This window comes from Schaedlerella arabinosiphila (genome assembly GCF_003885045.1).
GTDB classification, from domain to species: Bacteria; Bacillota; Clostridia; order Lachnospirales; family Lachnospiraceae; genus Schaedlerella; species Schaedlerella arabinosiphila.
In genome coordinates, this window is the sequence record NZ_RHJS01000002.1 from 6,054,741 (window position 1) to 6,170,083 (window position 115,343).

Annotated in this window: 105 protein-coding genes, 3 tRNA genes, 1 other RNA gene and 1 riboswitch (2 of these 110 cut by a window edge); of the genes, 85 read left to right on the forward strand and 24 right to left on the reverse strand. The window is 47.4% G+C overall.

The genetic code is table 11. The annotated features are described in order from the left end of the window. From EBB54_RS28390 to EBB54_RS28420, 7 genes are all read left to right on the forward strand, one after another. Positions 1-483: the 3' portion of a ParA family protein gene (locus EBB54_RS28390; protein WP_125130118.1), read on the forward strand. The gene continues 333 nt to the left of window position 1, outside the view; 483 of the gene's 816 nt are visible here — the last part of the coding sequence; its start codon lies beyond the left edge, outside the window; it ends in the stop codon at positions 481-483. Further along, on the forward strand, positions 468-1,427 hold the full coding sequence (locus EBB54_RS28395) for an AraC family transcriptional regulator (protein WP_004080459.1): 960 nt from the start codon (positions 468-470) through the stop codon (positions 1,425-1,427). Before EBB54_RS28390 ends, EBB54_RS28395 begins: the two co-directional genes overlap by 16 nt. A 141-nt stretch (positions 1,428-1,568) precedes the next feature. Then, a complete protein-coding gene (locus tag EBB54_RS28400; protein WP_125130120.1) occupies positions 1,569-1,931 on the forward strand; it encodes a response regulator in 363 nt (120 codons plus the stop codon). 58 nt (positions 1,932-1,989) lie between these two features. After that, complete coding sequence (locus tag EBB54_RS28405; RefSeq protein WP_125130122.1) at positions 1,990-2,529, forward strand: V4R domain-containing protein; 540 nt, start codon at positions 1,990-1,992, stop codon at positions 2,527-2,529. A gap of 7 nt (positions 2,530-2,536) precedes the next feature. Then, positions 2,537-3,811, forward strand: a complete 1,275-nt coding sequence (locus EBB54_RS28410; protein ID WP_243127851.1) for a sensor domain-containing diguanylate cyclase — start codon at positions 2,537-2,539, stop codon at positions 3,809-3,811. A 104-nt stretch (positions 3,812-3,915) separates the two neighbouring features. Next, positions 3,916-5,313 carry a rhamnulokinase gene (rhaB, locus tag EBB54_RS28415; protein ID WP_125130126.1) on the forward strand — a complete coding sequence of 466 codons (1,398 nt, stop codon included), beginning with the start codon at positions 3,916-3,918 and terminating at the stop codon, positions 5,311-5,313. A gap of 14 nt (positions 5,314-5,327) precedes the next feature. Then, the gene (locus EBB54_RS28420) at positions 5,328-6,746 is read left to right on the forward strand and encodes an arabinose isomerase (RefSeq protein WP_125130129.1); all 1,419 of its coding nucleotides are present in this window, start codon (positions 5,328-5,330) and stop codon (positions 6,744-6,746) included. A gap of 157 nt (positions 6,747-6,903) precedes the next feature. Here the strand turns inward: EBB54_RS28420 and EBB54_RS28425 are convergent, their stop codons facing one another. Next, entirely contained in the window at positions 6,904-7,917 is a 1,014-nt protein-coding gene (locus EBB54_RS28425; protein ID WP_125130131.1) for a hypothetical protein, read from the reverse strand. 410 nt (positions 7,918-8,327) lie between these two features. Between EBB54_RS28425 and EBB54_RS28430 the strand changes: the two genes are divergently transcribed. From EBB54_RS28430 to EBB54_RS28465, 8 genes are all read left to right on the forward strand, one after another. Beyond that, complete coding sequence (locus EBB54_RS28430) at positions 8,328-9,947, forward strand: EAL domain-containing protein (protein ID WP_044990768.1); 1,620 nt, start codon at positions 8,328-8,330, stop codon at positions 9,945-9,947. Positions 9,948-10,014: 67 nt separating this feature from the next. Next, complete coding sequence (locus tag EBB54_RS28435; protein ID WP_125130133.1) at positions 10,015-10,752, forward strand: 4'-phosphopantetheinyl transferase family protein; 738 nt, start codon at positions 10,015-10,017, stop codon at positions 10,750-10,752. 49 nt (positions 10,753-10,801) lie between these two features. Beyond that, on the forward strand, positions 10,802-11,629 hold the full coding sequence (locus tag EBB54_RS28440) for a M15 family metallopeptidase (protein WP_125130135.1): 828 nt from the start codon (positions 10,802-10,804) through the stop codon (positions 11,627-11,629). Positions 11,630-11,982: 353 nt separating this feature from the next. Then, a complete protein-coding gene (locus EBB54_RS28445) occupies positions 11,983-13,734 on the forward strand; it encodes an ammonium transporter (protein ID WP_125130137.1) in 1,752 nt (583 codons plus the stop codon). Positions 13,735-13,865: 131 nt separating this feature from the next. After that, on the forward strand, positions 13,866-15,242 hold the full coding sequence (locus EBB54_RS28450) for a TrkH family potassium uptake protein (protein WP_125130139.1): 1,377 nt from the start codon (positions 13,866-13,868) through the stop codon (positions 15,240-15,242). A 75-nt stretch (positions 15,243-15,317) separates the two neighbouring features. After that, positions 15,318-15,959 carry a potassium channel family protein gene (locus EBB54_RS28455; RefSeq protein ID WP_004080481.1) on the forward strand — a complete coding sequence of 214 codons (642 nt, stop codon included), beginning with the start codon at positions 15,318-15,320 and terminating at the stop codon, positions 15,957-15,959. A 241-nt stretch (positions 15,960-16,200) separates the two neighbouring features. After that, the gene (locus tag EBB54_RS28460; RefSeq protein ID WP_125130141.1) at positions 16,201-17,826 is read left to right on the forward strand and encodes a helix-turn-helix domain-containing protein; all 1,626 of its coding nucleotides are present in this window, start codon (positions 16,201-16,203) and stop codon (positions 17,824-17,826) included. A gap of 47 nt (positions 17,827-17,873) precedes the next feature. Beyond that, the gene (locus EBB54_RS28465; protein WP_125130143.1) at positions 17,874-19,283 is read left to right on the forward strand and encodes a deoxyguanosinetriphosphate triphosphohydrolase; all 1,410 of its coding nucleotides are present in this window, start codon (positions 17,874-17,876) and stop codon (positions 19,281-19,283) included. Between the two features lie 95 nt (positions 19,284-19,378). Here EBB54_RS28465 and EBB54_RS28470 read toward each other — a convergent pair whose 3' ends face one another. After that, the gene (locus tag EBB54_RS28470; protein ID WP_125130145.1) at positions 19,379-20,680 is read right to left on the reverse strand and encodes a DUF6128 domain-containing protein; all 1,302 of its coding nucleotides are present in this window, start codon (positions 20,678-20,680) and stop codon (positions 19,379-19,381) included. Between the two features lie 179 nt (positions 20,681-20,859). Between EBB54_RS28470 and tadA the strand changes: the two genes are divergently transcribed. After that, positions 20,860-21,336 (forward strand): tRNA adenosine(34) deaminase TadA, encoded by a 477-nt coding sequence (gene tadA, locus EBB54_RS28475; protein WP_125131102.1) that lies wholly within the window; start codon positions 20,860-20,862, stop codon positions 21,334-21,336. A 104-nt stretch (positions 21,337-21,440) separates the two neighbouring features. On the opposite strand, the gene ffs is transcribed toward tadA, so the two are convergent. After that, positions 21,441-21,704, reverse strand: an RNA gene (ffs, locus tag EBB54_RS28480) — signal recognition particle sRNA large type. A 441-nt stretch (positions 21,705-22,145) separates the two neighbouring features. Here ffs and EBB54_RS28485 point away from each other — a divergent pair. From EBB54_RS28485 to EBB54_RS28610, 26 genes are all read left to right on the forward strand, one after another. Then, positions 22,146-23,699, forward strand: coding sequence for a VanW family protein (locus EBB54_RS28485; RefSeq protein ID WP_125130147.1), 1,554 nt, complete (start codon positions 22,146-22,148; stop codon positions 23,697-23,699). A 24-nt stretch (positions 23,700-23,723) separates the two neighbouring features. Next, the gene (locus EBB54_RS28490) at positions 23,724-24,731 is read left to right on the forward strand and encodes an AIR synthase related protein (protein ID WP_125130149.1); all 1,008 of its coding nucleotides are present in this window, start codon (positions 23,724-23,726) and stop codon (positions 24,729-24,731) included. Between the two features lie 91 nt (positions 24,732-24,822). Continuing rightward, the gene (locus tag EBB54_RS28495) at positions 24,823-25,323 is read left to right on the forward strand and encodes an Lrp/AsnC family transcriptional regulator (RefSeq protein ID WP_004080507.1); all 501 of its coding nucleotides are present in this window, start codon (positions 24,823-24,825) and stop codon (positions 25,321-25,323) included. Continuing rightward, positions 25,323-26,501, forward strand: coding sequence for an aminotransferase class I/II-fold pyridoxal phosphate-dependent enzyme (locus EBB54_RS28500; RefSeq protein ID WP_125130151.1), 1,179 nt, complete (start codon positions 25,323-25,325; stop codon positions 26,499-26,501). Before EBB54_RS28495 ends, EBB54_RS28500 begins: the two co-directional genes overlap by 1 nt. Position 26,502: 1 nt before the next feature. Next, positions 26,503-27,000: a tRNA (cytidine(34)-2'-O)-methyltransferase gene (locus EBB54_RS28505; RefSeq protein WP_125130153.1), complete on the forward strand. Its 498-nt coding sequence runs from the start codon at positions 26,503-26,505 to the stop codon at positions 26,998-27,000. 92 nt (positions 27,001-27,092) lie between these two features. Next, a complete protein-coding gene (locus EBB54_RS28510; protein ID WP_004080513.1) occupies positions 27,093-27,401 on the forward strand; it encodes a hypothetical protein in 309 nt (102 codons plus the stop codon). A 268-nt stretch (positions 27,402-27,669) separates the two neighbouring features. Beyond that, on the forward strand, positions 27,670-29,682 hold the full coding sequence (locus EBB54_RS28515) for a V-type ATP synthase subunit I (protein WP_125130155.1): 2,013 nt from the start codon (positions 27,670-27,672) through the stop codon (positions 29,680-29,682). A 3-nt stretch (positions 29,683-29,685) separates the two neighbouring features. Further along, positions 29,686-30,168, forward strand: coding sequence for a V-type ATP synthase subunit K (locus tag EBB54_RS28520; RefSeq protein ID WP_125130157.1), 483 nt, complete (start codon positions 29,686-29,688; stop codon positions 30,166-30,168). A 94-nt stretch (positions 30,169-30,262) separates the two neighbouring features. Further along, positions 30,263-30,856 (forward strand): V-type ATP synthase subunit E, encoded by a 594-nt coding sequence (locus EBB54_RS28525; RefSeq protein ID WP_125130159.1) that lies wholly within the window; start codon positions 30,263-30,265, stop codon positions 30,854-30,856. Positions 30,857-30,952: 96 nt separating this feature from the next. Then, positions 30,953-31,924 (forward strand): V0D/AC39 family V-type ATPase subunit, encoded by a 972-nt coding sequence (locus EBB54_RS28530; protein ID WP_004080522.1) that lies wholly within the window; start codon positions 30,953-30,955, stop codon positions 31,922-31,924. Beyond that, positions 31,917-32,237, forward strand: coding sequence for a V-type ATP synthase subunit F (locus tag EBB54_RS28535; protein WP_125130161.1), 321 nt, complete (start codon positions 31,917-31,919; stop codon positions 32,235-32,237). Before EBB54_RS28530 ends, EBB54_RS28535 begins: the two co-directional genes overlap by 8 nt. 23 nt (positions 32,238-32,260) lie before the next feature. Further along, a complete protein-coding gene (locus tag EBB54_RS28540; RefSeq protein ID WP_004080526.1) occupies positions 32,261-34,027 on the forward strand; it encodes a V-type ATP synthase subunit A in 1,767 nt (588 codons plus the stop codon). Continuing rightward, complete coding sequence (locus tag EBB54_RS28545; protein ID WP_004080528.1) at positions 34,028-35,398, forward strand: V-type ATP synthase subunit B; 1,371 nt, start codon at positions 34,028-34,030, stop codon at positions 35,396-35,398. Between the two features lie 156 nt (positions 35,399-35,554). After that, positions 35,555-36,214 carry a V-type ATP synthase subunit D gene (locus tag EBB54_RS28550; RefSeq protein WP_004080529.1) on the forward strand — a complete coding sequence of 220 codons (660 nt, stop codon included), beginning with the start codon at positions 35,555-35,557 and terminating at the stop codon, positions 36,212-36,214. Positions 36,215-36,367: 153 nt separating this feature from the next. Further along, a complete protein-coding gene (locus tag EBB54_RS28555) occupies positions 36,368-36,577 on the forward strand; it encodes a hypothetical protein (protein WP_125130163.1) in 210 nt (69 codons plus the stop codon). A 10-nt stretch (positions 36,578-36,587) separates the two neighbouring features. After that, on the forward strand, positions 36,588-37,742 hold the full coding sequence (locus EBB54_RS28560) for a hypothetical protein (protein ID WP_125130165.1): 1,155 nt from the start codon (positions 36,588-36,590) through the stop codon (positions 37,740-37,742). A 288-nt stretch (positions 37,743-38,030) separates the two neighbouring features. Beyond that, positions 38,031-38,216 (forward strand): hypothetical protein, encoded by a 186-nt coding sequence (locus EBB54_RS28565; protein ID WP_125130167.1) that lies wholly within the window; start codon positions 38,031-38,033, stop codon positions 38,214-38,216. 32 nt (positions 38,217-38,248) lie between these two features. Next, positions 38,249-41,116 (forward strand): WD40 repeat domain-containing serine/threonine protein kinase, encoded by a 2,868-nt coding sequence (locus tag EBB54_RS28570; RefSeq protein WP_125130169.1) that lies wholly within the window; start codon positions 38,249-38,251, stop codon positions 41,114-41,116. 39 nt (positions 41,117-41,155) lie between these two features. Then, positions 41,156-41,863 carry a X2-like carbohydrate binding domain-containing protein gene (locus EBB54_RS28575; protein ID WP_125130171.1) on the forward strand — a complete coding sequence of 236 codons (708 nt, stop codon included), beginning with the start codon at positions 41,156-41,158 and terminating at the stop codon, positions 41,861-41,863. After that, on the forward strand, positions 41,860-42,291 hold the full coding sequence (locus tag EBB54_RS28580; RefSeq protein ID WP_125130174.1) for an FHA domain-containing protein: 432 nt from the start codon (positions 41,860-41,862) through the stop codon (positions 42,289-42,291). Before EBB54_RS28575 ends, EBB54_RS28580 begins: the two co-directional genes overlap by 4 nt. After that, entirely contained in the window at positions 42,281-42,814 is a 534-nt protein-coding gene (locus EBB54_RS28585; protein ID WP_162307230.1) for an RNA polymerase sigma factor, read from the forward strand. Before EBB54_RS28580 ends, EBB54_RS28585 begins: the two co-directional genes overlap by 11 nt. Positions 42,815-42,833: 19 nt before the next feature. After that, positions 42,834-43,670 carry a biotin/lipoyl-containing protein gene (locus tag EBB54_RS28590; protein ID WP_125130178.1) on the forward strand — a complete coding sequence of 279 codons (837 nt, stop codon included), beginning with the start codon at positions 42,834-42,836 and terminating at the stop codon, positions 43,668-43,670. A gap of 2 nt (positions 43,671-43,672) precedes the next feature. After that, a complete protein-coding gene (locus EBB54_RS28595) occupies positions 43,673-45,817 on the forward strand; it encodes an NHLP family bacteriocin export ABC transporter peptidase/permease/ATPase subunit (protein ID WP_125130180.1) in 2,145 nt (714 codons plus the stop codon). 24 nt (positions 45,818-45,841) lie between these two features. Next, positions 45,842-48,397 (forward strand): NHLP bacteriocin export ABC transporter permease/ATPase subunit, encoded by a 2,556-nt coding sequence (locus EBB54_RS28600; RefSeq protein WP_125130182.1) that lies wholly within the window; start codon positions 45,842-45,844, stop codon positions 48,395-48,397. Positions 48,398-48,413: 16 nt separating this feature from the next. Next, a complete protein-coding gene (locus EBB54_RS28605) occupies positions 48,414-48,779 on the forward strand; it encodes an STAS domain-containing protein (RefSeq protein ID WP_125130184.1) in 366 nt (121 codons plus the stop codon). Positions 48,780-48,838: 59 nt separating this feature from the next. Then, positions 48,839-50,038, forward strand: a complete 1,200-nt coding sequence (locus EBB54_RS28610; protein ID WP_162307231.1) for an FHA domain-containing protein — start codon at positions 48,839-48,841, stop codon at positions 50,036-50,038. Positions 50,039-50,718: 680 nt separating this feature from the next. On the opposite strand, the gene EBB54_RS28615 is transcribed toward EBB54_RS28610, so the two are convergent. The 5 genes from EBB54_RS28615 to EBB54_RS28635 all read right to left on the reverse strand — a co-directional run bounded on the left by EBB54_RS28615 (position 50,719) and on the right by EBB54_RS28635 (position 55,614). Further along, a complete protein-coding gene (locus EBB54_RS28615) occupies positions 50,719-52,053 on the reverse strand; it encodes an ATP-binding protein (protein WP_330554709.1) in 1,335 nt (444 codons plus the stop codon). A gap of 96 nt (positions 52,054-52,149) precedes the next feature. Further along, entirely contained in the window at positions 52,150-53,847 is a 1,698-nt protein-coding gene (locus EBB54_RS28620; RefSeq protein ID WP_125131104.1) for an AAA family ATPase, read from the reverse strand. 321 nt (positions 53,848-54,168) lie between these two features. Next, positions 54,169-54,315 carry a hypothetical protein gene (locus tag EBB54_RS32590; protein WP_330554657.1) on the reverse strand — a complete coding sequence of 49 codons (147 nt, stop codon included), beginning with the start codon at positions 54,313-54,315 and terminating at the stop codon, positions 54,169-54,171. Between the two features lie 438 nt (positions 54,316-54,753). Continuing rightward, positions 54,754-55,194 (reverse strand): ASCH domain-containing protein, encoded by a 441-nt coding sequence (locus EBB54_RS28630; RefSeq protein ID WP_125130191.1) that lies wholly within the window; start codon positions 55,192-55,194, stop codon positions 54,754-54,756. A 48-nt stretch (positions 55,195-55,242) separates the two neighbouring features. After that, positions 55,243-55,614, reverse strand: coding sequence for a hypothetical protein (locus EBB54_RS28635; protein ID WP_125130192.1), 372 nt, complete (start codon positions 55,612-55,614; stop codon positions 55,243-55,245). A 712-nt stretch (positions 55,615-56,326) separates the two neighbouring features. On the opposite strand from EBB54_RS28635, the gene EBB54_RS28640 reads away from it, so the two are divergent. The 3 genes from EBB54_RS28640 to EBB54_RS28650 are packed head-to-tail and all read left to right on the forward strand — an operon-like array spanning position 56,327 to position 58,960. Further along, the gene (locus EBB54_RS28640; RefSeq protein ID WP_125130194.1) at positions 56,327-57,061 is read left to right on the forward strand and encodes a hypothetical protein; all 735 of its coding nucleotides are present in this window, start codon (positions 56,327-56,329) and stop codon (positions 57,059-57,061) included. Positions 57,062-57,081: 20 nt separating this feature from the next. Beyond that, positions 57,082-57,687 (forward strand): ClpP family protease, encoded by a 606-nt coding sequence (locus tag EBB54_RS28645; RefSeq protein WP_125130196.1) that lies wholly within the window; start codon positions 57,082-57,084, stop codon positions 57,685-57,687. Between the two features lies 1 nt (position 57,688). Further along, complete coding sequence (locus EBB54_RS28650; RefSeq protein ID WP_125130198.1) at positions 57,689-58,960, forward strand: VirD4-like conjugal transfer protein, CD1115 family; 1,272 nt, start codon at positions 57,689-57,691, stop codon at positions 58,958-58,960. Between the two features lie 313 nt (positions 58,961-59,273). On the opposite strand, the gene EBB54_RS28655 is transcribed toward EBB54_RS28650, so the two are convergent. Then, positions 59,274-60,842 (reverse strand): CAP domain-containing protein, encoded by a 1,569-nt coding sequence (locus EBB54_RS28655; protein ID WP_125130200.1) that lies wholly within the window; start codon positions 60,840-60,842, stop codon positions 59,274-59,276. Positions 60,843-61,144: 302 nt separating this feature from the next. Here EBB54_RS28655 and EBB54_RS29965 point away from each other — a divergent pair, with 302 nt between their 5' ends. After that, positions 61,145-61,435 carry a hypothetical protein gene (locus tag EBB54_RS29965; RefSeq protein ID WP_148099408.1) on the forward strand — a complete coding sequence of 97 codons (291 nt, stop codon included), beginning with the start codon at positions 61,145-61,147 and terminating at the stop codon, positions 61,433-61,435. A gap of 479 nt (positions 61,436-61,914) precedes the next feature. Next, complete coding sequence (locus EBB54_RS28660) at positions 61,915-63,189, forward strand: ATP-binding protein (RefSeq protein ID WP_125130202.1); 1,275 nt, start codon at positions 61,915-61,917, stop codon at positions 63,187-63,189. A 206-nt stretch (positions 63,190-63,395) separates the two neighbouring features. On the opposite strand, the gene EBB54_RS28665 is transcribed toward EBB54_RS28660, so the two are convergent. Both EBB54_RS28665 and EBB54_RS28670 read right to left on the reverse strand, forming a co-directional pair. Then, on the reverse strand, positions 63,396-64,967 hold the full coding sequence (locus EBB54_RS28665) for a CAP domain-containing protein (protein ID WP_125130204.1): 1,572 nt from the start codon (positions 64,965-64,967) through the stop codon (positions 63,396-63,398). 606 nt (positions 64,968-65,573) lie between these two features. Next, entirely contained in the window at positions 65,574-65,882 is a 309-nt protein-coding gene (locus EBB54_RS28670) for a hypothetical protein (RefSeq protein WP_125130206.1), read from the reverse strand. 177 nt (positions 65,883-66,059) lie between these two features. On the opposite strand from EBB54_RS28670, the gene EBB54_RS28675 reads away from it, so the two are divergent. Next, entirely contained in the window at positions 66,060-67,067 is a 1,008-nt protein-coding gene (locus EBB54_RS28675; RefSeq protein ID WP_125130208.1) for a PDDEXK nuclease domain-containing protein, read from the forward strand. Between the two features lie 90 nt (positions 67,068-67,157). On the opposite strand, the gene EBB54_RS28680 is transcribed toward EBB54_RS28675, so the two are convergent. The 5 genes from EBB54_RS28680 to EBB54_RS28695 all read right to left on the reverse strand — a co-directional run bounded on the left by EBB54_RS28680 (position 67,158) and on the right by EBB54_RS28695 (position 72,599). Then, positions 67,158-67,424, reverse strand: a complete 267-nt coding sequence (locus EBB54_RS28680) for a toll/interleukin-1 receptor domain-containing protein (protein ID WP_162307232.1) — start codon at positions 67,422-67,424, stop codon at positions 67,158-67,160. Positions 67,425-67,483: 59 nt separating this feature from the next. Further along, a complete protein-coding gene (locus tag EBB54_RS28685; RefSeq protein WP_125130184.1) occupies positions 67,484-67,849 on the reverse strand; it encodes an STAS domain-containing protein in 366 nt (121 codons plus the stop codon). 58 nt (positions 67,850-67,907) lie between these two features. Continuing rightward, the gene (locus EBB54_RS30475) at positions 67,908-68,276 is read right to left on the reverse strand and encodes a hypothetical protein (RefSeq protein WP_162307233.1); all 369 of its coding nucleotides are present in this window, start codon (positions 68,274-68,276) and stop codon (positions 67,908-67,910) included. A 101-nt stretch (positions 68,277-68,377) separates the two neighbouring features. Beyond that, positions 68,378-70,465 (reverse strand): DEAD/DEAH box helicase, encoded by a 2,088-nt coding sequence (locus tag EBB54_RS28690; protein WP_125130214.1) that lies wholly within the window; start codon positions 70,463-70,465, stop codon positions 68,378-68,380. A 430-nt stretch (positions 70,466-70,895) separates the two neighbouring features. After that, positions 70,896-72,599: an AAA family ATPase gene (locus tag EBB54_RS28695; RefSeq protein ID WP_125130216.1), complete on the reverse strand. Its 1,704-nt coding sequence runs from the start codon at positions 72,597-72,599 to the stop codon at positions 70,896-70,898. A gap of 257 nt (positions 72,600-72,856) precedes the next feature. Between EBB54_RS28695 and EBB54_RS28700 the strand changes: the two genes are divergently transcribed. The 13 genes from EBB54_RS28700 to EBB54_RS28760 all read left to right on the forward strand — a co-directional run bounded on the left by EBB54_RS28700 (position 72,857) and on the right by EBB54_RS28760 (position 85,889). After that, a complete protein-coding gene (locus tag EBB54_RS28700) occupies positions 72,857-73,555 on the forward strand; it encodes a LytR/AlgR family response regulator transcription factor (protein WP_125130218.1) in 699 nt (232 codons plus the stop codon). 69 nt (positions 73,556-73,624) lie between these two features. Then, the gene (locus EBB54_RS28705; RefSeq protein ID WP_243127852.1) at positions 73,625-74,878 is read left to right on the forward strand and encodes a sensor histidine kinase; all 1,254 of its coding nucleotides are present in this window, start codon (positions 73,625-73,627) and stop codon (positions 74,876-74,878) included. Between the two features lie 114 nt (positions 74,879-74,992). Next, positions 74,993-75,415: a hypothetical protein gene (locus EBB54_RS28710; RefSeq protein ID WP_125130220.1), complete on the forward strand. Its 423-nt coding sequence runs from the start codon at positions 74,993-74,995 to the stop codon at positions 75,413-75,415. Between the two features lie 163 nt (positions 75,416-75,578). Further along, the gene (locus EBB54_RS28715; RefSeq protein WP_125130222.1) at positions 75,579-77,156 is read left to right on the forward strand and encodes an AAA-like domain-containing protein; all 1,578 of its coding nucleotides are present in this window, start codon (positions 75,579-75,581) and stop codon (positions 77,154-77,156) included. A 16-nt stretch (positions 77,157-77,172) separates the two neighbouring features. Then, positions 77,173-79,095, forward strand: coding sequence for a DNA helicase RecQ (gene recQ, locus EBB54_RS28720; protein ID WP_125130224.1), 1,923 nt, complete (start codon positions 77,173-77,175; stop codon positions 79,093-79,095). 196 nt (positions 79,096-79,291) lie between these two features. Further along, complete coding sequence (locus tag EBB54_RS31515) at positions 79,292-79,645, forward strand: AAA family ATPase (protein ID WP_125130226.1); 354 nt, start codon at positions 79,292-79,294, stop codon at positions 79,643-79,645. Next, positions 79,591-80,415 carry an ATP-binding protein gene (locus EBB54_RS28730; RefSeq protein WP_125130228.1) on the forward strand — a complete coding sequence of 275 codons (825 nt, stop codon included), beginning with the start codon at positions 79,591-79,593 and terminating at the stop codon, positions 80,413-80,415. The genes EBB54_RS31515 and EBB54_RS28730 overlap by 55 nt, the downstream gene beginning before the upstream one ends. 222 nt (positions 80,416-80,637) lie before the next feature. Then, on the forward strand, positions 80,638-81,612 hold the full coding sequence (locus EBB54_RS28735) for an ABC transporter ATP-binding protein (protein ID WP_125130230.1): 975 nt from the start codon (positions 80,638-80,640) through the stop codon (positions 81,610-81,612). Then, complete coding sequence (locus tag EBB54_RS28740; protein WP_016297622.1) at positions 81,596-82,462, forward strand: ABC transporter permease subunit; 867 nt, start codon at positions 81,596-81,598, stop codon at positions 82,460-82,462. Before EBB54_RS28735 ends, EBB54_RS28740 begins: the two co-directional genes overlap by 17 nt. A 12-nt stretch (positions 82,463-82,474) precedes the next feature. After that, positions 82,475-84,118 (forward strand): Gldg family protein, encoded by a 1,644-nt coding sequence (locus EBB54_RS28745; protein WP_125130232.1) that lies wholly within the window; start codon positions 82,475-82,477, stop codon positions 84,116-84,118. Positions 84,119-84,154: 36 nt separating this feature from the next. Beyond that, positions 84,155-85,078, forward strand: a complete 924-nt coding sequence (locus EBB54_RS28750) for a DUF4340 domain-containing protein (protein ID WP_125130234.1) — start codon at positions 84,155-84,157, stop codon at positions 85,076-85,078. A gap of 216 nt (positions 85,079-85,294) precedes the next feature. Continuing rightward, complete coding sequence (locus tag EBB54_RS28755; RefSeq protein ID WP_125130236.1) at positions 85,295-85,711, forward strand: hypothetical protein; 417 nt, start codon at positions 85,295-85,297, stop codon at positions 85,709-85,711. 105 nt (positions 85,712-85,816) lie between these two features. Further along, a tRNA-Ala gene (locus tag EBB54_RS28760) sits at positions 85,817-85,889 on the forward strand. Between the two features lie 192 nt (positions 85,890-86,081). Here the strand turns inward: EBB54_RS28760 and EBB54_RS28765 are convergent. The 7 genes from EBB54_RS28765 to EBB54_RS28790 all read right to left on the reverse strand — a co-directional run bounded on the left by EBB54_RS28765 (position 86,082) and on the right by EBB54_RS28790 (position 90,489). Then, positions 86,082-87,725: a DNA/RNA helicase domain-containing protein gene (locus tag EBB54_RS28765; RefSeq protein WP_125130238.1), complete on the reverse strand. Its 1,644-nt coding sequence runs from the start codon at positions 87,723-87,725 to the stop codon at positions 86,082-86,084. A gap of 120 nt (positions 87,726-87,845) precedes the next feature. Then, a tRNA-Gly gene (locus tag EBB54_RS28770) sits at positions 87,846-87,916 on the reverse strand. Positions 87,917-87,986: 70 nt separating this feature from the next. Further along, positions 87,987-88,070 (reverse strand) — tRNA-Leu (locus EBB54_RS28775). 70 nt (positions 88,071-88,140) lie between these two features. Then, complete coding sequence (locus EBB54_RS28780; RefSeq protein ID WP_125130240.1) at positions 88,141-89,121, reverse strand: M56 family metallopeptidase; 981 nt, start codon at positions 89,119-89,121, stop codon at positions 88,141-88,143. A gap of 11 nt (positions 89,122-89,132) precedes the next feature. After that, a complete protein-coding gene (locus EBB54_RS28785) occupies positions 89,133-89,486 on the reverse strand; it encodes a BlaI/MecI/CopY family transcriptional regulator (RefSeq protein WP_125130241.1) in 354 nt (117 codons plus the stop codon). 111 nt (positions 89,487-89,597) lie between these two features. After that, positions 89,598-89,765 carry a hypothetical protein gene (locus EBB54_RS30640; RefSeq protein WP_170178110.1) on the reverse strand — a complete coding sequence of 56 codons (168 nt, stop codon included), beginning with the start codon at positions 89,763-89,765 and terminating at the stop codon, positions 89,598-89,600. Between the two features lie 139 nt (positions 89,766-89,904). Then, positions 89,905-90,489, reverse strand: a complete 585-nt coding sequence (locus tag EBB54_RS28790) for a xanthine phosphoribosyltransferase (RefSeq protein ID WP_125130243.1) — start codon at positions 90,487-90,489, stop codon at positions 89,905-89,907. 480 nt (positions 90,490-90,969) lie between these two features. On the opposite strand from EBB54_RS28790, the gene EBB54_RS28795 reads away from it, so the two are divergent. The 8 genes from EBB54_RS28795 to EBB54_RS28830 all read left to right on the forward strand — a co-directional run bounded on the left by EBB54_RS28795 (position 90,970) and on the right by EBB54_RS28830 (position 98,576). Continuing rightward, the gene (locus tag EBB54_RS28795) at positions 90,970-91,836 is read left to right on the forward strand and encodes an acyltransferase family protein (RefSeq protein WP_162307234.1); all 867 of its coding nucleotides are present in this window, start codon (positions 90,970-90,972) and stop codon (positions 91,834-91,836) included. Positions 91,837-92,070: 234 nt separating this feature from the next. Next, complete coding sequence (gene rpsL / locus EBB54_RS28800; protein ID WP_004083280.1) at positions 92,071-92,493, forward strand: 30S ribosomal protein S12; 423 nt, start codon at positions 92,071-92,073, stop codon at positions 92,491-92,493. 355 nt (positions 92,494-92,848) lie between these two features. Next, a complete protein-coding gene (rpsG, locus tag EBB54_RS28805) occupies positions 92,849-93,319 on the forward strand; it encodes a 30S ribosomal protein S7 (RefSeq protein ID WP_004083279.1) in 471 nt (156 codons plus the stop codon). A gap of 28 nt (positions 93,320-93,347) precedes the next feature. After that, the gene (gene fusA / locus EBB54_RS28810) at positions 93,348-95,465 is read left to right on the forward strand and encodes an elongation factor G (protein ID WP_004083277.1); all 2,118 of its coding nucleotides are present in this window, start codon (positions 93,348-93,350) and stop codon (positions 95,463-95,465) included. A 126-nt stretch (positions 95,466-95,591) separates the two neighbouring features. Continuing rightward, on the forward strand, positions 95,592-96,785 hold the full coding sequence (gene tuf / locus EBB54_RS28815; RefSeq protein WP_016296033.1) for an elongation factor Tu: 1,194 nt from the start codon (positions 95,592-95,594) through the stop codon (positions 96,783-96,785). A gap of 202 nt (positions 96,786-96,987) precedes the next feature. Next, on the forward strand, positions 96,988-97,620 hold the full coding sequence (locus tag EBB54_RS28820; RefSeq protein WP_125130247.1) for a hypothetical protein: 633 nt from the start codon (positions 96,988-96,990) through the stop codon (positions 97,618-97,620). Further along, on the forward strand, positions 97,610-98,170 hold the full coding sequence (locus EBB54_RS28825; protein WP_125130249.1) for a hypothetical protein: 561 nt from the start codon (positions 97,610-97,612) through the stop codon (positions 98,168-98,170). Before EBB54_RS28820 ends, EBB54_RS28825 begins: the two co-directional genes overlap by 11 nt. Next, positions 98,163-98,576, forward strand: coding sequence for a hypothetical protein (locus EBB54_RS28830; RefSeq protein ID WP_125130251.1), 414 nt, complete (start codon positions 98,163-98,165; stop codon positions 98,574-98,576). The genes EBB54_RS28825 and EBB54_RS28830 overlap by 8 nt, the downstream gene beginning before the upstream one ends. 159 nt (positions 98,577-98,735) lie before the next feature. Here EBB54_RS28830 and EBB54_RS28835 read toward each other — a convergent pair whose 3' ends face one another. Continuing rightward, positions 98,736-100,034: a M18 family aminopeptidase gene (locus tag EBB54_RS28835; protein WP_125130253.1), complete on the reverse strand. Its 1,299-nt coding sequence runs from the start codon at positions 100,032-100,034 to the stop codon at positions 98,736-98,738. 315 nt (positions 100,035-100,349) lie between these two features. Between EBB54_RS28835 and rpiB the strand changes: the two genes are divergently transcribed. The 16 genes from rpiB to lysS form a co-directional block, all read left to right on the forward strand. Continuing rightward, positions 100,350-100,799 (forward strand): ribose 5-phosphate isomerase B, encoded by a 450-nt coding sequence (rpiB, locus tag EBB54_RS28840; RefSeq protein ID WP_125130255.1) that lies wholly within the window; start codon positions 100,350-100,352, stop codon positions 100,797-100,799. An 85-nt stretch (positions 100,800-100,884) separates the two neighbouring features. Further along, entirely contained in the window at positions 100,885-101,964 is a 1,080-nt protein-coding gene (gene mtnA / locus EBB54_RS28845) for an S-methyl-5-thioribose-1-phosphate isomerase (protein WP_193554395.1), read from the forward strand. 117 nt (positions 101,965-102,081) lie between these two features. Next, complete coding sequence (locus EBB54_RS28850; protein ID WP_125130257.1) at positions 102,082-102,504, forward strand: hypothetical protein; 423 nt, start codon at positions 102,082-102,084, stop codon at positions 102,502-102,504. 13 nt (positions 102,505-102,517) lie between these two features. Further along, complete coding sequence (locus tag EBB54_RS28855; protein WP_125130259.1) at positions 102,518-103,021, forward strand: shikimate kinase; 504 nt, start codon at positions 102,518-102,520, stop codon at positions 103,019-103,021. A 123-nt stretch (positions 103,022-103,144) separates the two neighbouring features. Further along, positions 103,145-104,437: a UDP-N-acetylglucosamine 1-carboxyvinyltransferase gene (locus tag EBB54_RS28860; protein WP_125130261.1), complete on the forward strand. Its 1,293-nt coding sequence runs from the start codon at positions 103,145-103,147 to the stop codon at positions 104,435-104,437. Positions 104,438-104,658: 221 nt separating this feature from the next. Then, positions 104,659-104,758: riboswitch (SAM riboswitch) on the forward strand. Between the two features lie 107 nt (positions 104,759-104,865). Next, positions 104,866-106,053, forward strand: coding sequence for a methionine adenosyltransferase (metK, locus tag EBB54_RS28865; protein ID WP_125130263.1), 1,188 nt, complete (start codon positions 104,866-104,868; stop codon positions 106,051-106,053). A gap of 133 nt (positions 106,054-106,186) precedes the next feature. Then, positions 106,187-107,242, forward strand: coding sequence for a sensor histidine kinase (locus EBB54_RS28870; protein WP_125130265.1), 1,056 nt, complete (start codon positions 106,187-106,189; stop codon positions 107,240-107,242). Then, positions 107,235-107,927, forward strand: coding sequence for a response regulator transcription factor (locus EBB54_RS28875; protein ID WP_004083252.1), 693 nt, complete (start codon positions 107,235-107,237; stop codon positions 107,925-107,927). Before EBB54_RS28870 ends, EBB54_RS28875 begins: the two co-directional genes overlap by 8 nt. A 77-nt stretch (positions 107,928-108,004) precedes the next feature. Beyond that, positions 108,005-108,811, forward strand: a complete 807-nt coding sequence (locus tag EBB54_RS28880; protein ID WP_125131110.1) for a TrmH family RNA methyltransferase — start codon at positions 108,005-108,007, stop codon at positions 108,809-108,811. Between the two features lie 121 nt (positions 108,812-108,932). Beyond that, complete coding sequence (gene argF, locus EBB54_RS28885; protein ID WP_125130267.1) at positions 108,933-109,922, forward strand: ornithine carbamoyltransferase; 990 nt, start codon at positions 108,933-108,935, stop codon at positions 109,920-109,922. 10 nt (positions 109,923-109,932) lie between these two features. Continuing rightward, positions 109,933-110,919 (forward strand): biotin--[acetyl-CoA-carboxylase] ligase, encoded by a 987-nt coding sequence (locus EBB54_RS28890; RefSeq protein ID WP_125130269.1) that lies wholly within the window; start codon positions 109,933-109,935, stop codon positions 110,917-110,919. 34 nt (positions 110,920-110,953) lie between these two features. Continuing rightward, positions 110,954-111,289, forward strand: coding sequence for a DUF6145 family protein (locus EBB54_RS28895; RefSeq protein ID WP_125131112.1), 336 nt, complete (start codon positions 110,954-110,956; stop codon positions 111,287-111,289). 92 nt (positions 111,290-111,381) lie between these two features. After that, positions 111,382-112,161 carry a type III pantothenate kinase gene (locus EBB54_RS28900; protein WP_125130271.1) on the forward strand — a complete coding sequence of 260 codons (780 nt, stop codon included), beginning with the start codon at positions 111,382-111,384 and terminating at the stop codon, positions 112,159-112,161. Between the two features lie 52 nt (positions 112,162-112,213). Next, positions 112,214-113,176: a tRNA dihydrouridine synthase DusB gene (gene dusB, locus EBB54_RS28905; protein WP_125130273.1), complete on the forward strand. Its 963-nt coding sequence runs from the start codon at positions 112,214-112,216 to the stop codon at positions 113,174-113,176. 124 nt (positions 113,177-113,300) lie between these two features. Beyond that, positions 113,301-113,786 (forward strand): transcription elongation factor GreA, encoded by a 486-nt coding sequence (gene greA, locus EBB54_RS28910; RefSeq protein WP_016295698.1) that lies wholly within the window; start codon positions 113,301-113,303, stop codon positions 113,784-113,786. 53 nt (positions 113,787-113,839) lie between these two features. Further along, positions 113,840-115,343, forward strand: partial view of a lysine--tRNA ligase gene (gene lysS, locus EBB54_RS28915; RefSeq protein ID WP_125130275.1) — the 5' portion only. 428 nt of this gene lie beyond the right edge of the window; only the first 1,504 of its 1,932 coding nucleotides appear in the window; the start codon lies at positions 113,840-113,842; the stop codon falls past the right edge of the window.

A 115,343-nucleotide genomic window follows, 5' to 3' on the forward strand; every position in this document is an offset into this window, starting at 1 on the left:
GAATACATTTTAAAAAAGTGCATGGCAAATATCGTGTCCTCCGGGGCATATGACTATATCCTGATCGACGCGCCGCCGACTTTGGGCGGATGGGTGATGAACATCCTGTGCGCCTCGGACGCGGTGATCATCCCGGTGGAATCCAGCCCATGGGGGATGTTCGGGCTGGCCAACATGTTCGAATTTCTGGGGGAGGTGCGGCAGATCGCCCCGAATCTGGAGACAGGCGGCGTGGTGATCACAAAGGTGGACACCCGGAAAAGCTATTTCCGGCAGACGCTGGATACGCTGAAAGAACTGGACGGGGTGAAGGTATTTGACACCTATATCCGGGTGGACAGCGGGGTGGAATGGTCCCAGGACAATCATGTGCCCATCATGGCATATAGAAAAAACAGCCGCAGCGCCGGGGAATATATGGAACTGACCAGGGAGGTCGTGCAGCGGTTCGAGCGGGGCAGTACGGTATGCATCAGGAATTAATCAGGGAATTATCGGTAATTACGGAAGAAGAGAAGAGTATACTGGACGGGCGGCAGGGCATCGACCAGCAGCTTTACACGGAGAAAAAGGAGCTGATCGTAGACAGCGAAAAGCTTCTAAAACGGGGGAAGCTGATCGAGGTGCGCCCCCACACCCGTTTTGTAAAATTCCCCAGGCACAGGCACAACTATGTGGAAGTGATCTACATGTGCCAGGGGACTACGACGCACTATATTGACGGGAATGAGGTCGTTCTGGAGCCAGGCGACCTTTTGTTTCTCAACCAAAATTCAGAGCAGGAGATCCTCCCCGCCGGGGAAACGGATATTGCGGTGAACTTCATCATACTGCCGGAGTTTTTCAACATGGCCTTTTCCATGATGGGCACGGAGGAAAACGCGCTGAAGGAATTTCTGGTAGGGACGCTCTGCGGAAAAAATGAACAGACCTCGTATCTGTATTTCCACGTGGCGGACGTCCTGCCGATCCAGAACCTGGTGGAGAATATGGTCTGGACCATCTTCTACGGTATGGGAAATAAGCGGAGCTGCAACCAGATCACCATGGGGCTCCTTCTGCTTCAGCTTTTGAACTATATGGACAAGATGGAGACCGGGAGCTCACGCTTTGACACGGAGCTGACCGGAAATGTTCTCAATTACATCGAAGAACACTATAAGGACGGCAGCCTTTCCGAGCTGGCGGAGATGATGAACTATGACGTATACTGGCTGAGCCGGGAGATCCGGAAACGCACCGGGAAGACCTATAAGGAGCTTCTCCAGGCAAAACGGATGAACCAGGCGGTCTACCTGCTCACCAGCAGCCGGCTGTCCATTGCGGATATTATCGGGTCCGTGGGGTATGACAATACAAGCTACTTCTACCGGAAGTTCAGGGAGCGGTACGGGGTCAGCCCGAAGGAATACAGAAAAGGGCTGTGAAGGCTGCGGTTTACACAGACTCACATTGGGAGTACCGGATCAAAAAGGTTGTTGGAATATACTTGATTTTATTACTATACTGCTTTACAATAGATTTTATGGAATATGGGGAAATCCAAAATGAAACCGGGAGGCGGCTATATGCAGAGACGTATTTTAGTGGTAGATGACGATTCGATGAATCTGGTAAGGACGAAAATGATCCTTGGGAAGTATTACAATGTGCTTCTTGCTGAATCAGGAAAAGAAGCACTTCAAAAACTGGAAAGCGAGAAGATCGATATGGTTCTTCTTGACATTGAGATGCCGGAAATGAACGGCATGGAGGTCTTTGAACGTATGAAACAGCGCGGCATAGATATCCCTGTGATTTTTCTGACAGCCTCAGGAGATGAGGATGACGTGAAGAGCGCGATCAAGCTGGGGGCGGTCAACTATCTGAAGAAGCCGTTCCTTCCGCCGGAACTGATGAAGCGGGTCGCTCAGGAACTGGGCAAGGAATAAGAACGGCTGACAGATTGATCATAAGGCAGCAGACTTTAGATTTTTCAGAAAGGGAAACATGATGGAAGAAAATATTTTTTTAAAAAACAGGAAAACAATGAATCTGGCGGACTACATGAAAGCACAGGAAAACGGCAGGGAGAACCTTGGGGCGGAACTGCCCGTCGCTGTTTACAGGCTTTTGGAGTATTCGATCCGGGAAGAACTGGCTTCCAGGTTCGGCAAAGAAAAACAGATTGAGATTTTCCGGAGCGCAGGTTTTCGTGCGGGGACATATTTTGCAGAAAAATATCTGGATTCCTCTTTAGAATTATCCGAGTTTACCGCACAGCTTCAGAAGCGTCTGGAAGAATTTAAGATTGGTGTCCTGAGGATTGAGAAGTTTGATGAGGAGACGGGGAAGATGGTACTTACGGTTTCTGAGGATGCCGACTGTTCCGGACTGCCGCTCCTTGGTGAGACAGTATGCAACTATGATGAGGGATTTTTAGCCGGAATACTTACCTCATATACGGGGAAGCCGTACAATGCGACGGAAGTGAACTGCTGGGCGACCGGTGACAGGGTATGCCGGTTCCGGGCAGATATAGATGAATAAGGAGGATATGAACTTGGGAGCAGAGACAAATAAGGACTGCGAGGTTTTATTCGAATATATGAGGGGGATTCTCTATGATTCATGGATTGAGAATTTTGAAGTCGGTCAGCTGAGCGAACCCTTCAAGGATCTGGGGCGGGGACTCCAGATCATGCAGAATGCGGTGAACGAGCTGGTTGCATATTCGGCGGAGCTTTCGAAGGGAAACCTGTCGGTGGAATTTCCGAAGGATTACAATTTCCTGTGTGAGAATCTGAAGAACCTGCACGCGAATCTGAATCACCTTACCTGGCAGGCGCAGCAGGTTACAAAGGGAGATTATTCTCAGCATGTAGCCTTTCTGGGAGATTTTTCCGATGCCTTTAACGAGATGACGCGGCAGCTAAAAGAGAGGGAAGAACAGCTTAAGGAAGTCGCGGCGAAGGCAGAGCGCCGGGCAGAGATGATCGAAGGCTACAATGAGTTCCTGATCGAGATGCTGAGCAGGCGGAAGGAATGGCTTCTGGTTGTGGACAGGGACAGCAAGGAGGTCATATACTGCAATAAGCGGAAGCAGGTTGGAGGCATTGACAGTTCTTTCTGCCAGACCTGCAAGCGCCGTCTTTCTTTCCATACCGATCTTTTAAACTGGGACGGCAAAGAGCAGTATAAGGTGTGGGAGATGGAGGGAGAAGCAGGCACTTCCTACCGTGTCACTTCCTTCCAGATGGAATGGAGGGAACGCTCTTCCTATGTTCATGTTGTAATCGACATTACGGATGAGAAGCGCAACGCCCGCCACCTGGACAGCGAGGCATACCATGATCCGCTGACGGGAGCGAAAAACCGCAGGTTCTTTGAGGAATATATGGGAATCGTCCTTCGAGACGAGCTTGATGCAACGATCTGCTATCTGCAGCTTGACGGGCTGGAATATGTAAACGAGACCTTCGGGCATCACGAGGGAGACGCATATATCCAGGGCTTCGTGGAGATCGTCAAGAAGAACTTCCGCGGCGGCGATACCTTTGCTCGGATTGGCGGCGACGAGTTCTGCGTTGTCCTTTCCGGCAATATGGCAGATCTGATCAATCGGAAGCTGGCCGAGATTATGAAGGAATTTCAGGAGGAAGTCTACAAAAAGTACCAGTGCAGTTTCAGCTATGGTGTCCTGGAGATTGAGGGAAAAGAGAACAAGCTTACTTTAGAGGAAATCATGGAACAAGCGGATGATGTAGTGTATGAGTGCAGACTGAAGAACATTGCGAAATATCCTCTGATCTTTTCGACCCTGGTCGAATAGAAATGCAAATAGGGTCCTATTTTTAAGTAAATAGAGACCTTTTTTTGTGCTCTTTTACTAATTATAATAAACGTAGAGTTAAAAAATTATAAAGGAGGCACAAAATGGAGAAGTATTATTTGGCCGTAGATATCGGGGCGTCCAGCGGGCGTCACATGCTGGCGTCGATGGTGGATGGCCGGATGGAGCTGGAAGAGATCTACCGCTTCCCAAACGGGATGGACAATGTGGACGGAACCCTGTGCTGGGATGTAAAACGGCTGTTTGCCGAGATCAAAAACGGTCTCAAAAAGTGTAAAGAGCTTGGCAAGATCCCTTCCTTCATGGGGATTGATACGTGGGCGGTGGATTATGTCCTGCTGGATCAAAAGGACAGGGTTCTGGGCAATACCGTAGGCTATCGTGACAGCCGCACCGGCGGAATGGATGATAAAGTCTATGAGACGATCTCACTTTCCGCATTGTATGCGAGAACCGGAATCCAGAAACAGATCTTCAACACCATTTACCAGCTTATGGCAGTAAAACAATCCCATCCAGAATACCTGGAACAGGCGAGGTCCATACTGATGATTCCGGATTACTTCGACTTCCTGCTGACCGGTGTGAAGAAGATGGAATACACCAACGCCACAAGCACGCAGCTGGTAGATCCCAAGACCAACGACTGGGATTATGAGCTGATTGACATGCTGGGATACAATTCCAAAATGTTCCTGCCCGTGTCCATGCCCGGAACGGTGGTAGGGAATTTTACAAAAGAGATCCAGGAAGAAGTGGGATTTGACTGTACGGTTGTGCTTCCTGCAACACATGATACAGGCTCTGCGGTGCTGGCGGTTCCCACCAACGATGACAACGCGATCTACATCAGTTCAGGCACCTGGTCTCTGATGGGGATCGAGAGAAAAGAAGCGGACTGCTCCATGGCGAGCATGCAGGCCAACTTTACAAATGAGGGCGGCTACGACCATCGGTTCCGTTTCCTGAAAAATATCATGGGACTGTGGATGATTCAGTCCGTGAAGAAGGAATTTGAAGAGGATCTGTCCTTTGCGGAGATCTGTGAGCGTGCTTCTAAAGAGAAGATTGCCTCCATTGTGGACTGCAACGATGACTGTTTCTTTGCGCCGAAGAGCATGATCAAGGCGGTGCAGGATTATTGCAGCAACACGAATCAGCAGGTGCCTGAGACGGTAGGGGAGATTTCCGCTGTGGTATACAACAGCCTGGCCTACTGCTACGGCGAGACGGTGAAGGAGATCGAGGCCATTACAGGCAATACATATGACACCATCTATGTGGTGGGCGGCGGCGCCAATGCAGGCTATCTGAACGAGCTGACCGCAAAGTATACCGGCAAGAAGGTATCCGCCGGCCCCACCGAGGCTACCGCCATCGGAAATATCGCGGTGCAGATGCTGCAGGACGGCGTATTCGCGGATCTGCCTGCTGCACGGACATGCATCGGAACGTCATTTGATATCAAATATTATGAGTAAGAGGAGGATATAACATGTTAGTTGAGACAAAAGCAAAAGTAGGTGTATTTTCCATCGCTTTAGGCGCGTATCTGCCCCAGTTCCCGTCACTGGTACCGGAGTTCGAAGCACAGTACGATGCGTTTAAGAAGACGCTGCCGGACACCGTGGAGATCATCGACGGAGGAATGGTGACCACAAAGGAGCAGTCACAGGCAGCAGGGGACGCGTTCCGCGCGGCGGACGTGGATCTGGTATTCATGCAGCTTCTGACCTACGCTACATCCTACAATATGCTCCCGGCAGTGCGGGATCTGGATGTTCCGGTTGTGCTGGTGAACGTGCAGAAGCTGAAAGCGCTGGACTACGATCATACAGATATCGCGTCATGGCTGGGCGAAGGCTATGCCTGCGGCGCGGTCGGTGAGATGGTGGCTGACCTGGAGAGATACGGCAAACGCCACGCGGTGATCACAGGCGTTGTAGAAGGCGGAGATCCGGGCGTCCAGGCGGAGATCGAGGAGTGGTGCCGCGCAGCCCAGGTGAGAAGAAGATTCCGGGATACCAATATCGCGCAGATCGGAAGGCCCTATCCGGGTATGATGGATCTCTACATTGACGAGTCCAACCTGTACAGGAGGATGCACCTCTATACCAAGCAGTTTGACTGGGAGAAGATGTGGGCCATTGCCGATGACATCACAGACGAGGACGCGATCCGCGCGAAAGCTCAGGATATACTGGATACCTTCGACATTGAGGGCGGCGGAAGCATCGAAGAAGTATGGGAAATGGCAAAATATGTGGTTGCGTTCGAGCAGTGGGTGAAGGATGAGAAGCTGGGACTGGTAGCCTCCCACTATGACGGATTTGCACAGGGCAAGGCAGGCGTCCTTGACAGTATGCTGATCCCGGCATTCTCCATGCTGATCAAGCAGGGAACGGCCTGTGCGGTAGAAGGGGATATGAAGGTTGCCATGGCGATGAGTATTTTAAAAACCATCTCCGGTACAGGGCAGCTTGCGGAAATGTACTCCATCGACTTCAACGACGACATTGCCATCATCGGACACAGCGGCTCCGGGGATGCGGATATCTCCGACAAGAAGCCGACCATGAAGATCGTAAAGGTATTCCACGGAAAGACCGGCGGCGGCTACCTGACCCAGTTCTATCCGTACACAGGCCCGGTCACTTACCTTGCCATCACACAGGACGGAGAAGGGCACTTCAAATTTATCGTGGCTGAGGGCGTCAATGAGGAAGGCAAGATCCTTTCCTTCGGCGATACCAACATGCGGACACGCTTTACCTGCGGGGCAAGGGAGTTCGTGAACCAGTGGAGCGAATGCGGACCGACCCACCACTTTGCGGCGGCGACTGGAAGGCATATCGATACGATCCTGAAGGTGGCGAAGATCTTCAATGTACCGGTGGATATTGTGACCAGATAAACCGAAATCCGATATTGGAAGTGCATTCGGAAAGCAGAAGCGGTATAGAATGAACATAAAAAATCCGGATATCAAACACAGTGATGTGCAGGATATCCGGATTCTTTTTGATCAATAACAGAAGCCGGTAAAAATCCGATCTCTTCAGTATTCCCTGTCAGACAGCCGCATCCACCGAAATATCCGCTGCCGCCGCGCCGGCCGAACCAATGTCTGCCGCTATGCTGCCGCCTGGTGCTGCACTCCCGGCCACTGCCCCTGCCGCGGATCCCGGGGCGCTGCCGGTGCCAGGTACGGAAACCAGCCCCTCGGCTGCTGCAGAAGCGGAGGAATTGCCCAGGCCCGCTATGGAATCCAGGGTCTCCTGAAGGGCTTCCTTCCGGTCCTGCGCCAGTTCCTTTGCCGCATAGTGATTTTCCTCTCTGCGGCGTTTTTTCCTGCGCTTGGAAATCTCCTTGCGGATCTCCAGTTCCTTTTGCTGCTCCTGACGTTCCTCCGCGCGCTTTCTCTGCAGCTCCAACTGTTCCTCCTTGTTCAGGTTCTTCATCTTTTTCTGAATCTGCCGGGTCAGCTTCTGCATACGCCGGATCATCCGGCCTATTTTTTCCTTATCTTCCCCTTCGCTGAGCGCATATGCGATTTTTAAAGTGCCCAGCGCGCGCATGGCTTTGGAGGAAACCTGCAGTACGTTCATCTTCGTCTCCGAACGGGCGAGCTCGCTTGCAAGCTGTCCGGTAGAATCGTCCGGCATGGATACGTTCATCTTGAAACCGGAGCTTTCCTTTGCCTGCCCCAGCAGGGAATCCAGGAGACTTTTCTCCTCTTTTTCTTTTCCAAGCATGGCGCTTAAAAGGCTCTTCTCATCCTCTCCCAGGAGGGAGCTTAAGAAATCCTCCTGATCTTCTCCGAGCATCGAATTTAAAAAACTTGACTGATCCTGTATCTGTCCGCGGATCGAATGATAAAAATCATCCTTTGCCGCATTGCCCGCATTGAAATAACGATCCGCCGCAGTCACCGACTGTACCGGAGCACCCGGCGTCTTTTCCGCTTCACTGCCGTCTTTTACAGCCAGAGCCTGCTCCGTATAGGGGCTTCCGGCTGCAGACTGGTTCCGATCCGCATACTGGCTGCCGGCCGCCGGCCGCCAGTTCCTCATAGTCACTTTCATGAAAAGACCCTCCTTTCCTTCCTGTCCTGTAATCAATTTGCACAGCAAATCGAGTACCTTCTTACCCGGGATATGCATAAAAATATATTCTGCCGGGCAGACAACCAATCCTGTTTTTTCCATATATACTATATATCGGCCTGAGTTCAGGAAATAAAATAAATTTTTGCAAAATTATATTTTTTTCTGATTCTGGTTGCAATTTCAGAACCATTATACTACAATATCCTATGTATAGGCAGCTTGGGAATCGTAACGAATGTACCTGTGCAGTATTAAAACGGTTGCTGTTATACCACGTACCAAGTACCGCGTACACGGCGCAAGGTGCGGGAGCAGTAAAAATAAAGGCGCAAAATGTACAGATTATTTTGAAGCAGTTCTCTACAGGGGTAAGGGAGAGTAGTTTTATGGGTGACAACAATAAGATGCGTTCCATTCTTGAAATTATGAATGATGTTCTGAGTACGGTAAGAGATTATTATGATTCGGAATATGCTTATTATATTGAAAAGGATGAATACGAGATACTGACAATCTATGAATGGTGTGCGGAGAATATTCCGTGGCAGCGGGACCGGATCAAGATGCTCGAACCGGAACATCTGCCGCGCTGGGTGCAGCATGAGATCACGGATACCAGAGACGAGTGCTACAGCGTATTCCAGGAGCTGGATGAAGGCATTACGGCGGTACTTGCCGTAGTCAATGTACGACGCGGGGGCTGCGACCTGTCGCTGATGCGGGCGGTACTGCCGTATATTTCCCAGGCAATCATTCTGCACAAGACCCAGAAGCAGCAGGAATATCTGAGCTATCATGATGATCTGACAGGACTTTTGAACCGGAACAGCTTCGTGGCATACCTGGCCGAAGCGAAGAAGAGGCAGTTAAAGTCCGTAGGTGCATTGTCCGCGGATATCAACGGCCTGAAGAATTTTAACAAAGAATTTGGCAGGGAGTACGGCGATGAAGTCGTGATCCGCGTAGGTGAGATCCTGGAAGAATTTTTCCGAAGCGCCAACGTATACCGACTGACCGGGGATGAATACCTGGCTATTGTTGAGAATACTTCTTATGAAAAGTTTATGAAGGGCGTACAGGCGGCCTATACCAAGCTGGAGAATATCAGTCTCGGGCTGGTAACAATGGGTTATGCCTGGGAGAAGTCCAATATTGATGTAGATGTCCTTGTATCCGATGCGGAAGACATGATGCGGGAAGAGAAGAAGAAGTACTATAAGAACCTGCGCAAGGGACATCATGAGCCGATCATCAAGCAGGATCTGCTTGACGACTTAAAGTCCGGCAATTTTATCGTATGTCTTCTTCCGATTATGGATGCCCATTCCAATGAAGTTGTGGGGGCGGAGGCGCTGGTGCGCTATCATCATAAGGATCTGGGCATTATGAATCCGGAGCGTTATATCGCGCTGTTGGAAGAGACGAAGCTGTCCTATCATCTGGATCTGCACGTATTTGAGGAAGTGTGCAGGACGCTGCAGCGCTGGGAGCAGGACGATCTGCCGATGATCCCCGTCTCCGTGAATTTTGCGGTTTCCACTCTGCGCAGGCATGACATTACGGAGAAGATGCAGGCAATCGTGGAGAAGTATCATGTTTCCTGCGAGTATCTCCAGATCGAAGTATCGGAGTCTCGGGGAGATATGAACCAGGAGATGCTGGCTGAGACGGGCAACAAGATCCGCAAGGCCAATGTGAGAGTGGTTCTGGATCATTTCGGCGCAAAAAATTCCAGCTTTACCATCCTTTCACTGATGGAATTTGACGGATTGAAGCTGGACAGCAGCCTGGTAGACAATATCGTGGGCAACAGACGCAGCCAGATCGTGTCTCAGGCCGTGATTGATGTCTGCAGAAGGCTGGGCGTAACCGTGTCCGCTTCGGGCGTGGATACCCAGGATCAATTGAATATCCTCAAGGAGATGGGCTGTGACTGTGTTCAGGGGACGCTCTTCAATAAACCGATCACCATTGAGACCTTTGAGGTTCGGTATCTGAAAGGGTAGGCTTGTTCATATGTATTCCCGGCCGGGGCATTGGCCGGAACGAGAATTTGGGGAACAGGTATAAAATATGATCAGAACATGGACTGCCAGTATCGTTCCGCTATACGAGGAAGATTTTTACCGGCTGTGTTATGGACAGGTTCCTTCCTTCCGCAGAGAGAAGGCGGACCGTATGAAGGGGAAGCAGGTTCGTGCGCAGAGTGTCGGCGTATGGCTTCTGTATGAGCGGATGAAAAAGGAATATGGGATAGAGGCGGATACAGCATATAATCTTTCACATTCGGGGGACTATGTGCTGTGTTCTGTTAGTACGGAACGGCATGTAAAAGTCGGCTGCGATATCGAAGAGGTGAAAGAACCGAATCTGAAGATTGCCGGGCGGTTTTTCTGTCCTGCCGAGTATGAACAGATTGCCGGGGAAAAAGATAAAGTGCTGCAGCAGGAGTATTTTTTCCGCTATTGGGTGCTCAAGGAGAGTTTTGCAAAAGCCACCAGGGAAGGGCTGGCGCTGGGGATGGATACTTTTGAGATCATGCTGGGGAATCCGTCAGTCCTGGTGAAGCAGCCGGAGAATTATCCGGAGCGGTATCATTACAGGGAGGCTGTCCTGAGAGGCGGAGAGCTTGTGCCTTCGGAGAGCGGGACAGGCTGCACAGAGTCCGGAGAGTACGAACCGGAAGGAAAGGAATACAGAGAAGACGCCGGAGGGGGCGCGTACCGTATTGCGGTATGTTCTACGGATTCCGGGATTGAGGAGGTTAGACAGGCAGATTTTTTAAAATTACTCAGGGTTCACACAGGATAAAGCGGGGGGAGGCATCACCGAGGGATACAGTTCATATCAGGAGGTCGATATGCGTATAGATAATAGTAGGGCGAGGTTCTTGAAGAAATATGAGCAGCGGCTGAAAAAAGTACTGGTTGTAGGTTTTGCGGCGGGGCTGCTTGTCTGTTTTATGCTGAATCTGGTTTTCAACAGGATCAGGATCGGCGGAATAGACAAAAAGTACAAAAAGCAGATCACGGAACTGACAGAAAAAAATGAAAAGCTTTCCAGCCAGATCAAATCAGGCGTTTCGAAAAAAAATACGGATGCAAGCGCCGACGAGCTTTCTTCAAAAGAGGATTCCTGGAGCCTGGTACTGATCAATGAAGAGAATCCTCTGGATACCGCGTATATTCCGGAGCTGGAAGCGGTCAGGGAAGGGTCTTTTGTAGATGTACGGATCGTGGAAGACGCAAAAAAGATGCTGGAGGACGCGGAAAAAGAAGGCTTAAATATGTACATTGTTTCTGCCCATCGGGATTATGAGACCCAGAGGGAGGTCTTCAATACCACGATGACAGAATGGATCTCAAAGGGCTCGACCCCTCTGGAGGCTTATGAGGAGACCAAGAAGTCTGTAGCGGTTCCGGGAACCAGCGAGCACGCCAGCGGCCTGGCAATGGACATCACGTCCGGGCAGTACGGCGAATTGGATGATAAGCAGGCGGAGACGGATGAAGCCAAATGGCTGGCGGCAAACTGCTGGAAGTACGGGTTTATCCTTCGCTATCCCCTGGACAAATCCGACGTGACAGGGATTGTTTTTGAGCCGTGGCATTACCGCTATGTAGGAAAAGACGCGGCAAAAGAGATCATGGAGAAGGATATCACCCTGGAAGAATACCTGTCCAATTAGCATGATTTTTGTTGTGGAATCTGGAAAAAAGAGAAGAAAAATCAGACGCTGTTTTAGATGATTTCTACAAATATAAAATTTATGTAAAGTTTTGGTGCGTGAAAGCATTGACAATCATGAAATGCGGTGGTATGATGCCACATGTAAAGCAAAGAGGCTGTGAAACAATTCATAGTCTCTTTTTTTGGTTTTACGGTTTTTACCGTGGGCCGGTATCATATGGCATATGGCGGAGCAAAGACGCTTCTTTTATTGAAAAAGAAGATTTTGCTCCGCCATTTGTATTTGCGGACGGACAGGAGATTCTAATGGATGAAGATGTCTGTTTAGCTGAAAATAGGAGGGAAATCATTATGACTGAAGAAATTATGATGGCAGTGGACAGTAAATTGTTCGGCGTCTGGTTCCTGATCGGCGCGGCGCTGGTATTCTGGATGCAGGCAGGCTTTGCCATGGTGGAAGCCGGATTTACCAGAGCGAAGAATACGGGCAATATCCTGATGAAGAATCTGATGGACTTCTGTATCGGTACGGTTATGTTTATTCTGATTGGTTTTGGACTGCTTCTGGGGGAGGATCTGCTAGGGCTGATTGGAAAGCCGGGGTTTGACATTTTTACATGCTATGGGGACTTTGGCTGGTCTGATTTTGTATTTAACCTGGTGTTCTGCGCGACCACCGCAACCATCGTGTCGGGGGCTATGGCGGAACGGACAAAATTTTTGTCCTACTGCATCTATTCGGGGGTGATCTCTGCATTGATCTACCCCATCGAAGCACACTGGATCTGGGGCGGCGGCTGGCTGGCACAGATGGGCTTCCATGATTTTGCGGGTTCCTGTGCAATCCACATGACCGGAGGACTCTCTGCGCTGATCGGAGCTAAGATCCTGGGACCCCGTATCGGAAAATTTTCCAGGGACAAATCGGGGGCTGTCACAAAGGTCAACGCATTTCCAGGGCATAACCTTCCGCTGGGATGTCTGGGTGTGTTTATCCTCTGGCTCGGCTGGTACGGCTTCAACGGTGCGGCGGCGGTCAGCGTAGAACAGCTTGGTTCCATTTTCGTGACTACCACCATCGCTCCGGCAATAGCAACCGTGGTATGCATGGTCTTTACGTGGGTCAGGTTTGGCAAGCCGGATATCTCCATGTGTCTGAATGCTTCCCTGGCCGGGCTGGTGGCGATCACCGCACCCTGCGACGTGGCGGATGCACTCGGCTCTGTCGTGATCGGTGCGGTGGCAGGACTTCTGGTGGTATTCGGTGTCTGGTTCCTGGACTATGTGCTGGCGGTGGATGACCCGGTAGGCGCGGTTGCCGTACATTTTATGAACGGTGTGTGGGGAACTCTGGCAGTGGGCCTGTTTGCGACAACCTCTGCCCCCGGAAATGATACCTTAACCGGGCTGTTCTATGGCGGCGGATTGGGACTGCTGGGAAAACAGGCCGTGGGGGTCTTGGGCGTCTGTGCATGGACGGCGGTGACGATTACGATTACATTTTTCATTATAAAGGCAACGGTCGGCCTGCGCGTGACCGCAGAGGAGGAGATCGTGGGGCTGGATTCCTGCGAGCACGGGCTGCCGTCCGCTTATGCAGGCTTCAGCATCATGGACATTTCCAATACTATGACCATGGAGGTCAACGAGAATACGGATCTTGGAAACGAAGAGTATGAGTCTGCGTCTGAACTGCAGAGAAATGCGGCCGTACGAGTGGTGGAGATGCCGGCAGCAGCGGCGGGCTCGGGTATTTTCAAGGTAGTTATTATCTCCAAACTCTCCAGATATGAGAAAGTGAAAAAGGTGATGAACGATCTGGGCGTTACCGGCATGACCGTGACCCAGGTGATGGGCTGCGGGATTCAGAAGGGTGCCGGAGAGATGTACCGCGGGGTGGAAATGGACGCCACGCTGCTTCCGAAGGTAAAGATCGAAGTGGTAGTCAGCAAGATCCCGGTGGCTTCTGTTATAGAAGCAGCGAAGAAGGCACTCTATACCGGCCGAATCGGAGACGGAAAGATCTTCGTCTACAATGTGGATAAGGTTGTAAAGATACGGACAGGAGAGGAGAATTTTGCTGCTCTGCAGGATGTGGAATAGAATCAGGACAACATTGCGGTGCGCACCCGAACAGGGTGCGTATTTTTCATTTCTTGACGGTTTGGCGTTCTTCTAGTAAAATGGAAAATAGCTATGGTATCTGGAGGATTGGATTTGCGGGAGAAGGGTGAATGAGGAACAAGAAAAATATCAGATGGAATACGCTGCGTATAACGGCGGCCGGATTCCTGGGCGTGATTCTGCTGGGGGCCATGCTCCTATATCTGCCTGTCAGCAACACCCAGCCCATCGCGTTTATAGACGCATTATTCACGGCAGTCACATCGGTGTGTGTGACGGGGCTGGTAACGGTGGTTCCGGCGTCGCAGTTTACGCTGTTTGGAAAGATTATACTGCTTGTGCTGATCCAGATCGGCGGGCTGGGGGTGATCGCCTGCGCGACGCTGTTTTTATTTCTGCTCAACCGGAGGATCACCATTCAGGAACGGGTGGTGCTCAAGGAGGCTTATGGGGCGGACCGGCTGGGCGGGATCGTGAAGATGGTGAAAAAAGTGATTCTGGGAACCTTTGCGGTGGAAGGGGCCGGAGCGGTCATGTACGCCTTCCAGTTCATTCCTGAATACGGAGTGATCCGCGGAATAGGATACTCCGTTTTTCACGCGGTTTCTGCCTTCTGTAATGCGGGGATCGACATTCTGGGAAACAACAGCCTTGCGGACTATGTGACCAATCCGATCATCAATGTGACGACCATCCTGCTGATCATTTTAAGCGGTCTTGGCTTTACGGTTTGGTTTGATGTGATCGGCACCAGCCGCAGGGTGATCCGGGGAGAGGTGCCCACGCGCTGGTGGTTTACCAGGCTGCGGCTTCAATCAAAGCTTGCCCTCCTGATGACGGGGACCCTGCTTCTTGCCGGGACATTGTTTGTCCTTTTCGTGGAAAATGGAAACCCGGAGACCATCGGAGGGCTGAATCCGGGGCAGAAGCTGATGGCGTCCCTGTTCCAGTCCGTGACCACAAGGACAGCCGGATTTTTCACGGTACCCCAGGGGGCGCTGCATGCGGAGTCCAAGCTGTTCTGTGCGATTCTGATGTTTATCGGAGGCTCTCCGGGCGGAACGGCAGGCGGGGTGAAAACCACCACATTTGTTATGCTGTTTCTTGCCTGCCTGACGTTTGTGCGGGGAGGAAACGATACGGAGTGTATGGGAAAGAAAATTACGGTGGCAAATTTCCGAACCGGATTCTGTGTCATTATGGTTGCGTTTGCCGTATTTATCACCGGGACGATTGCGATCCTCATCATTGAGCCGGACAGTATCCTGCTGGAAAATGTAATCTATGAGACTGCGTCCGCGGTGGGCACCGTCGGGCTGACGGCGGATTTGACGCCGCAGCTGAGCCGCATCAGCCAGTCGGTTCTGATGGTTATGATGTATATCGGAAGACTGGGGCCGCTGACGCTGGCGCTGATGTTTGCGGGAAAGACGCATCCAAGGGATCGGATACGAAGTCTGCCGGAAGAGCAGATCATGGTAGGATAGGCGGGTTTCGCAGGCGAAACTCCTTTGCTTTGGATGCAGGTTCGGGATTATATTTGGAAAGGAATCGGGCAGATTATGAAAAAACAATTCATTGTATTGGGGCTTGGAAGTTTTGGGGCCAGTGTAGCGGTCACGCTGCAGCAGTTGGGGTGCGATGTCGTAGCGGTGGATCAGGATATGGAACGTGTAAATGACGTGGCGGAGATGGTGACTTACGCCATGCAGGCGGATATCGGGAATCCGGATCTGCTTTTATCCCTGGGATCGAATAATTATGACGGACTGGTGGTGGCTGCTGCGGAGGACATGGAAGCCAGTATAATGGCAACCCTGGTGGCGAAGGAAATCGGAATCCCACATGTGCTGTGCAAGGCGCGGGATAACCGGCATGCGGCGGTGCTTCGGAAGATCGGTGCGGACGCGGTGGTATTTCCGGAGGAAGAGATGGGAAAACGGATTGCAAAAAATCTCATGTCCGCGAATTTTGCGGATTGGATTGCGCTGTCGCCGGATTACAGCGTGGTGGAGGTCAGGACGCCGTCCTACTGGGTCGGCAAGACCTTAAAGGAGCTGGATCTGAGAAGGGCACATGAGTTGAATGTGGTCGGGATCAAGGATGGGGACCGCGTGGAGATCACCCCCGACCCGGATATACCTTTGAAAGAAGAAAGTATTTTGATGCTTATAGGCGCCAACAAAACGCTGGAAAAGCTGTAACAAAATTTGATCTGGAAAAAAGCATGGCTGTCTGCGGTGAGATGCCAAAGACGGCCATGCTTTTTTGCGCTGCAGTAAACGATTTTCTTTTTGCCGCAGGATTTGTCGGATTTTCGCAAGAATAGTTGACGGGTAAAATGTGATTTGATAAAATGAAAAAAGTGCAGTGTGAAACGGAAATATTTCTAAGAGACTGATCCTCATAGTAAAAATAGACGGAAAATGCAGAAGGAGGAAGACCATGGAAGATTTGTCATTTGGCGAACAGGTCAAGATTATTTTAAGCCGGAAGGGCATGACGATAAAAGAACTGGCGGAACAGATTGAGGCCACCACGAAAAAGAAAATGTCCAGACAGAATCTGACACAGCGTCTTGGAAGGGATAACTTTCAGGAAAAGGATATGCGGATGATCGCGGCGATTCTGGGCTGTCCTTTTCAGTTGAGTATCTTTCCGCTGGAAAACGGAGCGGGAGAAAAGGCGGAGCCGATGGAAGAACTCCTTTTGAAATATGTCAAGCACCCGAAGGCGCAGCCGAAAAAGAAAAAGGATGACATGGAGGACGGCTACTACCAGCAGGTGCTTGTGTTTGATCAGGATTCGCCGGGGATAGCGGCATCCGACGCGGATGCAGATGGGGTAGCGGCGTTAGATGCAGGTGTCCCGGGAATGATGTCGGATGCAGACAGAGAATCGGTATCCGATGCAGGTGCAGCAGGAGCCATGGCGGACACAGACAGAGAATCGTCATCCGATGCAGACGCCCAGGACAAGGCGGCAGATCCGGGCAGAGAAGCTGTGGCGCCAGCCGGCGCCTTCGATCCTTTTGCGGAAGACTCGGATTTTGACGAGGACGACGACCTGCTGGAGATCGATATTCTCGATCCGGAGGATTCCGAAGACCTGGATGAGGCAGATCTTTTATATGGAGGATTCAAGACAAAGCGGATTGACCGGGCGGCGATCCTTGCTGCGGCAAGGAAGGCTGAGGAAGAAAAGTGGGATGCCATAACAGGAACCAGGGACAGAACCGAAGAGGCACGGGGGCAGGAGCTCCGAAGCCAGGGAACTGCAGCGGAAGCGGCAGACGGCGCAGAAGAGAATCACACTTCGGATGCCCTCCGGCAGAGCGGCCCGGCGGAGAGAATAAACGCAGCGGGAGAGGAGCGCAGACCGGAGGCTCAGGGTGCCGGTACTGACTACAGTACGGAGCCACGGGGTTCTGGCGCAGACCGCAGTACGGAGGCACGGGACGCTGGTGCAGACCCGGCTTTGGAAATTCCGGGGGCCGCAGTTGACGCAGAGAGCAGTGTGGAGTCCCAATACCAGAATGATGTACCGAAGGCTGCAAGCGGGGACAGGGAAGCTTCCGGCACAAAGGAGCAGGATTTTGGCAGAAAAGCGGCAGAGGAGAAGGAACCCACTGCTGCGGAGGAACGGGATCTGACGATTGGGGAACTGTATATGATCCACAAGGAACTGGACGAGCTGGAGGAAACCCTGCATCCAAGGGCGGATGTAAGCATGGAGGTTCCGGCGCAGGCAGCGCCCACAGATCCGGAACCGATTTATGCGGCCGGGCAGGAAGAACCGGAAGAAGATCCGGAACCAGAGGATTTTGAACCGGTTATCCGGTATGAGGACGCGGAGGAAAACCTGGAGCTTGGGGAAATGAACCCATATACCGGCCGCGAATATCAGACCAACAGTGTGCGGATGCATCCGTCCAGGATCGGCTATGTACAGGTATACGACCGTTTCCAGCACGGCTGGACGGATATGACGGAATGGGCCTTCCTTGGATACCAGGAGCGGAAGAAAACACTCCTCGGCAGGGATTATGAGCCGCCCATTTATCTGGACTGACCGGCAGGCGCAGACCGCACAGGCAAAACGAAGGGAGAAGATCAATCATGGAGTGGAATACGCTGCTTTCTGCAAAACGTATGCGGGGCGGTTTTTATACGGCAAAAAAGTCCGCGGACCTGAGAAGTGAATTTGAAAAGGATTATCACCGTATCATCGGCAGCGCTTCCTTTCGGAGGCTGCAGGACAAGACCCAGGTTTTTCCGCTGGACAAAAGCGATTTTATACGAACCCGCCTGACCCATTCCCTGGAGGTGTCCTCTTTTGCCAAATCATTGGGGCAGAACATCGGGCAGAAGCTTTTGACCGGAAATATGGATCCCGGGTTTACCCAGCAGATGAAAGAGGATATCTGCCATATCCTGCAGTGCGCCGGACTGATCCATGATATCGGAAACCCGCCGTTCGGGCATTTTGGAGAACTGGCGATCCGGGAATGGTTCGAGGGCAACCTAAAGCGGCTCAGATTTTACGGGGAACCGGTGGAAGACATTCTGGAACCTCAGATGAAGGCGGACTTCTATCATTTTGAAGGAAATGCGCAGGCTCTGCGGCTTGTCACAAAGCTGCATTATCTGGTGGATGAAAATGGTATGAACCTGACCTGCGCCCTTTTGGACACAATCGTAAAATATCCGGTTCCGTCTACAGGGATCGACAAGTCCACGGGCAACATCAAAGACAAGAAGATGGGATACTATTATGCGGAGCGGGAGATATACGAAGAGATTTCCAGAGAAACAGGCACAGGCTTTTGCAGGCACCCGCTGACGTACATACTGGAAGCGGCCGACGATCTGGCATACAGCACGGCGGATATTGAGGACGCATTTGTGAAAGGCTATATCACATACAATATGCTGGTGGAGGAGCTGGAAAAGCTGGGTGAGAGCTGCCGCTGCCCCGGTTTTGACGCGCTGGAAAAGATTCAGGTCTATTACCGGAGAGGGCAGGAAAAGGGAATCTGGAATCCGGAAAGCTATGCGGTGAAAAACTGGGTGGTCCGTCTACAGGCTGTGCTGATTAACTGCGCGACAGACGGGTTTATTTCCAACTATGACAGGATCATGAAGGGCGAATATGACCGCAATCTCTTCCAGGGCACTTACGGCGAGCCGCTCATGAAGCTGCTGGGAGAAATGGCATACAAGAAGGTATTCTGCTCCAATGATATCTACAAAATGGAGATCGCGGAGGGTGTGATCCTGGATTTCCTGATGGAAAAGCTGGTGTCCGCGATCCTCTATTATGATACGGATAAAAAGCCGACTTCTATGGATACCAGGGTGGTTTCCTTCATATCAGACAATTATGTAAATGCTTACCGCCACCAGGCAAAGGGAAAAAGCGAAGCGGAGAAGCTCTATCTCCGCCTGCTTCTTGTCACAGATTACGTCTGCGGCATGACGGACAGCTATGCAAAACGGCTGTATCAGGAATTGAGAGGGATCGTGTGAGCGTTTTGCATTTTATTCCTGCGAAGCAGCGAGCCGGGCGGCCGTGCCTGCATGGATTGGGCGGCTGCCGCGGGGGTCAAATATCCCGCAGCTTGCTACGGGGTATTTGACTTGAGGTAACAGCACCAGTATCCAAAGTTCGCATTCGGATTGCATTCGTCATCCGTGAGCTGCAGGGAGTCGTTGTAGGAATCGGTGAACTGAGGAAAACCGAACAGCCTGGCGGCTCTGGCTTCGTGGGGGTCATAAATGCCCGGGACGCCGAGCCAGTAGTGTCCGTCCTTTTCAATCAGGAGCAGATGATTGTAATTGTGATACCCGTGCAGAAGAAAACTGTTGTTGGCAAGGTGCCAATATCTTCGGGGCAGGATCGACATTTCGGAACGCTGGATCTTTTTTACGTTATGGGATGGCTGGTCCGCAGATGCGTTTTGGCTGCTGCGGGAAGCCTGTTCGGCCTGCGTGTCCTGCTCTGTCTGGCATTCCTGCCCGGCGGGAGAATCTTGTGCAGTACCGCATTTCTGCTCCGGAGGAGAATCCTGCCTGTCATCGCATCCCTGTTCTGTGGAAGGGCTCTGCGCGTGATCACATTCCTGCTCTGGGGGAGGGTTTTGCATGTGATTGCACTCCTGTTCTGCGGGAGGGCTCTGCGTGTGACCGCACTCCTGCTCTGCGGGAGAGCTCTGCGTGTGACCGCACTCCTGCTCTGCGGGAGGGCTTTGCATGTGATTGCACTCCTGCTCTGGGGGAGGATTTTGCGTGTGGCTGCACTCTTGCTCCGTGGAAGAATGTTGTCTGTCACCGCGCTCTGCAAAGCGGTTCTCTTTGCTTTGCCCAGAGTTTTCTGTGGGGCTGCTTTCCGAAAGAACCGCATCGCTTTCCCGTTCCGGCTCCCTTCGGTCCGGGGCAGGTTCAGGCGGTTCCTCGGCATTGCATTCGTGAATGGATTCTGCTTCCAGCTCCGGGGGAGCTTTGGGCTCTCTCGCCGGGGAAGGAGAATCCGGACGGTTTTTCGGTTCGCCGGACAGCAGCTTAGCGGCATCCACAGCTATACCGGGCGCGGCCGCGGCGAGAATGTGCCCGTTTGAAAGGGGCAGAAAAAATCCGTTAATGGTGTCCAGCGTCTGGCCGGTGGGAAAACGGGATTCCGCGGAACTCATCCTTGCAGAAACAGAATGATTGGCGCAGGTGATTTCCGTCAGGACTGCAGATGTCGTTTGCTCGTTTTCCGGATAAAAGGCGCAGAGCTTTATTGTGTCCGCGTAGGATACCGGAATCCCCCGTGCATTGAGCTGCAGGGTACAGGAGTGATAGTACCGGGTGATTTTCAGAAAACCGGCATTGCGCAGCTTTTTCGTACCGTTATATTCATAAAGATAGAAAATACCAGGTTTCATATTTGCCTCCAGTCTTGTCTTTTCTACCATTAGTGTATTCAATGGGGTTGGGAAAAAGAACTGTCCGGATGCCTGGGCCGGAAGAAATGCAGCAGAAAGGAAGTCCTATGGATCAGAACAAAACGATGGATTCGAACAGGAATCCGAACCAAAATTCACAGACCGGCCGGGAGGCGGACATAAAACGGGATGAAAAATATATGCGGGAAGCGATCCGTCAGGCCCGGAAAGCCTACGCACTGGAGGAGGTACCCATCGGCTGCGTGATCGTCTGTCAGGACAAGATCATCGGCAGAGGATATAACCGGCGCACCGTGGATAAAAATACACTGGCTCATGCGGAACTGACAGCCATCCGAAAAGCATGCAGAAAAATGGATGACTGGCGGCTGGAGGAGTGCACCATGTACGTGACCCTGGAGCCATGCCAGATGTGTTCGGGGGCCATCGTGCAGGCGCGGATTCCCCGGGTGGTGGTGGGCTGTATGAACCCAAAGGCGGGATGTGCCGGTTCCATCTTGAATCTGCTGGACAGGAAGGAATTTAACCATCAGGCGGAGCTGACAGTGGGAGTACTTGCCGAGGAATGCAGCGAAATGATGAAGCAGTTTTTCCGGGAGCTGCGGGAGCGGCAAAAAGCAAAAAAGAAAAGCTGACCGGGCTTTGCTTTACAAAAAGAATCGTTTATATGAAAGAAATATGTTTACAAAAAAACTGCCGACGGCAGTTTTTTATATACAAAAGCAATCTGAATTTTTTTTCGTGCATTACGCTTCGAATGCATCTCCACAAACGTTACCTTGGCAGTTAACTCGACCCAGGCACCCTCATAACACCCGGAAGGTTCTGCTTAGTGCTGCTTCGTTCCCGACCTGACACGGTTCACAGATTCCCGTCGCATGAGACCCGGATCTTCATCGCCACTTTCCAAGGGCAGCTTTGCAAATCAGCACCCTCAGCGTAATATCACCCCTGCTATAGCGGATTGCAGGTACAAGGTACCGCTAACACCCCGGCTGCACGAGTTTTAATTTTACATGGTTTTTCCGAAAATGTCAATGCATTCGGCGGCAGAAAAAAAATTTCCGGCCAATACAGTGATGGGGCGTGCAGGCGCGGCCCGAACATTATCTTTTATGAAATGGTTGAAAAAGAGTATGTAAAATGCTAAAATTTATGAAAAGTAAAAAAGCGGCGGCTTTTTCCGCTAAAAAACGGTACGCCCCCATGCTTTCAGAAAAAAGGAGTTGAACGAAATGAACTTTTACAGTAAAAAATTCCGTAAGTTTGCGGCAGGATTGATCTTACTTGTGATTTTTGCAATGGTAGCCACGATGGTGATACCGTATCTGATATAACCATCAAAAAAGAGCGGGCAGGAGGGAAAGAGACTGCCTGCTTTATATAAAGAGAATCCGGGAAATTCACCGGCTTGTCCGAGGAAGAATCAGAGGATTGAGAAGAGATGACAACAAAAAGGAGAAAGCGCAGAAGACGGAGAAGCAGCCGGCAGGAGACACTGCGCGACCTGTGTTTGCTGGGATTTGTCCTGGTCTGTGCGGTTGTGCTGTATGCCGGAAGCCAGTCGGTTCTGCGCAGCTATGTAAAAAAGCACGACGACGGCAAGATTCTTTCCGGTGTTTTCGTAGGCAATACGGATGTGTCCGGGATGAACCGCAAGGAGGCACTGGAAGCGGTACAAAAAGATGTGACCGACTGCGGCGCGGTGATGGTCACATTGGAGATCTCGGAAGAAAAGGAATTTGAAGCTTCCCTGAATGAACTGGGGCTTTCATCACCCGGGCTGAAGGACGCTGTGGAAGAGGCCGTGGAGTACGGCAAGACAGGAACCATGTCCCAGTCCTACAAAATAATAAAAAAGGCCCAGAAGAAAAAATTGGAGCACCGCATTCCCCTCGAGTACAAAGTGGAGGAGCGGGCTGCCGCCAGGGTTCTTTCATCGCGCTCCCAGGCCATGCTTGATACACCGGTGAATGCCGCGATCGTGCAGGGGCCGGAAGGCATCCAGGTGACGGAACCCAAAGAGGGCGAAGTCCTGAACACAGAACAGACTATCCAGAACCTGAACCGGTTTCTGAATGAAGGCTGGAACGGGAAGCCCGGAAACGTAAAGGCTGTCATAGAGAAAAAAGACGCACCTGTCACAGCCGAAGATCTGGCCGAACTGACGGATATTCTGGGAAGCTGCACGACCTATTACGGAGACAGCGGGGAAGGCAGGCTCAAAAACGTAGAATCCGGGGCAAACCACCTGAACGGGATTTTTCTGCGGCCCGGGGAGGAACAGTCGGCCAATGAGGCGATGGAGCCATACACCATCGAAAACGGCTATGCTGAGGCGGATTCCTACGAGAGCAACACGGTCGTGCAGACCATGGGAGGGGGGATCTGCCAGGTGTCCTCGACCCTTTACAATGCGCTCTTGTTCGCGGAACTGGAGATCGTGGAACGCTACCCCCATTCCATGCTGGTGTCCTATGTGGAGGCATCCAAGGATGCGGCCATTGCGGACGACCTGCTGGATCTGGTGTTTAAAAACAATCTGGATTATCCGATTTATATCCAGGCTGTACTGGCGGACGGCAATCTGACCTTCAATATATATGGAAAAGAAACCCGCAGCCCGGATCGTACGCTGACATTTATCAGTGAGAGCAGGGAAAGCGAGGACACGGAAGGAAAGCGCTTTGTTGCGACGGAAAACTATATCGGGTATCTGGCGATCCAGAGTTATGCGCATCCGGAGATCACGGCGCAGCTCTGGAAGGTGGTAACGGAAAACGGCCAGGAGGTCAGCCGGGACGTGATCAACTACAGCCAGTACATGGCGGTGCCGGAAACCTACGGAGTGGGCGTCCTTTCAGACGATCTGGCCGATACGGATAAGATGAACAGCGCCATTATGACCCAGGATGAAGAGACAATTCAGAATACCATGAACGAGATTTTATACGGCCCGGCAGACTACACGGATGATACGGGAAATACACAGCAATGACAGACCATGCAGCAGGAGGAGATCATGAAACCAGGAAAGCTTTCGCAGACCGTATGGAACAGATCCGTACAAAAACAACTGAACAGGGATCAGGAACATGCATTTCTGCTGCATCCGTCCAAGGCGGAGATGTGTACGGCAATGCGCCCGGGGCCGGGCAGACTTTCTCTGACGGCTTCTGCCTCGGTCTTCGGGCAGGCCCCTTCCCTGGGCGTTTATGCCGTTGCATCGGCAGTCAATGATCTGGCCGCCAGAGGTGCACAGCCCATGGGAATCACGGCACAGATCACGCTTCCGGCGGAAGCGGAGGAGCCGTTTCTAAAGGAACTGCTCCGGCAGATGGAAGGATTGTGCCGCAGGCTGGACATTTCCATTGCAGGCATACAGGCGGAGGTCAGTCCGGCCGTCACCCAGGCTATGCTGCAGGTGACAGCCCTGGGTCAGGCAAAGGAGGACGGGCTTTTGCGTCTTGCGGACGCGGCGCCTGGACAGGACATTGTACTTTGCGGGTATATCGGGCTGGAAGGGATGCTGCGGATTCTGGACGAGTGCCGGGGAGAACTGGGCAGGCGGTTTGCGCCCGGGTTTCTGCGCCAGGCGAAGGCACTGGAGGACCGGCTGATCCAACTGGAAGCCATCCGTATAGCATCCGGCTTTGCCACTGCCATGCAGCAGGTCGGAAGCGGCGGCATCCTGGGAACCCTCTGGGAGGTGGCCGAAGCGGCTCATGTGGGACTGGCGGCAGACCTGAAAAAAATGAGTATCCGCCAGGAGACGGTGGAAATCTGTGAATATTATCATCTGAACCCTTATCAGATGACTTCTGCGGGATGCATCCTGATGATCACGGAGCACGGGGAGCGTCTTGTGCAGGCCCTGAACAGGGGAGGCGCGCGAGCCGGTGTGCTTGGGGTCACTACTGCAGGGAATGCACGGGTGGTCACAAGCGGAGAAGAAAGAAGATTCTTAGACCGTCCCGCACCGGACGAGCTGATGCGGTGGTGGACGAAACGTTTATCGGAGACAGGGTAACAAAGCGGCAGAGAGAACCTAATGCCGCGGCATTTGCCATACTCCTGTTTCATACAGTAATAAATAAAATTTTAATATAGAAAGGAACACTATGGAAAATCGTTTGACACTGAGAAATGAAATTTTAAAAAATATGGAAAGGAACAGCCGGATCGACTTAAAAGAGCTGTCCGTGCTGCTGGGGCTGGAGGAAGCCACAGTTGCAAATGAAGTCGCGGAGATGGAGAAGGAAAAAGTGATCTGCGGATACCATACGCTGATCGACTGGGACAAGACCGGCACGGAGAAGGTGACCGCGCTGATCGAAGTGCGTGTGACTCCCCAGAGGAACCAGGGCTTCGACCGGATCGCGGAGCGCGTCTACAACTACCCGGAGGTACATGCGGTATACCTGATCTCCGGCGGCTACGATCTGCTGGTGACTCTGGAAGGCAAGACGCTCAAAGAGGTGTCCCGCTTCGTATCCGAAAAGCTGGCTCCCATTGATTCCGTGATCAGCACCGCAACCTATTTCATCCTGAAAAAATACAAAGACTTCGGGACGATCATGGTGCCTAAGACGGAATCCGAAAGGATGGTGGTGACTCCATAATGAGAAACCCTATCGCAAAAAAAATTACGCGGGTCAGGCCGTCCGGAATCCGGAAGTTTTTCGACATCGCAAGCGAGATGGACGACGTTATTTCACTGGGAGTCGGGGAACCGGATTTTGATACGCCCTGGAGGATTCGGGAGGAAGGCATCTTTTCCCTGGAAAGAGGAAGGACTTTTTACACCTCCAATGCCGGGCTTCAGGAGCTGCGGGACGAGATCTGCCGCTACCTGGACCGGAAGATCCACGTATCCTATGACCCCAAAAAAGAGACTATGGTGACTGTAGGCGGAAGCGAGGCCATCGACGTGGCGCTGCGCTGTATGCTGGATCCGGGCGACGAGGTGATGATTCCCCAGCCCTGCTATGTATCTTATGTGCCCTGCACCATCATGGCGGACGGGGTGCCTGTCATCGTGGAACTGAAAAATGAAAATGAATTTAAACTGACGGTGGAGGACATGGAGAAGAAGGTCACCGACCGGACGAAGATCCTGGTGATGCCGTTTCCCAACAACCCCACCGGCTCTATTATGACCAGGGAAGACCTGGAACCTGTAGCGGAATTTGTAAAAAAACACGACCTCTATGTGATTTCCGACGAGATTTATTCGGAACTGAGCTACAAGGGCGAACATGTTTCCATCGCAAGCCTGCCGGGAATGCGGGAGAGAACGATCGTGATCAACGGGTTTTCCAAAGGCTTCGCAATGACCGGGTGGCGTCTCGGATACTGCTGCGGGCCGGAAGAGATCCTCAGCCAGATGATCAAGCTCCATCAGTTTGCCATCATGTGCGCGCCCACCAACAGCCAGTACGCGGCGGTGGAAGGGCTGCGCAGCTGTGAAGACGATGTGGAAGAGATGCGCAGGGCATACAACCAGAGGAGACGGTATTTGATGCATGAGTTTGAGCGGATGGGGCTGAAATGCTTTGAACCGTATGGGGCGTTTTACGTGTTCCCGAGTATCAGGGAGTTTGGAATGTCTTCCGACGAATTTGCCACAAGGCTTTTGAAGGAGGAGCGGGTAGCCGTGGTGCCGGGAAGCGCGTTCGGGGAATGCGGGGAAGGCTTCTTAAGAATTTCCTATGCCTATTCCCTGGAAGACTTAAAGGCGGCCCTGGGCAGGCTGGAACACTTCATTCAGAGGCTTCGGAAGGAGCAGGAGAGGGACTGACATGCTGAATATCGTATTGCTGGAACCGGAGATCCCGGCCAACACCGGGAATATTGGTAGAACATGCGTGGCAACAGGGAGCCGGCTCCACCTGATCGAACCCCTGGGTTTCCGCCTGGATGAAAAGTCGCTCCGCCGCGCGGGGATGGATTACTGGAAAGATCTGGATGTTACGACTTATATCAATTACGAGGATTTTCTGGAAAAAAATCCCGGGGCGAAGCTCTATATGGCAACCACAAAGGCAGAAAAAATGTATACCCAGATCCGGTATGAACCGGACTGCTATATCATGTTCGGAAAAGAAAGCGCCGGGATTCCGGAGGAAATCCTGGTGCGTCACCGTGAGGACTGTGTGCGGATTCCCATGATCGGGGGAATCCGTTCCCTGAACCTGGGCAATTCCGCCGCGGTCATCCTGTACGAAGCGCTGCGGCAGAACCGGTTCTCCGGAATGGAGACGGCGGGAAGCCTGCACCGCCTGGAGTGGGAGCCATAGATTTGTTGGAAATTTATGAAAAAATTGTAGACTATATCCCAAGAATTGTGGTATTATATAAAATGTGTACTTAGAAAGAAGGTGAGTCAGGTATGGTCGAGAACACAATTCAGGCAATTAAAGAGACCGAAGCGAAGGCAGATGCAGTGGTCAGAGAAGCTGAGTCCAAGTACAGAGAGATTCTGGATGAGGCAGCAAAAAAAGCAGAGGCATTAAAGTCAGAACAGATTCAGAGTACTAAGCAGAAGGCTCAGTCCGATATGGAAAAGGCAAAAGAAAAAGGTACACAGGATTTGGATTCAGCGATGTCCGAGATTCGAAAAGAGGTGGCGGCGCTCAAAGAGCTGGCCCAGCAGAAGCACGATGCGGCGGTGAATCTTGTGGTATCGGAACTGATTTGAGACAGAGGGCGTCAATCAGGTACGGAGCAGGGATATTTTGACAAGTACACGAATGCGCATGGTGTCATCAATTCCGGGGGGATTGGTGGCTTTCGCTTTGTTTAAACAAATTGTACTTGGAGAGACGGTCTTATGCGAAGTGCCGGACATTTCTGTCGGATATGATCCGTGACCGCGGATGATATCAAACATGATTTTTCAAAGCAGGATCAAAGATCACCGCTTGGAAAAGTCAAAAAAATAGGAAAGAAAAAGGAGGGATTAGATTATGGCGGTATTGCAGATGCAGCGAATCAGTATCTGCGCATTGAAGAAGAACCGGAAAGCGATTCTGGAAAAGCTGCAGAGCATGGGCGTCATGGAGGTCAGCCAATTCCTGGAGGAAGACGAAGATTTCAGGCGGATGGATACGGCGAATGCCAGAAGCAGCTTTGAAAAAGCAGCAGCCTCCGTTGACCGTGCGCTGGATATTCTTCAGATTTACGCGCCGGAGAAAAAGTCGATGCTGTCTTCCCTTGCCGGAAAGGATCTGGTCGATCAGGAGAGTTATCGGCAGATCATCGGCGACAAGGAAAGTCTGCTCCGGACAGCGAACCAGATCCAGTCGCTGGACCGGGAGCGGGCAGAGCAGAAATCCGAGATCCTGAAGCTGGAGAACAGTATCGAGAGCCTCGCACCATGGCTTCCTCTGGAAGTCCCAATGGATTATGAGGGGACAACGCATACAGAGATGCTCCTCGGAACCATGTCGGGAGAGTGTTCTCTGGAACAGATCTATTCCGCAGTTGCCGAGAAGGCGCCGGAAGCCCAGGGCTTTGAAGCGCATATCATCTCCGCGGGACAGGAGGGAACCTATCTGACGGTGTTCTGTCTCAGGGAGGAGGCGCGTCAGATTGAAGAAGCGCTTCGAGGCAGGGGATTTGCAAGGCCATCCCAGGTTCTGCAGCAGGTACCTGCCGCGGCAAAGTCAGAGATGGAGGCTGAGATCAGAAGGCGGGAGTCAAAGATCGACGAGATTGAGCAGCAGCTTACCGGCCTGGGAGTCAGCCGGGACAGCTTGAAGCTCCTTGCAGACTATTACCGCGTCCGCGCAGACAAGTATGAGGTGCTGGGAACACTGCCCCAGTCAGAACGTACATTTTTTATCAGCGGCTATGTTCCGGTAAAATATGCGGATAAGCTGAAAAATGCGCTGGAGAGCAGGTATGATTGTGTAGTTGACGTAGAAGAGCTGAAAGAGGATGAGGAGGCGCCGGTGCTTCTTCATAACAATTCGTTCTCTGAGAGTGCGGAAGGGATTCTGGAATCCTATGGTCTCCCGGCAAAGGGAGAGATCGACCCGACGGCGATCATGTCCGTATTCTATGTATTTTTGTTTGGTTTGATGCTGTCCGATGCGGCTTACGGCGCGATCGTATCCATCGCATGCGGCGCAGCACTTAAAAAGTTCCCAAGGATGGGAGCGGGTATGAAAAAGTCCCTGAAGCTGTTTTTCTGGTGCGGGCTTTCCACACTGTTCTGGGGCATCATGTTCGGCGGTTACTTTGGAGATGTGGTCAATGTCGTATCCAGGACATTCCTGGGGAACGAGGTGGAGATACCGGCCCTTTGGTTCATTCCGCTGAATGACCCGATGAAGCTTTTGATCTATTCCATGCTGTTTGGTCTGATTCACCTGTTTACAGGTCTGGGAATCAAAGGATATATGTGTATCAAGGACAACAGATACCTGGATTTCTTCTGTGATGTGGTACTCTGGTTCCTGTTCCTGATCGGACTGATCATCATGTTCCTGCCGACAGACATTTTTGCTTCTGTTGCAGGTGCGAAGATCGTATTCCCGGAATTTGTCAATCTTCTGGGCAAAGGCTTCGCGATTGCCGGAGTGGTAGGCATCCTGCTGATGTCGGGCAGGGAGAATAAAAACTTCGGACTCAGGATCGCGCTGGGAGCATATGATTTATATAATGTCACAGGATGGCTCAGCGACGTGCTGTCCTATTCCAGACTTCTGGCTCTGGGGCTTGCAACAGGTGTTATCGCGCAGGTTGTCAACCAGATGGGAAGTATGGGCGGCAACGGCATCTTCGGCGTGATATTATTCATCGTTGTGTTTATCGTGGGACATACGCTGAACCTGGCGATTAATCTGCTGGGCGCTTATGTTCACACAAACCGTCTGCAGTATGTAGAATTTTTCGGAAAGTTCTATGAGGGCGGCGGAAGAATGTTCAATCCATTTAAAGAAAATACAAAATATGCAGATATTAAGGAGGACTAGGAAATGATTTTAGAAAGTTTAGGAATTGTTTATGCGCTTTTAGGTGCGGCATGTGCGGTATTTCTTGCAGGTGCGGGGTCAGCTTTGGGAGTTGGTGTAGCAGGTCAGGCAGCGTCAGGCGTTGTATCGGAAGATCCGAGCAAGTTCGCTAAGGTACTGATCATGCAGCTTCTGCCAGGTACACAGGGTATCTACGGTCTGCTGGTTGGGTTCATCACTCTGTCCAAGATCGGTATCATCGGCGGCGGCGCAGTTGAGATTTCTCCGTCTACAGGACTTCTGATCCTGGCAGCATGCCTTCCGATCGGAATCGTAGGACTGATTTCCGGAAAATCCCAAGGCAAGACAGCAGCGGCTGCAATCGGAATCGTTGCAAAGAAACCGGATCAGTTCGGTAAGGCAATGCTGTTCCCGGCCATGGTTGAGACCTATGCGATTCTGGCGCTTCTGATCTCCATTTTGGCAGTCAGCGGAATCCAGGTATAATTCAGCTTGATCTTCCGCAGCAGCCTGCCGGGAATGGAATTTCCCGGAAGCTGCCGAAGCGGAAAGAAAAAATGATAAGTATGAGGTGTGATAGATGAGTGGATTAGACAAGATAAAAAGTCAGATCCTGGATGAAGCGAACCACTCGGCAGAAATGAAGCTGGCGGAGGCCAATGAGAAAGCGGAGCAGATGATCAGCGAAGCGAAGGCAGAGGCGGAAGCAGAGGCTTCAAAGCTGTATGCAAAATCCAAGGAGGCGGTTGCGGTTTACGCGGATCGGGTGAAGTCATCCGGCGAGATGCAGCGTAAGCAGGCAATCCTCCAGGCAAAGCAGGAAGTGATCGCGGAGGTGCTCCAGAACGCATATGAGAAGGTGTGCGCACAGGACGATGCGGCATATTTCGGGATGATCACAAGGATGCTCGAAAAATATGCCCAGCCTGGGGACGGCATCATCTCTTTCAATGCGAAGGATCTGAAGCGTATGCCGAAGGGATTTGAAGCCGAGATGGAAAAGGCCGCTCAGAAAAAGGGCGGAAGCCTGAAGCTGTCTTCGGAAGCAAAAGAGATGGATGGCGGCTTTATCCTGGTATACGGCGGTGTGGAAGAGAATTGTACGATCCGGGCAATGTTTGACGCAAAGAGAGATTATTTGTCCGATAAAGTTCATGAGGTGTTATTTATATAGAATATAGCTATGCGGGGATTACGCATAGCTGTATACCATAGTATACGAAAAAGTCTGCCGAAGGCAGGTTTTTCGTATGACACAGGAGGGAATATTTTGAATGATTTAGAATATACTTACGCGGTTGCGCGTATACGTTCGTTGGAAGCATCCCTGCTGACGGATTCTGTAATTGACCAGCTTGTGAACTGTCAGAGTGAAAAGCAGTGCCTGGAGCTGTTGAGCGAAAAGGGCTGGGGAGACCATGAGACGGGCCTTGATGCCTCCGCCATGTTAAAGCGGGAGGAGGAGAAGACCTGGGAGGTGATCCGGGAAGTGGCTCCGGATCTGTCCGTGTTTGATGTGCTTTCCTATTCTAAGGTATACCATAATCTGAAAGCGGCGATCAAGGAAGTGTGCACCGAGGTTCAGACGGAGAATATTTTCTACGACGACTGCGCGATCCCAGGAAGGGAGATGCTGGAGATCGTGGAAAATAAAGAGTTCGGCCGGCTTCCGGACAACATGGCTGCCGTGGCGCAGGAGGCATATGATACGCTTCTTCATACACGGGACGGCCAGCTCTGCGACGTGATCGTAGACCGTGCGGCGCTCGAAGCCATCTATGAGGCAGGCATGAGCGCGAAGGACGAGATCATCCGCAATTACGCGGAGTCTACGGTTGCCATCGCGGATATCAAGATTGCGGTGCGATGCCAGAAGACCGGAAAGTCTCTGGACTTCATGAAGCGTGCCCTGGCGGAATGCGAAAGCGTCAGTGCGGATCAGCTTGCCAAGGCGGCTCTGTCCGGGCCGGAGGCAATCGGAGAATACCTGTCCGGAACGGCCTATGCGGAAGGCGCGCAGGCTCTGGAGGAGTCTCCGTCCGCATTTGAACGCTGGTGCGACAACCGGATGATGGAAACCATCCGTCCCCAGAAGTACAATGCGTTTTCAGTAGGGCCTCTGGTGGCGTATCAGCTTGCCAGGGAGAATGAGATCAAGACAGTTCGGATCATCCTGACCGGAAAGCAGAATGAATTTCCGGATGAGGCGATTCGGGAAAGGGTAAGGGAGATGTATGTATAAGATTGCAGTTATCGGCGATTACGACAGTATCTATGGTTTCGCGACGCTGGGTCTTAGCATCTGTCCGGTAAAGACCACCGAAGAAGCCAAGGATAAGCTGCGCCAGCTTGCAGGCGGAAAATATGGAATCATCTATATTACAGAAGCCGTGGCGGCAGAAATTAAAGATGAAATAGCGGAATATCAGGAGCAGACCACGCCGGCGATCATTCAGATTCCGGGCGTGTCCGGGAATACCGGGGCAGGTGTGGAAGGCGTCAAGAAGACGGTGGAGCAGGCTGTCGGATCAGATATTCTGTTTTCTGAAGAATAAAGAAATTGGAGGTAATTCGTCAAATGAGCAGAGGCGTAATCAAAAAAGTCGCAGGCCCGCTTGTTATTGCATCGGGTATGCGCGACGCGAATATGTTTGACGTGGTTCGTGTCAGCAACCAGAGACTGATTGGCGAAATCATTGAAATGCATGGAGATGAGGCTTCCATTCAGGTATATGAGGAGACGTCCGGACTGGGACCGGGAGAGCCGGTAGAGTCTATGGAAGTTCCTATGGCCGTAGAATTGGGGCCTGGCCTGATCACCAGCATTTATGACGGAATCCAGAGGCCGCTGGATGATATTATGAAAGTTTCGGGGAACAATCTGAAGCGTGGTGTGGAAGTGCCCTCCCTGAAGCGTGACCTGAAATGGAACTTTGTTCCCACCGTAAAGGTTGGGGATGAAGTGGAGCCGGGCGATGTGATCGGTACCGTACAGGAGACCATCGTTGTAGAGCAGAAGATCATGGTTCCGGTTGGAACTACCGGAAAGATCAAAGAGATCAAAGCAGGAGAATTTACGGTAGAAGACGTGGTAGCGGTTGTAGAGACTGCACAGGGCGACAAAGAACTGACCATGATGCAGAAGTGGCCGGTCCGCCGCGGAAGACCTTACCAGAAAAAGCTTCCGCCGGAGATGCCGCTGGTAACAGGACAGCGTGTTGTAGATACCTTCTTCCCCATCGCAAAGGGCGGTGTGGCTGCGGTACCGGGACCTTTCGGAAGCGGTAAGACAGTCATCCAGCATCAGCTCGCGAAGTGGGCGGAAGCCGACATCGTAGTTTACATCGGATGCGGAGAACGTGGAAATGAGATGACCGACGTTCTGAACGAGTTCCCGGAACTGAAGGATCCGAAGACGGGCCAGTCCCTGATGGAAAGAACCGTTCTGATCGCGAATACGTCCGATATGCCTGTGGCTGCCCGTGAGGCATCCATTTACACAGGTATCACCATTGCCGAGTATTTCCGTGACATGGGATATTCCGTAGCATTGATGGCAGACTCCACATCCCGTTGGGCGGAGGCGCTCCGTGAGATGTCCGGACGTCTGGAAGAGATGCCTGGTGAGGAAGGTTACCCGGCATACCTGGGAAGCCGTCTGGCACAGTTCTATGAGCGTGCGGGACACGTGGTCTCCCTTGGAAAAGAAGGACGCGAAGGCGCCCTGTCCGTAATCGGCGCCGTATCCCCTCCGGGCGGTGATATTTCCGAGCCTGTATCCCAGGCAACACTGCGTATCGTCAAGGTGTTCTGGGGACTGGATTCCGCGCTGGCATATAAGAGACATTTCCCGGCGATCAACTGGCTGACCAGCTATTCGCTGTATGTGGATAATATGAGAGACTGGTTCAATACGCAGGTTGCGGAAGACTGGGTAGAAAACCGCCAGAAGATGATGTCCCTGCTCCAGGAAGAAGCAGAGCTGGAAGAGATCGTAAAGATGGTAGGTATGGACGCGCTGTCTGCAGGCGACCGCCTGAAGATGGAAGCAGCCCGCTCCATCCGTGAGGACTTCCTGCATCAGAACTCCTTCCACGAGGTAGATACTTATACATCTCTGAAGAAGCAGCATATGATGATGAATCTGGTTCTCGCATACTATGACCTGTCTGTCGAGGCACTGGGCCAGGGCGCGCCGCTGCAGAAGCTGGTAGACCTTCCGGTGCGCGAGCAGATCGGACGTTTCAAATATGTGACAGAAGACAATCTGGACGTAGAATATGACAAAGTAAACAAAGAACTTCATGTTGAGGTTTCCAATTCATTGGGAAAGGAGGAATTCTAAATGCCGAAAGAGTATAGAACTATACAGGAAGTTGCAGGCCCGCTGATGCTGGTACGCGGCGTAGAGAATGTCACCTACGATGAACTGGGAGAGATCGAGCTTGCAAGCGGGGAGACCCGCCGGTGCAAGGTTCTGGAGATCAACGGAAGTGATGCACTGGTACAGTTGTTTGAGAGCTCCACAGGTATCAACCTGTCCAACAGCAAGGTTCGTTTCCTGGGACGGAGCATGGAGCTGGGCGTATCTGAGGATATGCTGGGACGTGTCTTTGACGGCCTTGGCAATCCCATTGACGACGGCCCGGCGATTCTGCCGGATGCCCGCATGGACATCAACGGTCTGCCCATGAATCCGGCGGCAAGAAGCTATCCGGAGGAGTTTATCCAGACCGGTGTTTCCGCCATCGACGGACTGAACACACTGGTCCGCGGACAGAAGCTGCCGATCTTCTCGGCTTCCGGTCTGCCCCATGCGAACCTGGCGGCGCAGATCGCAAGACAGGCGAAGGTTTTGGGAACAGATGAAAACTTTGCCGTTGTATTTGCTGCGTTGGGTATTACCTTCGAGGAGTCCAACTTCTTTATCGAGAGTTTTAAGGAGACAGGTGCCATTGACCGTACCGTCCTCTTTATCAACCTGGCAAATGACCCGGCCATTGAGCGTATCGCAACGCCGAAGATGGCGCTGACCGCTGCGGAATATCTGGCATTTGAGAAGGATATGCACGTTCTGGTTATCCTGACGGATATCACCAACTACGCGGACGCCCTGCGTGAGGTCTCCGCGGCGCGTAAGGAAGTACCGGGACGCCGTGGTTATCCGGGATATATGTACACCGACCTGGCGACCATGTATGAGAGAGCCGGACGTCAGACAGGAAAGAAGGGAAGTATCACCATGATCCCGATCCTGACCATGCCCGAGGATGACAAGACCCATCCGATCCCTGACCTGACAGGTTATATCACGGAGGGACAGATCATCTTGAGCCGTGACCTTTACCGGAAAGGTATCGCTCCGCCGATCGACGTACTGCCGTCCCTGTCCCGTCTGAAGGATAAGGGTATCGGTGAAGGCAAGACCCGTGCGGATCATGCCAATACCATGAACCAGTTGTTCTCCGCGTATGCCCGCGGAAAGGATGCCAAGGAATTGATGGTTATCCTGGGTGAGGCTGCGCTGACAGAGATCGACCTGCTCTATGCGAAGTTTGCAGACGCATTTGAAGCAGAATATGTATCCCAGGGATACAATGCTGACAGAGATATCCAGGAGACACTGGATATCGGATGGAAATTACTCTCCATGCTGCCGAGAACCGAGTTGAAGCGTATCGACGACAAGTTCCTGGATAAGTATTATCAGGGTTAACCCCCCGGTTGCTTTGTGTAAATATAATGCAATCTGTGATTGCTGACTGCGCTGAATCAGGCCGCCGATATTTGAAATATCATGCGCGCACATCCGCAGAAATTTGTACAGAGTATAAGGCAGTAAGCAAGAATCAAGAAGGAGAGGTGATTACATTTGGCAGCAAAACAGGTAAATCCTACCCGTATGGAGCTGACGCGTCTGAAAAAGAAACGGATCACTGCAATCCGCGGTCACAAGCTCTTAAAAGACAAGCGTGATGAACTGATGCGCCAGTATCTTGACCTGGTACGCGAAAACATGGAAGTACGCAAACGGGTGGAAGCGGGAATCCTTTCCGCAAACAAGAATTTCGTAATCGCCAAGGCCGGTATGTCGGAGGCTGCCCTCAAGACGGCATTGATGGCTCCCAAGCAGGAGATCAACCTTGCGGCAGGGGAACAGAACGTCATGAGTGTAAACATCCCGACATTTGAGTATAAGACAAGGACAGCAGATGAGAATGACATCTACTCCTATGGTTTCGCATTTACCTCCAGCGACCTGGACGGGGCGGTCAAATCCCTGGCAGACATCCTGCCGGACATGATCCGTCTCGCGGAATGCGAAAAAGCTTGCCAGCTGATGGCGGCGGAGATTGAAAAGACAAGAAGGCGTGTAAACGCGCTGGAACATGTCATCATCCCGGAAACGGAGACGAATATCAAGTATATTACCATGAAGCTGGATGAGAACGAGAGAAGTACCCAGATCCGGCTGATGAAGGTGAAGGACATGATGCTTGAAGAGGCACATGGATATTCGCAGAAGGAATAAAACAGATGTAAAAAAGATTCTGAAACACTGGTGTTTCGGAATCTTTTTTTGTGAGACAGCAAATATTCGGTTGCACTTTCTTTCTTTGTGTGTATAAGATTATAGAAACATGAAAACAGAACCATATCACACAAAAAAAGAAAGGTGGTAATTATGAAGATAAAGGTAGAAAAACTTCTCGAGTTTACTGATCGTATGAATAAGGCATTCTCCCCCTCAGACAGGCTGTCTGAATTAATCGAAGCTTCCACAGCCCAATACGAAAATGATGAATTGTTTGAGGATGAATTGGAACTGGTCGCGGCAGCGAGAAAAGTATCTGAAAACCCTGTAGACAGAATAAAATCTGGAATAGAAAGATGAGAGGTACGATATGAACTATACAGTATCAAGAAAAATAATGATGGGAATGATCATCCTTTGCCTTACCAGTGGAATTGCCGCTTGTGGGACATCCCAGGCAGACCAGACGCGGGATCAAGAAAACGCGGTTGAATCAGAAGCCGATCCAAAAGTGATTGAGGAAGAACCGGAGGAAAAAGAGCCGGAAGAGGCTTCGGCCGAAACGGTAAAGGAAGTACAGGACGTAGAGTATGAAACGCTGATTGCGGGCAACCTTACAAAAAATGAGATGCAGTTTGTTCTGGCATATGGCCCGGATGAAATACCGGAACAAGGATTCCAGAACCAGGACTATTTGTTTATATTAAATACACTTTGTCAGGCTTCAGAACATAAAGTAAGCGAACCAATCATTGAGACTTATGGTACGGACGCAAATTGGGGATGTCAATATTCCCTCTCCGATGTGAACCGTATCTTCCGATCCTTTACAGATTATCAGTTGACAGAAGAGAACAATATTTTATCTGAAAACAATGTCCATGTGCAAGGCGATGTAGTTTCATTCGCGGCGGCAACGATAAGTAAAACATCAAACGCGGTAATCACGTCCGCCAGTTATACGGAAGAGGAAATGGAAATTTACTATACATATGATTACATAACCTTCGATATGGAAAGTAAGGGCCTGCCCAAACAGACAGAGAACAGAAAGGTGACATTAAAACCGAATGCGGATGGCCTGTATCAAATTACCGCGATTGAAGTGACAGAAGAGCAGGCGGAAGGAGAGCAGATGCCGGAAGAACAGACAGCAGGGCAGCCGGCGGAAAACACGGGGATTCCTGTTGGGTCTTATAGTTATGCGGCTTCTGCAGGTGGATTCAGAGGTACGTTGGATATTGAGTCGGAAAGCATGGCAACATATATGACATTCGGCAGTGCTTCTGGGGAAGGGGAAGTGATCAGATATCAGATTATTCCAGATGACACTGTCACGGTTCCTGCTGGAGTGACAGCATATACATTCCAATTTATAGAAGGAAATACGATTCAGCTAAGAGATTGGATAGAATATGATGTGACAGGAGTTATGGAGAGCGGATATAATTTGAATTTTAATTATGACGCAAATCAGGGAATCTTACAAGACTCCTATGGGAATAAATGGGATCGGGTGAATTGAATTTCATAGAGTAAAAATAACGATAGCCTATGCTTTAGAGCGGCTATCGTTATTTTTCGCTCTCAGGGAACTAATTTGCGACAGTTCCTTAGACTAATCCTCACATCAGAGAAAAAAGAAAAATTTTGTAACAAATAGTAGACTTTTTGAAACAGTTGGCTTATAATGTTAACATACATAAAAAAGGTTATAAACTGGATGATGGATATGCTTTTTAGAAGTGTTTCTTATTGTCTGCTTCTTGAAACAGACAAGAGCATTCTTAACGTTTATAGGAGAATTCAGACTATGGAATGGCTGACAGATGAAATTTTGTTTTATGGCGGCATGATTGCCGCCATAGGTTCCGCGGTGGCGGCAGCCGTCTATTACATAATCGCCTGTGTGAGATGGGCCCGCCTGAGTATCAGGTTGGATGAAGAATATGGAAAAATAGATTGCAGAAAAAGCAATAGAGATTCGGAATTGCTGTAGATGGATCAGGCTTTAATAACGGGAGATGCATAATGTCGGAAGTAATTGCTGCAACATACGAGTTACTTGAAAAATTAGGCTCCGGCGGCGGGGGAAGCGTATATTTGGCAAACCATCTGCGTTTGGAGAAAAAGGTCGTTTTAAAGAAGGATAAAAGGAAGGTTACGATTGATCCCAGACGGCTGAGGCGGGAAGTTGACATTCTGAAGGATCTGAATCATCCGCATATTCCCCAGGTATATGATTTTTTCATAGAAGAGGGAAGTGTCTATACCGTAATGGATTTTGTGAAGGGCGAAAGCCTTGATAAAGCTTTGCGGCGTGAGAAGAGATTTTCACAGGCACAGGTGATCAAGTGGGCAATACAGTTTTTAGAAGCACTGTGCTATCTTCACAGCCCCATCCATGGAGACCCCCCGAAAGGCTATGTGCACAGTGATATTAAGCCCGCGAATCTTATGCGCACACAGGAGGATGATATTTATCTGATCGACTTCAATATTGCGCTGGCGCTTGGTGAAGAGAGTATTATCGGCCACAGCGAAGGGTATGCGTCCCCGGAGTATTATGGTCTTGATTTTTCGTCCGGAAACGAGACACAGACGTTAGCCAGGGAAACTTCCCTGTTGGACAGCCAGGAGACCATGACTCTTACAATGACTCTGGCGGGTGAGCAGTCAGGCTCTTCCTTAAAAAAATCAGTAATTCCAGATACACGTTCAGATATCTATAGCGCCGGGGCAACGATCTATCACCTTATGAGCGGAGTAAAGCCCGCAAAGTATGCGTTGGATGTGCTTCCTCTTTCCAGAGAGGAATTTAGTCCCCAGATTGTAGATATTGTAACAAAAGCAATGAATCCAAATCCAGATCTGCGCTTTCAGACCGCGGAAGAGATGCTGTACGCATTTACACATCTGCGGGAAAACGATGTCCGTGTAAAGAAAAGCAGACGGAATAATCTTATCGCAGCTGTTTCGTGCAGTGTTTTTTTTGTGTGTGGGATTTCTTCTGCATTCATCGGGCTCAGAAGAATGCAGGTTACGGAAAACTGGCTGAAGCTTGCAGAGTATTCCCAGAATGCGTTATCTGACGGAGATACTGTTTCAGCGCTGGATTATGCTCTTTCCGCGTTGCCGCAAAAAAGCGGTCTGTTTACGCCGTCCGCATTGCCGGAAGCGCGGCTGGCTCTTACAAATGCTCTGGGAGTGTATGACCTGTCGGATGGGTTTAAAGAATATAAGACAGTGGAGTTGTCCTCAGAACCACTCTATATGGCGGCCGCGCCTGATGGCAGGACGGCGGCCTGTATCTGTTCAGGCGTCATGGAGGTTTTCGATACGGATACCGCGGAGATCATTGCCGCATTGCCTACGCACGAATCTGCATTGTCCGAGGCAGAATATTTAGATGAGCATACGATTATTTTTGCCGGTGCTGATGGGATTCAGGCATACGATATTGTGAAGAATGAGGAACTGTGGAGCGGCAGTCCGGCTACCGCGGTATGTATATCGCAGGATGGGAGTACGGTGGCGGCAGTTTACAGAGATGAAGCCTTTGCGACAATCTATGACGCTTCCGATGGCAGGGTGAAGTCCAGGGTGGATTTTAATGGGAAAGGCCAAAGAATTTCAATTAATGATCATTTTGCGAACGGCAGAGAAAATGTGTTTGAATTAAATGCCGATGGGACATTATTAGGAGCCAGTTTTGGGGATGGTTCTCTGCGGCTATTTGAGTTGAAAGATCCTTCAAAGGTTCACACAATTTTGGACAAAGATTCCGGATATACGCAGTATGAGGGAGGATTCTATGAAAATTATTTTGCGTTTGCGGCAACCAATAAAAAATCCTCGAAATCCTTATTCGCGACAGTAGACTGCAAGGATCATTTTAAGTCACAGGGCGCTGAGACAGATTTTCATTGCGGTATGCAAACGGATGAAAATGGGATTTATCTAAAATCAGATAATATCCTGGTCTGCCTCAATCCGGAGACCGGTGAACAGACCCCGCTGGCGGATACGTCCGCTAATATTGCTTTTTTCGCAAGGAACGGCAGGCATACATTGGTGTCATCGGATGTGGGGATTTTGTTTTTCGATGAAGATGCGCGGCTGCTTACGAAGTATGAGAAGGGGCATCGCAGCGATTTGGTTCAGATGGCTGGAGATACTGCTCTGGCGGGAAGATTTGACAGTCCGATAATCAACATTATGAAGTATGAAAATCATTCGGATACCGAAATCTTCGCGTATGATCCGTCATATGAACATATAGAGTCCAGAGTCGGATCTGATGAGAAGACGGTCATGCTTTTTTCAAAGAAGGAGTTTCGGCTATATGATTCTGAAGGAAGGCTGCTTGCGGAGGTCTCAGTTCCAAATCCTGATCAGATATATGACCAGCAATATGTCAGAGGGGAAGACGAGGATGTTCTTGAAGTGATATATAAGGACGGGACAGTATACAGATACAGTGCAGAAGATGGCTTACCGCTGGATGAGGAAAAAAGGGGAAAACCGGACGAATCATTGTATGAGGAATTTTTTACGGACAACCTGCGGATAGAGGTCCCGATTCATGGAACGGCGGCAGCCTATGAAAAGGAATCAGGAAAAAAAGTCGGCGAACTGTCAGAAGACGCTTACCTGACCTATGTGACGCAGGCCGGAGATTTTATTATCGCGCAATATTATACATCTGACAGAGATTTCTATGGGATCATGATGAATGAAAAATGTGAAAAACTTGCAGAACTTCCCTGTCTTTGCGATATCATTGGTGATGAATTGATTTTTGACTATCCAACCGGAAATATGCGTAAAACTCATATATACGAACTTGATGAACTGGTATCACTCGCCTGGAAAGAATTAGATGAAGTGGATGGTTAGTACTAGTAGTTAGTACATAAGCTAAAAACTAAATATCAAATGAAAAAGAACGAAGGGGAAAAGAAAATGAAGAAAACAAGGAAACTAAAAAGGATTTTGGCAGATGTGGCGGCCATAGCTGCAATGACTGCCCTGCTTTCCACTACAGCAATGGCAGCTAAGGATAACTCGTGGACTGAGGATACCATATTGGGAGATGGGTCAAATAATGTATATCTCTCTCCAGACAGGATAGATGACGGGTACAGTTCCAGTTCACAGGATTATTCTGATGTATATCCTGCTCTCAGGATTATTGAGGAACGGACAGAGCACGACTACATAAAAGGGAGCGGTGCAGAAGTAACAATTACATGTAACGGTGAGTACTCACGATTCCGTAGTGTATATGTAGATGGTGTGCTTTTGGAAAACACCCATTATACGGTAAAGGAGGGGTCAACCGTACTGACGCTTATGCCGGAATATCTGGATACGCTTTCAGTAGGAGCGCATACGGTTACTTTGAAGTATACATATGGTTCTGTTGATTCCATACTGAATATTTTGGAAAACACTTCAAATTCTGAAAATGCATCCAACTCTGCAAGTGGGACAGACCAAACCAGTCGGAACGCATCTGCTGGAAACGGTGCGGCGCCGAAAACCGGCGATACTTCTCCAATTATGTTTGGAAGCATAGCCGCGCTGATTTCCGGCTGTAGTTATATAATATTTGCAAGAAGGAAAAGAACAGACGAGGAATGATTTATAAAACAGTAAATAATGGAATAGACGAAGAATATGAGGAAACAGTGATTCTTGACGAAGACGAAGAGAGTACAGTTTTTATGGAAGAGGTACAGGAAAAGGCTGACTATACGCCTGTGCTATACCGGATTTCTACCGGGGAGACGATCCGTATTACGAAAAAAACATTCCGCCTGGGGAGGGAAGAAGCGAGTGTAGATTATGCAGTACTCAATAATCAAGCAGTCAGCAGGAGCCATGCGGACATTATCTGCAGGGACGATCATTATTTCATATTTGATCTGGGCTCCAAAAATAAAAGTTATCTTAATAACAGGGCGTTGCCTTCAAAGTATGAAGTAGAGATCAATGGCGGCGATATCTTAAAGCTTGCCGATGAAGAATTTGAATTTCGATTAGGAGGGGATGAAATACATGGCAGGTGAGAGTTCTTTTGGTAAGAAGATATCTGGGGATGAGGTTACAGACTTTGATGCGTTTTATCGGGAAAATTATCCAAAGGTTTGCTCCTGGCTGAAAAAAAAGATTTCAAATCCGGATGATGTTGAGGACATCGCCAGTGACGCGTTTACTTACTTCTATAAGAATCTGGGGCATTATGACCAAAAAAAATCATCTCCGGTCACATGGCTTTATGTCATTGTCAACAGCAGGTGGAAAAACTACATGCGTGATAAAAAAACAAACGATGACATTGAAGAAATTGATTTGCCGGGTGACTCTGACATTGAGCAGGCATATTACCTGCAGGAACTGCGTGATGCCATCGCCGACGCGCTGCTCACGCTGCCGGAAAGGCAAAGGACAATTGTTATTTTGAATTATTTTCAGGGGAAAAATTCAAGCGAGATTGCCGGAATGCTTGGAATGTCAGCGGCAAATGTCAGAATGGATTTGTCACGGGCTCTCAAGAAAATGAGAGGACCCTTGCGGGATTATCACCTATAAACGGTCAGGGGTGTTTGTAATGGCAAAATTATACAGAAAATCAGCATTGGAAAGGATGGCGTCTCCTGAACAGTTGGACAAAGCATTAAAAATAACATCCCCTCTTTCCTGGCTTTCCCTGGGCGGTGTGACGCTGATTATCGTGGTAACGGCCATATGGTCTGTTGTGGGAAGAATACCTGTAACGATAACAACAAACGGGATCATAGCCTCCCCCGTCAATACAAATGCGGTTTATACTGAAAATGCCGGAACCGTAGATTCCGTTTATGTGTCTGTCGGTGATGAAATCCGTCCGGGGGACGAGGTTGCTTTGGTAGAAGTGAGTGACGGTTCCGCTTACACGATCAAATCAGATCAGATCGGCACGGCCTCGGCAGTAGACATCTTGGCCGGGGATACGGTCGGCCAGGGGGTTCCTATCCTGTATGTCTCTCCGGAAGCGGTTTCGCGGCAGGTGGTCGTCTGCTATGTGAACGTGACAGATGTGAAAAAAATTTCCCGCGGCATGCCTGCCTATGTGTATCTGAATTCTGCAGACCGCCAGAGATATGGTCATATGAAGGCCAGGGTCATCAATATTGATGAGTATGCCGCTTCGAACAAAGGAATGAATTATGTCCTGGGTGAAGATAATAACCTGTCTTCTTTTTTTACAAGTTCCGGTGCGGTTGCTGCCGTAACATGTGAATTATCTCTTTCAGAGGAATCCGCCAGTGGATATGCCTGGTCAAACAAGAAGGGGAAAGAACTCAACGTGACGAACGGTTCTCTCGTATCAGTTAAAATTATAATGCAAGAGATTTCCCCGATCAAAATGTTATTTTCAGAGAGCCAGGCTATATGGGGTGATTGAACATGGGAAATTATAAAAAGATCCCGGTCGTTTATCAAATGGAAGCCACAGAATGCGGGGCAGCCTCTCTTGCGATGGTTTTTTTATACTATGGAAAATATATGCCTCTCGAGCAGATACGCATCGAAACCGGTGTTTCCCGGGACGGCTGTAACGCGGCTAATATTATGCGCGCGGCAAAGCAACAGGGGTTCGAGTGTCATGGTTATCGCAAGGAGGTTTCTTACTTGAAGGAAGTGCAGACACCCTGTATCATCCATTGGAATTTTAATCATTTTGTAGTATTTGAAGGTTTTAAGGGAAATGTGCCATATGTCAATGACCCGGCAGTTGGCAGGCGAAAACTTACGGAAGAGGAACTGGATGAATGTTTTACAGGAGTCGTGCTGACCTTTACCCCTGCAGAGGATTTTATAAAGGAGAAACAAGTACATACACTTGGTTCATTTGTTTGGTCAAGGCTGCAGGATCAGTATGGCGTCCTTTTTAAACTTTTTTATATTGGCCTTTTGCTGGTGTTTCCGGGCCTGCTTCTGCCACTGTTTACAAAAATCTTTATTGATGACATTCTCAACAGCGGCTATACAGAATGGCTGACAAAACTTCTTATATTTATGGGCGCCTGCGTGGTATTGAAAATAGGACTGGGTTATTATCGTAGCCTGCTGCTTCAAAAATTGAAAAGCAAGCTCATTCTTCTGTCCGGGCATGGTTTTTTGCGGCACTTGTTCTGTCTGCCAATGAATTTTTATGACCAGCGGTATGCCGGAGATCTGGTGGAGAGGATGAACAATAATGCTGCCATAATGGATTTCTTTACAGGCAGCCTTGCGGAAACGACCGTAAACATTTTTGCGGCGGTGTTTTATCTGGTTGTTCTGATCAAATATAGTCCGCTGTTGTCAGTGATCTGTCTGGCAAATGTAATTCTTTGCCTTCTGATAATCTGCCTGGGGAATAAATGCATCGAAAGTGCAGCGGTCAAAATGCAGATATACGAAGGCATGCTTTATGGAGCGGCCTGTGCAGGTCTCTCAATCACAGACAGTATCAAGTCTTCCGGGGCGGAGCAGGAATACTGCTCCAGATTACTTGGCTTTCAGGCAAAGCATTCGAATATGGAACAACAGATGAATCGTTTTCAGCGGATTGTAGACACGGTTTTGGAAGCGGTTGACAAAGTCACGGATGTATTGCTGCTCTTTGTCGGCGGGATACTTGTCATCAATGGACAGGTTACGATCGGCATGCTGGCAGCTTTCAGTTCACTCTTTGATTCTTTTAAGGAACCCATTCATTCTCTTGTTGGCTTTACACGAAGTATCCAGACCTTAAAATCATACATGGGCCGTATAGAGGATATCGAAAAATATCCTCAGGATGTTATGTACGATTCTGGCTCAGAGGATCTGCAGGTTTATAACAAGCTCTCCGGCAATGTGGAGATTTGTAATATTGCATTTGGCTACAGCAGCCTGAAGCCGCCTCTTATTGAAAAGTTTAGCTTCAAACTTGGCTGCGGCGAATCCATTGCTTTTGTGGGGCCGTCGGGCTGTGGGAAATCCACGGTGTCTAAAGTAGTCAGCGGCCTGTATGCTCCCTGGGAGGGGGATGTGCTGTTGGACGGTATGCGGCTTCCTGATATCCCGCGGCAGATATTGAATGCGAGCATTGCGACAGTCAGCCAGAACATCACGCTTTTTTCTGGAACCATACGAGATAACCTGACCATGTGGAATCCGGCTGTTCTGGAAGAAGATATGGTCGCTGCTGCAAAGGACGCCTGTATTCACGATTTCATCATCCAGCAGCCGGACGGATATGATTTTGTCCTTTCGGAAAATGCGTCCAATCTGTCAGGAGGGCAGCGCCAGAGGCTGGAGATTGCCCGTGCCCTGACGACCAGGCCCACGATCCTTGTGATGGATGAAGCAACGAGTGCGCTGGATCCGATCGTTGAAAAAGAAATCCTGGATCATATCCGTATGAGGGGCTGCACCTGTATCATCATTGCGCACCGGCTAAGCGCGTTCCGGGACTGCAATCAGATTCTTGTGATGCGGGACGGTAAGATCATCCAAAGGGGAACACATCAAAGTCTTATGGGCGAAAGCGGCTTTTACCGTACATTCATTCAGAATGTGTAAAATGTTATAAGGGGGTTGCTTGTTTTGAAAACAGAGAGCCAGATCATAATGCTTTCCAGCACAGAAGCGTTCTATACAGAATCAGAAGCGGATTCCATGCGGGTATTATCCGGAACTGCGCTTGTATATATTGTCCCCTGGAAAAAGGCACAGCCCGGACGGAAGGTGCTGCTGAGGACAGTCGAACAAGGGAAAATGATTCCGTCTCTTTGTTACACAGACGTCAATTATCAGAATTGGAAATTTGCGGTCCTCTCAAAAGCAGGGACCCTGAAGCTGGAGATCATGCCGGGATGCAGCACAAAGATCTTGAAGAAACGATTTTTAAAAGAGACATCCATTACAAGCTTTGACGAGGAAGGCTATGAGTCCAGCCTTGTAAATTTCTATGAACGTGAGAGTTTGAAGGATGAGGTTTTCATCAGACGGATCCAGCAAAATGCCCCCTCCTTCCATGCGGCCTCTTATGATGTAATAGCCAGAGTATTTCAAGGAAAAGAAGATATTGCATTAGAATCAGAAAACAGCCTCTACAGAACCGCTGCCTGGGCCTGTAAGGCATGCAGGCAGAAAATTGCTCCGTGGGAGAAACTTCGCGCGATTTATGGAAAGGATATTGCGATTCCAGATATGATCGGCGCATCCAATATGATCTGCCGTGAAATTGTTTTGGAGCCGAACTGGTTTCAAGATGACTGCGGTGTGCTGGTCGGGACAATGGAAGGACAGCCCGTTGCCTGCGTGCCAAAAGAAAAGGGACGGTACTACATTTTCTATGGGCAGACCGGCAAGAGCGAAAGGCTTACAAAACAGGCCGCGGAAAAGATGGAACCAAAGGTTTTTGGCGTGGGCAGGACATTGCCTGCAAAAAGCCTGGGATTAAAGGAACTATTCTGGTTCGGGATAGGAAGCGTCCAGGGAAGGGATATTCTTTCAGTGCTACTTCTCGGTATGGCCGGTGCGTTGACCGGGACTTTAATCCCAACCCTTTATCAAAAGGTTTATGATAGATATATCCCGTTGGGGAATTATACTTTCCTTATTCAGTTGTGTATCGCAGCCGTGTTCCTTATGGCAGGCAGCCTGCTTTTTATGCTGCCTGGGAATCTGATGGGTCATCGTATAGCCTGTAAGGCCGGTTATGAAATGCAGAATGCGGTATACCATCGAGTACTCCATCTTCCGGAAAGTTTTTTCGGAGGTTATGACAGTGCGGATCTGGCGCGCAGGGTTATGTCTGCCGGGAGTATTGCGAACAAAGCCGCGCAGTCGCTTGTGACGGCCGGTTTTTCAACGTTGTTTTCCCTGGTATATTTTGTCCGTATGCTGACATATTCTGCAGGCTTAACGTTTACTGCGCTATTTATGGTTTTTGCCTTTGCGTTGGTAATCTGGCTGATCTCATTGCGCGTGGTCCGTTATGAAAGAAAGATAGAGAAGTATGACGGGAAGGCGGCAGCCCGGCTTTATCAATATTTAAGAGGAATTGATAAAGTGCGGATGGCAGGGATGGAGGAACGCTCTATTTATGAGTATCTGATGCCATTTTCACGAAAACAGGCGGAAGACATTAAAAAAACGAGATTGTCCGGTATCATTTCCATATTAAACGGTACGGCAGGTTCCATTTTCTCTATGGTTCTGTACTGGATGCTCATCAAGAAAAATATGGAACTATCCGTGGGGAGTTTTATCGCATTTAATTCGGCCTTTGGCTATCTCTCGTTTGCGTTATTCCAATCGGTTCGGGCTGGTGTGGAGCTCTATGGCCTGAAGCCGGAATATGAACGATTGCAGCTTGTATTTTCAACAGTCCCCGAATATGATGAGGACAAAAGTATTCCGGAAAAAATAACAGGTAGTATTACATTGGAAAATGTTACGTTTTCTTATCAGACTAACGGTGCAGAGGTGCTGAAAAACCTGTCGCTTGATATTAAGCCGGGGGAATATGTCGGGATCGTAGGGCCTTCCGGATGTGGAAAGTCAACTTTGTTTAAACTGCTTCTGGGATTTGAAACCCCAAAGAGCGGGCGGGTATGCTATGACAACCATGATCTGAAATCTCTGAATAAGAAAGCGCTTCGTAAAAGGATAGGCGTTGTGCTGCAGAACGGCAGGCTGATCTCAGGCAGTATTTTTGAAAATATTACGATCACGAATTCCCATGCAAGCCTGTCGGATGTCAATAAAGTAATTGAAGCTGTGGGATTAAAGGAGGACATTGAGAACATGCCGATGGGGATCCACACGATCGTGAATGAATCAAGCAGCACGATTTCCGGCGGGCAGCGGCAGCGCATCCTGATTGCCCGGGCAATTTTTAATCAGCCCTCGCTCCTCCTTTTTGACGAAGCGACAAGTGCTCTGGATAATCCTACACAGGCAATGGTCTGTGTAAGCCTGGAACAGATGCATATCACCCGCATTGTGATTGCGCACAGGCTCAGTACGATCAAGAACTGCGACCGTATCCTTGTGCTCAACGATGGAAGCCTACTAGAAGAGGGGGATTATGAGACGTTGATGGATAAGAAAGGATTGTTTTACCAGATGGCCGGCCGGCAGCTGGCGGAATAAGGAGGAAGGCAGAACAATGTCTTATATCAAGAAAATCGAAGGCGATACGATCGTCATTTATGAAGGAGATCAGAAAGATTTCTGGATACAGGAAACAGTCGGGGAAACGTACATGAAGGCATTCCTTGGAGGGCGGCTTAAGTCGGTTTATGTTCATGATTTTTCGGATGAGATGCTGGCGTTTGTATCAATCGGGATGAATCTTATTTTGGATTTTTCAGCAGTGAGCTATATGTCTTTTTCTTTCATGCGGGCGCTTCTGAGTATCCAGCAGGAAATAGAAAAAAAAGACGCTGAACTTAAGCTTATAAGATTACCCGAGCATATTTACGGAGAATTTGAAAAAACCGGATTTTCAGAATTACTGGACTTAGGTGTTTAACACCCAAACCTTGTGCGTTTTGGCTTGTCCGGGTCAGGATAAAGAACAGGAGTATGATTATGAAATGTAATGTCAGACCCTATGATGGAAATGAACCATATATATTTTTCAGTTACTGTCACGAAGATGGCGAACGAATATATCCAATCATTGAGCAGATGATTGATGACGGATACCGGATATGGTACGACGATGGGCTGCGTCCGGGAGATGAGTGGCCGGAAAGAATCGGCAGGATGCTGGACGGCTGTACCCTATGCGTGGCAGCTCTCTCTCAGAAATTTTCGGAATCACATAATTGTAAAAACGAGCTTACATTTGCAATCAACAATCAGAAACCGCTGCTCGTCATAAAACTGGAGGATTTTCCAATGTCGATGGGGATGCGTCTCCAGCTTGCCAATACCCAATATATTGAAAAATACCGTTATGATTCGGAAAGCCTTTTTTTCGGAAAACTTTATTCCGCCAGTTTGATAAAGTTGGAAGAGTGCAGAAACCAGATGGAGCCATCTGTACAGGATGAGACTGTTTTATCTGTTGACGAGGGACAGGAACAGGAATCAAGCCAGGATTTCGGAGCTCTCAACCAATATGCGCCTGCGCCGTTTGTAATCCAATGTTCCAGCGGCAGATTTTTTGAAGGAAGCTGCCCGGTGAGCAGGGTTGGCCGCGATCCAAATAGATGTGACATTTATTTTCCAGAAAATCACGCGATAGGAAGACATCATATTGATATTATCTCGGAGGATAAGCAATATTATATTGTTGACAAAGAGTCTGCGAACCATACATGGGTAAACGGAAAGCGTTTGGATAAAGGAGGCAGGTGTGAGATTGGGACGTTCGGTGAGATTAAGATCGCAAATGAAACACTTGTTATTGCTTTTGGTGAATCCGCAGATTTTTTCAGGGAGCATAAGCTGCTTGTCTGGCTGCAGTCAAAGGCAACAAAAGAATCTCAATATCTGCAGACCGATACATTTATTTTGGGCCGCGGCCATGCCTGGTCAGGCGGCGTGCTGAGCGAGAAGCATATCAGCAGAACGCATGCCATTCTCAGGATTACCGAAAAGGGCTGTATGTTGTCAGATGTTTCAAGCTTTAACCAGACTTGGGTAAATGAGCAGCGGATTCCGGCGAAAGAGGAATATCTGCTGGCTGATAAAGACGAGATACGCGTCGGCGGGCATGGCGGGGAATATTTTACCGTACATATGAAAACGTTAGAGAAAGCGGCGTATCATAAAAAACTGTAAGGCTGCTATTTTTCGGAAAAATCATATGTTGCGCTTTCTCCTTTGACGTGTATAAGAAGATAGAAATAAGTAATCAGTAAGCGTTAGACAAAAGAATAAGATAAATTATGAACTTAATTGTCTAATGAGAAGACCATCTAATGGAATTATAAAACGGGTTTTCAGATTTTTAGGGGTATACATTGTAATAGTATTTATTACAACGTTTATTTTTAGCCTGATGCAGCCTATAATTTCATTGGTAGGTTTTAGTATATTGGATTTGCTCGTCGAAATTATTTATAGTTTGACAGGGATTGATATGTCATTGCACATGTTCAGTGAAATAAACGCAAGTATGAGAAATAGGGAGATTAAAAAATCTTTGGATGAACAGAAGAATATTTTAAATGATATAAATAAGAAGATGTGGCGGTATCTGTAAAGTATCTGTCAAAGATCTTGACCAGAAGATCATCCAGAAATACCAGAGCAACTCAAACAACCTATAGCTATTTGGAGAATGGATGGAATCATGGATCCGCATACACTGTGGGTACTGTTTCCATCCCTATTTATGTACTGGGAAGCCCTTGTTTACAAGGCTTCCCATTTTTTTTTTACTTATTATCTTCTAAATCTATATTATATGGAAATGCATCAAAATGTCAATTTACATATAGATATTTTTATCGATAAATTTAACTTTCTAAAAGTTCCTCAAGATCTACAAGCAGCACCTCCTGCTTCTCCTTTGCTTCTTCCAAAACCCGCTCCGTAAATCCACGCTTGGAGAACAGCATAAAGTAAGATTTTCCCGACTGACCGCTAAACAGCTCAGATTTTTCCTGTAGTTTTTTCAGCACCTGGTAATCCACCGGTTCATTTGTCCACTTGCATTCACAGAACAGAAATGCATCCATATCCCTTGCAATCAGGTCGATTTCAACCTGTTCGCGGGTTTTGGGATTGCTTCCCCACCAGCGTCCGATCTCTGTAAACAAAATCGGCAGCGCGCCCTTACTGTTTTGATGCAGCAGATAGCCGCGGCAGACTTTTTCAAAAATATGCCCCATATAATGGCTGTAATCCGGTTCGATCCGCCGATTCCACACAATCTCCTGAGCGTCTGTCTCCAACAAAGTTCTGTTGCTGGATACATATCGATACCAGAAGCGAAACATAAAATCTGATAGATAGTAAAGCGCTTTTCTCGAAGTCTCTTTTTCTCCAAACGGAACTTCTTTATATACAATTCCCAGTTCCCGGAGTGTACGGATATATTTCAGGCATTTTGCGGATTCTTCCCCTGTTTTCACTGCAATTTCATTTGCCCTGGATGCGCCTCCGGCAATGGCTTCTATAATTGCGCAGTACACGCCCGGCTCCTGAACCTCCTGTCTCATAAGCAGGAGCGGTTCCTCATACAGGTAACTTGTTGGTCTTAAAAATGCATCTATAATATTCTCTTTTACGTTCTTACCAGAGCGGATCTGCTGCAGATACAATGGCGTGCCACCGAATGCGCCATATAGCATCAGCTTCTCCTCCTGTGAAAATCCATCCATGAACTTGATACTGTCCAAATAGTCAAAAGGCTTCATATGAAGCTGCGCGGTCCTTCTACCAAACAGAGGGCTTTTTGCGCCGAGCACTTCTTTTTCCATAAATCCCATATAGCTTCCGCAAAGGATCAGAAATAGCTTTCCCTTCCGAAGCCTGTGGTCGATCAAATGCTGCAGTGTAGATAAAAGTGACGAATTGATCATCGCCAAATATGGAAATTCATCAATCACCAATACCATAGGTTCCTCCCTCTGTCGTTCCTCTATATAGGACAGAGCCTTTTCCCATGACCGGAATGGTTCCAGAGCAGTTTCACTGTAATGCCGAAAAATCTCCGCAGAAAGTTCTTTTCTGCGTACCTTCGGTTCATTTCCGAAAATTCTTTCTCTCTCCCTATAAACATCATACCACCTCGCAGTATAATTAGTTTTATAACTAACTTCAAAGTAATTTACTTTCGAGTTAATTATATATTTTTTTTATATCGGCAGTCAAGACTTTGTTTCGTCTATGATTCCTAATATTCTTTCCTACAATGGGAATTGTGATAGGATGTGATATCGACTCTATTTCATTTTCCCAATCAGAACTTCCTTCCCCCGGAAAGCAAACCCATATTTACGTATACGCTCTGGGGGAAAACCTCTTGCTATAAGCGCCGCCTCATAATTCATATCTTCAATTTGTTTCAACGCCGTATTCACCGTATCTGAAAGGTCTTTTTCCTTTTTGGGCTGAAATACTTTAAACTCGAATATGATTGCATCATCATTCTGCTGATTCGGTTCCAACATCACATCATATCTTCCAAGCCCGCTTTCCCTGTTGGATGTAAGCATATATCGATTTGTCAGTTCGACCATAAGTCCCAATACAAATCCATGATAAAATCGTTCCGGATTTTCTTCTGACGACTTTTTACCGGTATCAAAATAACTAAAGCTGTCCATCGCGATCTCATTCATATAAGTATTCATTTCATCCAGATCATCCAATAGCAATGCCTGAATGAAATCATTATAATGGTCATTCTCTGAAAACCAGTCACGGATCATATCTTCAAACATAATCCGCACTTCCTTGTTAGTTAATGCAAGTTTATAATAAAAACGCCTTGTTTCCTCTGAAAAACCTGTTCCGGCAACTTTCAGATATCCACTGGCAAGCAACAGGCTCCACACAGCATTTTTCTTAAAATATAACTGCTTATATACAATCTGCTCCTCGATCGCGGTCGTTATTTCCTCCCCTGAAAGAAGTCTTTCAAAATCTTTTTTTACTTCCTTACTTCCCTCTCTGATCAACGTTCCCACCAGTCCGTTCGAACTGGTATTTGCCCAATATGTGTCAAATTTCTCCGTATCCAGATAATTAATGATTGACCATGGATTATAAATATCCATACACTGTCCAAATGTAAATCCATCATACCAGCTTTTTACATCCTGCTTTTTATCAGACAGGCCAAATTCATCTAACGCCTGAAAAACTTCCTTTTCTGTAAATCCAAAACAATCCGCATATTCTGCTGATGTAGTGGTGACTACTTTCAGATTATTTAAGTCTGAAAAAACGGATTCTTTACTGACCCTTGTGATTCCCGTCATGATTGCCCGCTCATAATAAGGATTTGTCTTAAATGTAGTGTTAAACAGACTTCTAATGAAACATACCATTTCATCCCAATATCCATTCATATACGCTTCCTGCATCGGGGTATCATATTCATCCAGAAGAATAATTGCCTTTCTCCCATAATACCGTGAAAGAAAATCTGACAGTTTATGAATCGTCCATATCGCAGTCGTATCCTCCATTCCATTTGTCACGCTGCGAAAATAGGCTTTCTCATTCTCTGTCAGAACAGTTCCATCAAGTAAAAATATATGTTTATCGTACAAATCCGCAAGAATTTGGCGAATACATCTTTTTGCCCCTTCCAGATTCGTCTCCTTCACATTCGCAAAGGTAAGGCCTATCACCGGATATGTTCCCTGAATTTCCCTGTAATCTTCTTCCTCCCATATAGAAAGCCCTTCAAATAAATCCCTGCGCCCAGAGTATTTCACTGAAAAAAACTTCTCTGTCATACTCATATTCAGAGTTTTTCCAAACCTTCTGGGACGTGTGATCAACGTCACATCATCATCCGCTTCCCACCATTCTTTTATAAAACAGGTCTTATCCACATAGAAATTATTTTTTATCCGTATTTTTTCAAAATCCTGACGTCCGATTCCTACTGTTCTCGCCATATAGCCCATTTCCACCTTTCCTCCCCGACAGGCTGCATTCAATCATGGTCTGTGAGGCTCAGGCCGCAGCCTGTCAACATGAATGACAGACTTATCTTTTCCTAAAGATATTCCAACGCCTGCCGGATTTTACATCATCTTTCTGCTTATACTGATTATACCTTATCCATTTTTGAAGTACAATCCTTACTTTACGCCAAAAAAACAGAAAGAATGCAAAAGCATTATGGAACAAGCGTCATCATTCTCATTTCGATTTCTGATATTGATTTTGCGGAATATTTCGGAGCTTGACCTTACACTGCTTTTTATAGCAGGCAATTCCGTATTTCAGGATATTCTCAATTTCACTTCTATGATAATCCCCATATCCCCGGTATCCGGTTCTGCAAGGATATCCGCATAACCCTCTCCCATTTCCCGGTTAGAGGAAATTGCCCACCACCAGACGCTCAATCTCCCGTTTAGTCTTAGCATTGGCCGATTCTTCTATAAACCGTTTCACAGCGCCATTGCTGCTGGTGTTGATCCAATAATAATTTTCCGGCTGTGCATGAGGTTCGCTTCTGATCCTGTCGCAATGGTTCAGCACATCCCACGGACAATACCTTTGAAAAATAACCTATGCGCCTGTCTTGTTTCAATGTCCGTTTGATGTTCCGGAAAATCTTATTGCAGTTTACTGCGCCTGCGATTTTCTGGTACAGCAGACGGACATTGAAACAAGACAGGCGTGAAAGTTATTTTTTGCACAGTTCCCAGATTCTCCAGTCCAATAAACATCCCCGCAGCTTGCTGCGGGGATGTTTATTGGACTGGATCTCGCTTCGCTCGGTATTTTTTGATTCATCTTTTTCATAAAAACTCCCCTAGTACAGCATTGCCTCTTTAGATGTTTCCTGTGTCTGAGGGGCCTTACACGTCTGCAAATCTGAACATCTTCTTCGAAGCTCCCGATACCACCTTCCCGGAAGCTGGTATCGGGTTCTCGAACAGCTGCGGACTTTCAAGCCGCCACGCATATCTGCCGATTGTGAAATCGCCGTAACAGTATTCCTCTGGACAAAGCCACTCTGTGAAGTCATGGTATGCCTGATCTATCAGCTTGCAATCCGTCAAAATCGCAGTACCGATTATAACTTTGGTCGGAACATTGCTAAAGCGGTTATATCGTTTGCAACATCTAAAGGAACGTAGCGCATTTTTCCTTGATGCGGGAAAAAATGGGGAATCTTTCATTGTAGCGCAGATTATTATCTCGCCCCGGTAATCTGTCGCCCAGCTTCTCGTCTCATCGTGCTTCTTTCCAGTTGCCAAAAGCTGCGCCATGGGCAGCGAAACGGTTATGGTTTTCAATTCTCCGCTCCTCAATCGTCTTAAACGTCTAAAAGTTACTTAATATGGTTATTTCTTTTCAGACGTTTTCGTGGCTTTGGTGTCTTTTGATGTATCAGATTTGGACTTTTTGGCGGCTTCTTCCTGTTTCTTTTCTTCTTTTGCCTGCTCAACGAATCCGTCATAATAGGTGTCCTTATCCAGACCTTCGGGCAGGTTGCCATCGGCATCCAACGGGGGAGCAATGACGTTTATACCTTCTACGGCAGACTTGTCGAAGGGGACGTTGTTCTCGTACTCTTTCGGGTCGAATGCATCTTTTTCCTTTGTTGTTTCTTCTGTCTTGGCGGCCGGTACAGGTGCCTTATCGTTTTTGCAGCCTGTGAGGGCAGTGAGGGAAAGACAGGTGGCGAGCAAGATGAGGGTCAGTTTCTTTTTCATAATTTGGTCTCCTTTTTCTATGGCTAGATTTCTTTTTCCTAACTTTTTATACACATTGATCAAAAATGTGCAACAGTATATTTCAATATATTCCAAAAAAATCTCTAAAACGCCTAGTTTAAGCCATTTATAGAAGATAGATACAAAAATCATCAAAGAATCCTCAAAAATTCAATTCTTGTTTGATTGTAATTATTTTACTTATTTACTTTAATTTACTTTACTTACTTTATACTTTTTTATATTTTTATACTTTTACTGGTTTCCTCTTTAGAGGAAACAATTAAATAAAAAAATTAAAGAAAAAATAATTGAATTGAATTGAAAAATTGAAAAAATTAAATTGAAGAAGAGAAAAACACAAAGATACCAAAGATACAAAAATACAAAACAAAAAATAAAGCCGCCGATAAACGGCGGCCAGTAAAAACAAAAAAAGGAGGTGATACCGTGAAAACATGAAAAAATGAAAAAGAAAAACATAAAAAAAACACAGCTGAAACAACTAAAACTGAACTAAGTAAATATAAGAACAGCAAAGCAAGGCCGCCGATGGACGGCGGCCAGTAAAAACAAAAAAGGAGGTGATATCATGAAAACATGATGAAAAACGAAAACCAAAGCACAACCGACAACTGAATTTAGGCACTGCAAGGCCGCCGATGAACGGCGGCCAGCAAAACAAAAATCACAGAATATAAGAGGTAATAACATGAATACATCAGATCACTTAACCAAAAGAATCAATAATTTCAGAACCGGCAATACACAATACATGTCAAATCCATCACGGGTAGAAAGTGTTGTAACAAACTTTATGAACATGACACTCAGGGAAATGAAAGAACTTCAACAAGCTCTACGGAGCTGTTACATTGATAATATCCTTATGGGTTTAGGTTTAACTGAAAACGGAGAGTTGTCCGAAGAACAATTGGATATGAAATATATAGAGCTTGTATGTCTAATCAATCGCACCTATATTATTGGTGAGATAGATCTAATGATTTATTATCTAAATATGACATATTTTCTAATGGACGGAGAAAAAGTATCCATGCCTGTCAAAATGTTCATGTCAATCCCACTAACGTCATTCTATTTCTATATGGATAGTATTTCTGACAAACCGGGTTTACTAAATCAGCTTAAATACATTACTGGACATTGTAAATACGATGACGGTTATACTATCGAAAATTTTATTAAAGAAAAATATTCAAAAATTAACCAACCATGGTGGATAGGAATACCAATAGAGGAATTCAGGCAATCTGTAAGAGATTCTTGCATGGATATTGGAAAGCTCCTGTTTGACAGCTTTCAGGAGGCATTTTCTAAACAATATCCCATATGCAGTGTCCGGGAAAAATATATAGATGACTTTTATGAATTGGATAATATGGAATTAGTAGATTTTGATCTGTCAAATGAAGAATACCATTAATTAGAAAGGAAAATACAAATATGCCAACTATAAGCAAAGACCCATGTGTAATACTTGAATCAGCCAGAGGTTTTGAAACATTATATTTACACGACAAACTGTTAAATGATAACAGAGAGATATTTTTTACAAATGAAGTTACTGCTCAATCTTGCAGTAATCTGATCACTCAGCTGATATATCTCAACAGAATTGAACCGGATAAAACAATTACCCTGTATCTCAACAGCCCTGGAGGTTCCGTAATTGACGGTCTTGCCGTTTATGATGTAATACGCCTTCTTGACGCGCCTGTCAAAACCGTTTGTGTGGGAACCTGTGCAAGTATGGGCGCAATCCTGTTTCTGGCGGGCGCAGAACGTGAAATTATAGAACATGGACGTATTATGATACATGATCCCTCATTTGGTATGCAGCACAATATAAGCGGGAAAAAACCACATCAAATCCAGCTCGAATTGGACGAATTAAACAAATGGCGTGAATCCCTTGCAAAAATTATTTCAGAACGCACAGAAAGGCCTCTGGAAGAAATTTATGAAGCCACAGCAAACGATACTTATTTTAACGCGGAAGAGGCAGTAAAATTCGGCCTTGCAACGCACATTAAGAAAGGCGGTATTTAAAATGAATACAACTACAAACACACGATATGGCAAAAGAATCCTTGCATCCAATGTCGAGATAACAAATGATACTTGTATAAGCGGCTGCAATAATAATGATATAGTCTGCGGAAATTCTGGTTCCGGTAAGACTGGGGGATATGTTATTCCGAATATTCAGAATATTGATGGTTCTCTGATTGTATCTGATACAAAAAGACAGCTGGAACACAGATTCAGGGAAGAACTGGAGGAAAAAGGCTATAGGGTTTATACCCTTGACTTTGTAGATCCTGAAGCTTCTTATGGATATAATCCGATGTCATTTATCAGGCAGGATTCTGACGGCAACTATTGTGAACAGGATATATTAAGTCTCGCGCGGCTGCTCTGTCCCATGGGCAGCTTCTCAGAGCCTATATGGGATCTCTCCGCTGCAAGTTATACAGCTTTTCTCATTGCATACTGCCTTGATACAGAGCCTCCGGAAAATAGAAATCTGATACGCGTAGGAGAATTGCACAGACAGTTTATACAGCCGAATAATGAACTTATATTTATGGAATGGGCTTCTGAACATCCGGATTCTCTTGCTGCCAAGAAGTATTTCGAAATATCGGCTAACAAAAATGCTGATAAAATGTTCTACAGTACGATTGGATTTGTAAACGTCAATCTGGAACCTTATTCCTTTAAAGAAGCGAAATGCATTTTTGCCAACGAGGACAGCTTTGATATTTCGGAGCTTGGGTTCAGAAAAACTGTTCTGTTTCTAAACGTCAGCGATACCGACAGAACATTTGACCAGATAGTTAATATATTCTACACACAAGCACTCCAGGTCTTGTGCGCTAATGCCGATTTCTCTGAAGACGGCAAACTTCCTGTTCCGGTACGAATCATCATGGATGATTTTGCCTCAAGCACGGTGATCCCTGACTTTGACAAGATCATTTCCGTAATCAGATCAAGGGATATATCTGTAAGCCTGATCATACAGTCCCTATCCCAGCTCGAAAGTATGTATACGCCGGCTATAAGCCGTACTATCATCAATAATTGTGATCACATTCTGTATCTCGGAAATCAGGATATGAATACTGCATGCTATATTGCCGCCAGAGCCGGAAAAACACCAGAGGCAATCCTAAGTAAGCCACGTGATAAAGCAATCCTGATCACTTCCGGTGAAAAAGCACGCCTGGTGGATAAAATCATTCCTTACAGTACTGTGACAGACATTAAGAAAAAAGAAGAAACAGAAGAAATTAATCTTGAATCGTTGTTTGATTAAAATATACTAGCCGTACCGCCGTATGATAAGTAAAAAACTGGGAAGCCTTGTAAACAAGGGTTTCCCAGTACATAAATCATTCAAATTGTAGTATTATTTAGTTATCCGATGGTGGTGACATCAGACGTGTTTTCTGGTATGGCATGTTTAGGGGGTGTATTTTTGTGGCAGCTGTTGTCAATAGTTCTCGTATGAAAATAGGGAGGTGTTTTGAAAGAAAAAGGGGAATTGGTTACATAGTGTGTTTGGGACTTTAACGAAAAAAGGGATACCCGTTTGTGTGGTATCCCTTTTGTAAGTTTGTCGTTAGTGTTTACTCGAACAGGCTAAAGAAGTTCACATCGTATTCGATGCTGGTAGCTTTGCCGTTTTTGTCCAGAACACCGTCAATTTTTACGGTGTAGTTGTTACCAAAGGATGTGAAATCTTTGTTATAAAGATCAAAATCATCGGCACGGAAAGTGATGCATCCGTTGGTGTAACCATAGTTCTGGTTGTTACAGTAGATGGCTTTTGATGGCACTTTGTATTCATGTCCATCTGGATAGGTAATAGTGATTGTTAAGTCTTTGGATGGAACAATTTTGTAGTTATTACCGAGCTGACATGTCCATGGCATGGAAGAATTTATTTCATTTTTGAAGGATTCTGTGTCTGTGTTGTAGCTCATTAATTCTACTGGCATGTTTGTTGCTGGCCAGGTCACAAAGTCTTCAATACGTTCTTTTGCATTTGTGTTGTCATGGGCATACATACAGTTGTAATCTTCAACCTGTCCGAAGCCTACTTTGGACATGGTGGGGTTTAAGATCCAGCGACGATGACCCATTGCCAGGATGTTTCCTGGATCTCCGTCATACATGTATCCATTGAGGATGGTGTCTGTGAGACTGGTGTGGCCCTGTCCAATATTACCACCACGGGTTCCAGTGGAGCCAAGCTTGAACTGGTCACTGGTGATGTTATCCGTTTTGATTGGATAGTGTGTCAGTCCGCCGTAGTCTACACCGTTGATGATGGTACCTTCGGTTCCCTTCATGACCATAGCGCCGTTCTGTGCGTATTCGTTGTACATGTCATCCAGGGTAACTTCCCCAAGACCCGCGGTCTTGCGGATCATGTTGATCAGATCCAGTCCTTCTTTGAGGGTGGAGTCTGCCAGTTTTCCAGGGCTGCAGGAGTCCTTGCCAATAACCGGCTGTTCTGCATACTCATGGGTGAACTGGGATGTGTTTCCAGGTCTGCGCTTGTCTGTGAAGCCAAGTTTCTCAGCGTAGTCTTTTAAAGCCTGCTGAATTTTCTTATTGGCTTTGTCTTTCTCGCTTTCTTCTTTGGAAGGTTCTTTTTCATCTTCGATGACTTCTGCGCCAGCGGTTGCCTGTCCAAAAACGGCCTCACCTTTTTTGTCGTATGTGACATTTGCGGAGCTGTCATTGGTAGTAGCTGTGTTTTCTGTCTTGTTTTCGACTTTGTTTTCTACAGCATTTGTGTCATCTGTTGTATTTGTTGAAGATGATACGTTGTTGTCTGTATCAACAGGGTTGTTGTTTACAGACTGGTTGTCATCGGATTCATCCGATTCATTGGTTCCTGTGATATCGCTGCCTACAATGGGAGTGGGATCGGGAACTGTGTTCTCTACCGGAGGTTCTGCAGGTTTGGATTCTGCGGTGTCGTCTCCAGCGTCATTGGTTCCTGTGATATCACTGCCTACGATGGGTGTAGGATCGGGAACGGTAGCTGTAACATCTTCGCTTCCGATGTATTCCAGATCCTGGTTAAGATCTTCTTCTGACCAAGCGGATCCTTTTGCTGCGAATGCATTGATGCTTGTGTTTGCAATGATTGCGAAAATCAGGATAATGGATGTGATCTTTTTCATGATTTTTACTCCTTTTTACTTTCAAATGATTTATTTTTTTTAGTTACTTACTGGAAGTAAAATTTTCAATGTTCTTTCTTATATCTTCTTATACCCAAAAATAAATAACGCCATCGACGTTTATAAGCTATTCAATTATCAAGGTACATTTTTAGAAGATTTTCTTCTAATTGATTCAAGATCAACCCATTTTGATATGTATGAATTTTTCTTTCCTCTTTCTATCTTCTTATACACAACAACGAAAAATGTGCAACAGTATATTTCAAAAAACATCTATATTTGCCCTTTTATTTTTTTAATTGCAATCAAAAGAAGCCGAGTTTGATGCAGATGCAATTGCGTATGATATCCTGCTCAGGCTTACTATGGATACGCAGGAAAGAGACTTGTTTGTGGAAGAATATACATATCTGGCACCTATGATGTATATGGATTTTTTTAGCTTATATTACTATACGGATTACATATTATATGGAACGGTATACAATAGCCGGACCCACCCGGTGCCACAAGAACGTAAGGATGCGCTATTTTCCATAGTTGACGGAGATATTTATCAATTGGATACGGATGAGGGAAATTATGAATAGAAAAGAAGCGGTAGAATTTAGTGAAGACTTGAAGACATTGAGTTTTATAAAAAATTTGCTATATGGTAGGATCGTCAAACTGGACATGAAATTAATGGCTTTTTCTTTCAGGAACAGGGATCATATTGTTCAGATTCAGCACTGCATATAAATAATGATTTTGCAATCATAAATAACTATATTGGCGATGAAGGATATGAGTGCCAAGAATATATCCACCTTGACAAGCCTCATAGGAACTACACATGGTGCGAACAGCCGGGTGGATATTGTATGCTGCTGGAAAAGATTGAATGGATCAAGGAGAATGGCTTATATTTCTTATTTCCCTGTATGCGGCTATTCAAAAATACTGATTTTATTTAGACGGAATTTTTATTGACGGTATTCCAGATTTTGGCTATAATAAAACTATAATTTGATTTAGTCGAATACATTTATTCAAATTACCTATACTGTAATGGAAGGGAGAGATTGTCATGGCATATATTAAACGAGCTGCAGAAGATACGATTGCACAGGTTTCTAAAATGTTTCCCGTACTGCTGGTGACTGGCCCAAGGCAGGTGGGTAAAACGACTCTGCTGCAAAGACTGGCAGAGATACAGCAAAGCACAGGGATAGAACGAAAATATGTAACCTTGGATGATCCTGACGTAAGATATTTGGCAAAACGTGATCCAGCGTTATTTTTACAGAGATATTCTCCGCCGATATTGATTGATGAAATTCAGTACGCAACAGAATTGCTGCCCCATATTAAAATGAGCGTAGACCGTACCAAAAGAAAAGGCGATTTCTGGATTACGGGATCGCAGGTCTTTCGTTTGATGAAAAATGTAAGCGAAAGTCTTGCGGGACGGGTCGGCATTGTGAATTTATTGGGATTGACCGATGCGGAAATTTATCAGGAGCCAAGCGAACCATTCCAAACGGATGCGTCACACTTGATGAACCGTTTATCTGTAAGGAACCAGAAGGGCTTAAATGAAATTTACGGCAGAATTTTCAAAGGTTCCATGCCGGAGCTTTATGCAGATGAAAATGTGGACTGGGAGACCTATTACCGTTCCTATGTGAACACATACCTGCAGAGAGATATCCGCGATCTTGCACAGGTTGCCGATGAGATGCAGTTTTATAATTTCATGACGGTCGTAGCCGCACATACCTCAAAGCCTGTTGTCTATGAGGAATTGGCAAACGCCGCTGGTATTTCGGCGCCAACGGCGAAAAAATGGCTGTCTATTTTGGTATCGTCCCATATTATTGCCCTTGTACAGCCATACCACAATAATGCTCTGAAACGGGTTGTGAAGATGCCTCTCCTTCATTTTTTGGATACCGGTCTGGCAGCTTATCTCCTAAAATGGGGAAATCCCGAAGCATTGGAAAGAGGGGCCATGTCCGGAGCGTTCTTTGAGAGCTATGTGTTTTCAGAAATCTATAAAAGCTATCTGAATGCGGGAAAGGAGCCGCCTATCTTCTATTACAGGGATAAAGACCAGAAGGAAATCGATTTGCTGCTTTATCAAAACGGGATTCTTTCCCCGATAGAGATCAAAAAGGCAGCATCCCCTGGCAAAACAGCAATTAAGAATTTCAATGTGTTAGAGCCCGTGACGCGCGAGGGGGCTTTCGAAGGTTTAGAATCTCTAAAAGTAGAGATCGGGACAGGAAGTGTAATTTGCATGGCAAACGACTTATTGCCTGTGGATGAAAAAAACTGGTTTGTTCCGGTTTGGTTAATTTAGTCAGTGGTTCGAGCCATTGAATATACAGCATAGGATTTTCTGCCGGATACTTTAAAGGCTCTCTGATTTTTCAGACGGACTGATATCTTCCAGGTGACGGGGGATATCTTTCCCCTGCATACCGAAAGTTGTGTGATTTCTGAACTTCAAAAACAAAAGGGATACCTGTTTGTGTGGTATCCCTTTTGTAAGTTTGTCGTTAGTGTTTACTCGAACAAGCTAAAGAAGTTCACATCGTATTCGATGCTGGTAGCTTTACCATTCTTATCCAGAACGCCGTCGATCTTTACGGTGTAATTGTTACCGAAGGAGGTGAAATCCTTGTTGGAACCGTTGAAGTCATCTGCGCGGAAGGTGATGCAACCGTTGGTGTAACCATAGTTCTGGTTGTTGCAGAAAATTTTGTGGGACGGTACTTTGAATTCGTGTCCGTCCGGATACGTAACCGTGATGGTCAAATTCTTGGATGGTACGATTTTGTAGTTGTTGCCAAGCTGGCAAGTCCAGGGCATGGTTGAGTTGAGTTCGCTGTTAAGGGACTGTGTGTCTGTGTTGTAGCTCATCAATTCCTTTGGCATATTTGTTGCCGGCCAGGTTACAAAGTCTTCAATGCGTTCTTTTGAATTGGTATTGTCATGGGCATACATGCAATTGTATTCTCCAACCTGCCCAAAGCCGACTTTGGACATGGTGGGGTTCAGAATCCAACGACGATGTCCCATTGCCAGAATGTTTCCAGCGTCTCCGTCATACATGTAACCGTTGAGGATGGTTTCTGTTAGGCTTGTATGACCTTTTCCGATGTTTCCGCCACGGGTGCCTGCTGAACCGAGTTTGAACTGATCTGCTGTGATATTGTCGGTCTTTGGCGGGAAGTGTGTCAGTCCGCCGTAGTCCACGCCGTTGATGACAGTACCCTCAGTACCTTTCATGACCATAGCGCCGTTCTGGGCGTATTCGTTGTACATATCATCCAGTGTTACTTCTCCAAGGCCCGCAGTCTTACGGATCATGTTGATCAGATCCAGTCCCTCTTTGAGAGTGGTGTCCGCCAGTTTTCCAGGGCTGCAGGAATCCTTGCCGATGACTGGCTGTTCTGCGTATTCATGGGTGAACTTGGAGTTTTCGCTTCCGAATCGACGGTTGTCTGTGAAGCCAAGCTGTGCGGCATAGTCTTTCAGTGCCTGCTGAATCTTTTTGTTCTCTTTGTCTTTCTCGCTTTCTTCTTTGGAAGCGTCTTTGTCGTCCTCTACGACTTCTGCGCCAGCGGTTGCCTGTCCAAAAACGGCTTCACCTTTTTTGTCGTATGTGACATTTGCGGAGCTGTCATTGGTAGTAGCTGTGTTTTCTGTCTTGTTTTCGACTTTGTTTTCTACAGCATTTGTGTCATCTGTTGTATTTGTTGAGGATGATACGTTGTTGTCTGTATCAACCGGGTTGTTGTTTACAGACTGGTTGTCATCGGATTTATCCGATTCATTGGTTCCTGTGATATCGCTGCCTACAATGGGAGTGGGATCGGGAACCGTGTTCTCTACCGGAGGTTCTGCAGGTTTGGATTCTGTGGTGTTGTCTCCAGCATCATTGGTTCCTGTGATATCACTGCCTACGATGGGCGTGGGATCGGGAACGGTAGCTGTAACATCTTCGCTTCCGATGTATTCCAGATCCTGGTTAAGATCTTCTTCTGACCAAGCGGATCCTTTTGCTGCGAATGTATTGATGCTTGTGTTTGCAATGATTGCGAAAATCAGGATAATGGATGTGATCTTTTTCATGATTTTTACTCCTTTTTTACTTTCAAATGATTCATTTTTTTTTAGTTACTTACTGGAAGTAAAATTTTCAATGTTCTTTCTTATATCTTCTTATACCCAAAAATAAATAACGCCATCGACGTTTATAAGCTATTCAATTATCAAGGTGCATTTTTAGAAGATTTTCTTCTAATTGATTCAAGAACAACCCATTTTGATATGTATGAATTTTTCTTTCCTCTTTCTATCTTCTTATACACAACAACGAAAAATGTGCAACAGTATATTTCAAAAAACATCTATATTTGCCCTTTTATTTTTTTAATTGCAAATATATACCGTCTAAACGACTCAATGATACAGTAACAGGATTTCGTTCAGAATTTTTTGTCAGAGTTCCTGTCTGAAAGAACTTCTTAACATTTGTATCTTGTAACGTATATAAATAATATTCATCGCAATATCCGATTTTTTGATAGTAATTCATGATAGCTACGGCCTTTTTTTTGAAAAGGTAGGAGTCTTCATTTATGTGAATAGCTTTTTTAATGTGGTTTTTTTTCTCCGCAAACTCATAAAGGGGCGGCAAGACAGAGTAAGAATAATCTCGTTGTCCTTTTGGCTTCTTTAGAGGAAGGAATACTTCCCTTCTTTTCTCAAAAGAAATTTGTTTATCTGCCCTTTTTGAGTTGCTTCAATGGTATATATCGCATCCATGACACACATATCAAAGTAGGATAATTTTTCCCTTCCATGAATGGTAATCTGTCCTGAATCAGGACAATCTCCAGGTTCAAAAGGTTTGTCCAATTCATATTTTTCTGGATGATCTCTTAAAAAGTTTGCAGCATGAGTATTATTAATATATATTTCATTTACGCTGTTTAAAAGCTGTTTGATTTCAACAGGAACGAGGGTAAAATCTAAATGTTTCAAAAGGTTGAGTACTTTTATACCTTTGCCTCTTGTTTTATGGAGTATTTCGTAACACTAAGGTATCAAAATTTAAACTAAGCTGGTATAACATATTTTCTAAATGGAAAAATATATCTTCATCTTGAGCATATTCCATGATATAATTATCCAAACAGACTATCGGAACGAGGGAAATGTATGGACGATTTAGCATTAAACTATCAAAGTGATTTTAATGCCATTCTGCAAATGATAGCAGATGCCCGCCGGAAAGCTGCCTATCAAGTGAATGCCACAATGATTGACCTTTATTGGGGAATTGGAGAATTTGTTTCCAACAAGGCCGTGCAGGATGGCTGGGGACGTTCTACCGTAAAGGCACTTTCTGAATACATTCTGACGCAGGAACCAGGGATTAGAGGCTATTCCCCACAGAATATCTGGCGCATGAAGCAGTTCTTTGAAACTTATTGTGACAAGCCGGAGTTAGGAACTCTGCTAAGAGAAAATACATGGTCAAATAATTTGCATATCATGTCAAAGACAAAATCGGATGCAGAGAGATTATTCTATTTGAAGCTGGCCTCTCGGGAAAAGTATAAAGCAAAAGAACTGGAACGGCAGATTGACAGCGGATATTATGAACGTTTAATGCTATCAGACGGCAAGGCGCCTTCCGCCATATCCCAGGCTGCGCCTGCGAACATAATCAGGGACATGTATATGTTGGAGTTTTTAGATCTGCCCGAGCCTTATAGGGAATATGATTTGAAAAAGGCCATTTTGAAGAACATGAAAAAGTTTTTACTGGAAATTGGCAGGGATTTTATTTTTATGGGAGAAGAATATCATCTTCAAGTAGGAAAGAACGACTATTATACGGATTTAATCTTTTTTCATAGGGAACTACAATGCCTTGTTGCAATTGAGTTGAAAATTGATGATTTCAAACCGGAATACTTGGGAAAAATGCAGTTTTATCTTGAAGCGTTAGACCGGGATGTAAAGAAGCCCCACGAAAATCCCAGCGTTGGCATTATTCTTTGCAAGAGTAAGGACGAGGACGTTGTTGAATACGCCCTGAGCCGGAACATGAGTCCAACCATGATTTCCGAATATCGGACGAAACTAATCAGCAAGGAAATCTTACAAAAGAAACTTGAGGAATTAACGGAAATGGTGGATGAGGATAAAAACTCTCAATGACGTTGAGAGTTTTTCAAAAAATCAATTTATTATGTTAGTACAAAATAGCAGGGGATTATAATAAGCCTCTGCTATTTTTATAACCTCAAGCTAATATAATGTAAGCTCGTTTTTACAATTATGTGATTCCGAAAATTTCTGAGAGAGAGCTGCCACGCATAGGGTACAGCCGTCCAGCATCCTGCCGATTCTTTCCGGCCACTCATCTCCCGGACGCAGCCCATCGTCGTACCATATCCGGTATCCGTCATCAATCATCTGCTCAATGATTGGATATATTCGTTCGCCATCTTCGTGACAGTAACTGAAAAATATATATGGTTCATTTCCATCATAGGGTCTGACATTACATTTCATAATCATACTCCTGTTCTTTATCCTGACCCGGACAAGCCAAAACGCACAAGGTTTGGGTGTTAAACACCTAAGTCCAGTAATTCTGAAAATCCGGTTTTTTCAAATTCTCCGTAAATATGCTCGGGTAATCTTATAAGCTTAAGTTCAGCGTCTTTTTTTTCTATTTCCTGCTGGATACTCAGAAGCGCCCGCATGAAAGAAAAAGACATATAGCTCACTGCTGAAAAATCCAAAATAAGATTCATCCCGATTGATACAAACGCCAGCATCTCATCCGAAAAATCATGAACATAAACCGACTTAAGCCGCCCTCCAAGGAATGCCTTCATGTACGTTTCCCCGACTGTTTCCTGTATCCAGAAATCTTTCTGATCTCCTTCATAAATGACGATCGTATCGCCTTCGATTTTCTTGATATAAGACATTGTTCTGCCTTCCTCCTTATTCCGCCAGCTGCCGGCCATCTGGTAAAAATTTGCCCTTTTATTTTTTTAATTGCAAATATATACCGTCTAAACGACTCAATGATACAGTAACAGGATTTCGTTCAGAATTTTTTGTCAGAGTTCCTGCCTGAAAGAACTTCTTAACATTTGTATCTTGTAACGTATATAAATAATATTCATCGCAATATCCGATTTTTTGATAGTAATTCATGATAGCTACGGCCTTTTTTTTGAAAAGGTAGGAGTCTTCATTTATGTGAATAGCTTTTTTAATTGTTGCAAAATTAATTTTTTTGTAACCAGTATACCTGCTTATTGCAATCCGACGCATAAGATAATGGCACAGTGACGTATTATTAATTGTTGAGGCAAGATCAGTTTGTTTAATGTTTGCTGTATTAAGCAACGAAATCGGTATCGTAATAATCTGGTGGTTTTTTTTCTCCGCAAACTCATAAAGGGGCGGCAAGACAGAGTAAGAATAATCTCGTTGTCCTTTTGGCTTCTTTAGAGGAAGGAACACTTCCCTTCTTTTCTCAAAAGAAATTTGTTTATCTGCCCTTTTTGAGTTGCTTCAATGGTATATATCGCATCCATGACACACATATCAAAGTAGGATAATTTTTCCCTTCCATGAATGGTAATCTGTCCTGAATCAGGACAATCTCCAGGTTCAAAAGGTTTGTCCAATTCATATTTTTCTGGATGATCTCTTAAAAAGTTTGCAGCATGAGTATTATTAATATATATTTCATTTACGCTGTTTAAAAGCTGTTTGATTTCTTTCTGTAAAATATCAGGTTTCTTCTGCCTCTTTGTGAAATCAAGAAATATGTAGGCATCACTTCCTGCAAAAAGGACTTCTTTAAAATCTTTCCTGCATTTATTTATTATATAATTGTAAAAAGAATCCAGTTCAGCAGCAATCTGATTTCCGATATTCTCATCAAATTTTTGATTAAGATATTCGATTATAAATTTCTGAGCATTTTGGGGATTTATCTTTACCTCATCACAGTATTTCTTTATATAGAATAATCTGTAATACGACCAAAAGTATATACTTTCCTTCATTTCCTCTGAAAACTGCGAAAAAATAGCTCCTGTGGAAGCAGATACCTCATTTGTTTTTTCTTTTTTTATTGGTTTGATTTCAACAGGAACGAGGGTAAAATCTAAAGGAATCTTTTTATACTCTCTTTCCGCCTTTTCTTTTTTGACAATCCAATGAATCATATTCTGTAATGTCCCCTTTTCATTTATAGGACCGTCGGCATACAAAAGGTAGCAATCGGCTCGAGGTATTTTTTCGGTATTACGTCCCGCGCGCCCGACTTCCTGATAATAGTTTTCCAAGCTTCTGGGCACATCATAATGTATCACAAGAGAAATATCTTCTTTATCAATCCCCAAACCAAATGCATTAGTAGCAATCATTATATTTCTGCATTGTTTTGATGTACAACAAAATTTCGTATCACTATTTCCATCATAACTGCTCAAAAATAGTTTTTTGTTCTCTCTTTTTTCGTCTGGTAACATTTTGCCTTTACCATAATATTTTACCAGTCTTCCTCTTAGCAATCCATTTTCCTCTAGTTTACTATAAAGTTCATCTACCCCTTCCGTAGTAGTACGATATATAATACATACTTTTGTTTTATTTTTTTCGAGTATATCAATTAATGTTTCATATCTCGTTTTTAAAAAGCCAGTCTGTGTTTCCTTGTCACCCAAACATTGTATAACCTGAAGCGAAAGATTTTTTCTCTCGGTTATATGGTTTTTATATTTAAAATTATTTACTCCTGCAAGTGAAAAAATGTTCTTAATCTCCTCTATATCTTTTTGTGTAGCGGTTGCCGTAAATGCACTTATGATTGGACGTACAGGTCTCTGCTTAATAAAATTTATAATATAAAGATAGCTTTCGCGAAAATCAAATCCCCATTGTGACATACAATGTACTTCATCTATAACAATATGGTTGATCCTCAATCCATTCTTTTCCGCTTTTTTTAATTCCTTCAAAAATTTAGGGCTGCACAGCCGTTCAGGAGTTAAATACAAAAGCTTATATTTAATTTCACATTTGTATTCATTGTCTATTTGAAAGTTCTGTATTTCAGAAAATAATTGCCGTTCGTCTTTATCATTTATACCGGGATAAATAGCTTTGAAACAGATATTTTTAGTTTTTCTTATTTCATTCTTGTTTTGATTCTCTGGACAGCAGAAGACAATATTCTTTTTATTAAAATTTTCTACCTGATCTTCGATCAGTGCGGTCAGAGGTGTGACCACAAGTGTTATTCCCGGAAAAAATACAGATGGCGCCTGAAAACAAATTGATTTTCCGCTGCCAGTGGGAAGAATGGCAAAGGTATTATTGCTGGAAAAGATAAATTCCATAACTTCCTCTTGGTATGGTTTTAATTTATGATCAGGAATAAATCTCTTCTGAATTTCAGATATCCTGCTGCTATTTAATAATCCCAAAGACATATACTCTTCACTACCTTCTCCGAGACCTATGGGCACGAATTTATTTACTCCATCTATTTTATATTTTTTGTACGTTGAAAAACATTTCATACTACAATTCTCCTTGTTCTCGAATCGGTGTTTGATTAAAATATATCGACCATTCTGCCGTATGATAAGTAAAAAAATCGGAAGCCTTATAAACAAGGGCTTCCCAGTACATAAATAGGGATGGAAACAGTACCTTCTACTTTTTGTATAAGTGCTGCTTTCTCCATAAAAATCCTCCCATTCTTTTGTCTAACGCTTACTGATTCCTTATTTCTATCTTCTTATACACATCAAAGTAGAACGTGCAACATATGATTTCCCAAAAAAAAGAACCGATCCATCTAACTAAAAAAGTGGCCGAACTTCCCGGCCACGAAAAAACAATTAAAAAAATTCCATACTTCTCTTGAATCATTCCGGCACGCTGTGTTCCCACGCCTGTAGCCAGTGTATGCCAATATGGCAGCTCTGTTCCGTTATCTTATCCATCTTATTCTTGTCGGCTGTAAGTTACACGGCAAGTTTTTTTATAGCAGGCAATCCCATACTTATGGATCGTCCTCATCCCTTCCTGCTTAAGTGCCGATACATATCCGCCATCCTCAATCTGCTTCATCGCTTCACGGCAGGCTGAATCAAATCTTCCGTTTTCTGCATATTTCACTTCTATAATACATCCGATTTTTCCAGAAGGAACTGTGAGCGTAATGTCCGTATATCCAATACCGGATTCAGCATTAGATTTTGTAATCCAGCTTCCTTCCGCTTTTAATAAGCCCAGCAGCATGCCATGATAAAAATGCTCTTTTAATTCTTTTTTTACAAATGTATCTCGTATACTGATAGAATCTGACATAAATTCATTAAACAAATTCTGAAACATTTCTGCATCACCGTCTCTAACCGCTGCGCAGAACTCCTTCCATTTAGCGGAATTACTGATAGCCTTCACTTTAAACCAGGAACGAATTTTCTTCTGATAGATCCCCAGAACCTCCTGATTCGGAATGGCCAGCCTGTGATATCCGCCCCCGGTCTCCCCGGCAACTGTCAGATAACCCGTGGCAAAAAGTACGCTCCACAAGTATGTCTGGCGTATCTCGACATCCCTGCTGTCAAGATCTGTATAAGTCAATTCCGGAACCAAAAGCTTCTCCACATATTCACCGGAAATCAATGCCTCAATCTCTGACTTGGTTGTCTCCGTAGCATCCTCGATCATATCCTGGATAATGGCGTTGCTGCTGCTGTTTTCCCAATGGGAATCCATCTTTGCATCCGCATTTGCACAAAGTCTGTAACACTGGTTCAGTACATCCCAGGGACAGTATACGTCCACATGCCCAAAATGATATCCGTCATACCATTCTTTTATGTCTTCAAAACGTTTTTCAACACCATAATATTTTAAGATATCTCGTACCTCGCTGTCTGTAAATCCGAAATATTCCGCAAAATCAATATCAGAAATCGAATGCACCATGAAATTATTCAACCCTGTGAAAATACTTTCTTTGGCGATGCGCAGACATCCGGTGATTACAGCAAATTCAAGATGCTCATTTGTTTTAAGCGCCTGGCTGAATAAGGAGCGGATCAGCCGGACCATCTGAGGATAATAGCGGTTCTGGTATGCTTTGTCCAAAGGCACATCGTATTCATCTATGAGAATGATGACGCCTGTTCCATAATGCTTCGCCAACATTTCCGAGAGCAGTGCAATGCTTTCCTGCTGTACATCCTCCTCCAGATATTTTGCATATAGTTCCTGTAAGGAGTTTTTATCAATATCTGTAAGTCTGTCGCTTTCCAGCAGGTATTGATGTCTGCGGGCTTCTTTTTTTAGAACCTGGGACATGATTTTCAATGCATCATCATAGGACTCTCCACTGACATCCTTTAAGGTGACGGCAATCACAGGATACTTTCCCATATGCTGCGCACACAGTTCCGTTTCCCGGGTAATCTTCAATCCTTCAAATAAAGAGGCATCTGCACCAACTTCAAAAAAGGATTTGAGCATATCGAGATTTAAGCTTTTTCCAAAACGGCGGGGTCTTGTAAACAGGTTGACACTCCCGCGGTTTTTTAAAAGATCCGAAATAAATTTTGTTTTATCTACATAGTAAAATCCTTTTGTTCTGATATTACGAAAAAATTCTTCTCCGATGGGAAGTTTTTTCCTCTCTGCCATATTGCAGCACCTCCGCAAATTTTAACGTTTAGTTACTTTTGCTGTGGCTCTATTATACTAAAAAAATGACCGGCCTTCAAGAACCGCCGGTAATATCTGCGCAGAAAATACTTTATTCCCGGGAAGCAACGAGCCAGGTAGCCATGCTTGCATGGATATTTGACTAAATATTTAAGAATGAAAGGAAATCTGAGACCTTGAAAATAACCTGTACTGTATAGTATACTTGTAACAGTTCAGAACAGGGGGACAGACAAATGTTCTTAATCGCCATATGTGAAGATGAAACCTATCTGCTGGAAGAACTGCGCAAAAAAGCAGAGGAATATCTGAAAACGAGACATTACCCTGCCGAGATCCGCACCTTTACGTCTGGTGAGGATTTGTTAAAGGAACAGCGCTCCTTCGACCTGATTCTCCTGGATTTAGTGCTCCCGGGCATAAACGGTCTGGAAACGGCGAAGCGGCTTTCCCGCAAAAGCCGTATCATTTTTATCACATCCTACAGGGAATATGCGGTGGACGCGTTCGAGGTGGAAGCGGTCCATTATCTGCTCAAGCCAGTGACGGATGAGCGTCTGTACCAGGCAATGGACAGGGCGCTGAAGCAATCCAAACAGGCAGACGACAGGACACTGGCGCTTATAAAATCGGGAAGTACCCACATCCTTCCGATACGCGACATTTTGTACTGCGAGGTGTTTGACCACCGCGTCTGTATCCATACAGCGCAGGGAAATTACGAATATTCCGGAACGCTGGACATGCTGGAGGGAAAGCTGGACGGGCGTTTTTTTCGATGCCATAGAAGCTATCTCATCAACATGAGCCACGTGGTCGGCCAGGAAAAAGGGACGGCATTGGTCTCAAACGGGAACCGGGTTCTGATATCACGGCGGAAGCAGGCAGAGTTTATGCAAAGGCTTTTGCACAATTTGAAAAATGAGGTGATCTGATTGGAATACCCGCACATGTTTTCTGTCGGATTTTATAGCTGGTGGCTGCTGCTCAATTGCATTCTCTATTTGGCTGAATTTTATTTTATACGCAGTTTTACCGGGATTCAGGAAAAGAAATATATGGTATGCTATGTATTGACCAGCGGCTTACTTACATTTTTGGCCATGTATTTTCAAAGCTCCGGAGTTCTCAGATTGATTCTGCATATGGGGATCATACTTTGCTTTTCCAGATTTGTGCTAAAGCTCAAATGGGCGGAGACGGTCGCTCCGGCAATGATCATTTTGACGCTGTTTACCTTTATGGAAGGATTTCAGACCGTTTTTATGCGTTGGCTGGCAGGGCATTCTATGAAAATGCATACCGCTGTTTTCATGCAGATGCTTCTGTCCGGAGGGCTGGCGGCTGTATTGCTGCTGACTCTGCATTTTGTATCAAAACGCTATGCATATACGGGAAGGCAGAAGCTGTCCGCCTATATGTATCCATTGCTGCTGCCGTGCAGCTTTATCGTGTGGGTCATCCGCAGCGGGCTTGGGCTGGACATGTGGATGGACCCGGCTGTCAGGAAAAGTTCATTTTGGGAGAAACGGCAGAGCCTGTGGGCACTGATATGGATTCTTGGAGCCTGCATAATCTTCTTTATCATTCTGAGGCTGGTGAGCAGGATTCTGGCGCTGTCCGTTCAGGAAACGGAACAGAAAAGGCTGGAGGATCAGATCCGAAAGCAGTATACATACCTGGAGGAAGCGAAAAAAAGGAATGAGCAGTACCGCACGTTCCAGCATGATATCAACAATCATTTTCTGGTGCTATCCGGGCTGATTCGGGAAAAGAGATATGGGGAGGCAGAAATATATTTTGACAAGCTGCATGGCTCTGCGGACAGACTGCTCATCGGGATTGAAACAGGCAATCCGATCCTGGATATCCTTTTGCAGGAAAAGATCAGCTTCGCTGTGTCAAGCGGCATTGAAGTGAAACACGAGGTACAGATTCCGCCGGATTGCGGTGCGGAGGATATGGATCTGTGCATGATTCTGGCAAACGCGCTGGACAATGCGGTACATGCCTGCAGAAAGGTTACAGGAAGACAGCCGGAGATCTCGGTCATGATTTGGAGACGGCATCATTTCCTGATCATCGAGGTAGTCAATACGAAGGTGCAGCCACAAGGCCGATTGGAGTATGGAACCGGGCTGAACAATATCAGGCGTACCGCAGAAAAGTATGAGGGGACGATGGAGATTGAGAACGACGGCGAAACATTCCGGCTGACGGTGCTGCTGTGTCTTGCGCCGTTTACGAAGATAGAGTGACCGTTGGCGGAAAACCGCTTTTATGATAGGAGATGTGTCCGATATACGGAATGAATATAAAAATATCCACACTGTTCGGAGGTGGGTATTCAATAAAAGCGGAGGTGGAAGCTTATGGTAAACAATGTAAGGCCCAATTATGTAAATCCATTGAAAATGATGAAAAACGACAGAGTGTCAGATCGCTTGAATCCGGCAGCGAAGAAAACGGCGGAAAAGCAGCAGAAAACCCTGGAGGCAGAAAAACAGTCGATTGAAAACGCACTGCTCCTTATGAAAGGAACATCCGGAGACAGCGGGGCATCGGAAGAACAAATTGAACTGCTGGAAAAGAAGCTGGAAGAAATCACAGGCCAGCTCAGGGTGAGTAAGAGGGAGGATGGAACTGCAGTTGAACAGGCACAGTTAAGCGATGCGGCAAAGACACTGCAGGAGAGTAAAAAATTGGAAGAAAAGCGGATGGACAGATTGGAACTCTGTGCGGATACACGGGGAGCGCTGCCGAATTTTTATGAGCATTTGGAGGAAGAGGAGTAGTTGAGCGTCCATCTTATGAAGCTGTCATACCGAAATGGGGGGACAGCTTTTTCTTTTATCAAGAAAGAGTTATAAGACATCTGTTCATTCACTTGCTATTTTCCATACTGCGTGGTAGTATTAAAAAACAGATATCAGAGAATCTGAAAGGCATGGTGATGTGATGGGCAGGTTTTTTAATGTGAATGGCGACTGCAAGCCAGGACGGCATTACATGGTCGATATCCATCCAAAGCTTGATGAAATAAAAAGGATGGTTGACCGGGGCGATTATTTTACAATAAATCGTGCACGCCAATATGGAAAAACAACAACATTGCGGGCACTTGGACGTTTTTTGGAAAAAGAATATCTGGTGATCAGTCTGGATTTCCAGATGCTTAGCCATGCGGATTTTAAAGATGAGCCGAGTTTCATATCTGCATTTTCCGGTGAACTGTTGGATTGCGTTCCGGATATTCCGCGGGAAATCCGTGAAAAGCTTGCCATATTTATGGAGGAAACGGAAAGAAACCGTACCATGTCGGCATTGTTTAAGGTGCTGAGCGGATGGTGCGGGCAGGTGGAAAAGCCAGTGATTCTGCTCATAGACGAAGTGGACAGCGCGTCGAATAATCAGGTATTTATGGATTTTCTAGCGCAGCTTCGCGGCTATTATATCAACAGAGATGTGAAACCGACGTTTCGTTCTGTAATTCTTGCAGGGGTTTATGACATTAAAAATATCAGGCAGAAGATCAGAACGGATGAAGAGCATAAGAATAACTCTCCATGGAACATTGCAGCGGATTTTTTGGTGGACATGAGTTTCTCAGCCGGGGAGATTGCGGGGATGCTGGCGGACTATGAGCATGACAGCCATACAGGTATGAATATTATGGAGATGTCAGAGCTTCTTTATGCGTACACCTCTGGTTACCCGTTTTTGGTCTCGCGCCTCTGCAAACTGATGGATGAGAGGATAGCCGGGGAGAATAAAGGGCTGGGTACTGCATGGTCGAAAAGCGGCTTTTTGAAAGCAGTCCGCATGCTGCTTTCAGAAACCAATACGTTGTTTGAATCACTGCTCAATAAGCTGACAGACTATCCGGAACTGGAGGAAATGCTTCGCGGCCTGTTGTTTACAGGAAAAGAAATTGTATATGTGGTCGGAGTGCGCTCGGTCGAATCTGCATTGATGTTTGGCTTTGTAAAGGTTTCGGACAGCCGGGTTGTGACTGCCAACAGGATATTTGAAACTTTGTTGTACAATTATTTTCTCTCGGTTCCGCCTATGCAGCAGGAAGAAATTTACGATGCGGCATTGAAGGAGAAGACGCTTTTCATAGAAGACGGACATCTGAACATGAAAATGATCCTGGAAAGGTTTGTGGTACATTTTGATGATCTCTATGGTGACAGCGGGCAGAAATTTTATGAAGATGACGGACGACGCTATTTCATGCTTTTTCTGAAGCCGATCATCAATGGAATCGGGAATTGCTATGTGGAGGCAGAGACGAGAAACCGGGAACGGACGGACCTGATTGTAGATTACTGCGGAGAGCAATTCATTGTAGAGACGAAGATTTGGCGTGGGCTTGCAAGGCATCAGCAAGGTGAGGAGCAAGTGTTTGAATACCTCAAGCATCACCATCTGGATAAAGGGTATATTCTGACTTTTAATTTCAACAAAAAGAAGGAGATCGGGGTAAAGGAAGTTCTGCATCGGGACAAGATACTCATAGAAGCGGTCGTTTAATGAAAAGGAAAATAGAATGGATAAAAAATACGAAATCTTAAAAAATATCTTCGGCTATGATACCTTCCGGGAAGGGCAGGAAACCCTGGTTGACAGCGCCCTTTCCGGCAGGGATGTTCTGGGGATTATGCCGACGGGGGCGGGAAAATCGATCTGTTTTCAGGTTCCGGCGCTTATGTTTGAGGGGATTACCATTGTGGTATCGCCCCTCATTTCTTTGATGAAGGATCAGGTGGCGGCTCTCAACCAGGCGGGTGTCCATGCGGCCTATATCAACAGCTCCCTGACCGAAGGCCAGTACCGCAAAGCCATGGAAAACGCGCGCCGGGGTCAGTACAAGATCATCTACGTGGCACCCGAACGGCTGATGACGGATTCTTTCCAGTCCCTCGTGCAGGAGGTGGACATCTCCATGACGGCGGTGGACGAGGCCCACTGCATTTCCCAATGGGGGCAGGATTTCCGGCCCAGCTATCTAAAGATCGTGGAATTTATCAGCATGCTGCCGAAACGCCCTGTGATCGCCGCTTATACGGCTACGGCCACAAAGCAGGTCAAGGAAGACATTCTCTGCATTCTGGGGCTCAATGACCCGACGGTAGTAGTCACCGGATACGACCGGAAAAATCTCTACTTCGCAGTAAAAAAGCCAAAGGACAAGAAAGCTCAGCTTCTGGATTATTTATCCAAAAACAGAGAAAAGAGCGGGATCATTTACTGCAATACCCGAAAAATCGTAGAAGAAGTAGAGATGGAATTAAGAAGAGCGGGCTACCCGGTCACACGCTATCACGCGGGTCTCACCGATGCGGAGCGGAAGCAGAACCAGGAGGACTTCATCTACGACCGCAGGCCGGTGATGGTAGCCACCAACGCATTCGGCATGGGGATCGACAAATCCAATGTGCGCTATGTCATCCACTACAATATGCCCAAGGACATCGAAAGCTATTATCAGGAGGCCGGACGTGCGGGACGGGACGGCGAGCCGGCGGAATGCTTTTTGTATTACTCCGGGCAGGATGTGCGGATCAATGAATTTCTCATCGGGACACAGGCGGAGAACAGCGGGCTGGATGATGAGGAGCGGGAGCTGATCAAAGAGCGGGATCTGGACCGTCTCCGGAAAATGACGTTCTACTGCTTCACCAACGAATGCCTGCGGGAATATATCCTGCGTTATTTTGGAGAGTACGGCGGAAATTACTGCGGCAACTGCGAAAACTGCCGGACAGAATTTGAAGATATGGATGTGACGGAGGAGGCATGCCATATCATCCGCATGGTGCTGACCAGCCATGAACGCTACGGGATCAATGCCGTACTGGACGGGGTGCACGGCTCGGACACGGCAAAGGTGCGGCAATTCAGGCTGAACCAGAACCCGGAATACGGAAGCCTGAAAGACCGGACACTTGTCAGGCTCCGCCAGATTTTAAATGACCTGCTGCTGAAAGAATACCTGTTTCTCACGACCAGCGATTATCCGGTGCTGAAAATGACAAAGAGCGGGCGGGAACTGCTGGCGTACTGGGAGCAGCAGGAGAAGAAGATGGAAAATCCGGAAGAATGGGCAAGCCAGGAAAGCTTCGGCTCGGATGGCAGAGTGACAGATCCGGCTTTCCGAATCATCTTAAAGCTTCCGAAAGAGCAGGAACGGACAGCGGCCAAGGGGCAGGAAAAGAAGAAAAAAGCGGTTGCAGACGCCAAATATCCGGATCTGTTCGAGCAGCTTCGAAAATATCGCTACGAGCTTGCCCAGAAAGAACACGTACCTCCGTATATTATTTTCTCGGATAAGACTTTAAAGGAATTGAGCACATTTCTTCCCACGACCAAAGACGCCATGCTGGAGATCAACGGCATCGGTACAGTGAAATATGACAAGTACGGGGAGAGATTCATGGAGATTGTCCGTGCTTACGCTGAGAAAATGTAAGGCAGACAGCTTTGCTGGCTGTTATTGCGCATGTGGGTGAAATACCCGTGAATAATAACGCCGATTCAATGACAATGGCTGAAATATGCTTGACAGATCGCAGGATCAATGATATTTTGTTGATATAATTTTATTGAAACATACTTCAATGAAATATGTTTCAATAAAGCGTATTTCAATAAAAGGGGAATCTGCCATGGAAAAATTTATTGGTCGAAAAAATGAGCTGGATGCACTGGAAAAGCTGTACAATACCCCCGGATTTCAAATGACTGTGATTTATGGACGGAGAAAAATCGGGAAGTCTACCTTGATAAAAGAGTTTATCAAAGAAAAAAAAGCGGTCTTTTTTACAGCAACCCGGGCGGGCATCCACAGGAATCTGGAGCTTTTGGGAAAACAGGCATTGGAAGTTCTGGCGCCGGCTGTGGGCGCGCTGGCCTTTGAAAATATGGACGCTCTGTTTTCCTTTATCGGTGATTCGTGCCAGGAGGCGTGGCAAAATATCTCTCCCTTTTCGATGATTCGAAAAGCCTGGATGAAAATATAATTACTCAGTTTTTTACAAAATCCGGATATCTTTATGAAGAGACGAATAACTTACTTACGCAGGAATTTCGAAATGTCAGCAGCTACAGCGACATAATAGAAGCAATTTCCTCAGGCGCAAACAGGCTGAATGAGATCTCGGACAAGACACATATCGCCCAGACGGCGGTTTCACACGCGCTGTCTAACCTGATCACAACCGGCATTGTGGTCAGGGAGACCGCGGCTACGGATGAAAAAAATAAAAAGAAGGTTCAATATAACCTGAAGGACAATATGTTTCGATTCTGGTATAAATATGTTCCGAACGGCATAGGCGCCATTGAGCTGGACAAAGGCGAGCTCTATTATCAAAACGCGGTAAAACCCAGAATTGCCGAATATATGGGAAATGTATTTGAAGAAATGTGCAGGTTCTATACATTGCATTCAGGGATTATGGGCCGTTTGAACTGCTATGTGACGACAGTTGGAAAATGGTGGGGAACAAATCCCGGAAAACGTATGCAGACGGATATAGACATTGTCGGACTTGACAAGATGTCAAAAAAAGCAGTGCTGGGAGAATGTAAATTTAAGAATGAGCCTGTTGATAAAAAAGTATATGAAGACCTGATGGATAGAAACGGCCTGATTTCCAGGGAATATATGATTGTACAATATCTTCTGTTTTCGAAGAGCGGTTTTTCAGAATGGGTTCGGGAAAATACAGATCCGTCCCTTGTGAAAAAAATAACCCTCCAGGAGATGTACTGTATAGAAAATACGTAGAAGCACACCAGATCCGGCACTGTAAGTAAACAACATTCTCACACTTCATACACAAAAATTTCACAAACATTTGTTACCTTAGTAACCGTACAAAAATAACCTGAACAGATGAGGAAGCATGAACAGGTTATTTTTATGCGGTTCTTTTGCATTTGGAACACATAGTACATATCATGTAGCTGTTCAGAACAGATACTATATCAATGCCAGGGAGGTAAGGATTTGATTGAGGTAAAGAATTTAGTGAAAAAATATGGAACGCATCTTGCCGTAGATCACTTGGATTTTCAGCTCGAACCAGGGAGAATCTACGGCTTTTTGGGGCCGAACGGCGCCGGAAAATCAACAACCATGAACATCATGACCGGTTATCTGGGGGCGACAGAAGGCGCGGTTGTCATCGATGGGCATGATATCCTGAGGGAACCCGAGGAAGCCAAGAAACACATCGGGTATCTGCCGGAGCTTCCGCCCCTGTACATGGATATGACTGTACTGGAATACCTGGAATTTGCGGCAGAGTTGAAGGAGATCCCGAAGAAAGAGCGGGAAGCTTCCGTCCAGAAGGTCATGGACATTACGAAGCTCAATGATGTGCAGTTCCGTCTGATCAAGAATCTGTCAAAAGGATACCGCCAAAGGGTGGGGCTGGCCCAGGCGATCCTGGGCTTCCCGGATATCATCATTCTGGATGAACCGACGGTGGGGCTGGATCCGAAGCAGATCATCGAGATCCGGGAGCTGATCCGGGAGCTGGCAAAGGAGCATACGGTGATCCTCAGTTCCCATATCCTGGCAGAGGTACGGGAGGTCTGCGACTACATTATGATCATTTCCAGGGGAAAGCTGGTTGCCAGCGATACGCCTGAGAATCTGGAACATCTGATGGCAGGGCAGAACAGCCTGGAGATCGAGACGAAAGCAGAACCAGAGAGGGTCAGGAAGATCCTTCGGAGCATTTCGGGGGTTGACAAAATAGAACTCGAACGGACAGAGGAAGCCACGACATACGCCAGGATCGAGACAGGAACAGCGGTGTCCGGTGAAAATCAGGACATCCGCGAAGCCATATTTCTTGCGTTTGCAGAGGCCGGCTGCCCGCTCCTGATGCTGAAAGCATCCAAAGCAAGCCTGGAAGAAGTATTTATGGAATTGACACAGGGAGAGGAGGCGACCGCAGATGCTGGCGATTTATAAACGAGAACTGCGTTCCTATTTTCAGTCCATGATCGGCTGCGTATTTGTCGCATTTTTGGTACTGTTTACAGGAATTTATTTTACGGCGTACAACCTGACCGCGGGATATCCGTACTTTTCCTATACATTATCCGGCTCCCTGATCGTATTTATCGTGGGAATCCCGCTGATCACCATGCGGAGCTTCTCAGAGGAACGGAAGAATAAGACGGACCAGCTACTTTTGACAGCGCCGGTCAGCCTGACGAAAGTGGTTTTGGGAAAATATTTCGCGATGGCGACAGTGGTTGCGGTACCGAACCTGATCTTCTGCCTGTTTCCGCTGATCATCAAAATGAACGGGACGGCTTACCTGAAAGTCGATTACATTTCCATCGGGGTATTTTTCCTGCTGGGCTGTGTGTACCTCGCCATCGGCATGTTTCTGTCAACACTGACAGAGAGCCAGATCATCGCCTTTGTCAGTACGTTTGGGGTGCTGCTGCTTTTGTATCTGTGGAACGGGATCGTCAGCTTCCTGCCGTCTTCGGCGTCCGGCTGCATGGCAGGGCTTTTGCTCATTTTGAGCGTCATCATCCTTTATATCTGGCAAATGACGCTGAACTGGGTTTTGAGCGCCATCCTGGAAGCAGTATGCGTGATCGGGTGTGTTACTGCGTACTTTGTGAAGCCTGGCCTGTTTGAAAATCTGCTGTCCGATCTGCTTGGAAAACTTGCGTTTGCAGATGTATTTACGGGGATCACGCAGAATCATATCGTGGACCTGAGCGGAATTGTCCTGTATCTGTCTGTGATTACGGTTTTTATATTCCTGACCGTGCAGACGATCCAGAAAAGACGTTGGAGTTAGGAGGAACAGACCGTGGAAAAAATGAAAAAATTATTTCATACGACAGGAACAGCGCATGGGATATACAGCGTGGGATTGACGGCGGTGGTGGTTGCGATCGTGGTTGTGGTCAATCTGATCTTTGGTCAGCTTCCGGAAAAATACCGCAATATCGATGTGAGCAGTTCAAAGATTTACGAGATTACCGATACAAGCAGGGATTTCCTGAAAGACCTGGATACAGAGGTCAAATTTACGGTGCTGGCCGTGAAGGAAGAGGCAGACGAACGGATTCGGACATTTCTGAGCAAATATGCCTCCCTTTCCAAAAATATTTCTGTGGAATGGATTGATCCGGTGCTGCATCCTTCCGCACTGCAGGATTACGACGCGTCGGAAAATTCGATCGTGGTCTCCTGTGAAAAGACGGGAAGAAACACGACAGTGACATTTGATAAAATCGTGGTGGTGGATTACTCTTCCTATTATTATACAGGCAGTATTTCGGAAAACGAATTTGACGGGGAAGGCCAGCTTACCAGTGCGGTCAATTATGTGACCAGCGAGGACGAAAAGCAGATCTACCGCACGGCAGGGCATGGGGAGAGCATGCTTCCTGCGAACATCACCGAACTGATGGATAAGAACAATTATACGGTGTCGGAGTGGAACCTCCTGATGAACCCGGATATTCCAAAGGACTGTGACCTGCTTCTGATGAATGCTCCCGCCAATGACCTGACGGAGGATGAGAGGGACGCAGTGCTTGATTATCTGGCAGGAGGCGGCAAGATGATGCTTCTGCTGGGAGATACAAACAGCAAAGACCTGCCGAATCTGTCGGCAGTGATGAAGGAATACGGCATGGAGGCCGCGGACGGCTATATCGCGGATCCGCAGCGCTGCTATCAGGGAAATGCATTTTATATCTTCCCGATGCTGAGTGTAAGCGGAGATATGGCGAAGGGTATGGCTTCGGAAATGGTTCTGCTGATCAATGCTCATGGGCTGAACCTGACAGATCCGGCGCGGGATACGATCTCCACCACCTCCTTTATGACCACCAGCAATTCCGGTGCGGCCGTGACTGAGGATACACAGACGGAGGGAACCTATACCCTGGGAGCCGTGGCCACGGAGACCGTAAGCGGCAGCAGTCATTCGGACAGTGAAGATGAAGGTGAGCCTGCAGAAAATACTGACGGAGACACAGAAAATTCCGATACGGAAAATGTCGGCACGGATGCGGGAGATACCGATACAGGGAATGCTGGCACGGATGCAGGAGATACCGATACAGGGAATGACAGCACGGATGCAGGAGATACCGATACGGAAGATGGCGGCACGGATGCGGGAGATACCGATACAGGGAATGACAGCGGCGATGCCGAGGATACAAAGGAGACCCGCCTGACCGTGATTTCCACGGCCAATATAATCGATTCCCAGCTCACGGAGATGTTCACGACCCTGGAAAATACGACGTTATTTATGAACGCGGTGACCGCAAACTTTGACGGGGTGGAAAATCTTTCCATTGAGCCGAAGAGCCTGGCGGTACAGTACAATACGATTCAGCATGTGGGACTTCTGAGCCTGTTCGCAATCTTTGGAATCCCGCTGGTGATTCTGGTGGGCGGATTCACCGTATGGTTCAGACGCAGAAAAGCATAAGATGCGGGAATGACTTTAGAACAGCAGGAGGGATTTATGAAAAAAAAGAAGAAACGTTTGATTTGCCTTCTTATCATCCTTCCTCTGCTTCTTGTGATCCTTGCCCTGATGAAAAATTATAACCGGAGCCAGGAAGAGAAGCAGGAGGCGGAGAAGGAAGCGGCAAAGATATATGCGGCAGAGCTCACCGACGTGCATGCTGTCAGCTATAAAACGGAAAGCGGCGAGTTTGCATTTGAAAAGGCGGAGGACACCTGGGTCTATACATCGGACCCGGATTTCCCGCTTGCCCAGACTTATCCGGAACAGATCGTTTCCACGTTTGGAAAGTTAGAAGCCCTGCGGGAGCTGAAAGACGGCGACGAACCGGAAGCTTACGGCCTGAAAGACCCCGCATACACGGTAAAGCTGACGGACGCGGAAGGAAATGAGACTACTCTGAGTATTGGAAACGCGGTGGAAGAAGCTTACTATCTGCTGAACAACGCGACAGGGAAGATCTACACGGTCAGCAGTTCTGTGACCGGGACACTGCAGCATACACTGGAAGAGATGGCGCAGTTGGATACCTTTCCGAATATCGGGAGCGGCAACCTGAAAAGGGAAGTGATCACCCGCGGCAGCGAGACAACGATCTACGACTCGGAAAATGAGGATGACGCAAAAAATATTGCCGCCGTGGCAGGCGGGCTCGGCGCAGTCAGTTTAAGCGCCGCGGCGGATTACTCCGTGGAGGACAAAGACCTGAAGGGATTTGGGCTGGATGAGGCAGCCCGCACCACCGTGGAGGCAACCTATACAAAGGACGACGAAGAGCAGCTGCTGACGCTGTATATCGGCGGCGAGGACGGAGACGGAAACCGATATGTCATGATGAACGATTCCCGGATCGTGTATCTGATCTCTGTGGATGTGTGCGATAATATTCTGAATGTGGAGGAGCCGTCAGACACGGAGTGACCGGTGTGAATGTTCACACCCTGTCCAGGCGCTCACGGTAGCTGAACGGCAACGATTTTATAAGATTTTTATTTGGATTTTATTGACAAGTATCCAAAATCGGCGGAAAATAGTATTGAAACAAATCAATGATGCGGCGGTCAAAAGTTCTGTTTTTATTCAGGGCTTCTGACCGTGCGGATCATGCGTACGAAAAAACATAAAGGTGGGCTGGCAATGAAAGAGAAGATCATACGTTTTATGCAGGGGAGATACGGAGCCTATGGGCTGGATGCGCTTACGAAGTTCCTTTTGACAATCGGGCTGGGCATCATGTTTGGCTCACTGGCATTCAGAGGAAGGAACACCGGCCTGGTCTGTTATCTGATCGGCTGGGTGATCGTGATCTACTGCTATTACCGGCTGATTTCCAGGGATGTGACGAAGCGTTATGCCGAGAACCAGGCATTTCTTTCCCGCACCAGCGCGGTACGCGGATTTTTCCGAAAACAGAAGTCCATGTGGAGGCAGAGAAAGTTATATCATATCTATAAGTGCCCGGACTGTAAGCAGAAGATCCGGATACCCCGGGGAAAAGGAAAGATTGAGGTGAAATGCCCGAAGTGCAGTGCGACCTTTATTAAGAAAAGCTGAACAGTATCGAAAAGAAACAATTTCTCGCAAAAATTTGTAATCTGTTCTTTCATTTTGGAAAAAAGTGTGCTATAATAGCAAAGTCGGTGAGAGATAATCTTACTTGGGGTATTAGCGCAGTTGGGAGCGCGCAACATTCGCATTGTTGAGGCCAGGGGTTCGACTCCCCTATACTCCATTATTTTCGGTAAGGGAGCCTGTAAAACGGGAAGGTTCCTTATCAAGAAGCAGACGCCCGCCAACGGGATTCGTAGAGAGATGCGTCTGCTTGATGATAGAAAGCATGGCACGATCAAGTGGGTTTGGCCATGTTTTTTATTTTCCTTGTTTCGAGAACCAGAAGTACCTCAATATACCATATCGAACCATTTCAGACAAAAGGAATGTAATTTTGTAAATAATCCCTCAAATTTTTATCGCAGGCATAAACATATGTACCGAGTATTCCGCGGGTCATAAATACACCGTATGTATTTAAAATATATTTTTTTAGATCTTCATCATTCGTATTTTGCTTGACGGAGTTGTCGTATAAATGAGAACGGCTGACTTTTATGCGATTTTCTGCTGTATCATAATAGAGTTCCGGACCGATTACAACGGCAGCATAATTCAAATCCAGCCCTGGGAGCGTATAGATGCTCCCCATTTCCTCCCTGGCCCTGGGATTTCGCAGCCAGCCTCCGGTCTGTTTATTCCACCAGATATTCGTGTTTTCAATCTGAATATCCGGAATATCCGGGTTTCCTTTTGCGGTCCACTTCCAGGCATATCCGCCGCACAATCGGCAGAGTCCGACCATGTTTTCTTTTTCGCGCACTTGCTGAACCATATGATCAAACGGCTGAAACAGCTTAAACTCGTATCCGTCAAATTCTTTTCTCTCAGATGTTCTTTGATAAAGGAGATCATATATATACGATATATAGTCCCTGCCGGCACAGATGCGCAGCTGCTCTGTCAGGACAATGGGGCGAATGCCGCGATAACGGTTATATAGTCGGCTGTAAAAGCTGTCTTTTGAAATATCCGAGGCGCACACAGACTGCTTTTCATCATAGAAAAGAATCAGATTTCTGGAACAGGTCAAAAGCCAATCCAGCTCATCGCACGATTCATCCAAACCTAACTGTCTGTTTGCCGCATACATTTTAGCATTATAAAAGCGCCCGGCATTTTTGGGACGCCGAAGTCTTTGGGCTTCATCGCATATAATGATATCATATGTTTCTTTTGTAACCGAAATAGGTGTAATGACATCCTTCTTCCGCAGGCCGCGAACGCTTTTGAACATCTCCTGGATTTCCGCCCTTGTAGCGGATGCAGCATATACAAGGCCGATCTTCAAATCCTTGTATGCTTCATGTGTTTTCAAATAGTAGAACAGAGAGGTGGCTACTACTGTCTTTCCTGTTCCGGGATCACCTGAGATCAGAACAGGGCGGGCATGGAAACCTTGTTTGTGCGGCTGCATCTCTTCGGAATCCAACGTATGAATAATACTTGTCAATGTTTCACACTGTGCTTCTGTCAATGGCATATTGGGAGAAAATTTATATTGACTTAAATTCAGAACCGACTGAAAGCTTTTATGATTGACCAGCCCCAGCTTTTCAAGTTCCAACCACACTTGATCAAAACATAGTTCAAATACATTTTTACGAGAATAATGCTGCCATTCTGTTTGGGTATTTATAACATGAAATTTACCATCTGCCCTCATCAGTCGGATAAGTAAGGTTTCAAAATGTTTGGCAGGTGTTTCATCGAATGTTTTTCCTGTTAGAATATGAATACGTGTGAAAGAATATTGACAGCATAAATCTTTTACATTGTTATGCTTTATACTGCGCGTTCCGACATCCTTCGTCTCCCCAATATAAACATCTTTTCCGTTTTCTAAAATATAAAGGGAATGGTATTCAAAAAGAAGTTTCCAGCTTTCATAATCACCGTGAGAATAGTCAAATGTTGTGATCTTCATATTTGTCATAGTGCTTCCCCATTCTTTCATAAAAATGATTCCAACCGCACAGATGGAAATTATTTCATCTTTTTAGTTTCCATACGCAAAGCTTTATCCAATTACAAAAAAATTGGGAAGCCTTAACTTCAAAGGCTTCCCAAAGAAAAAAGCGGGTGATGGGAATCGAACCCACGTATCCAGCTTGGAAGGCTGGTGTTCTACCATTGAACTACACCCGCATATTCTATATCCAATTTGACATTAAATACCGGAATCCTTTATACGTGGACTCCGGTATCAATCACCGAGTGCGGAAGAAGAGACTTGAACTCTCACAGGATAAACTCCCACTAGAACCTGAATCTAGCGCGTCTGCCATTCCGCCACTTCCGCTCGACAAATGGTAGTATATCATATTACCCTGCGTTTGTAAACCCCAAATTTGAAATTTTTGTAAAAAATCTTATCGAACAACTTCGAAGCTTAACGTATACCCATACCCTTCCTTCCCCAGAACTTCTTTAGCCTCCGGTAGGGTTTTCCATGTCAATACCGGTACGTTTTCCGGCGTTACTGCCTGAACGGAGATTTTTCCAAACGCCGTGAGCAGCAGCGATCCAAAAAGAAATACTGCACAGCAAGCTGCTTTTTTAGACATTTTTTTCTGATTCATAATTGCACCAATCCTTTCCTGAAGCATTCCGCTTAAAAAGCCGGTTTCCAAAACGGCAGACGGGTTCATGCGGCAATAGCAGTCCAGTAGAACATGCGCATATCCGGCATGTTCCGCCTTTCCCAATGCCCGGAGCACGTCCGCATCGCAGGCCAGTTCTATATCCCGATTGAAAAGCGCCAGCATCAGCCAGCATGCCGGATTGTACCAGTGCAGCGCTGTGGCCGCCAGCATCAATGCTTTTTTCCACAGATCCTTCCGCCGGATATGCATCCACTCGTGCAGCAGAATATATTCGTACTGCGTTTCGCTGTACTGCTGCGCGGGCAGGACGATTTTCGGAGAGAACAGTCCATATACCATCGGTGAGGCGGCCATCGATGAGGTATAGACGCGGAAACGCGGCCCCCGGGAATGCGCCTGTATCCAACCGCTGACAGCATCATTTTGCAGATCCTCTTTTTGCCTCATCCTGCCGTAAAAGCGGAGGGCATTTGCCAGAAGGATCAAAAGCACGGCGTCGGCCCCGCTCCAGCGTACCCATACAGCCACACCTGGCAGAGGGGCGGCGAAAGGATCACATGGATACGGGGCGCATAAATGCCGGACAGACAGGATGGGAATGCCGATGCCCTGGGGAAGAAGGAGACGTATGCCGACCAGTATCCAGAGCCATTCCGGGAGGCGGGGCGAAAAAAAGCGGAAAAGCAGTTTCCGGCCCGCGGCAATTCCGAGGATCAGCAATGCGGCTTTGAGTTGTAATGCTGCCATATGCCGTCACCTCACTTTTTATCTTCAATCATGCTTCTGAGCTGCGCTGTTTCCTCCGGCGATAAGTTCTCCCGGGCCAAAAGGGAGGCAAACAAAAGTCCCACAGAGCCCTGGTAAAACTTATCCAAAAATTCCGTCAATGCAGACTGCCTTGCGCTTTCCTGCCCGATCAGTGCGGTGCAGAGAAACCCAGGATCTGTACGCCTGACAGCGCCCTTGTCCACCAGCTTTTTGATGACCGTGTAGGACGTATTCTTGTTCCAGCCGATGGTCTGGTTTAACGCGTCGGCAATTTGTTTTGCGGACAATTCGCCCTTTTGCCATAACAGATCCATTACTTTTAATTCGGAATCATAAAATTTCATTACTGTATCCACCTGCTTTCATCCTATTGCAATAGTCTATCTATAGACTACACTAATAGTCTGTGTTTGTCAAGAGAATATAATCAAAAAAGGAACTGCCTGGGCAGTTCCCTAAAATTCGATTCCTTTTCCGCTGCAGTCATTAATATAAGAAACAACTTCCTCCAGCTTTGAGACAGCCGCCTGCATGTCATCCCAATCGTCGCCGCGCAGTTCCCTGGAAACCATGATACTTTTTACATCTTTCAGCTTCTGGATCATTTCTTTATTTCTTTCCATATACATTCGCCTCGCTTCTGTTCAATACTATGTATGCCTGATGAGTTTCGTTTCTGAACTGTCATAAGTCGTATTTTAATGTTCCAAAGCCGCGGCTTTCGGCATCGTAGGCGCTGTCCGGCCAGGGACGGAGCGGCGTCTACGCCTGTTCCCGGAAGGTGATGACGCCGGTCTCTGCATCCATGCTCTCCACGATGGCCAGAGATTCCAACTGGAAGCCCAGATTCCGTATGATCTGTCCGCCCGGCTGGAAGCCCTTTTCGACAGCAATGCCGATTCCGGATACCGCAGCCCCTGCCATCTGGACGATCTGGATCAGGCCTTGCAGCGCGCATCCGTTTGCCAGAAAATCATCAATAATCAGGATATGGTCCTGCGAATTTAAAAATTTCTGCGCTACGATCACGTTGTTTTTGCATTTATGGGTAAAGGATTCCACCTCTGCCACATACATATCGCCTTCCAGATTGATGCTCTTTGACTTTTTCGCGAATATGACCGGAACCTGGAAATGCCGTGCGGCCAGACAGGCGATTCCGATGCCGGAAGCCTCGATGGTCAGAATCTTTGTGACAGGCGTGTCTGCAAAACGCCTTTTAAATTCCGCCCCCATCTGATCGAACAGTCCGATATCCATCTGATGATTCAGAAAGCTGTCTACCTTCAAGACATTTCCCTCTTTTACAATGCCGTCGCTTAAAATCCTCTCTTCTAAAAAGTTCATCTTTTGTCTCCTTTCCAAATCCGTTTTCCGCACGTAAAAATTATTTGGTTTTTAATAAGTTTATCATACTTTAATATTGATGACCAGACATCTATCAGATTTTTTCATAAAAGTGACATGGTTTGATTATTGTTCATGGCCTGCTGCTGTGTCAGATGGAGGTGCGCTTGACAGGCGCAGAAAGGTATCCTACAATGAAAGCGGCAGAAGAGGCCGCCTGTCAGGAACAGACGCGGATTATATGAAAATGTGTTTGAAATTCTGACAGTTGACCGGAAGGTTTTCTGCGGCATTTTGGGCTTACAGGAGATGAATGCAGATGGAGCATAAAAAGCGTTTTGCCGGACTGGATGGATTGAGAGCAATTTTTTGCATTGGAATCGTCATATATCATGTCAATGAGCCGTTGAGGTGGGGGGGGTAAAATGGCTGGATTCAGTGTATAAATATGGCGGATACTTTGGAAACAGCATGTTTTTTATGCTGAGCGGATTGCTTACCGCATACCATTATAAAAATAAAATCATACAGCAAGAAAGCACTTTTTGCGCATTTATGGAGAAGCGCATTCGGAAAATATATCCCTCGTATTTTTTGACAAATCTTTTCGCTGTGCTCCTTCTGATTTTAAGCGGAACAAAACCGGCTGCCAAAAAACTGATTGTTACTTTTTTGATGGTTGCCAACGGATGGTTCGACGGCAGGGAAATGCCGTATAATTTCCCTACATGGTTTTTATGTGTACTGATTTTGTTATATATTTTGTATTACGCTGCAGCGAAGGCTTCATCCCGCTTTCCCAGGCTGTATTTTCCGATGTGTGCGTTTCTTTTATTATGGGGGATGCTCTTAGTGACAAAGGACTGGGATCTGCCTTTCAATTACCGTACCTGCGGCGAAGGATACATGAACTTCTTTCTCGGGGTGCTCCTTGCGGAAGTTATAATGAGCAGCCCGGTAAAAAAAGAAATTTTGGCTGCTGCAAATTTGCTGATTTTTTCCGCAATTATGATCTCCGTATATCTGTTTGGCCTGGAAACAATCCCTGTAAATCTGAACTGGATTGTTTCATGTCTGTGTGCAAATATGATTTTTATAGCGGTGTATGGAAGATTCCCAGTAAAGGCGTTGACGTTCCCGCCTTTACAGGCAATTGGGAAATGCAGCTTTTCAATTTATCTGTGGCATATTCCGGTTGTCAGGACTTATCTTATGATCGAAAAAAAGTTTCTGCCTTTTTATATGGATTCAAGATGGAATTTTATACTTTACTTTTTGGTTTTGATTGCTGTGTCAGCCATGTCATACCGTTATTTTGAAAGAAAATCCGGATTTCGTAAGAAATAAATCAATGGAAATCTTGAATGGTCTATTCACAGTAACCTCGAATACCACATTTTTCTCCAAAAGTCCTTGACTTTCTGAAAAAAACGTAATAAACTAGTCTAGCGTGCATGAAGATGCATTCATTTTTGTGTACGGATTTACTATAGATAATGAAAATTATCTGCAACCATTCCCGCCTGATACAAAAGTCCATATCAGCGCGGGGAAAACGAAAGAATCATAGGAGGTGAAAAAATGCCAACATTTAACCAGTTAGTTAGAAAAGGACGTCAGACTTCTGAGAAGAAATCTACAGCACCTGCACTTCAGAAGGGATACAATTCTCTGAAGAAGCGCGCGACAGACGCATCTGCACCGCAGAAGAGAGGTGTGTGTACAGCAGTTAAGACAGCGACACCGAAGAAGCCGAATTCTGCTCTGAGGAAGATCGCCAGAGTACGTCTGTCTAATGGAATCGAAGTGACAAGCTACATTCCGGGTGAAGGACACAACCTGCAGGAGCATAGCGTAGTTATGATCCGCGGAGGAAGAGTAAAGGACCTGCCTGGTACAAGATACCACATCATCAGAGGTACGCTTGATACCGCAGGAGTTGCCAAGAGAAGACAGGCACGTTCCAAGTACGGCGCAAAGAGACCAAAAGACGCAAAAAAGTGATCACTTAGTGAATAACGCATGAAATGTGTTATGAACTTAGTGAGAACTTTTGTTCTTCGATGCGAAGCAGTGGAGAACTTCCTTATGAAGCAGCCGACACATTCACTAATGAAACGGCGAAGAACTTCCTTGTGAAGCAATGAAGAACAACCCAAAAACTACAAAGTTAAATCGTATCACAAACAGAACTATGACTAATCGTAGGTTGCGGATTAAACAGCCCGGCACTCCCGGGCATAGATTGGTCCCTTAAGCCACGAGCACATGCTATGCGATTTCCATAGAGAGACACATGTGAGTACCGATGATTTAATCTCCGGTTGTCCGGAAAATAATGATTAAGGAGGGAAGGACCGTGCCACGTAAAGGACATACTCAAAAAAGAGATGTATTAGCGGACCCAATATACAACAATAAGGTTGTTACCAAGCTTATCAACAACATCATGCTGGATGGTAAGAAGGGTGTAGCTCAGAAGATTGTATACGGAGCATTTGAAAGAGTTGAGGCTAAGGCTGACAAGCCGGCTATCGATGTGTTCGAGGAAGCAATGAACAACATCATGCCTGTACTGGAAGTAAAAGCAAGACGTATCGGCGGTGCGACATACCAGGTACCGATCGAGGTTCGGGCGGACAGAAGGCAGGCGCTTGCTCTTCGCTGGCTGACCATGTTCTCACGCAAGAGAGGCGAGAAGACCATGGAAGAAAGGCTTGCGAACGAGATTCTGGATGCGTCCAACAACACAGGCGCATCTGTAAAAAGAAAAGAAGATATGCATAAGATGGCAGAGGCAAACAAGGCGTTTGCACATTACAGATTTTAAAGTTGCATAAATATAGGAGGAGAAGATTTTGGCTGGAAGAGAATACCCATTAGAGAGAACCAGGAACATCGGTATCATGGCTCACATTGATGCGGGTAAGACAACACTGACAGAACGTATTCTTTACTATACCGGTGTGAACTATAAAATCGGCGATACTCACGAAGGAACTGCGACCATGGACTGGATGGAGCAGGAACAGGAGAGGGGTATCACGATTACTTCTGCTGCCACAACCTGTCACTGGACTTTGGAGGATCATACAAAGCCGAAGGAAGGCGCTCTGGAGCATCGTATCAATATCATTGATACGCCGGGACACGTTGACTTTACCGTAGAGGTAGAACGTTCACTTCGTGTTCTGGACGGGGCTGTCGGCGTATTCTGCGCAAAGGGCGGTGTTGAGCCGCAGTCAGAAAACGTATGGCGTCAGGCTGACACGTATAATGTACCAAGAATGGCATTCATCAACAAGATGGATATTCTTGGAGCAGACTTCTACAATGCAGTAGAACAGATCAAAACCAGACTCGGCAAGAATGCAATCTGTCTTCAGCTGCCTATCGGCAAAGAAGATGATTTTAAGGGAATCATTGACCTGATGGAGATGGAAGCCTACATCTACAACGATGAAAAGGGCGATGACATTTCTATTACAGAGATTCCGGAAGAAATGAAAGACGAAGCAGAACTGTACCGTTCAGAATTAGTAGAGAAAATCTGCGATCTGGACGATGACCTCATGATGGAATACCTGGAAGGCAATGAGCCGTCCGTTGAGGATATGAAGAGAGTGCTTCGCAAGGCAACATGCGAGTGTACTGCAGTACCGGTTTGCTGTGGTACCGCTTATAGAAATAAAGGTGTCCAGAAGCTCCTGGATGCGATTCTTGAATATATGCCGGCGCCGACAGACATTCCGCCGATTCAGGGAGTAGACCCGGACGGAAATGAAGTCGTAAGACATTCTTCTGACGAAGAGCCGTTTTCCGCACTGGCATTCAAGATCATGACAGACCCGTTCGTAGGAAAGTTAGCTTATTTCCGTGTGTATTCCGGTACCGTGAACTCCGGTTCTTACGTACTGAACGCGACGAAGGGCAAGAAGGAACGTGTTGGCCGTATCCTGCAGATGCACGCCAACAAGAGACAGGAACTGGACAAGGTGTACTCCGGAGATATCGCGGCAGCCATCGGATTCAAGCTGACGACTACAGGTGATACCATCTGTGACGACCAGCATCCGGTGATCCTGGAGTCCATGGAATTTCCGGAGCCGGTTATCGAGCTCGCCATCGAGCCGAAGACCAAGGCTTCTCAGGGCAAGCTGGGAGAATCCCTTGCAAAGCTTGCGGAGGAGGATCCGACATTCCGTGCACACACCAATCCGGATACAGGACAGACCATCATCGCAGGTATGGGAGAGCTTCATCTGGAGATTATCGTAGACAGACTGCTGCGTGAGTTCAAGGTAGAGGCCAATGTAGGCGCGCCTCAGGTTGCTTACAAGGAATCCATCACCAAGCCTGTGGAAGTGGACAGCAAGTATGCAAAACAGTCCGGTGGTCGTGGACAGTACGGACATTGTAAGGTAAAATTCGAACCAATGGACGTCAACGGAGAGGAGATCTACAAGTTCGAGTCTTCCGTAGTCGGCGGTGCGATTCCGAAGGAATACATTCCAGCTGTAGGCGAAGGTATCGAGGAAGCAATGAAGTCCGGTATTCTGGGCGGATTCCCGGTAGTCGGCATCTACGCGAATGTATACGACGGTTCCTACCATGAAGTCGATTCCAGTGAGATGGCATTCCACATCGCAGGCTCCCTTGCATTCAAGGATGCGATGAAGAAGGGCGCTCCGATCCTGTTAGAGCCCATCATGAAGGTGGAAGTGACCATGCCGGAAGAGTATATGGGAGATATCATCGGAGATATCAACTCCCGCCGTGGACGGATCGAAGGTATGGATGACCTGGGCGGCGGTAAGATCGTACGCGCATACGTACCGTTGTCCGAGATGTTCGGATATGCGACAGACCTGCGTTCGAGAACACAGGGACGTGGAAACTACTCCATGTTCTTCGAAAGCTACGAACCGGTTCCGAAGTCAGTGACCGAAAAGGTATTATCGAATAAAAACGACTAAATATTTATCAAAAAGGCTTGAAAAACCTATGAGTTTGAAATATAATCAAGGATAGCCGAGTAAAAAAACCGAAACAATCTAAAAATGCCTGAAAGTCAGGTGCTATTATTAAGGAGGACATTCAAAATGGCTAAAGCTAAATTTGAAAGAACAAAACCACATGCAAATATTGGTACCATCGGCCACGTTGACCATGGTAAGACAACTCTGACAGCAGCGATCACAAAGGTTCTGTCTAAGAGAGTAGACGGTAATGCAGAGGTAGCTTTCGACAACATCGATAAGGCTCCGGAAGAGAGAGAGCGTGGAATCACAATCTCTACCGCTCACGTTGAGTATGAGACAGACAACCGTCACTACGCACACGTTGACTGCCCGGGACATGCTGACTACGTTAAGAACATGATCACAGGAGCTGCTCAGATGGACGGCGCGATCCTGGTTGTAGCTGCTACAGACGGAGTTATGGCTCAGACAAGAGAGCATATCCTGCTTTCCCGTCAGGTTAACGTTCCGTATATCGTAGTATTCATGAACAAGTGCGATATGGTTGACGACGAAGAACTGCTTGAACTGGTTGAGATGGAGATCCGTGAGCTGCTTGACGAGTATGAATTCCCGGGAGATGACACTCCTGTTATCCAGGGTTCTGCTCTGAAGGCTCTGGAAGATCCGGAGAGCGAATGGGGCGACAAGGTTATGGAGCTCATGAAGGCTGTTGACGAGTGGATCCCGACACCGGAGCGTGATACAGATAAGCCGTTCCTGATGCCTGTAGAGGACGTATTCTCCATCACAGGACGTGGAACTGTTGCTACAGGCCGTGTAGAGCGTGGAACACTTCACGTATCTGACGAAGTAGAGATCATCGGTATCCATGAGGATATCCGCAAGACTGTTGTAACTGGTATCGAGATGTTCCGTAAGCTGCTTGACGAGGCTCGTGCAGGTGATAACATCGGCGCACTGCTTCGTGGTGTTCAGAGAACAGAGATCGAAAGAGGACAGGTTCTGATCAAACCAGGTACAGTAAAGTGCCACACAAAGTTTACCTGCCAGGTTTACGTACTGACAAAGGATGAAGGTGGACGTCATACACCGTTCTTCAACAACTACAGACCGCAGTTCTATTTCAGAACAACAGACGTTACAGGTGTCTGCGATCTGCCGGAAGGTATCGAGATGTGTATGCCTGGAGATAACGTAGAGATGACAGTAGAGCTGATTCATCCGGTAGCTATGGAGGAAGGTCTTCGTTTCGCTATCCGTGAAGGCGGACGTACAGTAGGATCTGGTACAGTAGCTAAGATTATTGAATAATCAGTAAAAAGTGATATTTTAAGGGGCTTTCTGAGAAATCGGGGAGCCCTTTTTGAAATTTTGTAATAGTAAAAGAGCGGAAGATTGGTGCCAAAACGGTGCTAAGATAATTTTAAAATTTGTGAAATTAGAAATAAGTATTGAAGAAATCCACCAATTTGATATAATTTAGATATTAACATACAGAAGGAAGGAATAGAAAATGAAAAGCCCAAATGTAAATATTTACAAAGTTCAGATGGTTTATTTTTTTAGGGAGAAAAGTGAAATTAGAGCATTTGGACTTATTAGTAGCTTGTATAATCAGCTGAAAGATGTTTTTAAAACAGAACCACAATCAATACCTATTCCTGACGATGCACCTGACGATGTTCCGCGTTGTGTTTGGAATGATGTTAATACATCGTTGACATTTAATAAGTTAAGATTAGATTTTTCTTTTAATATTCCATCGAGATTTAATTGGGAACATTTATTAGTTAGGTTTAATGATAAAATTACTAATGCATTTGATGAATGTGATGTTATTATTGATAGGGTCGGATTAGTTTCGGAATTAATGTCTTTTGATAATCTACATAATCTACTAAATGAGTATGTAAAGATAGATAAGTTCAATGGTGCTAGTGAAGTTAATATGTCATGGTTGGAAAATATTGATTTATATAATGTGTGGACTTATATCATTATTAATGAATCAAAGAATGAGAATAAGATTATATTTGATATAAACAGTTTGCCGGATAGCAAATTGAGCGAGCAAGGAGTATTAGGTAAGGAAGCAATAAGCAGGTGTGCAGAAAAGTTGAAGGGAAAGATGCTGAATGTATTATAATTCAAATAATGCGGTGTTAAGACAGCCAACTGTAGGGGCAAATAAGGTAAGCAGCATTGTCTCTTATGCAATGAATGGTCTTTTTGAAAGACTAGAAAATATATTCGAATTTAAATCAGGAATAAAGAGTAGTGCTGTAGGATATAATAGTGAAGAATATGAGCAATTGGAAAAGATATATTCGATGGCATATACGAAAATTAATTCATTAGAAAAAAATTATGTGAAAGCAAATGCGACACTGAGTGAAATAGAAAAACTGAAGGATAATTGGAATGATAACGGTGCAAGTGCCTTTTCTTCAAAGTTGATTGAGAAGTGTAGAGGGATTGTAATGCAGTTGGCTTCTGAACCGTTTATTTGCCCTACCGCATGTGGTTCAATTCAATTCGAATATGAAAAGGAAAATGGAGACTATTTGGAATTTGAAATTTATGAAGATAGAATTGAATGTTTCTTAGATACATCTGGTGGAGAGCAAGAATTTAATTTGCATGGTATTTCTGCAACTGATAGAATGAAGCAAATGGTGGTGGATTTTTATGCTTGAAAGAGACTGGAGCGCAATATACCGTAGAGTAAAAAGTAAGCCAATTTTTATGAAAGAGGGCAGACCATCATCGGCATCATTTAAAGACAGTAAAGGTGTATCGGTTGATAGAGATGGTAGCAGAGAAATATGTAGTATAATAGCAGATGAAGAACGTTTGCATTCTTTGTATACTAATGGATTATCTGACGTAGAAATTAGAGAACGAGGGGAGGAATTAAAAGCAATTATTCAACTAACCGATTCGCAGTGTGATTCAGTTGAGGCTTGTGTTGTTCCTGATCCGATAAATGGGGAAAATGAATATCATGCGTTACTTCAAAAATCAGAAACAGAAATTCAATTATCAAAAAGTCAAGCTAAAACATTGGCAAAATTGGCGACAGTAATAAAAAATTATGCATGAATTCATTATTGTTTATGAGGGGATTTTTGTGTCATATAAAAAATCAGTAAAAAGTGATTTTAAGGGGCTTTCTGATAATTCAGAAAGCCCCTTCTTGTGAGAAAAAGTATTCCTATAATCGGGTACAGTCAATATGAACCAGGGTATTCCTAACTCAGTCTACTCGAAGAATGCCTTCGCGAACCGGCTCAGCGCGATCTGGTCCTTGACGCCCATCATTTCCCGGCTGGAATGCATGGCCAAAATGCCGGCCCCGGTATCGATCGTCCGCACAGGCAGGTGGGAGGAGAGAATCGAGGCAATCGTCCCGCCCCCTTTTGTGTTGGAATGCTTGGCAAAACGCTGGTAAGGGATCTGCCTGTCCTCGCACAGGGCAATCATGGACGCGAGAGCTTCACAGTCCCAGGCATAGGACTGGTTGCTGGCGGACTTGAACACAAAGCCCTGATTGATGACCGGATAATTGGTAACATCCTGTACTGCCGGATAGTTGGGATGGTAGGCATGGGCCACGTCCGCGGAAAGCATCAGGCCGTCCGACAGGTCAGCCATACAGTCAATCATACTTTTTCCAAAAGCCTGCCAGATTTTTCCAACGACCACGTTGGGAAGGAAAGAATCCGCGCCCTGCTTGCTGAGACTGCCGATCTCCTCATGATCAAAAAGGCAGACCAGATTGACGCGGTTCGGATTTTGGCTTTCTGCCAGAGCATGCACCAGCGCGCAGACCGAAGTGATATCATCAAGCCTGGGAGCGCAGAGAAATTCCTCCGTGATGCCTGCCAGCTCCGGCTGCTCCAGATTATACAAGCACAGGTCGTAGTCCAGAATCTCGGATGGATCCACATCCAACTCTTCTGCCAGCAGCTTCACCAGGGTTGAATCCTTGTTCAGCATATCGTTCAGGGTTCCGAGGATCGGGAGCAGATGCTTCTGGTTGTCCACAGGAGTACCCTTCTCGTTGGCTGTACGGTTCATATGGATGGCCAGGTTCGGCAGACAGGCCACAGGGCGCTGAAAGTCGATCAGGTGGCTGACGGGGCGGTCGTAAGAGGAACCCCGTGTGACCACCTTTCCCGCCAGGGAGAGGGAACGGTCGAAAAAGGTGCTTAAGATGGGCCCGCCGTAGAGCTCTGTGTTCAACTGCATATATCCCTGTGTAAATATTTCCGGCTTCGGTTTTACCTTAATGGCCGGAAAGTCCGTGTGCGCTCCCCCAATGTGGATACCGCGGGACAGATCCCAGTCCCGGCCGATGGTAAATGCATAAAGTGTGGTATCGAAGGGGCAGCAGAAATAACGCCCGCCCCGTTCCAGCGGCCAGGGCTCTTTTAACTTTAACTCTGTAAAGCCAGCCTCCGTAAGCACCTTTTTACTGTGGGCGGTGACGTGAAAAGCGGAGGTACCGTTTTTTAAAAATTCAAAAAGCTGCGAAATCTCAATCGCTAATGTGTGCATGATCATTCTCCATTCCTGTCAAATATTCTTTGTGCCGGTTTGAAACAGCGGAGGCGTCCGGACTCAAAATCCTTCCGGCGCCTTACATAGCCGGCGGCTGAAAATATAGTATCACAAACAAAAGAAGACTGCAAATGAAAGGGCTCTTATATTTATCCATTGTAAGCGGCCGGGAAATCTGATACAATGAATAATATGTTCCGCAGACTGCGGAAGTATACCGCAGGGCACTGCAGAAGATATGTCCCTGCGGGGCGGGCAAGGAAGCATTCAATCTGCCGTGCAGGCTGGGTGCAAGGATAAGGAGGAGAATGTATGACAGTAGGAATCGGGAATGACCATTCGGCATTGGAACTGAAGGCAGAGATCATAGAATTTTTGAACCAGAAGGGACATGAGGTCATCGATTATGGAACCAATTCCGAGGAGAGCTGCGACTATCCGATTTACGGAGAGATCGTGGCAAATGCGGTTGCGAAGGGAGAGGTGGACCGGGGGATTCTGATCTGCGGAACCGGCCTGGGGATCTCACTTGCGGCGAACAAGGTAAAAGGCATCCGGGCGGCGGTATGCAGCGAGCCTTTTACAGCTAAGATGTCCAGGGAACACAACGACTGCAACATCCTGGCATTTGGCGCCAGGGTTGTGGGGGCAGAGCTGGCGAAGATGATGGTGGACGTCTGGATGAATACGGAATTTTCAGGAGCGGAGCGGCACGTCAACCGAGTAAACATGATCATGGATATTGAGGAGAAAAACAGCTAAAGAGTCAGCAGGAATCCGCGGAGCATTTACGCCATCCAGGCGGATATCCGAAAGGGAAAAGGATATAAGAGAAAAGGTTATAAGAATGGAAAAAAAAGAAAAAAGTATTTTAGATTACGAGACCGTCTCGCTGGATCTGGAGCATCACGCGCTGGTGATCATAGACCAGACGCAGCTTCCGGGAAAGATCGAGATGCTGTCTCTGACGGACATCAAGGATATCTGGGAGGCAATCCGCCTTTTGAAGGTCAGAGGGGCTCCTGCCATCGGTGTGGCGGCCGCGGCCGGAATCTACCTTGCGGCAGAGAAGATTCATACGGAAGATACCCAGGTCTTTTACAGCGAATTTCAGCAGGCGAAAAAGTATCTCGCAACCTCCCGCCCGACGGCGGTCAACCTGTTCTGGGCACTGGACCGGATGGAAAACGTGGTTCGGACGCATTTGACAGAAAGTGTGGCGAAGATCCAGTCGCTTCTGCAAAAAGAAGCCGTCCGCATCCACGATGAGGACATTGAAGTCTGCCGGAAGATCGGAGAGTATGCCCTGGAGCTGGTAAAGCCCGGGGACGGCCTGCTGACCCACTGCAACGCGGGACAGCTTGCCACGGTGAAGTACGGGACGGCTACGGCGCCCATGTATCTGGGGATGGAACGGGGATATGATTTCCATATCTTCACAGATGAGACCCGCCCGCTGCTCCAGGGCGCGCGTCTGACTGCGTCGGAGCTGCACGCGGCAGGAATGGACGTGACGCTGATCTGTGACAATATGTCCGCATCCGTTATGAAAAAAGGGCTTGTCCAGGCGGTATTTGTAGGGTGCGACCGGGTGGCGGCCAACGGGGATACGGCCAATAAGATCGGAACCTCCGTGGTTGCCTGTGTGGCAAAGCAGTACGGCGTTCCGCTGTATGTATGCGCGCCGACCTCCACCATCGACATGACCCTGGAGACAGGCGAGGAGATCCCCATTGAAGAGCGTGATCCTGAGGAGATCACGGAAATGTGGTATCAGGCCCGCATGGCGCCGGAATCCGTGAAGGTGTATAATCCCTGCTTTGACGTGACGGACCACGACCTGATCACGGCCATCATCACGGAAAAAGGAATTGCACGTCCGCCGTACAGGCAGGCATTTGAAAAGATGCTGCAAGTCACACCCTGACCAGGTGACATGCAGCAAATAGATGGCCGGCCGGGGCTGAAAGGAACAGGGCAGTGTACCAAAATGAGCCGTTTCTGCATACAATAAAGATATAATGTCTGAAATGGAAGTGGAAGTATGGAAACAAAACTGCCCTATTATATGGTGTACCCAATGCCCTTCATCTATGATGATGAGCGGCTTGACCGAAGAGATTACGAGTATATGCGCAGCCTCTACCCGGATACGGCAAAGCGGGTCCTGCCCTATGTGGAGGAAGAATGCGACCGGTGCGAGGGCCCCAACAGTATGATTTACGACGAATATCCGGACCGTCTGCAGCTTCGTCTGATGAGCGGACGGATCTATGACCGGGTGAAGGCAGAGGAACGCCCCTTTGACGAGCATGACGAAGAGAGCGGGACGAAGGGCGTGGAGGGACAGCAGCTTCAGCGGTTCTGCCGCCGGGACTGGCTGCGGGACCTGATCGACGTGATGCTGTACCAGGAGCTGTACAAGAGACGGAGCGAGAACCGGAGGATGCGGCAGAAATTTTATTAGGATGAATCAATTTATGAAAAAGAACAATATTATTTTTATCGGCATGCCTGCCGTTGGCAAAAGCACCATCGGTGTCGTAGCCGCGAAACGGCTGGGTATGCGTTTTGTAGATACGGACCTTCTGATCCAGGAGCAGGAGGGCAGGCTTCTTCACGAGATCATTGAGGAGGCCGGCGAGGATGGATTTCTGGCTATCGAGAACCGGGTGAACCGGGAACTCCAAGTGGAAAATTCTGTCATTGCCCCGGGAGGAAGCGTGGTTTACAGCGATGAGGCGATGCGCCATTTCAAAGAGATCGGAACCGTCATTTATCTGAGGGTATCCTATGATACGATTCGGCGGAGAATCCGTAATCCCAGGCAGCGGGGCGTGGTACTGAGGGAAGGCCAGAGTTTTCAGGAACTTTATGAAGAACGGGTAAAATTGTTCGAAAAATATGCGGATATCACGATTGATGAGGATCAGCTTTCCATTGAGGAAACAATAGGCAAAGTACTTTCTGTAATAAAAAATTAACAAAAATATAATTATAATGTTGCATCTGAGAAAAAAGATTTTACAAATTGGATTTTTGTGGTATACTATATTAGATTTTGAAAATCATTGATTGTAACAATATCGGATAATCGAGGTGCAGTAATGGAGCAGTATGTAATTAAGGGTGGGAACCCGCTGGTAGGGGAAGTAGAGATCAGCGGAGCAAAGAATGCGGCGCTGGCAATTCTGGCGGCTGCGATTATGACAGATGAGACGGTATTGATTGACAACCTTCCGGATGTCAATGATATTAACGTAATGCTGGAAGCGATCTCAGGTATCGGGGCAACGGTGCAGAGGCTTGACCGGCATAGAGTGAAGATCAACGGGGGTACGATTACTGACTTTAACATTGAGTATGATTATATAAAGAAGATCAGGGCATCTTATTATCTGCTTGGCGCCCTGCTTGGAAAGTACAGCAAGGCGGAGGTAGCGCTTCCGGGGGGATGCAATATCGGAAGCAGACCGATCGACCAGCATCTGAAGGGATTTCGCGCATTGGGCGCGGACGTGGATATCGAGCACGGCAAGATCGTGGCCGAGTCCGAGCATATGCGGGGAACCCATCTGTATTTTGACGTGGTCAGCGTAGGAGCCACCATCAACGTGATGATGGCGGCGGCAATGGCTGACGGGCTTACGATCATGGAGAACGTGGCAAAAGAGCCCCATGTCGTAGACGTGGCCAACTTCCTCAACAGCATGGGGGCCAACATCCGCGGAGCGGGAACAGACGTGATCAAGATCCGCGGCGTGGAGTCTCTGCACAAGTCCGAATACTCCATCATTCCGGATCAGATTGAGGCGGGAACCTTCATGTTCGCGGCGGCAGCCACAAAGGGAGACGTGACGGTGCTCAATGTCATTCCCAAGCATCTGGACGCCACCATTTCCAAGCTGAAAGACATTGGCTGCGAGATCGAGGAGTTTGACGATGCCGTCCGGGTGGTGGCAAAGGGAAGGCTTCGCAGTACACAGGTCAAGACGCTGCCCTATCCGGGATATCCGACGGATATGCAGCCACAGATCGGCGTAGTCCTGGCGCTGGCAAACGGCACAAGTACAATCACCGAGAGCATTTTTGAAAACCGGTTCAAATATCTGGATGAACTGGCCAGGATGGGCGCAGTCATCAAGGTGGAAGGCAATTCCGCCACCATTGAGGGCGTGGAGAAGTTTTCCGGTACAAGAATCAGCGCCCCGGATCTGCGCGCAGGCGCGGCGCTCTGCATTGCGGGACTTGCGACGGACGGCGTGACCATCGTGGATGATATCAAGTATATCCAGAGAGGTTACGAGCGTTTCGAGGAAAAGCTGCAGGGCATCGGCGGCATCATCGAAAAGGCATCCAGCGAAAAGGAGATCCAGAAGTTTGTTTTAAAAGTGAGCTGAACCGCCCGCAGTGAAGGCCGGCTTCGGATACTATGGTATGCAGAAAAGATGCCGGCGGCAGGTTTTCTGTATTCCAGAATTTACAAAGTGATTTTCTGTGATTTCTATGCATCTGTATCTTGACATTTACAGCGATACGGTGTAAAGTCTTTATTAGGTTCCAGGGGGGCGTAAGATTGCCTCCGGAACAGGAACAATACAATTTTATACAAATAGACTTTCTCTTATTCAGAGCAGTGGAGATACAAAGGATCTGTGAAGCTGCGGCAACCCTGTGAAAACGGAAGGTGCCAACCTGAGCGAGCAATCGAACAATAAGAGGATTGTTTAGACCCTAAAACAGTCCGCTTTTTGTAGGCTGTTTTTTTATTCTATATAAGAATCTTAGGCTACAAAAGAGAGAAAGTACCGAAAAGGAGAGGATCGATATGGAAAGACACTTATTTACATCAGAATCAGTTACAGAGGGACATCCGGATAAGATGTGCGACCAGATTTCCGATGCCATCCTGGATGCGCTTATGGAGCAGGATCCCATGAGCCGCGTTGCCTGCGAGACATGCACTACGACCGGTGTGGTGATGGTTATGGGAGAGATCTCCACCAATGCCTATGTAGATATGCAGAAGATCGTGCGCAATACGATCCGCGACATCGGATATACCAGCGCGGATTACGGATTTGACGCGGAGACCTGCGGCGTGGTTACGGTGATCGACGAGCAGTCCGCAGATATTGCTCTCGGCGTGGATAAGGCGCTCGAAGCAAAGGCAGCGGCGCCGGCAGAGGAAGATATTGACGCCATCGGAGCCGGAGACCAGGGAATGATGTTCGGCTATGCGTCGGACGAGACAGAGGAGTATATGCCGTATCCCATCGCGATGGCGCATAAGCTGGCACTGCAGCTTACGAAAGTGAGAAAAGACGGCACGCTGACTTACCTTCGTCCGGACGGCAAGACCCAGGTGACGGTAGAGTATGACGACGCAGGAGTTCCGAGACGTCTGGACGCGGTGGTGCTTTCCACACAGCACGACCCGGATGTGACCCAGGAGCAGATCTTCGCGGACATCAAGAAGCATGTATTTGACGCGATTATTCCTGCGGAGATGGTGGATGAGAAGACCAAGTTCTTCGTCAATCCGACCGGACGCTTTGTCATCGGCGGACCTCACGGCGACAGCGGGCTGACCGGAAGAAAGATCATCGTAGATACTTACGGCGGAATGGCACGCCACGGCGGCGGCGCATTTTCCGGAAAAGACTGCACCAAGGTAGACCGTTCCGCGGCTTACGCGGCGCGCTATGCGGCTAAGAACATTGTTGCCGCAGGGCTGGCTAAGAAATGCGAGATTCAGCTTTCCTATGCTATCGGCGTGGCACAGCCTACCTCCATTATGGTATATACCTTCGGAACAGGCCATGTCTCCAACGAACGTCTGGTAGAGATCGTGCGTGAGAACTTCGATTTCCGTCCGGCAGGCATCATCAAGATGCTGGACCTGCGCCGGCCGATCTACAAGCAGACAGCCGCTTACGGACATTTCGGAAGAAACGACCTGGATCTGACCTGGGAAAGACTGGATAAGGTGGATGCGCTGAAAGCTTATCTGTAGAGTATAAACAATTTGGAACAGCATATTAAGTTTTGATAAATAACGGGCTGAAAACCTTGCGGTGACGGCCCGTTTTGTGTTACTGTAATGGGTAGGGAATACAGAGGATACCCGGAAAGGAGCGGCGAAGGTGATGAAGCTGAAAACAAAGCTGATAATTGCATTTATGGCGATGATGACCCTGCCTACGGTCTTTCTCATTATTGCGCGGCGGGTGTTTGAGCCCAGAGAGATCGGGGAACTGCAGCAGATGTTTATGATCATCGTATTTTTTACGGCGGCGCTTCTGGTGTACTGGGTCTACCGGACTGTCTCAGTGCCTTTGGCCAAGCTGCAGGAGGCTGCGCAGAATATCAAGGACGGCAATCTGGATTTTGAGATCACGGCGGAGGCGGACGACGAATTTGGCGAGCTCTGCCGGGACTTTGAGGAGATGCGCCTGCGGCTGAAGGCCAATGCCGAGGAAAAGGTGGAATTTGACCGGGAAAACAAAGAGCTGATCAGCAATATTTCCCATGACCTCAAGACACCCATTACGGCCATCAAGGGATATGTGGAAGGGATTATGGACGGCGTGGCGGATACGCCCGAAAAGATGGACAAGTATATCAAAACGATATACAATAAGGCGAACGAGATGGATCTGCTGATCAACGAGCTGACGCTGTACTCCAAGATCGATACGAACCGGATACCCTACAATTTTACCACCATATCCGCAAAGAACTATTTCCTCGACTGTGCGGAGGACCTGTATCTGGAGCTGGAAGCGAAAAACGTAGAATTTGAATACAACTGCTGTCTGGAGGAGGATTCCAAGGTGATTGTGGATCCCGAGCAGCTCCGGCGGGTGATCAACAACGTCGTATCCAACTCTTTAAAATACATGGACAAACCCAAAGGCAGGATTACCATGGATCTCAAGGACGTGGGGGACTTTATCCAGGTGGAGCTGGGGGACAACGGAAAAGGGATCTCCCCGAAGGACCTGCCCTTTATCTTTGACCGGTTCTACCGGACGGACGCCTCCCGCAATTCTTCCAAGGGCGGAAGCGGCATCGGGCTTTCCATCGCGCAGAAGATTGTGGAGGAGCATGGGGGCAATATCTGGGCGACCAGCGTGGAAGGCAGCGGGACGGTTATGTGCTTTGTAGTAAGAAAATATCAGGAGGTACCAATGGATGAGTAAACGGATTTTGATTATTGAGGATGAGGAAAGTATTGCGGATCTGGAACGGGATTATCTGGAGCTGAGCAACTTTGAGGTGGAGGTTGCCAACGACGGCGAGATCGGATTGAAGCAGGCCATGGAAGCGGATTTTGACCTGATCATCCTGGATCTGATGCTGCCCGGCGTGGATGGATTTGAGATCTGCCGGAAGGTACGCGACAGCAAGAATACCCCCATCATCATGGTTTCTGCGAAGAAGGATGACATTGATAAGATCCGGGGGCTTGGGCTGGGAGCCGATGATTATATGACGAAGCCGTTCAGCCCCAGCGAACTGGTGGCCCGTGTGAAGGCCCATCTGGCGAGATATGAGCGTCTGATCGGAAGCAGCGTGGAGGAAAATGAGATCATAGAGATCCGCGGTCTGAAGATTGATACGACGGCGAGAAGGGTATGGGTCAACGGTGAGGAACGTTCCTTCACCACCAAGGAATTTGACCTTCTGACCTTCCTTGCGGGACATCCAAACCATGTATATACGAAGGAAGAGCTGTTCCGGGAGATCTGGGATATGGAGTCCATCGGGGACATTGCCACGGTGACGGTGCATATCAAGAAGATCCGGGAGAAGATCGAGTACGATACCTCCCACCCCCAGTATATTGAAACGATATGGGGCGTGGGATACCGCTTTAAAGTATAACCTGTTTTGTATAATATTTCCAACTGTCGGATTGCAACCGTACAGTTGGAAAACTTTGTGATGAGGGATAAGAGATGATCATTACCAGTACATCGAATCCGCGGATGAAAGAGATCATACAGCTGCGGAAAAAGAGCAGAATGCGGACGAAGACGGGAACCTTCCTGGTGGAGGGCCTGCGTATGATCCGGGAGATTCCAAAGGAACGCCTGGTACAGCTTTACGCTACGGAGGAGTTCTTGAAAAAGCATCGGAAGGAGCCCATCCCCGGGACAGAGGTTATGCTTGTGTCGCCGGAGGTATTTGCATATATCTCGGATACAAAGACGCCCCAGGGCGTTCTGGCGGTGGTGCGTCAGAGCATGTTCACCCAGGAGGAGATCCTGGAAAAATGCTCCGGGAAAAGCGGGACAGGTACGGACAGGCCGGCCCATCTGCTTGTTTTGGACAACATCCAGGACCCGGGCAACTTAGGCACCATTTTCAGGACCGCGGAGGCGGCAGGGGTGACGGGAATCCTGCTGAGCAGGGACTGCGCGGACATTTACAATCCCAAGACCATACGCTCCACCATGGGAGCGATCTTCAGGATGCCGTTTGTGTATACGGACGACCTGCCCGGTGCGGTGAACAGCCTGAAAAAGCACGATATCCGCGTTTTTGCCGCCCACCTGGAGGGAGAGCGCGCATACGATGAGGAAGATTACCGGCAGGGGAGCGCGTTTCTGATCGGAAATGAAGGCAGCGGGCTTCGCCAGGAGGTGGCCGCATGTGCGGATGTGCTGGTCAGGATCCCTATGGAAGGCATGGCCGAATCGCTGAATGCCGCCGTAGCCGCGGCAGTGCTAATGTTTGAAGTGAGCAGGCAGCGGAAAAGGTATTGAATTTGCGGGAAGGTTATGGTATTGTAGTTCACAGAACAGATCCGGAAAATGCACTGCGGCCCGGGGCCGGATATACCGCGTAAAAAGGACCTGATATAATACAAAGGGAAGAGGGACGAACATGAATTTAAAAGGAAGAAATTTTCTGACACTGAAAGATTTTACAAAGGAAGAGATCCTGTATCTGCTTGACCTGTCAGCGGAGCTGAAGGACAAAAAGAAAAAGGGGATTCCGGTAGACCATTATAAAGGAAAGAACGTGGCCCTGATTTTTGAAAAGGACAGCACACGGACCCGCTGCGCGTTTGAGGTGGCGGCGTTTGACATGGGCATGGGGGCAACCTACCTTGGGCCTACAGGCTCCCAGATGGGCAAAAAAGAAAGCATTGAGGATACGGCAAGGGTGCTGGGCCGGATGTACGACGGCATCGAATACCGGGGCTTCGGGCAGGACATTGTGGAAGAGCTGGCGGAGTATGCGGGGGTTCCGGTATGGAACGGCCTGACCAATGAGTTCCACCCCACCCAGATGCTTGCGGACATGCTGACGATCCGGGAGCAGTTCGGAAGGCTGGAGGGGATTCGCCTGGTGTTTATGGGAGACGCAAGGTACAACATGGGCAATTCCCTGATGGTGGCATGTTCCAAGCTGGGAATGCATTTTGTGGCATGTACGTCAAAGGAATTTTTCCCCAGCGAAGATCTGGTGGAACTGTGCAGGGGCTATGCGGCGGAGTCCGGCGCGACCATTACCCTGACCGAGGACGTGGAGAGCGGCACAAAGGACGCGGATGTGATCTACACGGACGTATGGGTATCCATGGGTGAGCCGGATGAAGTATGGGAGAAGCGGATCAAAGTGCTGACACCTTATAAGGTGACCAAAAAGGTGATGGAAAATGCATCTGAAAACGCGATTTTCCTGCACTGCCTGCCGTCCTTCCACGACCTGAAGACGACCATCGGAAAGCAGATGGGAGAACGCTTCGGCATCGAGGATATGGAAGTGACGGATGAAGTATTCGAGTCCGAACAGTCCAAGGTTTTTGACGAGGCAGAGAACCGGATGCATACCATCAAAGCGGTGATGGTGGCGACACTGGGAGAATAGGGGAAGATTTTTGAAAACAGAGATATTGAAGCTCCTCCGGGAAAGTGAGGGCTATGTGTCCGGGCAGAAGCTCTGCGGGAAGCTGGGCGTGTCCCGGACAGCAGTGTGGAAGATCATCAACCAGCTCAAGGAAGAGGGCTACCATGTGGAAGCGGTGCAGAACCGGGGATACCGGATCGTGGATATCCCGGATGTCCTGTCGGAGGAAGAACTGAAAAGCCTGCTCTTTGGGAAGACTCGATGGGCAGGCCAGGAGATCCATTATTTTCCGGAAACCGATTCCACCAATATCCGGGCAAAGGAGCTGGGGGAAAAAGGGGCGTCCCACGGAGCACTTGCGGTGGCCGACCGGCAGAGCGCCGGACGGGGCAGGCGCGGAAGAGGCTGGGAGTCGCCGCCTGGCTGCAGCATCTATATGTCGATTCTGCTGAGACCCTCATTTCTCCCTTCCAGCGCGCCGATGCTGACCCTGGTGATGGCGTACAGCACAGCGGAAGCGCTGCAGGAGTGTACCGGCCAGGAGATCCGGATCAAATGGCCCAACGACATTGTACTGAACCAAAAGAAGCTGGTAGGGATTCTGACGGAGATGAGCTCGGAGATCGACTATATCAACCATGTGGTGATCGGGGTAGGGATCAATGTCAACATGGATTCCTTTTCGGAGGAGATCGCGAAAACCGCCACTTCCTTACGGATCGAGACCGGGCAGGTCATGAAGCGCAGCACTCTGATCGCGGAGATTATGAAGCATTTTGAACGGAATTATGACACATTTCTTCAGTCAGGGGATCTGTCCGGGATCAGGGAAGACTATAACCGCCTTCTGGTCAACTGCGGAAAGGAAGTCCGCATACTGGGTGCAAAGGAGCCTTACCAGGCCCTTGCCCTGGGGATCAATGACAGCGGGGAGCTGCTGGTGAGAAAGCAGGACGGCAGCGAGGAAGCGGTCTATGCCGGGGAGGTTTCGGTCCGGGGAATCTATGGATATGTATGAGCCTTGCGGATCAGGAGGTGTGGCTGGAAGGATGATGGAAGAAGAGATTGTATTATGCGCCGCCAGCTCCTATGAGCGGAAATTTTATCTGAACCCGGAGTTTGACGCGCTGCCGGAAAGTATCCGGCAGGAACTGCAGATCATGTGCGTCATGTATACGGAGGATGTGGGCGGTGTGCTCATGGTGGTCTTTGACGAGGAGGGCCGGCTGGAATTAAAGGTAGACCGGGAGGAGGATGATTTCCTCTTTGACGAGATCGGCAGTGTGTTGAAGATCAAACAGATACAGCAGGAGAGACGGGAACTGTTTGAATCTCTGGAGCTGTTCTTCCGGGTGTTCTATCTTGGAGAGGAGCTTCCGGAAGCATAGAGGACGCGTCCCGCGTATATCGTGCCCCAGTGCATGAGACCGGGATGCAGCCTGCAAAAGCCTACAAATTCAGGAGCAGGAGAAGAAACAGAATGTTATTGACGATTGACGTTGGAAATACCAATATAACGCTGGGTGTATTTAAAGAGGAGATCCTGCTGGGGACTTTCCGCATGACGACAAAGCGGTCCCGGACTTCCGATGAATATGGATTTACGATCTGCGGGATTCTGGAGCACAGAAGCATCTGTCCCCAGGATATCCATTCGGTGATCATAGCATCGGTGGTTCCGGATATCATGCATTCCCTGACAAGCGGGATCATCAAATATCTGAATGTGCGCCCGCTGATCGTGTCTGCGGGGATCAAGACAGGCATCCGTATCGTGACGGAGAACCCGAAGGAGATCGGCCCGGATCGGATCGTGGATGCGGTGGCCGGATATGAGCTCTTCGGAGGGCCGGTCATCGTGGTAGATTTCGGAACTGCGACTACCTATGACCTGATCGGGCCGAATGGGACTTTTGAAGCAGGGATTACGGCGCCCGGGCTTGAGACGGCGGGACGCTCCCTCTGGGGCGGCGCTGCCATGCTTCCGGCGATTGAGATCCGAAAACCGGCGTCCATACTGGCGAAGGAGACCATTTCCAGTATGCAGGCAGGTCTGGTGTACGGAGCCATCGGCCAGACGGAATATATTATCCGGAAGATCAAAGAGGAATCCGGCTATTCGGATGCAAAGGTGGTGGCAACCGGGGGGCTGGGAAAGATCATCGCGCCGGAGACAGACAGCATCGACGAGTACGATCCGGAGCTGACACTGAACGGCCTGCGCCTGATCTATTACAAAAACAAAAAAGTAGACCGATAGGGCCGCCTGGCCGGCTGCCGGCTGCGCGTGCGCTTCGATAAACAGTATAATTATGAAAAAACAGCTTAAAATAGGAAATGTACTTCTTGAGAACAGATATATTTTAGGCCCCATGGCAGGTGTAACGGACCTGCCATTCCGTTTGTTGTGCAAAGAACAGGGGGCCGGACTGCTCTGCATGGAGATGGTCAGCGCCAAAGCGATTTTATACAACAATAAAAATACGGAGAGCCTGCTTGCGATCCACCCGGAGGAACTGCCGGTCTCCCTGCAGCTCTTTGGTTCGGATCCGAAGATCGTCAGTGAGATGGCAAAACGGATCGAGGAACGGCCCTTTTCCATCCTGGATATCAACATGGGCTGTCCGGTTCCGAAGGTGGTGCGCAACGGGGAAGGCTCGGCTCTGATGAAGGATCCGAAGCTGGTCTACGAACTGGTCAGTGCCGTGGTGAAAGCAATCCGAAAGCCGGTTACGGTGAAGATACGCAAAGGATTCGACGAGGAGCATGTGAATGCGGTGGAGATCGCCAGGATCATCGAAGAAGCCGGGGCGGCCGGGGTGGCTGTCCATGGGCGGACGCGGGAGCAGTACTACTCCGGCAGGGCTGACTGGGAGATCATCCGCCGGGTGAAGGAAGCGGTCCGGATTCCGGTCATCGGAAACGGGGATGTGACCAACTGTGAGCAGGCGGCTGCGATTCAGGAGCAGACCGGCTGCGACGGGGTAATGATTGCACGGGGGGCACAGGGCAATCCGTGGATCTTTTCGGAGCTGTCGGCATACGAAGAGACGGGAGCAATCCCGCCCCGGCCGGAGATCGACGAGATCCGGAGCACCATGCTCCGCCATGCCCGGCTGCAGATCGAATATAAGGGCAGCTATCTGGGCATCCGGGAGATGCGCAAGCATGTGGCATGGTATACCAAAGGGCTGCATGGAGCGGCCCGGCTGCGGGAGCAGATCAACAGGGTGGAGAGCTACGAAGAACTCCAAAAAATCTTGACAGTACTGTAGGTTTTGGTTATAATATTTGAATTGCGAAATATAAGTATCAGTAGAGGTCGTCCGGCTGCGGTTCACAGCCGCAGGCCGTAAAAGCGATATCAGATAGAATGAAAGAGAGGAAGCAAAGGTCATCATGGCGGATTCAAAGAAAAGGTTACTTACTTATGCAGGTTTGAAAGCACTGGAGGACGAACTGGAAAATCTGAAGGTGGTAAAGAGAAAGGAAGTCGCTGCCAAGATCAAGGAAGCCAGGGAGCAGGGCGACTTATCCGAGAATGCGGAGTATGACGCGGCGAAGGACGAGCAGCGCGACATCGAAGCGAGAATTGAAGAACTGGAAAGCATTTTGAAAAATGCTGAGGTCGTGGTAGAGGACGAGGTAGACTTCGACAAGATCAACGTGGGCTGTACGATCAAGGTCTTTGACATTACCTTTGATGAAGAGATGGAGTTTAAGATCGTAGGCTCCACGGAAGCGAACAGTCTGGAAGGGAAGATTTCCAACGAGTCGCCGGTAGGCCAGGCGCTGATCGGCAAGAAGGTCGGCGACGTGGTGAACGTAGAGACACAGGCAGGAGTCAACCAGTACAAGGTGCTGGATATCAACCGGTCGATGTAAAGAGGGCGGTTGTCAGTTGATACATCTGCGGAGGAAAAGAAAGGAGAAAACAAATGTCTGACCAGCAGAAGCAGGCTCAGGAGCCGGATTTGAATCAGTTGAGAAAGGTTCGACGCGAGAAGTTAGCGGATTTGCAGGCAAATGGAAAGGACCCCTTTGCCATCACCAGCTATGATCAAACACATCACAGCCAGGAGATCAGAGACAGATATGAAGAACTGGAAGGCACCCAGGTATCCATTGCGGGCCGTATGATGTCAAAGCGGGTCATGGGAAAAGCTTCATTCTGCAATATCCAGGATCTGAAGGGCAACATCCAGTGCTACGTGGCGAGAGACAGCGTAGGGGAGGATGTGTACAAGGACTTTAAGAAGTTTGACGTAGGCGACCTTGTAGGAATCAAGGGTGAGGTCTTTACGACAAAGACAGGAGAGAAGTCCATCCATGCGGGCAGCATCACATTGCTTGCGAAGAGCCTCCAGATCCTTCCGGAGAAGTTCCATGGGCTGACCAATACGGATCTGCGTTACCGTCAGAGATATGTGGATCTGGTCATGAATCCGGAGGTGAAGGATACCTTTGTCAAGCGTTCCAAGATCATCAGCGCGATCCGCAGGTATCTGGACGGACAGGAATTCATGGAGGTGGAGACGCCGATGCTGGTGCAGAATGCCGGCGGCGCTGCTGCACGGCCGTTCGAGACGCATTTCAATGCGCTGGACGAGGACATCAAGCTCAGGATCTCCCTGGAGCTGTACTTAAAGCGTCTGATCGTCGGCGGTATGGAGCGTGTTTACGAGATCGGGCGTGTGTTCCGCAACGAAGGTCTTGACACCAGGCACAATCCGGAATTTACATTGATGGAGCTGTATCAGGCATATACGGACTACCACGGCATGATGGATCTGACGGAGAACCTGTACCGCTATGTGGCGCAGGAAGTACTGGGAACCATGAAGATCGTATACAACGGCGTGGAGATGGATCTGGAAAAGCCGTTTGAACGGATCACCATGGTAGACGCCGTGAAAAAATATTCCGGCGTGGATTTCTCCAATGTGAAGACGGACGCGGAGGCAAAAGCCTTGGCGGACGAGCATCATCTGGAATATGAGGACAGGCATAAGAAGGGCGATATCCTGAACCTGTTCTTTGAAGAATATGTGGAAGAACATCTGGTACAGCCGATCTTCGTGATGGATCATCCCATCGAGATCTCTCCGCTGACCAAGAAGAAGCCGGACAACCCGGATTATGTGGAGCGTTTTGAGTTCTTCATGAACGGCTGGGAGATGGCTAACGCATACTCCGAGCTGAACGACCCCATCGACCAGAGGGAACGTTTCCGTGCACAGGAAGAACTTCTGGCTCAGGGGGACGAAGAAGCCAACACGACGGATGAAGATTTCATGAATGCGCTGGAGATCGGTATGCCGCCTACAGGCGGGATCGGATTCGGGATTGACCGGATGTGTATGCTGCTGACAGATTCTGCGGCAATCCGGGACGTGCTTGCGTTCCCAACCATGAAAACGCTTGGCACCGCAGAGGTGAAAA

What these genes read in the sequence shown, in the direction of transcription:
- EBB54_RS28395 (WP_004080459.1), top strand. Translation starts at nt 468, where the DNA reads ATGCATCAGGAATTAATCAGGGAATTATCGGTAATTACGGAAGAAGAG.
- EBB54_RS28400 (WP_125130120.1), top strand. Translation starts at nt 1,569, where the DNA reads ATGCAGAGACGTATTTTAGTGGTAGATGACGATTCGATGAATCTGGTA.
- EBB54_RS28405 (WP_125130122.1), top strand. Translation starts at nt 1,990, where the DNA reads ATGATGGAAGAAAATATTTTTTTAAAAAACAGGAAAACAATGAATCTG.
- EBB54_RS28410 (WP_243127851.1), top strand. Translation starts at nt 2,537, where the DNA reads ATGAACTTGGGAGCAGAGACAAATAAGGACTGCGAGGTTTTATTCGAA.
- rhaB (WP_125130126.1), top strand. Translation starts at nt 3,916, where the DNA reads ATGGAGAAGTATTATTTGGCCGTAGATATCGGGGCGTCCAGCGGGCGT.
- EBB54_RS28420 (WP_125130129.1), top strand. Translation starts at nt 5,328, where the DNA reads ATGTTAGTTGAGACAAAAGCAAAAGTAGGTGTATTTTCCATCGCTTTA.
- EBB54_RS28425 (WP_125130131.1), bottom strand. Translation starts at nt 7,917, where the DNA reads ATGAAAGTGACTATGAGGAACTGGCGGCCGGCGGCCGGCAGCCAGTAT.
- EBB54_RS28430 (WP_044990768.1), top strand. Translation starts at nt 8,328, where the DNA reads ATGGGTGACAACAATAAGATGCGTTCCATTCTTGAAATTATGAATGAT.
- EBB54_RS28435 (WP_125130133.1), top strand. Translation starts at nt 10,015, where the DNA reads ATGATCAGAACATGGACTGCCAGTATCGTTCCGCTATACGAGGAAGAT.
- EBB54_RS28440 (WP_125130135.1), top strand. Translation starts at nt 10,802, where the DNA reads ATGCGTATAGATAATAGTAGGGCGAGGTTCTTGAAGAAATATGAGCAG.
- EBB54_RS28445 (WP_125130137.1), top strand. Translation starts at nt 11,983, where the DNA reads ATGACTGAAGAAATTATGATGGCAGTGGACAGTAAATTGTTCGGCGTC.
- EBB54_RS28450 (WP_125130139.1), top strand. Translation starts at nt 13,866, where the DNA reads ATGAGGAACAAGAAAAATATCAGATGGAATACGCTGCGTATAACGGCG.
- EBB54_RS28455 (WP_004080481.1), top strand. Translation starts at nt 15,318, where the DNA reads ATGAAAAAACAATTCATTGTATTGGGGCTTGGAAGTTTTGGGGCCAGT.
- EBB54_RS28460 (WP_125130141.1), top strand. Translation starts at nt 16,201, where the DNA reads ATGGAAGATTTGTCATTTGGCGAACAGGTCAAGATTATTTTAAGCCGG.
- EBB54_RS28465 (WP_125130143.1), top strand. Translation starts at nt 17,874, where the DNA reads ATGGAGTGGAATACGCTGCTTTCTGCAAAACGTATGCGGGGCGGTTTT.
- EBB54_RS28470 (WP_125130145.1), bottom strand. Translation starts at nt 20,680, where the DNA reads ATGAAACCTGGTATTTTCTATCTTTATGAATATAACGGTACGAAAAAG.
- EBB54_RS28485 (WP_125130147.1), top strand. Translation starts at nt 22,146, where the DNA reads ATGACAACAAAAAGGAGAAAGCGCAGAAGACGGAGAAGCAGCCGGCAG.
- EBB54_RS28490 (WP_125130149.1), top strand. Translation starts at nt 23,724, where the DNA reads ATGAAACCAGGAAAGCTTTCGCAGACCGTATGGAACAGATCCGTACAA.
- EBB54_RS28495 (WP_004080507.1), top strand. Translation starts at nt 24,823, where the DNA reads ATGGAAAATCGTTTGACACTGAGAAATGAAATTTTAAAAAATATGGAA.
- EBB54_RS28500 (WP_125130151.1), top strand. Translation starts at nt 25,323, where the DNA reads ATGAGAAACCCTATCGCAAAAAAAATTACGCGGGTCAGGCCGTCCGGA.
- EBB54_RS28505 (WP_125130153.1), top strand. Translation starts at nt 26,503, where the DNA reads ATGCTGAATATCGTATTGCTGGAACCGGAGATCCCGGCCAACACCGGG.
- EBB54_RS28510 (WP_004080513.1), top strand. Translation starts at nt 27,093, where the DNA reads ATGGTCGAGAACACAATTCAGGCAATTAAAGAGACCGAAGCGAAGGCA.
- EBB54_RS28515 (WP_125130155.1), top strand. Translation starts at nt 27,670, where the DNA reads ATGGCGGTATTGCAGATGCAGCGAATCAGTATCTGCGCATTGAAGAAG.
- EBB54_RS28520 (WP_125130157.1), top strand. Translation starts at nt 29,686, where the DNA reads ATGATTTTAGAAAGTTTAGGAATTGTTTATGCGCTTTTAGGTGCGGCA.
- EBB54_RS28525 (WP_125130159.1), top strand. Translation starts at nt 30,263, where the DNA reads ATGAGTGGATTAGACAAGATAAAAAGTCAGATCCTGGATGAAGCGAAC.
- EBB54_RS28535 (WP_125130161.1), top strand. Translation starts at nt 31,917, where the DNA reads ATGTATAAGATTGCAGTTATCGGCGATTACGACAGTATCTATGGTTTC.
- EBB54_RS28540 (WP_004080526.1), top strand. Translation starts at nt 32,261, where the DNA reads ATGAGCAGAGGCGTAATCAAAAAAGTCGCAGGCCCGCTTGTTATTGCA.
- EBB54_RS28545 (WP_004080528.1), top strand. Translation starts at nt 34,028, where the DNA reads ATGCCGAAAGAGTATAGAACTATACAGGAAGTTGCAGGCCCGCTGATG.
- EBB54_RS28555 (WP_125130163.1), top strand. Translation starts at nt 36,368, where the DNA reads ATGAAGATAAAGGTAGAAAAACTTCTCGAGTTTACTGATCGTATGAAT.
- EBB54_RS28560 (WP_125130165.1), top strand. Translation starts at nt 36,588, where the DNA reads ATGAACTATACAGTATCAAGAAAAATAATGATGGGAATGATCATCCTT.
- EBB54_RS28565 (WP_125130167.1), top strand. Translation starts at nt 38,031, where the DNA reads ATGGAATGGCTGACAGATGAAATTTTGTTTTATGGCGGCATGATTGCC.
- EBB54_RS28570 (WP_125130169.1), top strand. Translation starts at nt 38,249, where the DNA reads ATGTCGGAAGTAATTGCTGCAACATACGAGTTACTTGAAAAATTAGGC.
- EBB54_RS28575 (WP_125130171.1), top strand. Translation starts at nt 41,156, where the DNA reads ATGAAAAAGAACGAAGGGGAAAAGAAAATGAAGAAAACAAGGAAACTA.
- EBB54_RS28580 (WP_125130174.1), top strand. Translation starts at nt 41,860, where the DNA reads ATGATTTATAAAACAGTAAATAATGGAATAGACGAAGAATATGAGGAA.
- EBB54_RS28585 (WP_162307230.1), top strand. Translation starts at nt 42,281, where the DNA reads ATGGCAGGTGAGAGTTCTTTTGGTAAGAAGATATCTGGGGATGAGGTT.
- EBB54_RS28590 (WP_125130178.1), top strand. Translation starts at nt 42,834, where the DNA reads ATGGCAAAATTATACAGAAAATCAGCATTGGAAAGGATGGCGTCTCCT.
- EBB54_RS28595 (WP_125130180.1), top strand. Translation starts at nt 43,673, where the DNA reads ATGGGAAATTATAAAAAGATCCCGGTCGTTTATCAAATGGAAGCCACA.
- EBB54_RS28605 (WP_125130184.1), top strand. Translation starts at nt 48,414, where the DNA reads ATGTCTTATATCAAGAAAATCGAAGGCGATACGATCGTCATTTATGAA.
- EBB54_RS28610 (WP_162307231.1), top strand. Translation starts at nt 48,839, where the DNA reads ATGAAATGTAATGTCAGACCCTATGATGGAAATGAACCATATATATTT.
- EBB54_RS28620 (WP_125131104.1), bottom strand. Translation starts at nt 53,847, where the DNA reads ATGGGCTATATGGCGAGAACAGTAGGAATCGGACGTCAGGATTTTGAA.
- EBB54_RS32590 (WP_330554657.1), bottom strand. Translation starts at nt 54,315, where the DNA reads ATGCTAAGACTAAACGGGAGATTGAGCGTCTGGTGGTGGGCAATTTCC.
- EBB54_RS28635 (WP_125130192.1), bottom strand. Translation starts at nt 55,614, where the DNA reads ATGAAAAAGAAACTGACCCTCATCTTGCTCGCCACCTGTCTTTCCCTC.
- EBB54_RS28640 (WP_125130194.1), top strand. Translation starts at nt 56,327, where the DNA reads ATGAATACATCAGATCACTTAACCAAAAGAATCAATAATTTCAGAACC.
- EBB54_RS28645 (WP_125130196.1), top strand. Translation starts at nt 57,082, where the DNA reads ATGCCAACTATAAGCAAAGACCCATGTGTAATACTTGAATCAGCCAGA.
- EBB54_RS28650 (WP_125130198.1), top strand. Translation starts at nt 57,689, where the DNA reads ATGAATACAACTACAAACACACGATATGGCAAAAGAATCCTTGCATCC.
- EBB54_RS28655 (WP_125130200.1), bottom strand. Translation starts at nt 60,842, where the DNA reads ATGAAAAAGATCACATCCATTATCCTGATTTTCGCAATCATTGCAAAC.
- EBB54_RS28660 (WP_125130202.1), top strand. Translation starts at nt 61,915, where the DNA reads ATGGCATATATTAAACGAGCTGCAGAAGATACGATTGCACAGGTTTCT.
- EBB54_RS28665 (WP_125130204.1), bottom strand. Translation starts at nt 64,967, where the DNA reads ATGAAAAAGATCACATCCATTATCCTGATTTTCGCAATCATTGCAAAC.
- EBB54_RS28675 (WP_125130208.1), top strand. Translation starts at nt 66,060, where the DNA reads ATGGACGATTTAGCATTAAACTATCAAAGTGATTTTAATGCCATTCTG.
- EBB54_RS28680 (WP_162307232.1), bottom strand. Translation starts at nt 67,424, where the DNA reads ATGAAATGTAATGTCAGACCCTATGATGGAAATGAACCATATATATTT.
- EBB54_RS28685 (WP_125130184.1), bottom strand. Translation starts at nt 67,849, where the DNA reads ATGTCTTATATCAAGAAAATCGAAGGCGATACGATCGTCATTTATGAA.
- EBB54_RS28690 (WP_125130214.1), bottom strand. Translation starts at nt 70,465, where the DNA reads ATGAAATGTTTTTCAACGTACAAAAAATATAAAATAGATGGAGTAAAT.
- EBB54_RS28695 (WP_125130216.1), bottom strand. Translation starts at nt 72,599, where the DNA reads ATGGCAGAGAGGAAAAAACTTCCCATCGGAGAAGAATTTTTTCGTAAT.
- EBB54_RS28700 (WP_125130218.1), top strand. Translation starts at nt 72,857, where the DNA reads ATGTTCTTAATCGCCATATGTGAAGATGAAACCTATCTGCTGGAAGAA.
- EBB54_RS28710 (WP_125130220.1), top strand. Translation starts at nt 74,993, where the DNA reads ATGGTAAACAATGTAAGGCCCAATTATGTAAATCCATTGAAAATGATG.
- EBB54_RS28715 (WP_125130222.1), top strand. Translation starts at nt 75,579, where the DNA reads ATGGGCAGGTTTTTTAATGTGAATGGCGACTGCAAGCCAGGACGGCAT.
- recQ (WP_125130224.1), top strand. Translation starts at nt 77,173, where the DNA reads ATGGATAAAAAATACGAAATCTTAAAAAATATCTTCGGCTATGATACC.
- EBB54_RS31515 (WP_125130226.1), top strand. Translation starts at nt 79,292, where the DNA reads ATGGAAAAATTTATTGGTCGAAAAAATGAGCTGGATGCACTGGAAAAG.
- EBB54_RS28740 (WP_016297622.1), top strand. Translation starts at nt 81,596, where the DNA reads ATGCTGGCGATTTATAAACGAGAACTGCGTTCCTATTTTCAGTCCATG.
- EBB54_RS28750 (WP_125130234.1), top strand. Translation starts at nt 84,155, where the DNA reads ATGAAAAAAAAGAAGAAACGTTTGATTTGCCTTCTTATCATCCTTCCT.
- EBB54_RS28755 (WP_125130236.1), top strand. Translation starts at nt 85,295, where the DNA reads ATGAAAGAGAAGATCATACGTTTTATGCAGGGGAGATACGGAGCCTAT.
- EBB54_RS28765 (WP_125130238.1), bottom strand. Translation starts at nt 87,725, where the DNA reads ATGAAAGAATGGGGAAGCACTATGACAAATATGAAGATCACAACATTT.
- EBB54_RS28780 (WP_125130240.1), bottom strand. Translation starts at nt 89,121, where the DNA reads ATGGCAGCATTACAACTCAAAGCCGCATTGCTGATCCTCGGAATTGCC.
- EBB54_RS28785 (WP_125130241.1), bottom strand. Translation starts at nt 89,486, where the DNA reads ATGAAATTTTATGATTCCGAATTAAAAGTAATGGATCTGTTATGGCAA.
- EBB54_RS30640 (WP_170178110.1), bottom strand. Translation starts at nt 89,765, where the DNA reads ATGGAAAGAAATAAAGAAATGATCCAGAAGCTGAAAGATGTAAAAAGT.
- EBB54_RS28790 (WP_125130243.1), bottom strand. Translation starts at nt 90,489, where the DNA reads ATGAACTTTTTAGAAGAGAGGATTTTAAGCGACGGCATTGTAAAAGAG.
- EBB54_RS28795 (WP_162307234.1), top strand. Translation starts at nt 90,970, where the DNA reads ATGCTGAGCGGATTGCTTACCGCATACCATTATAAAAATAAAATCATA.
- rpsL (WP_004083280.1), top strand. Translation starts at nt 92,071, where the DNA reads ATGCCAACATTTAACCAGTTAGTTAGAAAAGGACGTCAGACTTCTGAG.
- tuf (WP_016296033.1), top strand. Translation starts at nt 95,592, where the DNA reads ATGGCTAAAGCTAAATTTGAAAGAACAAAACCACATGCAAATATTGGT.
- EBB54_RS28820 (WP_125130247.1), top strand. Translation starts at nt 96,988, where the DNA reads ATGAAAAGCCCAAATGTAAATATTTACAAAGTTCAGATGGTTTATTTT.
- EBB54_RS28825 (WP_125130249.1), top strand. Translation starts at nt 97,610, where the DNA reads ATGTATTATAATTCAAATAATGCGGTGTTAAGACAGCCAACTGTAGGG.
- EBB54_RS28830 (WP_125130251.1), top strand. Translation starts at nt 98,163, where the DNA reads ATGCTTGAAAGAGACTGGAGCGCAATATACCGTAGAGTAAAAAGTAAG.
- EBB54_RS28835 (WP_125130253.1), bottom strand. Translation starts at nt 100,034, where the DNA reads ATGCACACATTAGCGATTGAGATTTCGCAGCTTTTTGAATTTTTAAAA.
- rpiB (WP_125130255.1), top strand. Translation starts at nt 100,350, where the DNA reads ATGACAGTAGGAATCGGGAATGACCATTCGGCATTGGAACTGAAGGCA.
- mtnA (WP_193554395.1), top strand. Translation starts at nt 100,885, where the DNA reads ATGGAAAAAAAAGAAAAAAGTATTTTAGATTACGAGACCGTCTCGCTG.
- EBB54_RS28850 (WP_125130257.1), top strand. Translation starts at nt 102,082, where the DNA reads ATGGAAACAAAACTGCCCTATTATATGGTGTACCCAATGCCCTTCATC.
- EBB54_RS28855 (WP_125130259.1), top strand. Translation starts at nt 102,518, where the DNA reads ATGAAAAAGAACAATATTATTTTTATCGGCATGCCTGCCGTTGGCAAA.
- EBB54_RS28860 (WP_125130261.1), top strand. Translation starts at nt 103,145, where the DNA reads ATGGAGCAGTATGTAATTAAGGGTGGGAACCCGCTGGTAGGGGAAGTA.
- metK (WP_125130263.1), top strand. Translation starts at nt 104,866, where the DNA reads ATGGAAAGACACTTATTTACATCAGAATCAGTTACAGAGGGACATCCG.
- EBB54_RS28870 (WP_125130265.1), top strand. Translation starts at nt 106,187, where the DNA reads ATGAAGCTGAAAACAAAGCTGATAATTGCATTTATGGCGATGATGACC.
- EBB54_RS28875 (WP_004083252.1), top strand. Translation starts at nt 107,235, where the DNA reads ATGAGTAAACGGATTTTGATTATTGAGGATGAGGAAAGTATTGCGGAT.
- argF (WP_125130267.1), top strand. Translation starts at nt 108,933, where the DNA reads ATGAATTTAAAAGGAAGAAATTTTCTGACACTGAAAGATTTTACAAAG.
- EBB54_RS28895 (WP_125131112.1), top strand. Translation starts at nt 110,954, where the DNA reads ATGGAAGAAGAGATTGTATTATGCGCCGCCAGCTCCTATGAGCGGAAA.
- EBB54_RS28900 (WP_125130271.1), top strand. Translation starts at nt 111,382, where the DNA reads ATGTTATTGACGATTGACGTTGGAAATACCAATATAACGCTGGGTGTA.
- dusB (WP_125130273.1), top strand. Translation starts at nt 112,214, where the DNA reads ATGAAAAAACAGCTTAAAATAGGAAATGTACTTCTTGAGAACAGATAT.
- greA (WP_016295698.1), top strand. Translation starts at nt 113,301, where the DNA reads ATGGCGGATTCAAAGAAAAGGTTACTTACTTATGCAGGTTTGAAAGCA.